We start from the raw sequence: 101,146 nt of genomic DNA, 5'->3' as shown, positions 1-101,146 counted from the left end.
TCCCAAGCAGCCGCATAGGCTACGCCCATAAGACGGCTGTCCGGAATCACCGTGGCACCTCACCGAGGCCCGGGGAGATATGGGACTTCAGCGACGTCGAGGAGATGCGCCGCCGTTACCCACGCCTGTCGGCGTTGCTCGATGAGGCTGACGTACGCTCCTGAGCGTACGCAGACCTTGAACTCGTCAACCCTCATAAAGGGGACGAGGATCCTCACCTGACCGTCCCTCAAACGGTTGTACCCAAAGGAGCGCCTCCGGTGGGGGAGCTCTGGCTCCGGGATGATCGCCGCCTGGGGGGAGGGCCCTAGGTGGCTGAGGTGGAAGCCCGCGCATGCGGCCTGGGGGCCGGTCCCGGCCGGCGGCGGCCCGGGCCGTACACCGCACCGCACCCCGCCGTTAACCCGAACGAACCCGCCGACCCGAGCGCCACGCCGCCGCTACGCCGTTCCCCTGGGCGGTCCTTCTGGCCATCCCGGCGACGCCGCTCCAGATGCCTCATTGGCTCTGCTCCGGCGGTCATGCCTCAGGGCCAAGCGCACCGCGAAGTAGATAACAAAGAACAAGACCACAGCGGGCACCAGAATGGTCGCGAGCAAGTACAGCAAGTTGAACGAGTAGGACATGAATCCCCTTCCGGTCACTGCCGTCAGCCTGCCCCAGCGGCTCTCACGCTGTCCATCCGCTTTGTGTCCCACGACAACATAACCTCATCGCCTCCGGCGGGATCTCGGGGCTCCAGGATGATCAGGTCCGGGGGAGGAGCGTGCGGGACCGCACAGACCAAGATCCGGGATATGCGCGGGACGATCTTCGAGGTCGGCCCCGAAGCGAAGGCCGTACGCGCAGCTCAGAGGACGTTGCCCGCCTGAATCATTGATCCGCCGTAAATCGTCGGCTCAGCCTGCGCAAGTTCGAACCTTGCACCTGCCACACCAACGAAGAGAGGCTCGTCACCAGCGGTAACGCGGTGACGGCCTGTCTTGTTGTGTGGTGTCCGGGTGACCACGGCGTTCTACGGCTGCTTATCGTCGGCGCCGAGGCGGGCTACTCGCCCACCCGGCACCTGGACGCCTTTGAATACCTGCAATCGCCTGATGAGCGGCATCTCGATGACTCGCGAACTCGCCCTGCTCGCCGACGCCTTCGGCTACGGCCTGCCCGACTTCTGCGGATTCGCCATCAACGCGAGGAAGTCCGCCCTCATCCCCTTCGACGAACGCCTTGCCATCATCGGCAACGTCATCAAGTCCTGGTACGCCGACCAGCTGAAAGCCCGACGTCAGCGGCTCAGGTGTACTGGTTGTCTCGGATCGGGCTGATGTCGTAAACCCACTGGCCTGGTCGGAAGTTGGCGGCCACCTGCAGGTAGACCTTCGATATGGACTTGGAGCCGGTGCGGGTGATGTTTCCGAAGTTGGTGCCGTGATCGCCGCAGCCGTTGCGGTCCCACTTCCAGGCGCTGTGCCCTTCAGTTCCGTCGGTGTGTTTTCACCAAACCCGGGCTCGCACCGGGAGGTTGTCGCCGGGACAGAGGTCGCGCACCGTGAAGTTCCGAAACAGGACCTTTGTCCGGCTGACGAAGTCGACGGTCGCCCGGACGGACCCGCCACCGTGGCCGCGCACGGGGTTCACGCGGGCGGAGGAGACTCCGTCTTTCGCCTGCGCCGGGCTTGCCACCGGCAGCCCGCTCGACGCTGCGGTTGCCATCACGGCGCCCAGGATGCGTGTCTTCAACAGTCCTCCAGCAAGAGATGCCTCGGTTGGTTCGGCTGGCCTTGGGGCGCGCGCTTCAGCGCTTCGGCGTGGCGGCGGGGGAGATGTGCGAGGTGGCGGATCGCGGCGAGAGCGGCGATCGATGGTGCGGGGGTCCTGCCTAAGGGTCAGGTCTCGAAGGTGAACGTCCCGCGCAGGACGGTGTCTCGCCCGCTCCAGTAGCTCTCGTAATCGGCCTGGTAGGTGACGTCTTCGAAGGCGGTGAGCACCGCGCAGGTGGCGCCGGGGTGCCGGATGTTGTCGTCTCTGATGACGATGGGCTTTCCGATCACGCCCGGGCGGGTCAGGGTGACCTCTACCCAGGCTGTTCCTGTGGTGTCATCCGCCCGGACGCACAGCTCGTTGGCGGGGTCGGCGTAACGGACGATCCCGTCTCCGACGTCCCGTTGAAAACTCGCCGCCAAGGCCGGTTGCGCGAGAATGACGCTCGCCACTGCGACAGCGACGCCGACGGTGACCGTTTTGAGCACGTTCATTGTTCCTTCTCTCGGACGGAGATCAGCCCTCCGGAGCGCCTGATGCCAGCGGGGTGGAACACAGCCTCCAACAAGGCTCCGCCATGCTCGAATCCCTGCTGACACGAGCGATTCCCGGGCTGAGGTTCACCGGAGTGATCGTTACACGCGTCGGCAGCAGCGTGGAATACGACGGGAATACGCCTGATCACCGGCATCGAGAGATGACTTCGGGCGGAACCCCTTTGCCGGGGCGCCGTAGCGTCGCCATGACAGGTCGGCAAGCCGTGCAAGAGGAATCTCCGCAGGTCAAGCTCTACTAGATGGCTCGGCCCTCCGCCGCTCCCCCGGCCTTCCACCCGCCCGCCGTCCGGGCGTGCGGTCTGGGGGCCGGTCCCGGATGGTGGCGGGACACCGGGCCGGCCACCGTGCTCCGACCTCGCCGTACCGACTGCATACTCCGGCCGGGGTCGCCGCGCCGTCTGGGCGCGCCAGCCATGTTCCGTCTCTATGCGCTCCGATCCTCACGCTGACTACGTTGTTGCCACCACGTCCAATTCGAATCGGGCGACGTAGGCGGCATGGGCGAGGTTCGGCGGAGGTAATACAGGTCGACGGGCAGGACCAAGGCATACAGATGCGGTCTGGCCCACGGTGGTAAGCCGATGAGCGCGCGTTGCAGTCGCCGGCGGGGCGCATCACCGGTGCACTCACGGCACTCGCACTTGAAGAAGACGCGGTCAGCGGTCCCCGTCAGGGCCGCCTCTTGCCAAGCCGTCAGGGCCGCCGCCACCGCGCCTGGCCACATGCGGGTGTGTTCGAGGGTGATCACCGCGGCCATGGGACGATGGCCAAGCCCGGGCACGTGATGGCTCACAGCTCTGTGGGTCCCACAGGCCGATCCCCGTGTACGGACCTTCGAAGGGCGTCTACGCGGCATGGCCCTTTCTGATCGTTGGCATAACCACGATGATCGCATACGAGGCCGTGAAGCTCTTAGCGCCGAGGAAACCCATGCCTCCGGCGGAGGCGCTCCAACTCCAGGATGATGGCCAGGCGTCACGCCGGTCATTCTGTGAACCGTCGGCTCAGCCTACGCAAGTTCGAACCTTGCACCTGGGGTACGCAGCCAGATGCCATCGAGAGCGACCGTATGTTGGTGGCCCACCCATGTGCGTGCAATGATCTTGACGGCGTTTCCGCTGGTCGGGGAGTCGATTTGCTTGGGTTGCGCGCTTGACCGAGGTCAGATCGGTGCGCGACTGAGCGCGGAACCGGTCTGCCTATCCCTCGTCGGCCTCCTGGTCGGCGGCTTCGTTGGCGCGGTCGATCTCGGCCATGTGCTCCTCCGCCCAGGTCCGCAGCCCCGCGAGCGCCGCTTCCAGGGACAGCCCGAGTCCGGTGAGTCGGTAGAAGACCCGCGGCGGCACGGTCGGTTCGACCCGGCGCGACACCAGCCCGTCGCGGATCAGGCTTCGCAGCGTTACGGACAGCATCTTCTGCGAGACGCCGGGCATCCGGCGTCTCAGCTCCGCGAAGCGCACCTCGTCCGGTGCGGCATCGGCGAGCGTCTTGACGGCCATGGACGTCCACTTCGTACCGAGGCGGTCCAGCAACTGCCGCGTCGGGCACTGGGGGTCGAACAGATCGCCGCGTGCTCCGCGACCGGCGGCCCGGGCTCCTCGGGTGGTCACCTGTGGCTCACCACCTTCCCTGAAAGTGCCGTCTAGGCAGCGGTCGGCCAGTTACCTATCGTTTTGTGGTCACCAATCGTAACCTCAGGGGAGTCGTCATGCCCGTCACCACCGCACACCAACTGCGCCGCATCGCGACGAACGGCGTCCAACTCAACGTCGCAATCGCCGGGGACGGACCTGCGGTTCTCCTGCTGCACGGCTTCCCGCACACCTGGCAACTCTGGAGCGGCATCATGGACCGATTGGCCGGGCAGTACCGGGTCATCGCCCCGGACCTGCGAGGCTTCGGTGCCAGTGAACGTGCCGTCGGGGGTTACGACGCGGGCACCCTCGCCGCCGACGCCGAAGGGCTGCTCGACGCACTCGGCGAGCCCTCGGCAGCGGTGGTCGGCATCGACGCGGGCACCGCCCCCGCCGTCCTGCTCGCGCTGCGCCGACCCGGCCTCGTCCGGCGCCTGGTCGTGATGGAGGCCCTGCTCGGCCGCCTGCCCGGAGCAGAACACGTCGTCGCGGGCGGCGCCCCGCGGTGGTTCGGCTTCCACGCCGTCCCCGGCCTCGCCGAGACCGTCCTGGCCGGCAACGAGGCCTCGTACATCGACTGGTTCCTCGACTCGGGGACGCTCGGGCGAGGAGTACCCGACGACATCCGTGCGGCTTTCGTCCACGCGTACACCGGCAGCGAGGCCCTGCGCTGCGCGTTCTCCTATTACCGAGCCCTGCCCACCAGCGCGCAGCAGATCCAGGACGCCGTCGCGACGGCTCGGTTGACCATGCCCACCATGGCCGTCGGCTCTCACCCCGTCGGCACCGGGCTCGAACGCCAAGTCCGTCCCATCGCCGATGACCTGGTCGGACACCATCTCCAGGACTGCGGCCACATCATCCCCCTCGACCGCCCCGACACACTGTTCGCGCTCCTTGCTCCCTTCCTCTCCGCCGATCTGCCGAAGTGACTGGAGCGGGGCCCAAAGATCACGGTCGGCGGTGAGGGCATTCGTCCCAGCGGTGAGGAGATGCTTGCCGGCAAGTCCTGACTGACGATCCGTCCTACAGTGCAGGCATGGCCCGGAGCGAAAATGAGGCGGTTTGGGGCGAAGAGGAGTATGTCGCGCACTTGAGGGACGAGCGCCGACGCTTTGCGTGGGTGATGCAGCGCTACGGAGGCCTCACTTCGGCCGAAGCCGAGGAAGCCGCCCTTGAGCGGTATCCGTACGAGGCGAGTGGCACGCCCTTGCGTGGGCTGATTTTCCATGACGAGGCGTGGCATTGGGCGATGCTGAGGATCCACAACAATCGCTACCCTGTGGACCACCCTGAGCTGGCTCACCCGTCGGCCGAGTACGACGTCCTCGACTGAACCTCTGAACGCCGTCCCACCGCGATCGCCATGATGCATGACCGGGTTCCATCGTGCTGCCGCCTGGTCGGCGGCGGGCGAGATGTGCGCGTACCCGCAAAATCGGTTGCACAGGTCGTGATGATGGTGACATGACGTGGACAGCACCCGACGTGGAGCGGGAACCTCGGAGGGACATGGCCTGTGGCGAACGCGAGATGCTTGATGACTGGTTGAAGCTTCGCCGGGTGTTCCTGCTGCGCAAATGCGCCGGCCTCACCGCCGAGCAGCTGCAGACCGCCTCCGTGGAGCCGTCCAACCTGACGCTGCTCGGCCTCCTGCGGCACATGACGGAAGTCGAGCGCTTCTGGTTCCGGGAGAAGTTCCTGCACGAGGACCTGCCCGAGCTGCACATCACCGAGGAGTACGAAGACGGCGATTTCGACCTGGTGGCCGACGCCGACGCCGAGGCGGACTACGCCGCCTTCCTCGCGGAGACGGCTGCGTGCGACGCCGCGGTTGCGGGCATCGACCTCGACGAGCTGGCCGACGACCCCGGGGCTCCGACCGGCAAGGTCAGCCTCCGCTGGGTCTACATCCACCTCCTGGAGGAGTACGCCCAGCACACCGGGCACGCCGACCTGATCCGGGAGCGCATCGATGGGGCCACGGGAGCGTAGCGGCCCGCGCGCCCTGGTCGGTGTGGCCTGACCGATGATTTTTCCGCGCCGTGCTGGTCTGTACGCCGAGTACCGACTTACAGGAGGCTGACGCCATGCGGAAACTGACCTTCGCCATGAACCTGAGCCTGGACGGTTACATCGCGGCACCCGGCGACGACCTTGGCTGGAGCGTGCCGAGTGACGATATGTTCCAGTGGTGGTCCGACCGGGTGGGCGCGACCGGCCTGGCGTTGTACGGGCGCAGACTGTGGGAGACGATGAGCTCCGACTGGCCGACCGCCGACCAGAAGCCTGGCGCCACACCGGCGGAGATCGAGTACGCCCGCCGCTGGCGGGACATGCCGAAGGTGGTGTTCTCCTCGACGACCGGCACGGTCGACTGGAACGCCCGTCTGGTCACCGGCGACGCGGTCACCGAGATCACCCGGCTCAAGGCCGAGGACGGTGGACCCATGGACATCGGCGGCGCCACACTTGCCGCGGCGGCCGCACGGGCCGGGCTGATCGACGAGTACGTGCTGGTCACCGCACCGGTCTTGCTGGGCAGCGGCACGCCGTTCTTCACGGCCCTGGACAACTGGGTGAACCTGACCCTGATGGAGACCCGGACGTTCCCCGGCGGCGTACTCCTGACCAGGTACGAGACCAGGCGCTGAGTACCCAACCCCGGATAGGCCCGCGCTTCGGGCCACCCAAGGAAAAGGCGCACGGTACAGCCGAGGGAGCTTCCGGGACCCTTCGTGTGGCAGATGGTCATGCGACAGGGTGAAACCAGTACCGCGGGTGGGATTACCGTCACCTTAAGTCGAGAACTTCGACCTCGTGACCACAATGGCCGCCCCAGCGCAGGGTGGCGGCACGAGAAGAGGGACTCGACCATGCCCAAGTACCTGATTCAGGCGACCTACACCGCAGATGGCCTCAAAGGAGTGGTGCAAGATGGCGGCACCGGACGTCGGCAAGCGGTCGAGCGCGTAACGGAAAGCGTCGGCGGCCGGGTCGAGCAGATGTATTTCGCGTTCGGCGAGACGGACACGTATGTGATCGTCGATCTGCCGAGCAATGCGGCTTCGGCCGCTTTGGGTCTCACAATATCGGCGTCCGGGGCCGTACGCACGAAGACGACTGTCCTGCTGACGCCAGAGGAGATCGACGATGCCGTGCAGATGGAGGTGGCATACCGGGCTCCTGGCGCGTGACAGTCGGGTGATGACGAATGCCTGGACTGCGCCTGGCCATGACCACGGCCAGGCGTCACAAAGGGCGCCTCAGCCAGGCGTGCGCCGCTTCCCCTCTCTACGAGCATCTCCCGGCCGGGCAGGCAGAACAAGACTGTTTCTTTGGTCTGTACGCTGCCAGCCTGTAACGGTGAACGCTACAGATAGTGAGGTCTGGGATCCGTTCGGCACTTTGCGCAGCGCCCTGTGGATCGGGGGTGGCCAATGGGCCGGCAAATCCACCGTCGCCAGGCTGCTGGCCATCCGGTACGGGCTGACCGCGTACCACTACGACTATCACGACGCGCGTGCGCACCATGACCGGCGGATCGCACGCCGGGTGAGACGTGGCGAGCCCACCGCGGACCCCGACCCGGACGGCGTCTGGGTGAACACCAGCCCTCAAGAGATGGCCGAGGAGACCCTGGCCGGTTTCCCCACGCGGTTCGAGTGGGCTCTGGACGACCTGCGCGGCCTGGTATCGGGGCGGCCCATCGTCGCCGAAGGCTGGGGACTGCGTCCCGAACTGGTCGCCCCCATCATCGACTCACCCCGGCGAATGATCGTGATGGTGCCGAGTGAGGAATTCCGTGAGCGTCAGCTCCGCGAACTGCCCCGGGCCGCCGCCGTCACTCCCGCGGTCAGCGACCCTGATCGAGCACAGCGCAACCGACTCGCCCGAGACCGCCTCGTCGCCGACGAGGCCGCCCGCTCGGCTGGTCGCCTGGGCATCCGGGTCCTTGAGGTTGACGGGCTCGACGATGCGGAGGCCGTGGCGGACATCGTGGCCGACCACTTCAGCTCCTACCTGCCGCTGCCAAACGTCTGCGGGCCTTGACCGCGCGGCTGATCGCTGCGCTCGTGCTGAGCTCCAGGAAGCCACCGATGACCCGTCTCAGAGCTTCAGTTCGCATCCGCAGGCTCTATGTTCGCGTCCCGAGCGTTCCTCCAGCGGCTCGACGTGCAATATACGCGCAATGATTTTGAAGCTGTTTCCGCAGATGGGACCAGGCATTTCGCGCGTCGTGTGTCCTGGAAACGCGAACCGGTCCCGGAGATCACCCGGGGCCGTTCTCGCGCGCGCTCGGGCCGCGAACGCTTTTCGTCACCGCGTCTTGGCAGAATCCTCTCATGGCTAACCTGGACAGGGTCTCGGCGCAGATCCTGATGTGCGCTGTCGCGGTCTCCCTATTGACGGCCTGCGGAGCGGAAGTACGGCCGGACGCGGGCTCATCCGTCACCAAGTCCAGTTCGTCATCGCTCAGTCCCAGCCGCGCTACCCCCTATGACGAATCGACACGCGTCGGCGGCGACGCGGCACCGCATCACGCCGAGAACAATGCGTGGAAGTATCCCCCGGACTTAACGCCTTCCCGACAGCGAATCGCCGACGCCGCCGCTGAGCGGATACGGCCAGCGCTGCATAAGCTGCGGACCGCTCAGAATTTCGATCCAGACTCAGTAAGGTCCGCCCTTGAGGCACTGGGCTTCTCAGCGGATTCGATAGGAGCCCGCGCATTCGACATACCGGCATGGTGGACGCAATCCACGCCACCACCTGGAGTAGTCTTCGGCCTTAGAGTACAAGACGGAGTGTGCCTCACTGGAGATGTACGCCCCGAGCGAGTGCTGATCGAATCAAGCGGCCCCAATGTGGAAACGGGCTGCATGCCTCTGCCGGCAACGCATTAGCTGTGTGTGAACAGCTGGAACATACTCCGTGAGGTCGACGAGCCGGAACCAGCCGGATTCAAGCAGCCGGAGGAACGCAGCCTCCGCCTTTGCGCCACCAAGCTTGCCGATCATGTAGCAGCTCTCACCGGCGACGAAGCTGGGGACGAACAGCGGAAAGTCCTAGTGACACGACTTCGCCGATAACCTCGTCACGACCTGCGCTCACGCTGCGACGGCGCTCGTCCGCGCGCCCTGTCCCACCTGCTCCGGTACTTCGGCATAAATCGGTGTGGCCTGACCGATGATTCTTCCGCGCCGTGCTGGTCTGTACGCCGAGTACCGACTTACAGGAGGCTGACGCCATGCGGAAACTGACCTTCGCCATGAACCTGAGCCTGGACGGTTACATCGCCGCGCCCGGCGAGGACCTTGGCTGGAGCGTGCCGAGTGACGATATGTTCCAGTGGTGGTCCGACCGGGTGGGCGCGACGGGCTTGGCGTTGTACGGGCGCAAACTGTGGGAGACGATGAGCTCCGACTGGCCGACCGCCGACCAGAAGCCTGGCGCCACACCGGCGGAGATCGAGTACGCCCGTCGCTGGCGGGACATGCCGAAGGTGGTGTTCTCCTCGACGATCGGCACGGTCGACTGGAACGCCCGTCTGGTCACCGGCGACGCGGTCACCGAGATCACCCGGCTCAAGGCCGAGGACGGTGGACCCATGGACATCGGCGGCGCCACACTTGCCGCAGCGGCCGCACGGGCCGGGCTGATCGACGAGTACGTGCTGGTCACCGCACCGGTCTTGCTAGGCAGCGGCACGCCGTTCTTCACGGCCCTGGACAACTGGGTGAACCTGACCCTGATGGAGACCCGGACGTTCCCCGGCGGCGTACTCCTGACCAGGTACGAGACCAGGCGCTGAGTACCCAACCCCGGATCGGCCCGTGCTTCGGGCCACCCAAGAAAGGGGCGCACGGTACAGCCGAGAAGTACAGCAGCCGACGGGATCGTCAGCGAACTCCGGCGAAGGCCGACGATCCCCCAACCGTGAGCCATTCGACTGATCGCTCGATTGCCGAGGTCTGAGGGGCGCGGGGCCGTAGGTCCGAACCCGGCCAGTGCGAGCGAGTCATGGAACGGCGAAGGGCCCCGGCTGGTGTCCGGAGCTGAGACGCCCGCGTTGAGCCAGAGGGAGACGGCCGCGTGCCGGAGATCGTACGGGCGCTTGGCGAGCGGCGAGGCGACCTGGGCGGAGTGAAAGCCAGAAGGCGCCATACTTACGTGTGCTTTCATCGATCTCATAGAGGTCCTCGAGCGGCACGTGGTCAGGGCCATCGGGCATAGCGGTAACTCTGCCTATAGTTCGACGTCAGATGGTGGAGTAGGCCCGCAGGGCGGCCTTACAGCCTTGCGTCACTTCAATCCAGCTTGCTGGCGGGGGAGGGCGGCCTGTGGATCAAGGAGAGCTCACTCTAGTCTTCGATAGAAGAACTATTTTCGGTAATTCTGGCAGTGTTTTCTCGTACGAGTCAGTCGTAAGTACGGATGGTCATCCTGTGATCATGTCCTAGCTGTCGAAGTCGTTCGCTGTCGTTTTTCACCCGAGGCGCCTCCGCGCTGCGGTTGCGATCTTTTCGGCCTGGCGTCGAATCTCGTCGTCGGTCGGAGGTGTGGCTCGTACGGTCTCCCAATCGTCGATCAAGACCATGAACTCTGTGATTTCGGGCGGATAGTCGCACTTCGACATGAGCTCTGTGATCAAGAGGTCCGCCCCAGCCGAGATGGGCAGCGTGCCTTCTTGGATGGCCTGCGCGACGTCGAGCGCAACAGCCCACGGCTCCTGATGCGTGTTGATCGGAGGCATTCCGCATTCGGACAGCATCTGACGTACCAGAGGCTCGATCTCTGAGAGAGGGCCTATGGAGAGGGCGTAGCCGGCCAGATCAAGTGTGGTGGGTGTGTCGACTCCGGCTTCGATCAACTCGCAAGCCAGCCACCCTGCTTCGGTGACGGAGCCGACGAGCCATCCACGAAGGAGGTCTCCGCGGATCTCGGTGAGACGTTCGTGCAGCTCTGCAGGCAATGTCACGCGGTCAGTCTTAGCTGTTCCGAACTCTGCGATGTGCTCCAGCCTCTTCCGAAGCGAGCGAGACGGCATCGTCCTCTCGACCGCCTACACCGGGCTCTGGCCGGACGCGCGGCTTATGGCCTTCACTCCTGCCCAGGTCGGCCGTGCAATATGCGGGTGAGGAAGGTGGCCAGCGTGCGGTCGTAGCGCTCGCGGTCGGTGCTCCAGATCTCGGAATGGCCGGCGCCGGGGAACTCCTCGTACTGGATCGGCCAGTTCATCGCGCTCGACGCCTTGGCCAGCTCACGCGCCGTCTGCACCGGGTGCTCCTTATCGGCGTCGCCCATGAGCAGCAGTGTGGGCGGCTTCACCCGCGGCGGGTGGCCGAGCAGGTCGATCGTGGCGATGTCGAAGCCGCCGCGCCAGTTGATGACCTGCTCCATGATCGGCACCATGAACGACGGTATGCGCATCTGGGCAGCGGCGAACTCGCCGGTACGCCGGCTGCTGATCTCCGGGTTCTCCAGCACGGCGGCCGAGACCACGTCCGCCAGGGAAGAGTGGGTGAGCAGCTGGCCGACGATCGCGCCGCCCATCGAGCTGCCGTAGAGCACGATGAGCCTGGCGCCCATGGACTGCGCCTTGCGTATCGCGGCCTCCAGGTCACGCCACTCCGACTCGCCCTGGTGCAGGAGTCCGTCCGGGGACGCGGGCGCGCCGAGGTCGTTGCGGTAGGTGATGTCGAGCACCGGCAGGCCGGCCCGGTGCATGGTGGCGATGGCGTGCAGGCTGGAGTTGCGGTGGGCGTTGCTGCCGTGCACGGTTATCGCCCAGGTGTCGCGGCGCGCGGGCACGTACCATGCGGGCGCGTCGCCCAACTCGGTCGGCACCATGATCTCGGTGAAGTCGAGGCCGAGCGCCGTCTTCGGGTCGCCGCTGTAGGTCATGTACATCGACGCGCGGATCCCGGTCGGCGGGGTCTGACCGCTGACGCGTACGCGCTCCACCCGGCCGGCCGGCCTCTTGACGATGTCGCCGACCAAGGCGGAGCCGCTGCTCCAGTTGAGCGACCACGTGCCAGGGCGGGTGGTGGCGGCGGACGCGGTGACGGTGATGGTCCTGTCCGTCACGCCCAGGACGACCTCGGGGTAGGTGATCGTTTCCGGGTGCTTCGGCACCAGGGCGATGTCGCTGACATACCAGGCACCCGCTCCCATCCCTCCGACCAGCAGGACCGCCAGCGCGGAGGCGGCTACGAGCAACTTTCGCTTCATGTCCTCATGCTGGTCGTACGGCACGGGCCGGCGGATCACTCGTAGGAGTGGGATCTCGCCTCACTCTTGAGAGCGGGGCGTGACCAGCCCCGACTCGTACGCGAGCACCACCACCTGCACCCGGTCGCGCAGGCCCAACTTGGCCAGCACGCTGCTGACGTGCGTCTTCACGGTGTGCTCCGTGACGAACAGCTCGGCGGCGATCTCCGCGTTGGACAGGCCTCGCGCGACCTGGCGCAGCGTCTCGAGTTCCCTGGCGGTGAGCGCGGCCAGCCTGCCGTCGTCGGCCCGGCGTGCGGCGGGGCGTGAGCGGCCCACCACGTCGCCGATCAGCCGCCTGGTCACCGTCGGAGCGAGCAGCGACTCTCCCGCTGAGACGACCCTGACCGCCTCTACCAGCTCGGCCCGCCGCATGTCCTTGAGCAGGAAGCCGCTCGCGCCCGCGCGCAGCGCGTCGTAGACGTGCTTGTCGAGGTCGAAGGTGGTCAGGACCAGCACCTTCGCGGTGGTGTCACGGCAGATTTCGGCAGTCGCCGCGATGCCGTCGACCCTCGGCATCCGTACGTCCATCAGCACCACGTGCGGCTGGAGCTCGCGGGCCGCGCTGATCGCCTCGGCGCCGTCGGCTGCCTCGCCCACTACCTGGAGGTCGGGTTGCTCCGCCAGCATCATGGCCAGGCCATCGCGGACGAGGGCGTGATCGTCGGCTATGAGCACCCGGATGGTGTTTTGCGTCGGCACGCCTCAGTCTATGGGGCCCGCGAGTCCGTGGGAGGGCCAGCTTCTGTGAGAGGGCCAGCGTCTGTGGGACCGCCACCGAGCGGCAGGCTGGCGGCAACGTGGAAGCCCGTCCCGTCTGAGCCGGTGACGAGCCGGCCGCCGGCCACCGCCACGCGCTCGCGCATGCCGATCAGCCCATGCCCGCCCTGCCCGGGCGCTGCGCTCACACCGCGCCCGTCGTCGTGGACCTCCAGGTCGAGGGCATCGTCGCGCCACGTGATGCGGACTCGCACCCGGGTCGCTCCGGCGTGCTTGATCGTGTTCGACAGTGCCTCCTGCACCATCCTGTACACCGTGACGGCGAGGTCGGCGCGGCAGGGGCGGGGCTCGCCGCGCTCCTCGAAGGTGGCGTCGAGCCCAGCCTGCCGTACCCCCTCGACCAGGGAGGGGACGGACTCGATGCCGGGCTTCGGGTGGCGCTCGGCCTCCTCCGACCTGAGCGCGAGGAGCACCCTGCGGAGCTGGGACAGGCCGTCCCTGGTGGTCGTCGATATCGTGTCGAAGATCCGCTCGGCCTTGGCCGGGTCGGTACGCAGCGCCACGGGCCCGCCCTCCGCCTGCAGGATCACCAGGCTCATCGCATGGGCGACGATGTCGTGCATCTCCCGTGCGATCCGCTCCCGTTCGCGTACGGCGGCGACCTCCCGCTCCTCGGCGAGCCGCCGCGCGCGCTCTTCGAGGACGGCGATGCGGTCCCTGCGCGCCCGCGCGCTGCTGCCCAGGGCGTAGGCGACGACGAACGCCGCCGCCGTGGACCCGTAGCTGAGCGGCTGGTGATGCTGCAGCACCGCCGCGGAGGCGAACCCCGCGATGGTGCAGAGCACTCCGATCAGCATCCGCGTGGGCGGGGACAGTGAGGCGAGGCCGTAGGTCGCGATCAGCGACGCAGCGGGGATCCCGCCCATCGAGTCGGTGAGGAAGAGGGCGCCGGTGCCGATCCCGGTCATGGTGCTCACGAGCAGGGGGAACCGTCGCCGCCACAGGAGCGGCAGGGTGTTCACCGCGGCCAGGGCGGCAACCCACCCATCCAGGCGATGGTTCAGCACGGCCATGATCATGATGCTCAGGAAGCACCCGATCGCGAGCACCGCGTCGACCACCGTGGGAGGTACACGACGCATCCGGCCAGTATCGCCGACACCCGGTGGCCGTGGCTTCACTCCTGAGAGCGAGACCGGCCGGGCGCCAGATGGAGCGGTGTGGGGCGGAGGGCTCGTATGCCTTTCCGAGGGCGGGCTCGCTGCTGCGGCTCCACCTTCGAGCGTCAAGGTGTACGCGCTGCGTACGCGGTGGGAAGGTCACGTATGCGTCGTAGGTCTTCCGCTCTTGCCGGGCCGAGGCCCACGCCTTCTGCCGGCGGCCTGCTCAGCGGGCTCCCACGAGGTCCACGCAGTCTGCGATGTCGCAGATCTTGGCCGTCATGGCCCTGGAGTCCCTGAGGAGTGGCTTGACGCTCGTCTTGGTCGGCGGGCGGAGGTAGACGTACACCGCGTTTGCGGTGCGCGTGATGATCGCTTCGTCGTCCTCGACCCCGCCGTCCCGCGTGGTGAAGGTCCGCCGGCTCTCCTCACCCGCGCTCGCTTCGGTCAGCGTCTGGGCGAACCCCTTGCGGTGGCCGCAGCGCTTCCATGCTGCCTTGAACTCCCGCAGGGCACGCTGGGCCATGGCGGGTGTGGAGTACAGGATGACCTGCTCCTTCAGCCCCGTGGTCTCCTGCCGGCTGAGCTCGACCGTCCTGGCCGCCACCCGGCCCGTCCTGCCTACTTTCAGGTCGCCGATGGTCTTGTGCTCGTAGAGCAGGAAGCCTCGGGGGATCTCGCCGCGTATGGCGAGGGCGGGGGTGGCGGTGGCGGTGAGCGCCAGTAGTGAGGCCACTTGATCGGTACCGGTGGGACGACTAGCCTGATCGCCGTTCTGCCGGAAGGTGAGGTCGAGGCGGCTCGCGTCACGCGCGGGAAGAACCCGACCAGGCCGCAATGAAGTCTGGACCGACTGACGATGAGCGCGGAAGAGGATTTCCAGCAGGTCGGCGCCGAGCTGGCCGATCTGGGTGTACGGGTCTCCAGGATGATGGGGCGTCCCGCGCTCAAGGATCAGGCGGGGAAGGTGTTCGCGAGCCTGCAGCGCGACGGCGCGATGGTGTTCCGGCTGGTCAGGGACACCCCCGAACACACGGCCGCGCTCCAGCTGGCCGGGGCGTCCCTGTTCGACCCCTCGGGGCAGGGCAGGGAGGTGAAGGACTGGGTGGTCGTGCCCCACTCCTCGGCCGGGAAGTGGACGGATCTGGCCGAGGCCGCCCTCAGCCGCCCACGCTGATCGATGGTGCCGCAACGGGCTGGTGGCTCCGAATGATGTCTCGTAACGCGATGGTGGGGATTGTAAGGGTGCCCGGATGTCTTCTCAGCGCTTACCGGATAGCTTCGTGACCTCGCCGGACCTGGAGGTGTCGTAGCCGCCCAACGAGGAGATCCTGTCCCGCAGGGCCCGGGTGCGGAGTGCGGCGATGAGGTGAGCGGCCGGGTCGAGGGCGTTCCTGGTCAGTGCGATGTCGAAGTCCTCCCACGTCAGGGGGATGAACTCCAGGTCCAGGTCGGTAGCTGCGGCGCGGACGCCGAGGCCGGTGTCGACGGTGCCGGTGGCGACGGCCAGGGCGACCTCGAGGTGGGTGCCGACCTGCGGTCCCCGGAGGCTGTCGGGGTCGTGACCGGCGTCCAGGAGCAGCCGGTCCAGCAGGATTCGGGTCCCGGTGCCCGGGCGCCGCGTGCAGACCCGTCGCTTCGCGAGGTCGGCGATGCCGGTGATGTGGCAGGGGTTGCCCGGTAGCACGATCAGCCCTTGCTCGCGTCGCCAGAGGTGGATCAGGTGCGGTTCCAGGCCGCGCAGCATGCCGAGCGCGAAAGGCGCGTTGTAGACGCCGGTGTGGTGCAGCAGGTGGATCGCGGCGCCGTCGGCGTGGCCCTGGCGCACCGCGCCGAGGCCGGCGACGCTGCCTTCGCGCGTGACGATGCTCAGCTTTCCGTGCAGTGCGTCGGCGAGGAGGTCGAGGGCGGGGTCGTCGCTGCCGGCAAGGGTGAGGACGGAATCCTCGTGCAGGAACCGCCGGGCGGCGAGCGCGGCGCCGGCGGCTACGCGTGCCCGGCGGCGGTCGGCCAGTTCGAGCACTCCGGCGTCGGCCAGTCGGCGCTGCGCCCGGCTGACGGTGGAGGCGGTGGTGTGCCACTGCTGGGCGAGGTCGCGTACCCCCGGAAGTTCGTCGCCAGGCTGGAGCGTCCCCGCGCCTATCCGTTGAGCGAGGTCCGTGCAGATTTCCCGGTAGCGGGTCACGTTTGCACAATCTACCCTTGCACTGTCCTGAAGTAGCACAGATAGGGTCAGAGCTATGGGTAGAAGGCTTCGGGTCGTTCTCGCGTGCGTTGTGACACTTCTGCTGGCCGGGTGCGGGACCACCCCTTCCGCCGGCGGGTCGGCGGACAAGTCGCTGATCCTGGCCACCACGACCAGCACCCAGGACAGCGGGCTGCTCGACGAGCTGCTGCCGGTGTTCACCCGCGACAGCGGCTGGCAGGTCAAGACCGTGGCGGTCGGCAGCGGGCAGGCCATCGAGATGGGCCGGCGCGGGGAGGCCGACGTCTTGCTGGTGCACTCCCCGGCGGCGGAGGAGAAGTTCGTGGCCGAGGGCAGCGCCGGCCCGCGCCGGCTGGTGATGCACAACGACTTCGTGCTGCTCGGCCCGAAGGCCGACCCGGCAGAGATCCGGGGTACGGGCAGCACAGAGGCGATGAAGAAGATCGCAGCCGCGGAGGCGGTGTTCGTCTCCCGGGGCGACGAGTCGGGCACGCACACCAAGGAGCAGGGCCTGTGGTCCAAGGCCGGGGCGACCCCCGGCGGATCCTGGTACCAGTCCACCGGCCAGGGCATGGGCGCGACGCTGCGGGTCGCCAGTGAGAAGGCCGGCTACACCCTGTCGGACCGGGCCACCTACCTCACCCAGCGCGACACCCTGGCGCTGGAGGTGCTCAGCGAGGGCGACGCGGGCCTGCTGAACGTCTACCACGTCATCGAGATCACCAAGAAGGCAGGAGATCGGGTACGGCCCGACGGCGGTAAGGCGTTCGCCGACTGGGTCGTCGCCCCGCCCGCCCAGCGGCTCATCGGTGAGTTCGGGCGGGCGAAGTTCGGCCAGCCGCTGTTCACCCCGGACGCCGGCGCGGACGAGTCGAAGCTGGGCCAGTGAGGTCACGCGATGGACGTGCTGTTCGACGGGCTGGTCGACGCGATCGGACTGCTGCTCTCCGGGGATCGGGACACCTGGTCGATCATCGCGCTGACCCTGCGTGTCTCGTTGACCGCGACCGCGATCGCCATCCTGATCGGACTGCCGCTGGGCGCGCTCGTGGCGCTGGCGCGCTTCCCGGGCCGGCGGATCGTGCTGGCGGCGGCCAACACGGGGATGGGCATGCCGCCGGTGGTGGTCGGCCTGTTCGTCACCGTGCTGCTGTGGCGCAGTGGACCGCTGGGCGGGCTCGGCCTGCTCTACACCCCGACCGCGATGATCATCGCCCAGTCCGCGATCGCCACTCCGGTCGTGGTCGCCCTGGTCGCGGCGGCGCTGCAGCAGGTGGATCCCGACTTCCGGGTGCAGATGCGGGCGCTGGGCGCGACTCCGGTGCGCGCGTTCGCGGCGTTGCTGGGTGAGGCCAGGCTGCCGCTGCTGGCCGGGGCGATGGCCGCGTTCGGCGCGGTGGTGAGCGAGGTCGGGGCCGCGCAGATGGTCGGGGGCAACCTGGCGGGGCAGACCCGGGTGCTGACCACCGCCGCGGTCCTGGCCACCAGCCAGGGCCAGTTCTCGCTCTCGATCGCGTTCGGCCTGATCCTGCTGCTGATCGCGTTCGGCGTGAACCTGTCGCTGACCCTGGTCCAGCAGCGACGGACGGTGCCGCGGTGAGCGCCGGGATCGGGTGCCGGGACCTGCGGGTGCACGCCGGGGGCAGGGAGCTGCTCAGCGTGCCGGAGTTGCACGTCGCGTCCGGACGCACGCTGGCCGTGCTGGGCCCCAACGGCGCCGGCAAGTCCACCCTGCTGCGCGCGCTGGGCCTGCTCAGCAGCCACCGGGTCAGCGGGCGGATCGTGCTCGACGGGCGTCCCGCGACGCGGCCGCTGATGCGCCAGGCGCTCGCGGCCGTGCTGCAACGGCCGATCCTGCGCCGGGGCACGGTGGCCGACAACGTGATCAGCGGGCTGCGCTTTCGCGGTATGAGCCGTCGCGAGGCCCGTACCGAGGCATGGCCGTGGATCGAGGCGCTCGGTCTGGAGTCTCTCGTCGGCCGGGACGCCCGCAGTCTGTCCATCGGCGAGGCTCAGCGGGTGAGCATCACCCGCGCGCTCGCGGCGGGACCTCGGGTGCTGCTGCTCGACGAGCCGTTCAGCGGGCTGGACAGCACCACCCGCGCCGACCTGCTCGCCGACCTGCGCGCCGCGCTGACCGGGCAGCCCACCGCCACGATTCTGGTGACCCACGACCGGCAGGAGGCTCTCGCCCTGGCCGAGGACACCGCGCTGCTGATCGACGGGCGGATCCGCCAGCACGGCTCCACCGCCGAGGTGCTGGACCACCCCAGTGACGCCGGCACGGCCCGGCTGCTCGGGTACACGAATCTCCTCCCGCCGGCCCTCACCGGCCGGGCGCACACCCTCGTGGCGCGGCCCGAGCACACCCAGCTCGTCCTCGACCCCTCGGACCAGACCGATGACGTACGGGGAACGCTGCGCCGGACGGTCGCGCTGGGCAGCGCCACCCGTGTCGACGTCGACACCAGCGCCGGCGCGCTGACCTGCCTGCATCTCGGCGACGTGCTCGCCACCGAGCTTCCCCCGATCGGCAGCGACGTCCGCGTCAGGATCCGGCACGCGCGGTCGTTGACCAGCTGAGCGGTCGGCCCCGTCGTGAGCGCGACTCAGGACGTGGCCTACCATGCGGGCATGGAGACTGCTGCGGGCGTCGTGCTGGCGGGCGGGCGCTCCACGCGGATGGGGCAGCCGAAGGCCTGGCTGGAGTGGCACGGTTCGACCTTGCTGTACCGGGCCGCCGCGGTCCTCGCCAGGACGGTCGACGGGCCGGTCGTCGTGGTGGCCGCGCCCGGCCAGGAGCTCCCGCCGCTGCCCTCAGGGGTCTCGGTGGTCGAGGATCCCGTGGAAGGACTCGGCCCCATGCAGGGGCTGGCCGTGGGGCTCGCGGCGGTGGCGGATCGGGCCGAGACGGCGTTCGTGTGCTCGATCGACATGCCGTTCCTCCATCCGGCCTTCGTCCGCCGAGTCCTGCGCGCCCTGTCTCCCGGCACGGATGTCGCGCTGCCGGTGGCCCGGGGTTTCCGGCAGCCGCTGGCCGCCGGCTACCGGACCGCGCTGGCCGGGCTGGTCACGGACCTCCTGGCCGAGGGCGACCTGAGGCCAGGCATGATCTTCAAGCACTGTGCGGTGGCCCGGCTGAGCGACGAGGAACTACTGGCCGACGCCGAGCTCGCCCGGCACGACCCGACCCTGGAGTCCGTGGTGAACCTCAACTCCCCGGACGACTACGCGGCGGCCCGCGACCGGGTGCCGCCGGAGGTCATGGTGGAGTGTTTCGGCGCGCTGGCGCGGAACGGCGGCCATCGGCCACGCGGTGTCCGGGCCGCCACGCTCGGCGCCGCGGCGGCCTCGGCCGGGCTGACCCTGAACCGTCACGTGGTGGCCGCGCTCAACGGTGATCAGGTCACCCGGGACGAGGCGTTGCCGCTGGTCACGGGGGATACCGTCGCCTTCCTGTCGGCGGATGCGGGCGGATGAGGTCGTAAGGTCGGAGTATGGCGCCAGGTGGATTTTTCGGACAAGCGCTCCTCGTGGACGTCGTCGGCGGGCAGGCGAGCAGCGCTCCCTACGAGCTGGACGAGCGGGTGCTGCGGTCCTACCTGGGCGGGGTGGGCCTCGGCACGTGGTTGATGCACCGGCTGGCGCCCCCTGGGGTCGATCCCCTGGCTCCGGAGGCGCCGCTGGCCTTCGTCTTCTCCTCGCTGGTCGGCACCCCGCTGACGACCAGCGCGAAGTTCGCGGTGGTGGCCAAGTCGCCGCTGACCGGGCTGCTGACCGACGCCCTCGCCTCCAGCCAGTTCGCCATCGCCGGCAAGCTGACCGGGCATGACGCGATCGTGATCCGGGGTCGCGCCGACGAGCTCTCGGTGCTGCTGATCGACGGCGACGGCGTACGTCTCGAACCGGCTCCCGAGCTCGCCGGGCTGAGCGCGGCAGAGGCGGAGTCCGCGGCGAAGGCGCGGTTCGGCCGCACCTGGCGCACCGCGGCCATCGGCCCGGCGGGCGAACGCCAGGTCAGATACGCGACCATCAGCCATGACGGCCGCCATGCCGGCCGGGGCGGCCTGGGCGCGACGATGGGCGCGAAGAACATCAAGGCGGTGCTGGTCAGAGCGGCGACCAAGGTGTCGGTCGCGGACCAGCCGGGGGTCCTCGCCGCCGCCCGGGACCTGCGCGCGCGCAGTTTCGGCCCGGCCACCGCGAAATACCGGGAGCTGGGCACACTGGCCAACCTCCTGGCCTTCAACGCCGTCAGCACCCTGCCCACCCGCAACTTCACCGCGGCGACCTTCGAAGGGGCGCCCCGGCTGGCCGCCGAGGAGCTGCACGAGCTGCGGGGGGTGGCGCGCAACAGCTGCGCGTCGTGCTCCATCGGCTGCGAGCACATCTACTCGCGCAAGGGCGGCGGCAGCCAGCGGATGGAGTACGAGAACGTCTTCGCGCTCGGCCCGCTCTGCGGCGTGTCCGACCCCGATGAGGTGTTCGCGGCCAGCGCGCGCTGTGACGAGCTGGGCATCGACACCATCTCGGCGGGTGGCACCATCGCGTGGGCGATGGAGTGCGTCGAACGTGGTCTGCTCGACGAGCCGTGGCTGCGGTTCGGCGACGGCGCGGCGCTGTTGCGGGCGCTGGACGCGATCGGGGAGCGGTCCCCGGGCCTCGGAGAGCTGCTCGCGCAGGGCTCGCGCCGGGCCGCCGGCGTGGTCGGGCACGCCTCGATCGACTTCGCGCCGCAGGTCAAGGGGCTGGAGCTGCCCGGTTACGAGCCGCGCAGCCTGCAAGCGATGGCGCTCGGGCTCGCGGTGAACGCCAGGGGGGCCGATCACAACCGGTCCGGCGCCTACGAGGCCGACCTGTCGGGTGATCTCGACCGGCTGGCCGGCGGCGCGGCCCATGTCGCCGCCGCGGTCGACACCGAGGACCGGGCCGCGGTCATGGACTCGATGATCCTCTGCAAGTTCCTGCGCGGCGTCTTCGACGACCCCTTCACCGAGTGGGCCAGGCTGCTGGCGCTGGTCACGGGGTGGGGGCTGGACGCCGCCGAGTTGCGGGAGACCGCCCGGCGGATCGTCCGGGCCAAGCGCGCGTTCAACATGCGCGAGGGGGCCACCGCGGCCGACGACACGCTACCGGCCCGGATGCTGGAAACGCCACTGGAGCTGGGCTCCGGCCGCCAAGCGTCGCTGGACGCGGGCCGCCTGCGGTCGATGATCGCCGGTTACTACGTCGCGCGCGGCCTGGACGAGGAAGGGCGCGTCACGGCGGCCGATCTCCCGGGTCTGCTGCTGGAGGCGTAGCCATGCGGCGTGCAGGCCCCGGCTCCGGCTCGCGAAAAGCGACAATTGCGACGAAATACTGTATGCCGTATCCTGTATGCAGCTTCACTGCTCGACTGATGAGGTGGAGATGACGACGCTCGACGAGCCGGCGACGGCTGTACGGACGGTGACGGTCGAGATCGATGGCCGTGCGGTGACCGTCCCGGACGGCACCAGCATTTACGATGCCGCGAAACTGGTGGATGTAGATATTCCGGTGCTGTGCCACAACGAGCGCTATGACCCCGTCGGGGTCTGCCGCATGTGCGTGGTGGACACCGGTGGGCGGGCCTTCGCCGCCGCCTGCGTGCGCCCCTGCGAGGAGGGCATGCAGGTCAAGACCAGCACTCCGGAGCTGGAGCGTAACCGGGCCACCCTGACCGAGCTGCTGATCTCCGACCAGCCGCCGCGCGCGGAGGACCCGAAACAGACGACCACCGGCGACAACCTGCTCCTCGACCTCGCCGATCGGTTCGACGTGGCCAAGGAGACGACCGACCTGCCGTGCGGTTCGGGCCGGGGCCTGGACATCTCCAATCCGGTGATTGCGGTCGACCATGACGCGTGCATCCTCTGCGACCGCTGCGTCCGCGCGTGCGACGACATCCAGGGCAACGACGTCATCGGCCGCTCGGGCAAGGGCTACTCGACCAAGATCGCCTTCGATCTCAACGATCCGATGGGCGCCAGCTCCTGCGTGACCTGCGGTGAGTGCGTGCAGGCCTGTCCCACCGGCGCCCTGACCAACAAGGCGATCAACGCCATCCCCATCCGGCCCCGCGAGGAGCTGGACGCGGTCGACAGCGTGTGCCCGTACTGCGGCGTCGGCTGTGCTCTCACCTACTACGTCGACCGGTCGCGCGGTGCGATCGCGTACGCGGAAGGCCGTGACCAGCCGGGCTCGCAGAGCCGGCTGTGCGTCAAGGGCCGGTACGGCTGGGACTACGCGGCGTCGCCGCAGCGCCTGACCGTGCCGCTGATCCGGATCGAGTCGTCCTATCCCAAGGGCCCGCTGTCGGCGGACGTGCGCGGCGACGCGGACAACGACCGGGGACGCGGCGGCGCCGGCGGCAACCGCAGCGGTGGCGGCCGCAGCGCCAAGCTGAGCAAGAACGGCAAGGACCGCCGGCGCAAGCCCGGCGGCCTGGTCGACTACGACGAGGTGCTGCCGCACTTCCGCGAGGCCACCTGGGAGGAGGCGCTCGACCTGGTCGCCCGGCGGCTGACGGAGATCCACACGGAGCAGGGCGCCGGCGCCATCGCGGGATTCGGCTCCGCGAAGTGCTCCAACGAGGAGGCGTACCTCTTCCAGAAGCTGATCCGGGCCGGCTTCGGCACCAACAACGTCGACCACTGCACCCGGCTCTGCCACGCCTCGTCGGTGGCCGCGCTGTTCGAGGGCGTCGGCTCCGGCGCGGTGTCGACCACGTACGGCGACGTCGCCAACGCCGAGGTCGTCATCATCACCGGGTCGAACCCGACGGCGAACCACCCCGTCGCCAGCTCCTTCTTCAAGCAGGCCCGGCGGCGCGGCACGAAGATCATCTATGTCGACCCTCGCGCCAACACCGTGGCCGAGCACGCCGACTACCACTGCCAGGTCAAGCCCGGCACCGACGTGGCGTTCTACAACGGGATCATGCACGAGGTGATCCGTCTCGGCCTGATCGACCTGGAGTTCGTCAAGGCCCGGGTCTCCGGCTTCGAAGAGCTGGTCCGCACGGTCAACGAATACCCGCCGGAGCGCGCCGCGCAGATCACCGGCGTCGACGCGGACCTGATCCGGGAGGTCGCACGGGTCTGGGGCGAGGCCAAGGCCGGCGTCATCTACTGGGGCATGGGCATCTCCCAGCACACCACCGGCACCGACAACGCCCGCTGCCTGATCGCGCTCTGCTCGATCACCGGCAACGTGGGCAAGCCGGGCACCGGGCTGCACCCGCTGCGCGGGCAGAACAACGTCCAGGGCGCCTCCGACGCCGGGCTGATCCCCATGTTCTTCCCCGACTACCAGGGCGTCGACCGGGACGCCACCCGCCGGCGGTTCGAGGAGGCGTGGGGCACGGAGCTCGACCCCAACCGGGGTCTCACCGTCACCGAGATCATCGGCTCGGTGCTCAAGCCCGGCGGCGTACGCGGCATGTACATGCTGGGCGAGAACCCGTTCCTGTCCGACCCCAACATCAACAAGGTGCGCAAGGCGCTGTCGCAGCTGGACTTCCTGGTGGTGCAGGACATCTTCCTGACCGAGACCGCGGAGTTCGCCGACGTCATCCTGCCGGCGTCGTCGTACCTGGAGAAGGAGGGGAGCTACACCAACACCGACCGCCGGGTGCAGCTCGGGCGCAAGGTGCTGGACCCGCCGGGCCAGGCCCGGGTGGACTGGGAGATCATCCAGGACCTCGCCCAGCGGATCGGGCTGGACTGGTCCTACTCCTCTCCCAGCGAGGTGTTCGACGAGATGGTCGCGCTGATGCCCTCGTACGCGAACCTGCGGCACGACAACCTCGGGCTGACCGGAAAGCTCTACCCCAACGACGACCCCGAGCACTCCGACGGGACCGTGGTCCTGTTCGACGAGCGGTTCAACACCGACGACGGACTCGCCCACCTCGTCCCCGCGCAGTGGCTGCCGGCGAAGGAGCTGCCGGACGGGGAGTACCCGCTCGTGCTCAACACCGGCCGGCTGCTCGAACACTGGCACACCGGGTCGATGACCCGGAGGTCGTACGCGCTGGACGCCATCGCGCCGATCGCCGAGGTGTACATGCACCCCAAGGACGCCGCCGACCGCGGGCTGGCGCACGGTCAGCGGGCCCGGGTGCGCTCCCGGCGCGGCGCCATCGAGCTGCAGGTACGCGTCTCCCACCGCGAGCAGCTGGGCAACTGCTTCATCCCGTTCCATTTCCGGGAGGCGGCGGCGAACCTGCTGACGATCGACGAGATCGACCCCTACGGCAAGATCCCCGAGTTCAAGTTCTGCGCGATTCAGGTCGAGGCGTTGTCAGCAGTAGGGGAAGTGTCTGAATGACCACGAGTTTTGAGCTGGGACGTCCCCGGGTGCCAGGAGTGGAGGCACGGGCCGGGAAGTTCCCCGGGCCGTCGCTGATCCCCGCGCTCAACGCCATCCAGGCGCGGCTGGGCTGGTTGCCGCGCGAGGAGCTGGAGGAGCTGGCCCGCACCATGCGGCGGCCGCTCTACGAGATCGAGGGCCTCGTCTCGTTCTACCCGCACTTCCGCACGACCCCGCCCGCCAAGGTGGCCGTCAGCGTGTGCCATGACCTGTCGTGCTGGCTGCGCTCGGCGGATGACCGGATCGCCGAGGTACGCGACCGCTACGGCGACGACACCGAGATCGAGCTCGTGGAGGTGTCCTGCCTGGGCCGCTGCGACAGCGCCCCGGCGCTGGCCGTCAACGAGCACCCCGCGCCGGTCGCCGACGTCGACGCGCTCGTGGCCGCCGCGCGGGAGGAGGAGCTCGGCGAGGCCGTCGTGACGCCCCGCGCCGAGCCGTGGCCGAACGATCCGTACCCGGCCGGTTCGGACGTCTCCACCCGGTACGAGAGCCTGCGTGCGCTGCTGGCCGGCGAGCTGAGCGCGCAGAGCGTGGTGGCCACGCTGGAGGCCTCCGGCCTGCGTGGCATGGGTGGCGCGGGGTTCCCCACCGGCAGGAAGTGGGGCCTGGTCGCCGCCGCCGAGCCGGGCAGTGTCAAGTACGCGATCTGCAACGCCGACGAGTCCGAGCCGGGCACGTTCAAGGACCGTCAGATCCTCACCGACCAGCCGCACCTGGTGATCGAGGGCCTCCTGCTCGGCATGGCCGTGGTCGGCGCCGAGCAGGGCTGGATCTTCATCAGGCACGAGTACGGCCCCGAGGAGCGCGTGCTGCGCGCGGAGATCGCGGCCCTGCGTGAGGCCGGGCTGATCGGCGCGAACGCCTGCGGCAGTGGCCGCCGTCTCGAGCTCGACCTCTTCGTCTCGCCCGGTGGCTACATCCTCGGCGAGGAGACCGCGCTGCTGGAGTGCATGGAGGGCCACCGGGGCGAGCCGCGCAACAAGCCGCCCTTCCCGGGCAACTACGGCCTGCACGGCCGCCCCACGTTGATCAACTCGGTGGAGACCTTCGCCGACGTGCCGGTGATCCTGCGGCGCGGCGCCGACTGGTGGGCCGAGCAGGGCGAGGGTGACTGCGTCGGCTGGAAGTTCTTCGCCGTGTCCGGGCACGTCGAGAACCCCGGCGTCTACTGCGTGCCGATGGGCACCACGGTGCGCGCGCTGATCGACCTCGCCGGCGGCGTGCTCGGCGGCGCCCGGGTCGGCGCCGTGCAGCCGGGTGGCGCGTCCTCCAACTTCATCGGCCCCGACAAGCTGGACCTGGCGCTGGACTTCGGGACGCTCGCCGAGGCCGGGACCATGCTCGGCTCCGGCGCCCTGGTGGTGCTCGCCGAGGGCACCGACCTGCTGGCCGCCTCGACGAACGTGCTGCGTTTCTTCCGCAACGAGTCGTGCGGCAAGTGCGTGCCCTGCCGGGTCGGCTCCACCAAGGCCCACGACGTGCTGCGCGGCGCGCTGAACTCGGGGGCCGCCGCCCTCGATGACGCGCAGCGCGGCCGGATCCTGCAGTTGGAGGAGACCATGCGCAAGACGTCGATCTGCGGGCTCGGACAGGTGGCGCTGGGCCCGGTGGTGTCCGTGCTCGGGCTGAACAAGGGCGCCGCGGCGGCTCGTCCGCAGCCCCGGCCCGAAGGCTCGGAAGAGCAACCGGACCGTTGAGCGGCAAGGAGTTCTTCACCGCCCGTACCCTCGCCGAGGTTCGGTCCGGATTCCGGCCCGCGCATCGCACGCCGGTGGAGCGCGTCCCGTTGTCCGCGGCGCTGCACCGGGTGCCCGTCGCGGACATCACGGCGCCCGCCGCGCTGCCCGGCTTCGCGCGTTCGACCGTGGACGGCTTCGCGGTCCGGGCGATGGACACCTACGGCGCCTCCGACGGGCTGCCGTCCTACCTGGACCTGGTGGGCGCGGTGCGGATGGGCGCCGAACCCACCGTGGCGGTCCGGGCCGGCGGCTGCGTCGCGATGCCGACCGGGGGAGTGCTTCCGGCCGGCGCCGACGCGGTGGTCATGGTGGAGTACACCGCGGAGACGATGCCGGGCACGATCGAGGTGACCCGGCCGGTCGCCCCGGGTGGCGGCATCGTCCGCGCCGACGAGGACGTGGCCGCGGGCGGCGTCCTGGCGCCCGGCGGCCGGCCGTTGCGCGCCCCTGACCTCGGCTTCCTCGCCGCGGCGGGGGTGACCACGGTCGCCGTGCACCGCCGGCCCCGGGTGGCGATCATCTCCACCGGCGACGAAGTGGTGCCACCCGGCACCGTGGAGCTCGCTCCCGGGCAGGTACGCGACGCCACGGCCTCCGCGCTGGCGGGGCTGGTCGCCGACGCGGGCGGCGAGCCGGTGATCGCCGGGATCGTCCCGGACGAGCCGGGCGTGCTCAAGGACCGGCTGGCCGCGGTCGTGGCCGAGGCCGACCTGGTGGTCGTGTCGGCGGGCTCGTCGGTCGGGGCGAGGGACGAGACGGCGGGCGCGGTGGCCGCCCTCGGTGCGGTCTGGTGCCACGGGATCGCCATCAAGCCGGGCAAGCCCACCCTGCTGGCCGAGTGCTCCGGGATCCCGCTCATCGGGCTGCCGGGCAACCCGCTGTCCGCGTTGGTGGTGTTCGGGCAGGTCGGGGTACCGTTGTTGTGGCGCATCGCCGGGTGCGAGGCACCGCCACCGGAGCCGAGCACGCGTGCGCGGCTCTCGCGCGACCTGGCGTCGGCGGCAGGCCGGCTCGACGTGGTCCAGGTCGGGGTCCGGGACGGTGTCGCGGAGCCGCTCTTCGGCCCGTCGGCGCTGCTGTCGGTGCTGACCCGCGCCGACGGATACGTGGTCGTGCCCGAACCGGCCACCGGGCTGGACGCGGGCACCGAGGTAGAGGTCGTCCTGTACCGATGAGCGCAGCAAGTCCCTTCGTCTCCGACGTCCCGGCGGGGCGGGCCCTCGCCGTCTGGCGTGAGGTGCGTGCCGCGGCGGGCTGCCCCGCCCGGATCGGCCTGGTCCGGGTGCCGGTGGCCGCCGCCGTGGGGCGGGTGACGGCCGAGCCGGTGTGGGCGCTGCGCTCCTCGCCCGCCTTCGACTCCGCCGCCATGGACGGCATCGCCGTACGCGCCGCCGACACCGTCGGCGCGGCCGAGACCAGCCCGGTGCTCCTCGCCGCCGGCGACTTCGAGGTGGTCGACACGGGCGACCCGCTGCCCGACGGGTACGACGCCGTGGTCATGCGTGAGCACGTGCACCGCACCCCGGACGGGGAGGCTGAGCTCCGCGCGGCCGTACCGCCCTACCAGCACGTCCGCTCCATCGGGGAGGACATCGCCGCCGGCGAGCTGCTGCTCCCGGAGGGCCACCGGCTGCGCCCCGTCGACGTCGCCGCCTGCGCGGCGGCGGGCGCCGTCGAGCTCGGCGTCCGCCGCGCGCCGCGCGTGGTGATCGTGCCGACCGGCGACGAGATCCGCCCGATCGGCGCGGAGCTCGCCCCCGGCGACATCCTCGACACGAACTCGATGATGCTGGCCGCGCAGGCCAGGGCGGCCGGCTGCGCGGCCCACGTCACCGAGATCGTCCCCGACGACCCCGAGGCCATCACCACGGTCCTCCGCGAGGCCACCCGCGACGCCGATCTCGTCCTGCTCATCGCGGGCTCCAGCGCGGGGCGCGACGACTACACCGCCCGCGTGGTCGCCGGGGCCGGCGTCGTCGCGGTCCACGGGGTCGCCGTGCGCCCCGGCCATCCCGTCGTCCTCGGCGCGGTGGCGGAGACGCCCGTGATCGGCGTGCCCGGCTACCCGGTGTCGGCGGCGCTGACCTTCGACATCTTCGCCGCTCCGATGCTCGCCGAGCTGGAGGGCGCCGCGCCGCGCGAACGCCCCTCGGCCACGGCGCACCTGGCCAGGAAGCTGCCGTCCGCCATCGGCATGGACGACTGGGTACGGGTCCGCCTCGGGCGGGTGCAGGACCGGCTCGTCGCCACCCCGTTGCCCCGGGGCGCCGGCGTGCTCACCTCACTCGTCCGCGCCGACGGCCTGCTCGTCGTGCCCTCCGGGGTGGAGGGCCACCACGCCGGGGATGAGGTCCGGGTCGAGCTGCTGCGCGGCCTGTCCGAGATCGGCCGGACCATCGTCGCGATCGGCTCGCACGACCTGGTGCTCGACCTCGCGGCCTCCGCCCTGCGCGCGGCGGACCCGCTGATCACGCTGGCGTCGTCGAACGTCGGCTCGCTGGGCGGCCTGGTGGCGCTGCGCGACGGCCTGTGCCACCTGGCGGGGTCGCATCTGCTGGATCCGTCCACCGGCGAGTACACGCTGCCGTACGTGGACAGGCTGCTGGGCACCGGCTCCGACATCGCCGTGGTCCGGCTGGTCCACCGCGACCAGGGACTGCTCGTCGCTCCCGGCAACCCGCTCGGCCTGACCGGGATCAAGGACCTGACCAGGCCCGACCTGCACTACGTGAACCGGCAGCGCGGCGCCGGCACGCGGGCGCTGCTGGATCACCAGCTGGCCGGGCTGGGCATCGACCCGGGAGAGATCGCGGGCTACGCGCGCGAGGAGCACACCCACCTGGCGGTGGCGGCGGCCGTGGCCGCCGGGCGGGCGGACGCCGGGCTGGGGATCCTCGCCGCCGCCCGGGCCTTCGGGCTCGACTTCGTCCCGGTGGCCCAGGAGCCGTACGACCTGGTGCTGCGCACCGGCGCGCTGTCGGAGGAGGCGCTGGCTCCGCTGTGGGCGCTCCTGGAGCGACCGGACTTCCGCGCCGAGGTGGAGGCGCTGGGTGGGTACTCCTGCGCCGAGACAGGACGGCGCATTCGCTGACCTGAGAGGCCGCCCGACCAGTGCCGGTGGTTCGGCGACCAGGGCCGGGTCAACGGCACCCGGAGCTCGTACGGCCGGCGGTCGGCCGTTCGCGTCGTACGGCTGTCGCGGGACCGCCGGTGAGCCCTTTCTCGAACTTTGGGCCTTGTGTGAGGTTCGGTGTCAACCTATGCTGCGCCGCAAGTTAAGAAACTTTCCTAACCGGGCCCGAGGATCGGAGTCGTTCGTGAGGCGAAGTGCAGGTGCGAGGATCTTCGCGGTCATAGCCGCGCTGATGGCGCCGCTCATGGTGCCGGCCGGCGTGAGCGCGAGCGCCGGGTCGGCGGCCGACCCGCTGGTGTCCCAGGGCAAGACCGTGACGGCCCTGTCGGTCGAGGCCGCCGGCCTGGAGCCGGGCAAGGCGGTGGACGGCGACACGGCCACGCGGTGGGCCAGCGCCGAGGGAATCGACCCGCAGTGGATCCGGGTGGACCTCGGCGCCACGCACACCGTCTCCCGGGTGCGGCTGAACTGGGAGGCCGCCTACGCCACGGCGTACCGCGTGCAGACCTCGCCCGACGGGTCCACCTGGACCGACGTCTACTCCACCACCTCCGGCGACGGAGGGATCGACGACCTCACGGTCAGCGGCAGCGGCCGGTACGTGCGCGTGTACGGCACGCAACGCGGCACCCCGTACGGCTACTCCCTGTGGGAGATGGAGGTCTACGGGGCACCCTCGGGCGGTGGCGGCGGCGGCACCCCGGTGCAGGCCAACGGGCAACTGCGGGTGTGCGGCATCAAGCTCTGCAACGAGAGCGGCAAGCAGATCCAGCTGCGCGGCATGAGCAGCCACGGCATCCAGTGGTACAACCAGTGCCTCAACACCTCCTCGCTCGACGCGCTGGCCACCGACTGGAAGGCCGACGTCCTGCGCATCTCGATGTACATCCAGGAGGACGGGTACGAGACCAACCCCCGGCTGTTCACCGACCGGGTGCACTCCCTGATCGAGATGGCCACCGCTCGCGGCATGTACGCGATCGTGGACTGGCACATGCTCGACCCGGGTGACCCGATGTACAACCTCGGCCGGGCCAAGACCTTCTTCACCGAGATCGCCCAGCGGCACAACGGCAAGAAGAACGTCCTGTACGAGATCGCCAACGAGCCGAACGGCGACGCCGTCACCTGGTCCGTCATCCGCGACTACGCGCACCAGCTCATCCCGGTGATCCGCCAGCACGACCCCGACGCCCCGATCCTGGTCGGCACCCGCGCCTGGTCCTCGCTCGGCGTCTCCGGCGGCGGCAACGAGACCGAGATCGTCAACAACCCGGTCAACGCGGCCAACATCATGTACACGTTCCACTTCTACGCGGCCTCGCACGGCACCGAGTACCTGAACACCCTGTCCAGGGCCGCCGACCGGTTGCCGATCTTCGTGACCGAGTTCGGCACCCAGACCGCGTCCGGCGACGGAGCCAACAACTTCTCCCGGTCGCAGCAGTACCTCGACCTGCTGGCCCAAAAGAAGATCAGCTGGGTCAACTGGAACTTCTCCGACGACTTCCGCACGGGCGCCGTCTTCACCACCGGCACCTGCCCGAACGGCTCGTTCGCCGGGACGGGCCGCCTCAAGGAGGCCGGCGTCTGGATCCGCGACCGGATCCGTACCGCCGACGACTTCTGACGCGGCGCATGGCGCGGGCGTCCCGAGAAGGGGCGCCCGCGCCCGGTGCACGCCGTAAGTGACACTCGGCTACGGCGCCGACGGATTCCCGGTCACCTGGTGCGGAGGGCCGCCGGGCCGGACCAGGCCGCTCTCGTAGGCCAGGATGACCAGCTGGACCCGGTCGCGCACGTCCAGCTTGGCGAGGGCCCTGGTGATGTGGGTCTTGGCGGTGAGCGGGCTGATGACCAGGCGCTCGGCGATCTCGTGGTTGGACAGGCCGAGCGCCACCAGCTTGACCGCCTCCGACTCGCGGACGGTGAGGGCGGCCAGTCGCTGCGCCGCGTCGGGCCTGAGATCCTGCCGGTGGGCGAACTGCTCGATGACGCGGCGGGTCACGCCCGGGGACAGGAGTGCGTCCCCGGCGGCGACGGCGGTGACCGCCCGGCGCAGCTCGGCGGGTTCGACCTCTTTGGTGAGGAAGCCGCTGGCTCCGGCGCGCAGTGCGGCGAAGACGTGTTCCTCGGTGTCGAACGTGGTGAGGATGATGACCCGGCAGCCGGGTAGGGCCTGGTCGGTGACGATGCGGCGGGTGGCGGTGATGCCGTCGGTGCCCGGCATGCGGATGTCCATGAGGATCACGTCCGGGCGGGTACGCACGGCCAGCCGGACGGCTTCGTCCCCGTCGGCGGCTTCGCCGACGACCGTTATGTCCCGGGAGCGGGCCAGCAGGCTGCGAAAGCCGGCCCGTACGAGTGCCTGGTCGTCGGCGAGGAGCACCTTGATCGTCATGCCGTCGAGCCTGCCACAGGGATGTCGGCCCGCACGGCGAAGCCGGCGGGCGTCGGCCCGGCGGTGAGCGCGCCCCCGAGTGCGCTCACTCGCTCCCGCATGCCGGTCATGCCGTGGCCTTCGATGACGTCGCCGGTTCCGCCGCGGCCGTTGTCGGTGACCTCGACGGTGATCGAGCGTGGCCCGTAGCCGATCGTCACCTCGGCCTTGCTCGCCCCCGCGTGCTTGATCGTGTTGGCGAGGGACTCCTGGACGACGCGGTAGACGGCGATGGCGGGAAGGGCGGGGACGGCCGCGCGGTCTCCGTGCTCGTCGAGGGTCACGTCGAGTCCGGCGTCCCGGGCGTCGGCGACGAGCCTGCCCAAGGAGGCCGGATCGAGGTGCGGTGCGGTGTCGCCGGGGCTGTCGCGCAGGACCGCGATGAGGGAGCGCAGATCGGCCATCGCCCGGTTCCTGACCTCCTTGGCCAGGCTCAGCGCGGCGGCGGCCGCCTCCGGATCCTCGTGGAGGGTGTCGGCGGCGACGTTGAGCTGCACGCCGACCAGGGCCAGCGTGTGGGCGACGATGTCGTGAACCTCGTGGGAGACGCGCAACCGTTCCTCGGCGGCGCGCGCCCGGCTGTCGGTCTCGCGCAACCGCTCACCCCAGCGCAGCGCGGCGGCGTACGCGAGGCCTGCGGCGATGAGGAGCACCAGGAGCAGCCCTTCCCCCACGAGGTGGAACGCGTAGCGGGTCGGATTGGAGTCCAGGGCCCAGCGGAAGTCGATCGCGGAGTAGATCAGCTGGGCCAGGCCGATGGCGGCCACCCAGCGCACGCGCGGCGTGGTGGCGGCGGTGTAGTAGGCGACCGCGGCCGGCCAGATCCAGCCGGCGGGAGACTCACCTCCGCCGAGGTGATAGACGAAGATCCCGCCGATCGACAGCAGCAGCACGGTCATCGGCCATCGACGCCTGACCAGGAGGAGCGCGCCGAGCAGCAGAGCGAGGGGGATCGGGCCGTGCCAGGGGCTGTGCACGCCGGTGGCGAGGGCGACCGCGACGAACATGACCGTGGTGACGCCGGCGAGCGCGACGTCGGTGACCCGGGCGAAGTGCCGGACGGGAGCGGGTTCGCGTCGTGGAGGGGAGTCGGTCAGTCGTGGAGGGGAATCGGTCATAGGGAGGCGCTTTCTCGACGATGATGGACGGGTCGCCCGGACTCCACCTGGGTCCGGCCTCCGCAGCCGCGTGGACCGATGGGTCCAGGGCCGCGGCAGGGCCGGGGTGGGTCAGACGTGGGTGACCAGGAGGGTCACGCCCGCCTCGCCGCCGCAGTCGACGAAGATAGGGCCGACGCCATTGCCGATATGGGGGGCGAGGGTGGCCTTCGCCACGAATCCCCGCGGGTTGTCGTCGATGATGCGGACGTTCCGCAGCATAGGGTGCTCCCTGTCGATCCCGCCGAGCACGGCCTTGAGCCCTTTTCCGCCGCCGCAGTGGCCGGTGATCGTCAGCTCCTGGCCTCGCCTGGTGGTGGGGTTGGGGGTGACCTGGACCACGGCCCTGGCGCCCTTCGGCGGCTTGGGCGCGGCCACCGCGGCGGTGCTCTCGCCGGTCGTGCCCGCCTGGGCACTGGCCGGTCCCAGGGAACCGGCCGTCAGGACCAGTCCGGCGATCGCGACGATCACTTTCTTGCCAGTGGCGATTCTCTCCGTTGTCATGCGGAGAACGCTAGGCCGGGCGCCGGCGGGAGCGCGTCGTCCGCCGAGCGTCACTCGGCTCTACGCCATTCGCGGTAGGCGCTACACCGAAGGGAGCGGTGTCCGGGAGCCGAACGCCGCGGCGTGGTCGCGGGCGAAGTCGGCGATGTCGCGCGGGGCGCGGCCGAGGAGGCCGGCGACCGTGTCGGTGGTGAGGTCACCCCAGCCGGTGACGTACGCCTGCGCGTACTCCTCGAGCATGTCGACGATCCAGGCCGGCACGCCGTAGCCGAGGAGTGTCTCGCGCTTGGCGTCGTCGCTGACCGGCAGGTACGTGACGGACCTGCCGAGAGCGAGGCTCATCTCGCCGGCGACCTCGTCGAGCCCTAGCGAGCGCGGGCCGGTGAGGGTGTAGGTCTGGCCATGGTGGCGATCCGGGTCGTCGAGGAGCACGCGGGCGGCGCACTCGGCGATGTCGCGTACGTCGATCATCCCGATCCGCGCGGAGGCGAGGTTCGTCGCGAACGTGCCGGTGGCGGCGAGGTCGGCCGCCTCGTTCAGCAGGTTCTGCATGAACCAGTGGGGACGCAGGATCGTCCAGCGCAGGCCGGAGCGTTCGGTCTCGGCGTCGGACAGCGCGTGCAGCCTGCCGCTGCGGTTCGGCGCGTCGTGCGCCGCGCCGACGACGGACAGGCGCACGACGCGCTCCACCCCGGCCCGGCGCGCGGCCCACAGGGCGTTCATGTTGTTCTCGGGGGCACGCGGGCTGTTCGGGGTGAGCAGCCACAGGTCCTGTACGCCCGCGAAGGCGGGCGGCAGCGACCGGGGGTCGTCGAGGTCGCCGATGAAGACCTCGGCGTTCCTTTCGAGCGGGCCGTCCGCCTTGGACTCGTCACGGACGAGGGCGCGAAGGGCCACATCGGCCCCCCGCAGCGCATCCAGCAACGCGGTGGACACGGTTCCGGTGGCTCCGGTGATGAGCACGGTACGCGACATGGTCATTCTCCTTTGAAGAGGTCATCGAGGAAGGGGGATCTTCGCTGCCGCCCGGTCGACGGTGGCACGCTCCAGGACCCAGAGCGCGACGGTCCCGGCCGAGAGGATGGCGCCCAGGACGCACACCCCGGTCCAGCCGCCGTACACCCAGACGACCGAGGCCAGCGCGGAGCCCACCGCGCCCCCGGCGAAGAAGGCGGTCAGGAAGGCGGAGTTGATCCGGTTACGGGCTTCGGGGCGGAGCGCGTACAGGATGTTCTGGCTGCTGTTGAGCACCGCCTGGTGGGCCAGGTCCAGCACGATCACGCCGACGAGCAGCCAGAGCAGCGAGTTCGCCCCGGCGGCGAGCGCCGTCCAGGAGGCCACCAGCAGGACCGTCCCGACGCCGGTCACCGTCTGGACGTGCCCGCGGTCGGCCAGCCGTCCCGCCACCGTGGCGGTCAGCGCGCCCACGGCGCCGACCAGGCCGACCAGGCCGATCGCCGACTCCGTCCAGTCGTACGGCGAGCGCGCCAGCAGGAAGGTCAGCGCCGTCCACAGCACGCTGAACGAGGCGAGGCTCAACGCGCCGATGGCCGCCCGCCACCGCAGCAACGGCTCGTGCCGGTACATCGCCAGCGTCGAGCGCAGCAGCCCGGCATAGGACAGGCGGGCGCCGTCGCCGCCGAGCCGGGGCAGGAAGATCCGCAGCAGTACGGCCATGAGCGTCATCAGGGCCGCGCTCACCCAGTAGACCGTCCGCCAGCCGCCGAGCTCCGACAGCGCTCCCGACGCGGTACGCGCCAGCAACAGGCCGAGCATCAGGCCGGTCATCACCGTGCCGACCACCCGGCCGCGTTCGGCCGGATCCGCCAGCGTGGCCGCGAACGGCACCACCACCTGCGCGCCGACCGAGGTCAGCCCGGTCAGGGCCGTACTGATCAGCAGCACCGTGCCGTTAGGGGCGGTGGCGGACACCAGCAGGAACACCGCGGTCGCCGCGTAGAGCGACACCGCCAGCCGCCGCCGCTCCAGCAGGTCGCCGAGCGGCACCAGCAGGATCAACCCCAGCGCGTAGCCGACCTGCGCGGCCGTCACCACCAGCGCCGCCATCGACGGTCCGATCCCCAGCTCGCCGCCGATCACGTCGAGGAGCGGCTGCGCGAAGTAGTTCCCCGCGACCGCCAGCCCCGTCGCCACCGACATGAGCAGGAGCAGCCCGCCGTTCCTGTGAAGTGCTGTCGCCGTCATGCCCTCTAGCGTCGGCGACGGAGGATCAATGAGTCCAACACATGTTTGTCATCTAATTGATCGTGCATCACGATTGATCGATGGAGCTTCAGCAGATGCGTTACGTCGTCGCGGTCGCGGAGACGAGCAACTTCACCCGGGCCGCCGAGCAGTGCCTGGTCGTCCAGTCCGCGCTGAGCCACCAGATCGCCCGCCTCGAACGTGAGCTCGGCGCCAGGCTGTTCGACCGCACCAGCCGTCGCGTCCGGCTCACCCCCGCCGGCGAGGCGTTCCTTCCCGCGGCCCGCCAGGCCCTGGACGCCGCCGACCGGGCCCGCGCCGAGGTGGCGGCCGCCGCCGGCGAGATCCGCGGCCGGCTCACCATCGGCGCCATCCCCACCGTCACGGCGGTCGACCTCCCGGCCGCGCTGAAACGGTTCCACCTGCGTTATCGGGAGGTACGGATCAGTCTCCGCTCGGGCTCGAGCGACGAACTGACCGAACGGGTACGGCAGGGCACCCTGGACGCCGCCTTCCTGGGGCTTTCCCCGAGCGTCCGGCCCAAGGGCGTGCGCGGCCACGAACTGGCGCGCGGCGACCTCGTCGCCATGGTGGCGCCCGGCCACCCGCTGGCGGACGAGGAGGACGTGGACCTGTGCCGGCTGGCGGATGAACCGTTCGTGGACTTCCCCCCGGGCACCGCCGCGCGGGCCCAGACGGACGAGGCCTTCGCGGCGGCGGGAGTCCGGCGCGAGGTCGCCTTCGAGATCACCGCCCCGGACTTCATGGCCCGCCTGATCCGGCAGGGCCTGGCCATCGGCATGCTGCCCGCCGCCTTCGCCGACGAACTCCCCGGGCTGCTCAGCATCCGGCTCAGCGACGCTCCGGCCCGGGTGGAGCACCTCATCTGGAGCCGCTTCCGCCCTTCGCCCGCCGCCACGGCCTTCCTGTCCACCCTGGGCATCGCGGCAGGCGATCACTGATCTGCCGGTGAGAGCAGGGCTCAGCTGTCGCCGGTCTCGTTGATGCGGTATTGCGCGTTCAGCAGCGGCCAGGTCACCTCGGCCATCTCGGCCGGGGTCCGGGAGCACCCGCCTTCGATCCAGTCCACGGCCACGCCGATGAGCGCGCCCGCCGTGAAGGCGGCCGTCACGTCGTGCGGGACGCGCTCCGGCCAGAGGCCGGCGTCGGCATGCGCCAGGCGCTCACGCACGACCCCGGCGAGGCGGCGCCGGATGTGGCCGGCGACGCGGGCGCTGCCTTCCGGCCCCAGCAGTGCGCGGTAGAGCCCCGCGTGCTCGGTCAGGCTGCCGAAGAACGCCGTCAGCCCTGAGATCGCCTCCTGCGCCAGGTCCGGCGAGTCGAGGCCAGGTCCGGGCAGGGACTCGATCAGGTTGTCGATCATCGCGGTGCAGGCGTCCTCGGCCAGCTCGTGGACGTCCCGGTAGTGGTCGTAGAAGGCCGAGCGGCTCACCCCGGCGGCCTCGGCGACGTCCGAAACGCTGATCCGGGACAGGTCACGCTCCTCGACCAGTTCGATCAGCGCTCGCGCCAAGGCTGATCGAGTCCGGCGCACACGCCGGTCGCTCGACGGGGGGTTGCTCTCTCTGGCGGTGACCACGACACCACTCTATCCATAACAGACATGTGTAAGTTTTCTTGCATCTGTAGGTTAATGTGGAGAGCGGGAAGACGAAGTTGGAGGCTGACAACCCCGCCCCTCATGCCCGCCTGAACAGCCAGGGAGACAGCGAATGAGTGCCGACGAGCAGGTTCTGAGCTACCCGATCCCGAGCGACGCCGCGCTCGACCCGCCCGCCGAGTGGGCCGAGTTGCGCGGCACGTGCCCGGTCGCCCACGTGACCCTGCCGAGCGGCGACCGGGCGACGCTGCTGACCCGCTACGAGGACGTCAAGCAGGTGCTCGCCGACCCGCGCTTCACCCGGCTGCTGACCGCGCCGGACGCGGCCCGGCTGTCGGACACCGAGGACGGCGGGCTGTTCAGCAGCGACATGGCGGCGATTCTCCCGGACAGCGGGGAGGAGCACCAGCACTGGCGGCGGCTGGTCGGCAAGTGGTTCACCGCCAAGCGCATGAACGCCCTGCGGCCGGTCATGGCGCGGATCGCCGAAGATCTCATCGACGACATGGTCGAGGGCGGCGCCCCCGGTGACCTGAAAGCGTCCCTGGGCTTCCCGCTGCCCGTGTACGTCATCTGCGACATGCTCGGCGTGCCCGCCGCCGACCGTGACCGGTTCTCGTACTGGTCCGACACCCTGCTCAACCTCACCCGCTACACCAAGGACGAGGTCGAGGCGGCCCAGGCGGCGTTCTTCCAGTACATGTCCGACCACCTCGCCGCCAAGCGCGCCGAGCCGGGCGAGGACCTGTTGAGCGAGCTGATCGCGGTCGGCGGCCCGGAGGACGGCGGCCTGAACGACCTGCAGATCGTGGTCACCGGGATGGGCCTGCTGGTCGCCGGGCACGAGACCACCGCCAACATGATCGGCAAGATGGTCTCCATGCTGCTGGCCGACCGCAGCCGCTGGGAAGCGCTGCTGGCCGACCCCAAGCTGATCCGCACCACGGTCGAGGAGTCGCTGCGCCTCGACGCCAACTCCGGCTTCGGCCTGCCCCGGTACCTGAAGGAGGAGATCGAGGTCAGCGGCGAGCACCTGCCCAAGGGCACCACGGTCATCTGCAGCATGGCCGCCGCCAACCGGGACGAGAGCATGTTCGAGGCCGCCGAGGTGTTCGACGCGACCCGCAGCCCGAACCAGCACCTGGCCTTCGGCGCCGGTGCGCACTCCTGCCTCGGCCAGGCGCTGGCCCGTACCGAGCTGCAGGTCGTGCTGGAGGTGTTGCTGCGCAAGCTGCCGAGCCTGGAGCTGGCGGTGCCGGTGGCGGAGCTGGAGCGTGTGGAGGGACTGGCCGTCGGCGGTCTGCGCACCGTTCCGGTCCGTTGGTGACCCGTTCGTACAAGGAGGTGATGCCATGAAGGTCATGGTCGACCAGGACAAGTGCTGTGGCGCCGGTCAGTGCGCGCTGATCGCGCCCGAGGTGTTCGACCAGCGTGACGACGACGGCGTCGTCATCCTGCTGGAGGCAGAGCCGGGTGCGGACCAGCACGTCGCGGTCCGGGAGGCCGCCGCGGTCTGCCCGGTGGGCGCCATCGAGGTCATCGAGGAGGCGTGAGCCATCCATAGCGGACGATGAGGGGGAAGGGGGAGTAGTCACTCCCTTCCACTTTCAACGTATAGCGTACCGGGGGGCTTGCGGCAAGACCCCGGTCATGCCGGACAATCGGCGGCCGAGGCAGTCGTGCTCGACACGGCACAGCAGCCTCAGATCGGAGCCGATGACGTGACCTCGCTGACCACCAGCGCGTTTGACCTTCCCGACCACCTCCTGCCGAAGGCCGACCCGAAGCTCATCGCCGGCGATGAGCGGCACTTCGCGGCCATCGCGCAGACCCTTGAGCAGTCGATCGCCGACCTGTCCGGCCGCCTCGACGCCGAGCGCAGGGCGCCCGGCGGCAAGGGCCGGCAGGCGATGGACCGGGACCTGGAGGTGCACCGGCTGGCCGCGCGGCTGCGCACCCTGCGTCGCTTCGGGCTGGACCTGTGCCTCGGGCACATGGTCAGCGCGGACGACCCCGAGCCCGTGTACGTCGGCCGGCTCGGCCTCACGGACGACACGGGCCGCCGGCTGCTGCTCGACTGGCGTTCGCCCGCGGCCGAGCCGTTCTTCGGAGCCACCCACGGCAACCCGATGGGGCTGGCCAGCCGCCGCAGGTACCGCTGGACCCGCGGCCGGATCAGCGACTACTGGGACGAGGTGTTCACCTCCGACGGGTTCGAAGGGCACGCCGCGCTCGACGACCAGTCCGCCTTCATCGCCAGCCTGGGCGGCGACCGTTCGCCCCGGATGCGGGACGTGCTCGGCACCATCCAGGCCGACCAGGACGCCATCATCCGCGCGGGATCCAGCGGCGCGCTCGTCGTCGACGGCGGTCCGGGCACCGGGAAGACCGTCGTCGCCCTGCACCGATCCGCCTACCTCCTCTACTCCGACCCTAGGCTCGGTCACCGCCGGGGCGGCGTGCTGTTCGTCGGCCCGCACCAGCCCTACCTGGCCTACGTCGCCGACGTCCTGCCCAGCCTCGGTGAGGAGGGCGTGCAGACCTGCACGCTGCGGGACCTGGTCGCCGAGGGAGCCGCGGCGGCGGTCGAGGCCGACCCGGACGTGGCGCGCCTGAAGTCGTCCGCGGACCTGGTGAAGGCCATCGAGCCGGCCGTCAGGTTCTACGAGAACCCGCCCACCACCGGGATGACGGTCACGACCCCCTGGTCCGGTGTCCGGCTGACCGCCGACGACTGGGCGGAGGCGTTCGACGCACCGGACCCCGGCACCCCGCACAACGAGGCGCGCGACCAGATCTGGGCGGAGCTGCTCACGATCCTGGTGGACAAGCATGACGGGGACGCTCCGGCCCACCTGGTCCGCAAGGCGCTGCTGCGGGACCGGGAGCTGCTCACCGTCTTCAACCGCGCGTGGCCGCTGATCGAGGCGGCCGACCTGGTCGGAGACCTGTGGACCGTGCCCGCCTACCTGCGGATGTGCGCCCCCTGGCTCAGCCCCGACGAGGTGCGCAAGCTCCGGCGTGCGGACGCCCAGGCCTGGACGGTGTCCGACCTGCCGCTCCTGGACGCGGCCCGGCAGCGCCTCGGGGACCCGGAGGCGTCGCGGCGCAAGCGCCGCCAGGAAGCCGCTCTCGCCGCCCAGCGCGAGCGCATGGCCCAGGTCGTCGAGAACCTGATCGAGGCCGATGACGACGGCGAGGGCCTGGTGACGCAGCTGCGCCGGGAGGACTTCCAGCGCAATCTGGTCGACGAGTCCGAGCTGCCCACGGTCGACCCGGACGTGCTCGCCGGCCCGTTCGCGCACGTCGTCGTGGACGAGGCGCAGGAGCTGACCGACGCGGAGTGGCAGATGCTGCTGCTGCGCTGCCCGTCGCGGAGCTTCACCATCGTCGGAGACCGGGCCCAGGCCAGGCACGGGTTCACCGAGTCGTGGCAGGAGCGCCTCAAGCGGATCGGGCTCGACCGGGTCGAGCTCGCCTCCCTGAGCATCAACTACCGGACGCCGGAACAGATCATGGCGGCGGCCGAGCCGGTCATCCGGGCCGTGCTCCCGGACGCCAACGTGCCGACCTCCATCCGCAGCGGCGACGCCCCCGTCGTGCACGGATCCACCGAGGATCTGAGCTCGATCCTCGACACCTGGCTCGCCGCGCACGCCGACGGCATCGCCTGCGTCATCGGCGACCCCACTTTCCGTACGACGTCCCGCGTGCGGTCGCTGACCCCGGAGCTGTCGAAGGGGCTCGAGTTCGACCTGGTCGTCCTCGTCGACCCGGAGACGTTCGGCGAGGGCATCGAGGGAGCCGTCGACCGTTACGTCGCGATGACCCGAGCCACCCAGCGACTCGTCATCCTCACGAGCCCTTAGCCGAGGAGCGTGGCCCTGGCCTCAGCCGAGGGGCGTGGCCTTGGCCGAGCGCGTGGCCGGATGTCAGGATCGGTGCATGTCTCGGGAACGTCGGTTGCGAGTGACCTTCGACAGCGCCGCCGCCATCTATCAGGACGCGCGCCCCGACTACCCGGCCGAGCTGTACTCCGACCTGCTGGCGGTCACCGGGGTGAAGCCACCCGCGCACCTGCTCGAAGTCGGCTGCGGGCCGGGCAAGGCCACGCTGCCGCTGGCGCGGCTGGGTTTCCGGATCACGGCGGTCGAGCTCGGCGCGGCCCTGGCGGCGGAGGCGCGGCGCCGGCTCGGCGCATTCGCCGATGTTTCGGTGGTCGCGTCGTCGTTCGAGAGCTGGGCGCCGCCGGCCGGCGCCCGCTTCGATCTCCTGTACGCGGCCACGGCCTGGAAGTGGGTGGACCCGGAGGTCAAGTACGCCAAGGCGGCCGCCCTGCTCGCCGAGGGCGGTCACCTGGCCGTGTGGAACGCCGACCACGCCATGCCGGCGGACTTCGACCCGTTCTTCACCGAGATCCAGAAGGCCTACGAGGAGATCGGGGAAGGTCATGACGGCCCGTGGCCGGGGCCGCCGCCCGAGGAGCAGCCCGATCCCATGGCCGCCGAGTTCGAGGCCTCCGGCCGGTTCAAGGTGGTCGGCACGAAACTTTACGTATGGGCGCTGCGCTACACGGCGGACGACTACCTCGCGCTGCTCGACACGTTCTCCGGCCATATCGCCATGGAGCCGGACAAGCGCGCATATCTCTACCGGGAGATACGCCGCCTGCTGGCCGCACGCCCGGACGGACGGCTCACCCGCCACTGGTCGGCCGTCCTCACTGTCGGCCGCCGCCGGTGACCGCCGCCGGGTGCCCACCGGCCGCCAGCAGTCGCTCCGCCAGCGCGCGGCAGCGCGTCCTGAGCTCCGGCGGGTCGAGCACCTCGAAGTCGTGCCCCAGCAGGACCACGTGCATGAGCAGGAAGTCGAGGTCGCCGGCGCCGCTGAGCACCTCGCAGCCCCCGCCGTCCCGCTGCCGTACGACGGCCGCCGCCGCCGGAATCTGCGCGCGGACCGTGTCGGCCGGCGCGTGCACGAGGAAGCGCGCCTGGTGCCGGTAGACCCGGCTCGCCACGCCCTCCTGCACGTACGCCGCCGCGTCCGGCGCCTCGCGCGGGCGGAAGCGCCAGGTGCGGGCGGACACGCCGGCCATCCGGTCGACGCGGAAGCTGCGCCAGTCGTCGCGATCGAGGTCGTAGGCGAGGAGGTACCAGTGCCGGTCGGAGGCGACCAGGCGGTACGGCTCGACCCGCCGCCGTCGTAGGTCACCGCCGGACGGATAGTCGAAGCCGGCCTCGACCTCGTCGCGGCAGGCTCGGGCCAGCGTCATGATCACCTCGGGGTCGACCGGGGCCCGGCCGCCGCCGAAGGACTCCACCGAGTCGGAGATGGCGCGCACCTCGTGCCGTAGCCGGGTGGGCAGCACCCGGTCGAGCTTGGTCAGCGCCCGGAGCGCGGCCTCACCGGCGCCGGCGACCGCGCCACCCGCGCCGGCGAGCAGCGAGACCACGGTGGCGATCGTCTCGGCGTCGTCGAGCAGCAGCGGCGGCAGGTCCTGCCCCGGCCCGAGCTGGTAGCCGCCGCCGACCCCCTGGCTGGCATGCACCGGGTAGCCGAGCGCCCGCAGCCGTTCGACATCGCGCCGTACCGTGCGCGGGGTGACCCCGAGCCGGTCGGCGAGCTCGGGGCCGGTCCAGATCTGGCGCTGCTGCAGCAGCCCGAGCAGCGAGAGCACGCGTTCCGTCGTGCCCCTCTCGTCACCGCGCGCCACGCCCATGCCCCCACTCTGCCAGATAGCGGACCGATCCTGTCCGCTTGGACTGTCAGGGTTGGCCCCATGGACGAACTCGACTGGAACCAGACCTTGCGTGAGCAGCTTGAGTTCCACTGGAACCATCACCTCCGAGTCCGGCTCGACGGCCTCACCGACGACGAGTACTTCTGGTCGCCGGTGCCGGACGCCTGGAGCGTGCGGCCCCGCGGCACCTCGACCGCGCCCATGCAGGGCGGCGCCGGGGACTTCACCGTCGACTACGCCTTCCCCGAGCCGGTCCCCTCGCCGTTCACCACGATCGCCTGGCGGCTCGGTCACGTCATCGTCGGCGTCCTGGCCGCGCGCAACGCGGCCCACTTCGGCGCGCCGGCGGCATCGTACGAGACCTGGGAGTACGCCGGCACCGCGGCGACCGCGCTCGACCAGCTCGAGACCCAGCTCGACCGCTGGCTGGCCGGGGTGCGCGGGCTCGGCGAGGCCGGGCTCCGCGCCCGGGTCGGCCCGAAGGAGCCCTACCCCGAGGCGTCCGTGGCCGATCTGGTGCTGCACATCCACCGCGAGCTGATCCACCACCTGTCCGAGGTCTGCCTGCTGCGCGACCTCTACCTGCACACGAACGGAGCGACCCGATGAGCCGCCACCTTCAGGTCACCTTCGACGCCCACGACCCACGGGCGCTGTCGGCCTTCTGGCGCGACGTCCTCGGTTACGTCCACCCCGGCCCGCCCGGGGTCGACCTGCCCGAGGGCGCCGACCCGCTGGCCGCGTGGGACGACTTCCTCGCGCGGATCGGCGTACCGGAGGAGCAGCGCGACACCAGATCGGCCATCGAGGACCCGGACGGGCAGGGCCCCCGGCTGTTCTTCCAGCGGGTGCCGGAGGACAAGGTCGCCAAGAACCGCGTCCACCTGGACATCCGTGCGGCTCCCAGTCTGCAGGGGGAGGAACGGATGGCGGCGCTGGAGGCCGAGTGCGACCGGCTCGTCGCGCTGGGCGCGACGCGGGTACGGCGCGACGAGCCCGCTCCGCCGTTGAGCGCCGGCCATATCGTGATGGCCGACCCCGAGGGCAACGAGTTCTGCCTGGACTGACGCGGTCGCTCAGCTGACGAGGGTGCGCACGACTCCGATCACCGTCTCTCGGCGGCGGTGTCAGGTCATCACCGTCGACGGCGGCGAAACCCTCAGCTGACCCGGTCACCGATAGCGGGCCGACTGGGCGTCCTCCCGCAGGCTCCGCGCCACGCGCCCGGCCGCCCGCTCCAGCTCCGCCTCGATCCCCTCCATCGCCGGAGCGGCCACCTGGGGTGTCGGGTACGGCAGCGCCAGCACGCGTCGGATGCGAAGGTGCGTCGGCGGATGGGTCGTGTCCACCCTGGTCTTCTCGACCTGGGCGGCCTCGCGACGCCGGTCGAGCTCGGCCGGGGGGATGGCGTCCAAGTGAGACCGGAGGGCCGTCCACAGATCCCACGTGCCCACGGCCACGGCGCTGGAGCCGAGGAAGTCGCCGACGGAGGGGGCCCGGGTGGACAGGACGTCGAGGAGCGAGGCGGTGGCCGGGACGCCGGCCACCTGGGCCTGCATCTCGTCGGCCCGGTATTCGGCCTGCTGGGAGGAGTGGTTCAGGAGGAGCTCCAGCAGGAGGATCAGGGCGCGGACGGGGAGGCCCAGCAGGGCCAGGAGGCATCTGGTGATCAGATCCGCTCCGCCGTCGCCCGGACGCCACCCGAAGTGGGTGACCAGGCGCAGCTCGTGCAGCGAGTGCAGGGCGCTGCCGACCACCAGGCCGTGCCTGGCGTCGCCGTTCCTGGCGTGGGCCATCTCGTGGGCCAGCAGGGAGACGCGTTCCTCCGGGGTGAGGATCAGCCAGAGCGGGTAGCCGATCTCCACCAGCCGGTCGCGCCGCCGGCCGTAGGTGCGGAACGAGGCGTTGACCTCGCCGCTGATGGCCACCAGGTCCGTACGGGGCGCCGCCAGGGCCTCGCCGATGCCGTCGATGAGGGCGTACAGGTGGGGGGCGTCGGAGCGGGTGAGGGGCACGGCGGGGGCGGGGAAGGGGGCCGGGCGGGGACGCAGCAGCCAGGCCAGGTCCAGCGCCACCAGACCGAACAGGACGCCGCCTACGGTCAGGCCGGCGATCAGGTAGACGCCGGTGACCAGGAAGGCCGGCGCGAGAAGGTGGACGACGAGGGCGAGGACGTAGCCGGCCGTCCGGGACACGCGGCCGGCCGTCCGAGGGGCCGATGGACGGTGAGCGGACTCCGGGGGCGCATCGGCGGGCATGCCGAACAAGGTGCCAGAACCCCATAACGGCGGCAACATCCCCAAGCTCCGGCGGGCGGGGCAAAGCTGCGTTGTCTCATTTTTTGCTTGTTTCCAGGATGTGGTGTCCGCGTCTCGCCCGCTCTCTGTGCGATTTCCGGAGTTGCCGGCGCCAGAGCGGAGTCGAACGGAGATGGAATGGAGCGGATCCAGGTAGTCGTGAAGGCTCACGACCCCATCTCCCGCGCAGGCGTGCTGAGCCAGCTCAAGCAGCGGCCCGAGATCGAGATCCTGGAGACGGACACCCCGGAGAAGGCGCAGGTCGCGCTGGTGGTGGCCGACGGCGTGTGCGCCGACACGCTGGGCGTGCTGCGGACGCTGCGCTGTCATGGAGACCTGCGGCTGGTGGTCGTCGCGGGGACCGTGGACGACAGCGGGCTGCTCGCCATCGTGGAGATCGGCGTGTCGGGTGTCGTACGGCGTGCCGAGGCCAGCCCGGAACGACTCGTCGCGGCGATCCAGTCGGCCACCTCCGGCGCGGGTGTCATGCCGCCGGATCTGCTCGGGCGGTTGCTCACCCAGGTCAGCCGGGTGCAGGGCGAGATGCTCGGGCCGCGCGGGCTGACCTTCGCCGGCCTGGCCGAGCGGGAGGTCCAGGTGCTGCGGCTGATCGCCGAAGGGTGTGACACCGCGGAGATCGCCGCCGCCCTGTCCTACTCGCAGCGTACGGTGAAGACCGTCCTGCATGACATCACCACCCGGCTCCACCTGCGCAACCGGGCCCATGCGGTCGCCTACGCGCTGCGTAACGGGCTGCTGTGACAGCGGCGGGCGGCGTCATCGGCGAGGTCGACCGGGCGCTGGAGGAGCTGATCCGCCGCAGGGTGGTGCAGCGCTCGAAGACGCAGATCTCCCTCGCCGCACCCGGCGCGGAGCCGACCGCCGCGACGGTCCACCTGCAGCTGTACGACATCCGCGAGGACCTGGGCACGCGCCGGCAGGGCACGGTCAACGAGTACGACGCCGACGGCACGTTGACGGCCAGGCACGGCCCTCCCCGCTATGTACGCCTGTCGTACCTGGTCACGGTGTCGGCGCCGGAGCTGGAGGAGGAGCACCGGCTCCTGGACGCGACCCTGCGGGCGTTGCTCGCGCAGGACACCATCCCCGCCGAGCGGTTGACGGGCTCGCTGGCGGAGCTCGGGCTGCCGGTCCCGATGACGGCCGCCGTACCGCCGCCGGACGATCGAGACCTCGCGACGGCGCTGGTGGCGTCGGGCGTGGGGCTGCGACCGTTCGTCAACGTTGTGATCAGTGCTCCGATCATGCCGGAGCCTCCCGCGCCCGTGTCGCCACCGGTCACCAAGCCGCTGGCCCTGCGCGCCGACAGCCACCGCACCGGAGGTTCTGGATGAGCATCACCTGTCCGAAGTGCGGCGACGAGAATCCGGACGGCACCAGGTTCTGCGTCGTGTGCGGGGAGTACCTCGCCTGGGAGCGGCATGACCCCGAGGACGACACCCGGCGGCCGCAGCGCGCCGAGCCGCCGCCCCAGGAGCAGCACGCCGAGCTGGCCGTCGGCCTCTCCGACAGCTCTCTCGCCTGCGCGCCCGGCGAGCTGGTCACCACGACCGTGACCGTGCGCAACAAGGGCACCCGGGTGGAGCGGGCCATGGTCACGGTCGAGGGCGGCGCGGCATCGTACGCGACGGTCGTGCCCGAGGAGCTCGTGATCCAGCCGGACGAGGCGGCCGAATGCGTGGTCACCTTCGCCCCGCCGCGCTCCTCGTCCGTGCCGGCGGGAGCGGCGAGCTTCACCGTACGGGCTCGTTCGCAGGTCAGCTCCGGCATCACGGCCGCGGCGGAGGGCTACTGCGTGGTGGCCGGGTTCGACGACCTCTCCGTCGAGCTGTCCCCGAAGGACTCCCGGGGGTGGTGGATGACCCAGCACATGGTGGTGTTCACCAACCAGGGCAATATGCCCCATCGGGTACGGGTCCGCGCGGAGGATGCCGAGAACGAGCTGCGGTTCTCCCGGCCGGCGCCGGGGCTGCTGATCGCCCCCGGGCGCACGGAACTGGCCCTGCGTGTCTGGGCGAGACCCGGCCTCACCGGACCGGCCCGCCAGATCCCCTTCGCCGCGAAGGTGGACGTCGACGACGGCGGGAAGACGATCCGGGCCGACGGAACCAGGACGGTGCTGCCGCTGGCCATGTCGTGGCCGCTGAAGGCGGTCGTCGCGGTCGTCGTGCTGGCTCTGGCCGCCGCCGTCGCCTTCAACGCGTGGCGCGGCGAGCAGGAGCAAGCCGTCCTGGACCGGGAGACCTACCTGGCGGGAAGCGGCACGCTGACCGACGGGCACACCTCCGTCGAGACGCCCAGACTGCCCGACGAGGCGAAGATCTTCCTCAGCCCCGATCTGTCCCAGGGGTCCTGGGCCGAGGCGGAGCCCGGCTGGCTGCCGTTCACCGGGGCCGTGGGCGTGACCCGTCGTGGCTGGAACACCTTCTCGGTGCAGGGGCTCGACGGGTCGAACGTCGCCGGGATGGGATTCAACTACCTCATCGTGCGGGACCCCAAGGGGACGCTCAACGGCAGGCCGTACGAGGCCGGTTCCGGGAGCATCCAGCCGGGCGAGCGCCAGGTGAGCATCCCGGCGGCCACGGCCACGAGCGAGTCGGTGATCCTGCTGACGGTGGAGATGGACGGGATGCCGGCGGATCACGTCGCCGGGCTCAGGGTGGACGCGAAGGAGGACGGCGGGTTCACGGTGGCCACCCTCGACCTGATGCCGGCGCCCATGGAGATCGGGTTCAACTGGGTCGTCATCGACTCCGACGACTCCTCGGTGGCCGGGACGGGCACCACCACCTCCGGGGATCCGGCGCGGATCGACACCTCTGCCGGCTCCGGCGTCGTCCTGCTCACCACGGACGTCACGCACAGCGGGCTGTCCGGCGCCGCCGCCCCGGCCGTGTACGTGGACGATCAGGATGGTGACGGGTTCACCGTCTCGGCGTTCACCGGACCGGCCGTGGGTTTCGACTACCTGGTCGTCGAACGCAGACAATGAGCTCGCCCGTTGGGGCAGCCCGAAGGGCGGCCTTTCCCGCCCTCGCGGCGGCCTGTCCCGCACTGGTGGCGGATTCGCTCCCGGTGGCAGCCTCGGGTTGACGTCTCGTTTCGGGAGGCATCGACCCATGGACCACAGGGCTTTCTTCTCGTCCATCTGCTTGGCGGCGGCCCTCGTCTCCGCCTCACCGCCCGTTCCCACCCCCGTGCCCCCGCCTGACGGCGGCTCGCCACAGCCTTGGCCCGACCAGGAACCGTCGCCTGAGCCCGATCACGAACCGGAGCCCGGCTGGGACACCCCGCCTCCGGAGGAGAACGGAACAACTCCAGTGCCTGAGACGCCCACCCCGACGCCGACCACCCCGACTCCCACCACCCCGACGCCGCGGCCGGCCCCGCCCCGTCGCGCCCAGACCTGCGACCTGCTCCCGTCGTCGGGGCCCGGCAGCAGCGCCGCGCTGGCGGATCAGCAGGTGGCCACGGCCCTGGCCGACATCCCCGAGGCGTCGACCTTCGTGTCGGCCATCGAGGGGGCCGGCTTCACCGCCAAATTCAACGACGAAAACGACATCACCGTCTTCGTCCCGGTGAACAAAGCTTTCAGCAAATACGGGGGGAGCGAGACCGAGGAGCTGTTCGCCAACAAGGAGGCTCTCATCTCGTTCCTCGCCTACACCGTGGTCAACGGCCGTCAGACCCCGGCCGACCTCACCGACGCCTCCCTGCGGACGAAGCAGGGCGGCGACATCGAGGTCAAGAACGTCAACGGCGAGATCACCCTGAACGGCACCGCCAAGGTGCTGTGCTCGAACATCCAGACGGCCAACGCGAACGTCTACCTGATCGACACGGTCCTCCCTCCGCCCGAATAGCCGCCCGAAAGGGTGGTCGGCTCCGCGTCCACGGTCGCCCGATGGCGCTGCCACGGCGGCGGTGAACCGGGAAGAACCTGAGTGACCAGGCAGCCGAGGAGGGGCCGATGAGTGAGCCGATGAAGTCACCGGGCGTCTATTGGAGAGAAAAGCCCCCCGGATCTGTGCCGATCGAGGGCGTCGGTACGGCCGTGGCAGCGTTCATCGGATTCGCGGCGAAACCAGGCCGCGGTGATCCGATACTGGTCACGAGCTGGAACCAGTATGTCAACCAGTTCGGTGGGTTCGCTGAGGGCTGCTACCTCCCACAAGCCGTCTACGGCTACTTCCTCAACGGCGGCAGCGCCTGCTACGTGATCCGCCTCGGCGCCGACGGCGCGCAGTCTGCGGAGTCGGCGGCGCCGGCGCCGGCGGCGCCCGCCCAGAAGGCGCAGGCGATTCTCGGCCCCTTCCGGATCATCGCCAAGCAACCGGCGCAGGGCGGGCGCGCCATCACCGCCGAGGTCACAGAGGCGCCGACCACGGAGGGCGAGCGTCCGCCAGAGGATCGGTTCACGCTCACGGTCAAGCGCGGCAACCTCACCGAACCGATCGAGATTTCGCTGAAAGGTGCTGCCAAGGACTTCGTCGGTGATGTCGCGAAGGGGAACTCGAAGCTGGTCACGGTTGAGCTGATGCCGGGGAAAGATCCGGTGAAACCGGCGCCGCAAACCGTCACGTTGCAGGTGCCGGAGCTGGAGCCGGAGCCGGAGCCTGATGCGGAGCTGGAGCCGGCGCCGGCGCCGGCGCTGCCCGCCCAGATGACACGGGCTATGTATGTCGGCAGTGCTGATGAACGCCGCGGCTTGGGCGGGCTCGAAGCGGTCGACGAGGTGACCATGATCGCGATCCCCGACCTGATGAGTGCGCTCGAACGAAACGCCATCGACGAGGCCGGCGTCAAGGGCGTACAGGAAGACCTCATCGCTCACTGTGCGAATCTGAAGGACAGGATGGCGATCCTCGACCCGCCACCGGGGCTGTCCGCGAAAGAGGTCACAACCTGGAGGACTGGCCTGGGGAACAGTGAGTACGCCACGGTCTATTACCCGTGGCTCAAGGTCGCCAATCCGCACGCCAAAGGTGAGATCCGTATCCCGCCGAGCGGCCACATGGCCGGCATCTGGGCCCGGAGCGACGCCACCCGTGGCGTGCACAAGGCTCCGGCCAACGAAGTGGTCCGCGGTGCGATCGCCCTGGAGACGCAGCTCACGTTGGGTGAACAGAATGAGATCAACCCAATGAACGTGAACTGCATCCGCGTCATGCCCGGCCGCGGGATCCGGGTATGGGGGGCGCGCACCCTGAACTCCGAGCAATGGAAGTACCTGAACGTCCGGCGCCTGTTCAACTACTTGCAGGAATCGATCCTGAACGGCACCCAGTGGGTGGTCTTCGAGCCCAACGACGACGCGCTCTGGGCCAGGATCCGCCGCACCATCTCCGCCTTCCTCGTCATGGAATGGCATCGAGGCGCGCTGTTCGGCCTCACCCCCGACGAGGCTTTCTACGTCAAGTGCGATCGCGACACCAACCCGGCCGAGAGCATCGAGCTGGGCATGGTCGTGTGCGAGATCGGTGTCGCACCGGTGAAACCGGCCGAATTCGTCGTCTTCCAGGTAGCCCAGATGGCGAGCGGCGTCAGCCTCGTCAGCGAATAACGCAGGAGATCGCACATGGCACTTCCCGACCTCGACACCGTGGTCGCCCACTCCTTCGGCCTCGAGGTCGACGGCATCACCATCAAACAGATCAGCGAGGTCTCCGGCCTCAAAATGGAACAGGACGTCATCGAGCTGCGGCAGAACACCGGTGACGGCAAGTACGTCGTCAAGAAGCTGCCCGGCCGTCCCAGAGCCGGCGAGGTGACGCTCGTCCGGGGCCTGACCGCCGACCAGAGCTTCGAGAAGTGGGCCAAGGAGGCGCGGTTCGGCCGGATGACCAGCGCCCGTAAGGGCGGCGCGATCATCGTCTACGACTTCGAGAACAACCCGATCAAGCGCTACAAGCTGACCAACGCCTGGCCGAAGAGCTTGGAGATCAGCACCATGAAGGCGGGCGACACCAGCGTGCTCACCGAGACCCTGGTCGTCACGTACGAACAGCTGGAGGTCGAGTAGGGATGCGCCGATCGATGGCCATGGCGCCGCGCTCGATTTCCGCCGGGGAGCCGTCCCCGGCTTCCGCAGGGGAGCCGCCGCTGCGCACCGAATTCGCCTTCCGGCTGCCGCGCGGCTACCTCGACGAATCCGGCACCCTGCACCGCGACGGCATCATGCGCCTGGCCACCGCTCGCGACGAACTCGTCCCACTTCGAGATGATCGGGTACGCGAGAACGCCGCCTATCTCACCGTGGTGCTCCTCGGCCGGGTGATCACCCGGCTGGGCGGCATCACCGACGTCCACGCCGGGATCGTCGAGGACCTCTTCGCCACCGACCTGGCCTTCCTCCAGGACCTCTACCGCCGGGTCAACAGCGAGGGGCACGCGCGCGCGGCCGTGGCCTGCCCCGACTGCGGGCACAAGTTCGACGTCGACCTCTCGGGCAGCCGCCTGGGGGAATCATGACCTACGCGACGGATCGCCTCTACGGGGAGGTCGCATACGTCGCGTACCACTTCCACTGGGGCCTCGACGACATCCTCGACCTGGAGCACGCCGACCGCCGCCGGTTCGTCGCCGAGATCAACGCGCTCGGCGGCCCCCGATGAGATGGCCCTGGCCCCGCCGCAACGCCCGCCCCCTCACCCCAGCGACACCCGCCTCGTCGCCCTGCCCGGCGACACCCGCTTCAGCGGCCGAATGGCGCTCACTACCCCCCATGACCGGCATCCTCGCCCCCCACCCGGTAGTGATCCCATACGACCACTTCGCCCTGTCCCTCACCACCTGGCACAACCCATCCTTCCTCGCCCCCCTGACCCACCAGGTAACCCCCGAAGCCCCCTCCGGCCTCATCCACGACTCAACCACCTTCCCCCCGAACCCCTTCACCCCGCCCGAGCCTCGCCCCCACCCCCGTTCAGCTGCGCTGCCGCCGGTCACGCCACCCGAGCGTGAGACTTCCACGTCGCCCGTCATCCCTGCTCGGCCTGCCACCCGTGCTGGGTCGGTCGCTTCGCCGCCGGATTCCACTGTCCCGCCTGAGGGTTCCGCACCGCCTGCTGCCCCGGCCCGGTCTGTTTCCTCCGCCGGGTCGGCCGCTTCGCCGTCGGCTACTTCTTCCCAGCGTGAGGGCGCCAGGAAGGGAACTCAGAGGCCTGCGGCTTCTCGCCCAACGCGTTCGGCGGGTCCGGAGGGGCAGGTTGCGCCGGCCGTGCCCGCTGTGAGGCGGGTGGACGAGCGTTCCGAGCCTGTCGTACAGGTCTCTCAGGCGGCCGGTTCGGTGGATCCCACGCTGGCTGCCCCGCCGACCGCGCCTCCAGCACGGTCTCTGGCGATGAAGCCCGAGCCTGTACGGCCTGGGCCGCCCGGCGTTGAGCCCGTACAGCCAGGTACGCCTGTCGGGGCCGTCGCCGGGGCTGAGGCGGAGGCCCTCGCCGAAACCGTCACCGTGTCCACCCTCGGCATCGGCACCGGAGCGTTTGCCCGGCACGCCCCCGAGGAGGTGGTCGGCATTCCGCGGACCACCGCAGGCGTGCCTCGGTGGCGCCGTCCGCTGGGCTTGGGTGAGCCGCTCATCTCCGAACCGGCACACCAGGCTCCGCTCGCGTCGACGCAGGGTGCATCCGATGACGAGCGGCCTCTACCCATCGCAGAGCGCTTGGCGGGCACCCCCATCGACGCCAAGAGCCTCTCTGAAGTCCCCGATCAAGCAACCATCCCGCAGGACTTCCCCCTCTCGAACCTACCGAGGCCGGTTCCACCCCGATCGAACCCGCTTGGCGAGGTCTCGCCCCGGTCGGACCTCACCAGGACGGACTCCGCGACGCCGGACCGCCCAGCGGCGGGGTCTCCGGTGCCCGAGTCGCCAAGGTCAGTAAGTGAGTCTTCGGGAATGGCATTTCCGAGGGGTGGGGCTCCGGGGCCGGTGTCCGCGGGGGGCGCATCTTCGGGGTTGGGGGCTTCGCGGGGTGAGGTAGCGGGGCTGGGCTCCACGGGGTCGGATCGTGCCGTGGGGCTGGATCTTTCCTTTCCGGGTTCAGGGGTTCGCGGGGAGTCCCCCACGCTTGGTTCGGGCGGGCGCCGGATCGAGACGGCTTCCTTCACGGTGACCTTCCCGGCGCAGCACAGCAGGAGCCCCAGGACGGATGGCGGCCCGCAGCGGGCGTGGCCGCAGTCGCCGCGCACGTCGGCGGATCCGACCCATGCGTACGACCGGGCTGGGTCCGCGCAGATGGGCCCCGTGGATCAGTTCGCCGACCCCGCGCACGGTACCGGGGTGCCGGTCACCCGAGCCGTGTGGGAGCCCGAAAGGTCAAGGGCGCAGGCCGAAAAGCCCCAGGGGTGGGCCGTGGCGGACAGACCGAGGGCGCAGGCCGTACGGGAGGACGGGGCGCGAGGGTGGCGGGACGTGGGGGAGTTGGAGAGGGCGCCAGGTGAGGAGGAAGGGGTGGTGTCTGAGGAACTCGGCGGGGGAGGCGGGGCTGAGGACGGACAGGTGGAGGAGTGCGGGGTGCGGGCGGTTCAGGGGGAGTGGGGTGGGGGGATGCGGGTGGAGGAGTTGGTGGAGACGGTTTATGAAGCGCTGCTGCGCAGGCTGAGGGCCGAGTTCCGGTTGGAGCGGGAGCGGCGGGGGCTCGCGGCGGACCCGGGGTTGTGGGGGTAGGCGGGGATGGCGGACGAGGAGACCGCGGTCGCGGTGTGTTACAGCCTCAAGATCGACGGCGATGACCTGGGCACGTTCGACAGCTGTGACGGTCTCGGCTGCGAGGTCGAGATGGAGCAGCGGGTGGAGGGCGGCAACAACGGGCATGTCTGGCAGCTGCCGACGCGGGTGAGGTTCTCCAACGTGCGGCTGTCCAGGCCGGTCACGGCCGCGAGCCGGGACGTGACCAGGTGGTTCGCGGGCTCGGTGCACGGGATGCGGCGCCGGACGGCGACCATCGAGGCCCGTACCCTGCAGGGCGAGCTGATCACGAGCTGGGGGCTGCGGGATGTGGTCCCGGTCAGATGGACGGGGCCGAGGTTCGACTCCATGACGCCCGAGGCCGCCATGGAGACGGTGGAGCTGGCTCATCACGGGTTCTTCGGTCCGGGCTGGGGAGGCTGACCGGTGTCGTCGCCGCTCGTGTTCGAGGCCAGCGCGCCGTCCGCCGCCTCCGGCCAGGGGCCGCCGACCAGCCTGGAACGGGCCTACCTGGAGCTCCTGCATCCGCCGAGCACCGGCATCGGCAAGCCGGGCAGGAGCTACGACACCATCAGTTTCCAGTTCAATCCGAACGAGCTGGCGTTCACCAAGGCGGCCCGCTGGCGGCGGAGCCCGCAACGCAACACCCGCAGAAGCGGCGTGCCGCAGTTTCAGGGCCCGGACCCGTGCAAGCTGACGCTGGAGATGTTCTTCGACGCGACCGACACCTTGGACGACAAGGTGGCCAAGGCCGTGGACAAGCTGTTCAGCTGCGTCGTGCCCACGGACAAGACGCTGGCCAGCGCGCAGTCGTGCCCGCCGTGGGTGGTTCTGCGGTGGGGACTGCTGAACGGTTTCACGGCGTTCGTCAGCAATGTCACGGCCAGGTTCACGCTGTTCACCCCGGGCGGCCTGCCGATCCGGGCGGTCTGTTCGGTGACGATGGAGGAGATCGCCGGGGTCCCGCCCAGGCAGAATCCGACCTCGGGCGCCCGCACCACCATCGATGTCCATGTGCTGGTGGCCGGTGAGACGCTGGCGGCCGTCGCGTACCGGGCCTACGGCGACCCGAGCCGCTGGCGGGTGGTGGCCGAGGCGAACGGCATCGACGACCCGATGCGGGTGCGGCCGGGTACCCGGCTGCTGGTTCCCGCGTTCGAGGAGTTGACCGGTGGCCGCTGAGCTGTTCACGGGCGGGCTCGTGGTGGAGGTCGAGGGCAGCCCGCTGCCGGAGGACGTCGCGGCGCTGCTCGCGTCGGGATATGTCGAGGACAGCCGGCACCTGCCCGGCGTGTTCGTGCTGCGCTTCCGTGATGACGGCGGTGTGGCGTTGGGCAAGGGCCGCTTCGCGATCGGGGCGAAGGTCCGGCTCAGGGTGCAGACCTCCGCTCCTGGAGGGCCGCGCCCGCTGATGAACGGCGAGGTCACCTCGGTCGCCCTCGACGTGAGCGCCGACGGGACGTTCTCGGAGGTGCGCGGGATGGACGAGGCGCACCGGCTCATGAGAGGGCGACGAGTCGCCGTATATCCGGATATGGCGGTCGCGGACATCGTGCGCATGGTGGCCCGGCGGGCCGGGCTGAAGCCGGGCGAGATCGACGCGCTGCCCGGTCTCGGCGGGCGGCCGGGCACGCAGATCAACCAGGACGGCATCAGCGACTGGGAGTTCCTGTCCCGCCTGTCCCAGCGGACCGGGGCGCGGGTGCGGGTCGTCGACGGGAAGCTGTCGTTCCTGCTGCCGGGGCCGCGCGGCGGGTCGCCGGAGGTCACCGTGGCGGCCGGCGGGGAGCTGCTGTCGCTCCGGGCGACCGTCTCGGCGGGCGGTCAGGTGCCCGAGGTCGAGGTACGCGGCTGGGACTACCAGAACAAGCAGGAGATCACGGCCGTGGCCACCCCCGCCGCCGCCGACGCCGAGGCGCCCGGCGCCGACCCGGTCGCGCTGGGCGGCCGGTTCGGGGCGCCGTCCCTGCTGGCGGGGGACAGCCGGCACCGCACCCAGGCCGAGGTGTCGGCCGCGGCCAAGGCGCTGGCGACCGACCTGGGCGGCGGCGCGGCCGACCTGGAGGGCGTGGTGCGGGGAGACCCCGAGCTGCGCGCGGGCACCCTGATGAAGCTGGTCAACGTCGGCACGCCCTTCGAGGGCCGCTACCGGCTGTCCGGGACGCGGCACGTCTTCTCCGCGGTCACCGGCTACACCACGGCGTTCACGGTGTCGGCCGGTCCGCCCCGCCCATCGCCGCCCGGCCGGATGGGGCTGGTCCCGGCGATCGTCAGCGACGTGCACGATCCGGCGGGCCAGGGCCGGCTGCGGCTGAGCATGCCGTGGCTGGCCGCGGGCTACACCAGCGGCTGGGCCCGGGTGATGGTGGCGGGCGCCGGCGACGATCGGGGGGCGGTGCTGCCGGTCGAGGTCGGGGACGAGGTGCTCGTCGGCTTCGAGAACGGCGACATCGACCATCCTTACGTGCTCGGCGGGCTCTACAACGGGCGGGACGCGGTGCCGAAGCTGTCGGCCCCGGTTGTCGACGATGTCAGCGGGCAGGTGAACGTCCGGGCGCTGGTGTCCAGAACCGGCCACCGCCTGGAGCTCGTCGACTCGGTCACCGCCGGGGGCGGGGTGCTCCTCGCCACGGGTGACGAGCGGTCGACCGTACGGCTGGACGCGCGGACGGGCGCGGTCACGATCAAGGGGGCCGCCGGCGTCACCGTGGAGGCGACCAACGGGCCACTGGAGATCAAGAGCGCGGCCGGCATCACCGTCGACGCCGGCATGGGGCCGCTGGACCTGAAGGGCGCCCGGGTCACCGTCACCGGCCAGGCCGACGTGGCGATCCAGGGCATCCAGGTGAGGATCAACTGATGGCATTCGCGGCACGGGTGGGCGACGTCACCGATCACCCCGGGGTCATCGCCGGGCCCGGGGTGCCGACGGTGCTCATCGGCGGCATGCCCGCCGCGACGGTGACCACCCTGCACACCTGCGCGTTCCCCTCGCCCACCACCCCGCATCCGCCCACGCCCATCGCCGGGCCCGGCAGCGCCACCGTGCTCATCGGCGGCCTGCCCGCCGCGCGCGTCGGCGACCGGGCCGGCTGCGGCGCCATGATCATCATCGGTTGTCCCACGGTGTCGATCGGAGGATGACCTTGAACAGGGACTTCATCGGCGCGGGCTGGGCCTTCAAGGTGCGGATCGACCGGACGGGATCGATCGCGCTGGTCAGGGGCGAGCAGGAGATCGTGGAGAGCATCCGGCTCATCCTCGGCACCTCGCCCGGCGAGCGGCCGATGCGGCCCGAGTTCGGCTGCGCCATCCATGATCTGGTGTTCGCGCCGGCCAACGCCGGCACGGCCGGGCTGATCGCGTACGAGGTCCGCCTGGCGCTGGAGCGCTGGGAGCCGCGGATCGACCTGGTCGACGTGCACGTGGACTTCGAGCAGGCGAATGAGGGGATCCTGCTCATCGACATCCGCTACGCGCTGCGCGGTGAGAACGACCCGCGCAACCTTGTCTTTCCCTTTTACGTCATTCCGCCGCACGAAGGAGCATGATGGCGCTTCCCGCTCCCGCACTCGACGACCGTAGCTTCCAGAATCTGGTGGACGAGGCCAAGGCGCTGATCCAGCGGCGTTGCCCCGAGTGGACCGACCACAACGTCTCCGATCCGGGCATCACGCTCATCGAGACGTTCGCCTTCATGGTGGAGCAGCTGATCTACCGGCTGAACCGGGTCACCGACCTGCACTACATGCGCTTCCTGGACCTTCTCGGGGTGCGCCTGTTCCCGCCGACTCCGGCGAGCTGCGACCTCACCTTCACCCTGGCGGCGAGCAGGGCGCAACCGGTCACGGTGCCGAAGGGCACCCGGGTGTCGACCGTGCCCGTGGAGGGGGAGGAGCCCGTCGTCTTCATGACCACGCGCGACCTGGTGATCGTCCCGAGCGCGCTCGATCACCTCTGCACCGGCACCGCCGAGTCGCAGCCGGTGGACCGCGGCGAGGAGCTGCGGGAGGGGACGGGGGTGGACTGCTTCAACGACCCGCCCCGCCGTAACGACGCGGTGTACCTCGCGTTCCCGAACCCGGTGCCCGGATGCGTCGTCCTGCTCTCGTTCGACTGCGCGGTCGCCGGCGCGGGGATCGACCCCGATGACCCGCCGCTCGAATGGCAGTACTGGAAGGGCGACGGCTGGGCGGTCTGCGAGCTGGAGAAGGACACGACAGGCGGGCTGACCAGGGACGGTGACGTGCGGCTGCATGTGCCACGCGATCATGTGGCCTCCGTGGTGGCGGACGACCTCGGCGGCTGGCTACGGTGCCGGGTGGTCGAGGCCAGGCGGGGTGAGCCGTACTCCGCCACGCCGCGCATCCTGGCGGTGACCGCGACGACCATGGGCGGGTCGGTCGAGGCCTGCCACGCCGACCTCGTACAGGACGAGATCCTCGGCACGGCGGAGGGCGTCCCGGGCCAGCGGTTCAACGTCCAGCGCCCGCCCATCGTGGCCACGGACGAGAAGCTCGTCGTACGGGTGCTCGCGCGTGGCGGCCCGCAGGAGTGGACGGAGGTGGACTCCTTCGCCGCCACCACGGCCGGCAGCCGCCACTTCGTGGTGGATCGGCTCACGGGCGAGATCGTCTTTCCCCCCGCGGTGCGGGAGAAGGGCGGTGGCATGAACTTCTTCGGGGACGTGCCGGAGAAGGGCGCTCTCGTCACGGTGCCCGCCTATCTCACCGGCGGCGGACGCCGGGGCAACGTGGCCCGCGGGGTGCTGACATCCCACCGCGATCCGGTGCCGTTCGTCCATGGCGTCACCAACCGGGGGCCCGCCGTCGGCGGAGCGGACGGCGAGTCAGTGGCCCACGCCGCCATCCGGGGCCCGCTGGAGCTGCGGATCATGGATCGAGCCGTCAGCGCCGACGACTACGAGGCGCTCGCGCGGAAGGCGGCGCCGACGGCGGCCCGGATCAAGTGCATCCCCGTCACCCGCGCGGACGGCGGCGCTTCCGAAGGGGTACGGGTGCTCGTCGTGCCCCGCGTGCCGGAGGCCGAGAAGGGCTTCGAGCACCTGATGCCCAAGGAGGAGATGGTTCGTGCCATCGCCTGCTATCTGGACGAGCGGCGCTGCCTGGGCGCGCGGGTCCTCGTCGAGCCGCCCTCCTACCAGGGCGTCACGGTCGTGGCCGTGCTCCGGTCCGGCTCGGCCGTGATCCACGACGACGTGCGCACCCGCGCGCTGGCGGCGCTGTACGCCTACCTCAACCCGGTCACCGGCGGGCAGTACGGCACCGGCTGGCCGTTCGGCCGCCCCGTGCAGGCGGGCGAGGTGCACGCCATCCTCCAGCAGGTGGAGGGCGTCGATCTGATCAACGAAATCCTCCTGTTCGAGGCCGATCCGGTCACCGGCCGGCGCGGCGAGCCCGTCCAGCAGATCACTTTGGAACCGGACACCCTGGTCTTCTCGTACGGCCACCAGATCAGAGTGGAGTCGTGAAGCATGCGCAGCGCCGTCACGGGCCTGGCCACCGCCCATCCGCTCGGTGAGCAACTGCCCGCCATCTACGCCGAAGACCCGCTGGTCCAGCAGTTGACCGAGGCGTTCGACCAGGTGCTCGCGCCGATCCTGACCACCCTGGACTGCCTGGACAGCTACCTGGACCCCGCCCGCACGCCGCCGGACTTCCTGCCGTGGCTGGCCAGTTGGGTCGCCATCGGATTCAGCGAGCACATGACCCTTCAACAGCGCCGCGATCTCGTGCTGGAGGCCGTGTCCCTGCATCGGGCGCGCGGCACCCTGGACGGCCTGGCCAGACTGATCCGGACCCTCACCGGGGCGGAGGCGGTGCGGATCACCGATTCGGGCGGCGCCGCCTGGTCCACCGAGCCGGGCGGCACCCTGCCGGGCACGGAGGCGTCCAAGGTCACCATCGACCTGCCCGTGAACGCGGTGTACCTCAACCGCACCTGGCTCAAGGCCGTCCTCGATCTCGGCGTGCCCGCACACGTCTGCGTGGAGGTCGACTACGTCGACTCCTGACCGTGCGTCACTTCCGCTGCCTGTCGTCCCTCTCGGTGGTCCGCTGCAGTTGCTCCGACTGCTCGGTCAGCTCGCGAGCCCACTCGTCCGTCTCCATCTCGATCGTCTCGGCCGTGCCCCTGATGAGGTCCTGGACGATGGGCATGAGCACGTCGGCCGGGGCGCCGTCGTGGGCGCACCGGATCATCGCGGCGGTCCACTGCGCCTGTGCCGTGACCAGGACGCGGTTCAGGCGGGCCTGCGCCCGCATGTAGCGCATCCACGAGGAGGTGTAGCCGAAGTAGCGGTCGAAGAGCACGCAGCCGGCGGAGAGCGCCAAGGCCACATAGCCCCACCCGGAGGCGATGAGCCCCGGACTCGCGGCGTGCAGCAAGGGGGTCACGCCTCCGGCGACGGCCAGCACGATCGCCGAGGCCCGCAGGAAGCGCGACCAGCGGGACTTGATCGTCTTCTTCCAGAGGTACCAGTTGATCGTGGTCAGCGCGTTGCGCTCGGCATGCCGGAACAGGGCGGTGGCCAGTTGCAGGGGCTCCCCGTCATGGGCCCCGTCGAGCATCGCCGGAACGAGATTACGGCTGGTCCTGTCCATGGCTCCGCTCACCCCTTGAGGGTCCAGCGCTGTTTGGTGGCCCACTCCGCGCCGGGCGCCACGGTCAGCTCGCGCCATTCGACGGCGACGAAGTCGGCCCCGAGCGCACGGGTCGGCTGCAGCAGCTCCAGGATGGCGAAGTGGTTGGGCTGGTTGTGCTCCAGGCCGTGCGTGCTCACCCCGGTGCTGCCGCAGCCGGAGACGATGAGCGGGCGCACCGTGGTGGACGAGCTGATCAGCGGGTCCCGTACGAGGGTCTCGCGGAGTTGGGGTTTGTGCTTGTGGCCGTGCAGCAGGAGCGAGAACCCGAGCTTCTCCAGGCGCTGCTCCACCATGCCGGCGTCGCGCACCGTCGACAGGTCCAGCGTGACGTCATGGCCTTTCCTGGTCTCCAGCGGCTCGGGGAACGGGTGCAGGTGGTGGTGCATGACCGCGATCCGGATCTCCGGCGCCTTCTTCATATCCAGCACCCGGCTCACGTTGTCGAGCTGGCGCTTGCCGATGAAGCCGTAGTGATTCTGGTTGTCCTCGAAGACGCACGAGTTGAGGCCCACGAAGGCGGTGGTGTCGTCGGCCCGGTAGTAGATCAGCTCGTTGGGGGCCGGCCGCTTCCCCGGCATCTTCAGATCCCAGGTGACCAGCGGGTAGAGCTCCCTGAACAGGGGCTCGCCGTAGAACTTCACCGCGAAGGCCAGGTAGTTGTCGAATCGGTGACTCCAGTTGGAGGCCGACTGGAACCAGTCGATGTCGTGGTTGCCCGGCACGACCACCACCTGCCGGGGCTCCAGCCCGAGGGACCCGCACAGCTCGTTCAGGAAGTCCCTGACGAGGTCGAACTCCGCCTCGCTCGCGGTGTAGGTGGAGTCGCCGGACAGCACGATGGTGGCGTTGGCGGGCTCGCACCCCGACCGCTGCATGGCCTTGACGAACTCCTCCTGCAGCTCCAGGCTCAGCCGGCTGGTGTTCTCGCTGTCATGGAAGCGGTGCGCGTCGATCTTCTTCCCCTCCTTGAGGAAGGAGCCGAAGTGCACGTCGGAGAGATGGAAGATGATGCGCTTCCGGAACCGTGCCGCCTGCCCGGCGTTCGCGGGGATCGCGCCCGCGGCCCCCTGCGACAGCCATCTGACGAAGCTGTGGGCGTCCGGCAGCGGGAATCCGGCGTCGTCCAGCATCCTGATCTGCTCGGTCGCCGACTCCAGGTCCAGCCGGCCGGCGCCCAGGCGCACACCGGCGCGGGCGTGGGCATAGGCGTTGTCGAGCCGGCCGAGCACGAAACTGGCCTCGGCGGCGACCAGGTTGGCCCAGGAGTCGACCTCGTAGCCGGGATCAGATTCGATCTTGGCCAGGAGCTCACGGTAGAGGGTCAGGCCGTGCTCGGGGTCGTGCGGCGTGGCGATGATCGACATGCCGGCCTGCGCGACCGCCAGGTAGAGGCTGGTGGGGGACAGCCGAGCGCCGGCTTCGTAACGTTCCAGCGCCTCGGTGTAGCGCCGCTGCCGTTTCAGTGCGCCGCCCAGCATGCCCAGGGTCTCGGGGTCTGAGGGGTTGAGCTCGTTGGCCCTGGTCAGCGCCGCCTCGGCCTCCTCCAGCCGGCCCAGCTTGCGCAGGTAGAAGCCGCGCTGCCGGTGCACCTCGTAATCCTGGGCGGCCGTCGGGAAGGCCGCGTCCAGCGCGTGCACGGCGTTGGCGTAGTCGCCGGCCTCGGCGAGCCGATAGCCCAGGGACAACAGGCTGCTGATGGGCAGGCTCTCGAACTGCCGGGCCCAGTGCCAGACCGCGACCAGCTGCTCGACGTTCCGGGCTCGATCGATCTTGAGGTTGAGCTCCTGCTGGAAGGCGACGTGATCGGTCTCCGGATCGGAGTGCAGGCCGAGCTTGGTCAGGGCCGACCTGACCGGGTTCGCGTCGAGGTTCGGCTCGCCGTTGAGCGCTCGGGCGTAGAGCGTGTGGAAGCGGGTGTCGGCCGTGAAGTCGAGGTCGTAGAAGAGCACCCGCTGGCCCGCCAGGTCGAACGGCAGCTCCGTGCCGCGTGCCGCGACCAGGATCGTCTTACCTGGCGAGATGGCGTGCCGGATGCCCAGCTCGTAATAGACGTTGCCGTTGGGCGCGCTGAGGTCGGCGACGACCAGGTCGGCCGACTGGAGGTGCCGGAACGCCTGGTTGACGATGGTGCCCTGCTCGGCGAGCTCGTCCGCGCGCAGCACGGCCCACCTGGCCGTCTGCGCGATCGGCCGCAGCACCTCGACGTAGAAGCGATCGAAATCATGCTCGGAACCGGAGGAAAGGGTCCTCGTCCCGAAAGGCATGATCACAAAAAGTGTACGGGGTGGTGACGGGGGGTGCACATTTCGAGACTAACGCTTCACCGGAGAAAGGGAACGCGCCACGTATCAGTCTTTCAACCGTTTCATCCAGGCACCTGAAGCGAATTCCCATTTGTTGGAAATGCGGGGCAATGAAACTGTCCGTATCAACCGATCGGTGGATATCGGGAGGGTCGCTCGCCGGTGATCATCGAGGCATGACAGGCATCGAGATCGCGGGACTGACCAAACGTTACGGCGGCAGGACGGCCGTGGACGGGCTGACGTTCACCGTCGAACCGGGCCGGGTCACCGGCTTCCTCGGGCCCAACGGGGCGGGCAAATCGACGACCATGCGGATGATCCTGGGGCTGGACCGGCCGGACGCGGGGCGCGTGCGGGTCGGCGGCCGCCCGTACGTGGCCGCGCCGTGGCCGATGCGCGAGGTGGGCGCGCTCCTGGACGCCCGCGCGGTGCACGGCTCGCGTACGGCCCGCGATCACCTGCTCTGGCTCGCCCACAGCAACGCCCTCGGCACCGGGCGGGTGGACGAGGTGCTGCGCCTGGTCGGGCTGGACTCGGTGGCGCGGCAGCGGGCCGGCACCTTCTCCCTGGGGATGAGCCAGCGGCTCGGCATCGCGGCGGCGCTGCTCGGCGACCCGAGGGCGCTGCTGTTCGACGAGCCCGTCAACGGCCTGGACCCCGAGGGCATCAAGTGGATCCGGGAGCTGATGCGCGGGCTGGCCGATGACGGCCGCACCGTGCTGGTCTCCAGCCATCTGATGAGCGAGATGGCGCTGACCGCCGACCATCTCGTCATCATCGGCAGGGGCAGGCTGATCGCGGACGTGGGGATGCGGGAGTTCGTCCGGCACAGCTCCGGCGTGCTGGTCCGCGCGGACGACCGGGAGACGCTCGCCCGGCACCTGAGCGAGGCGGGCGGCCAGGTGGAGCCCGGCCCGGACGGGGCACTCGTCGTCGCAGGGCTGGACGCCAGGCAGATCGGCAGGGTGGCGCTGGAGGCCGGGGTGGTGCTGTCGGAGCTCACCCCGCAACGCCTCTCCCTTGAGGAGGCGTACCTGCGGCTGACCCACGACAGTCTCGAGTTCCAGGGAGCGGCGGCATGAACACCTTCCGGGCCGAATGGACCAAGTTCCGCACCGTGCCGTCGAACCTCGCCACCCTGCTGGTCGCCGTCGGGCTCATGGTGGGGCTCGGTGCCCTCACCGCCTACCGCGCGGGCGAGGGGCACCAGGCGGGCGGCGTCTTCGACGCCACCTACATCAGCATGTACGGCGGCTTCCTGTTCGCCCAGACCGTGGTCGGCACGCTGGGCGTGCTGGTGGTGACCTCGGAGTACGTCACCGGGATGATCCGGACGAGCCTGACCGTGACGCCCCGGCGGGGGCGGTTGCTGGCCGCCAAGGTCGCCATGTTCGCCGGCCTGGCCCTGGTCGCGGGGGAGGTGGCGAGCTTCGCCTCGTTCCTGCTCGGGCAGGCGGCCATCGGCGCCGCCGGCGCTCCCACGGCGGCGCTGGGCCAGCCCGGCGTGCTGCGGGCCGTCGCCGGCATGGGGCTGATCTGGGCGCTGGTGGGCCTGGTGGGGGTGGCGCTGGGCTGCCTGCTGCGCGGCACGATGATCGCGGTCACCGTGCTCGTGGCGGTCAACTTCATCATCCCGATCATCGGGCCCCGGCTCATGCCCGAGCCGGCGGGGGAGGCGCTGCAGACGTACTGGCCGATCTCGGCCGGTCTCCAGGTCACCACCACCGTTCAGGCCGCCGAGCGGCTGACGCCGTGGGCGGGGCTCGGGGTGCTGGCCGCCTTCACCGTGGTGCTGCTGGCCCTCGCGTTCGCGGTGTTCCGCAGGCGGGACGCCTGACGTCCGGGTGAGCACGTGGGACGCCTGACGTCCGTGAGATCGAGCCGAGCCCCGGCAGGATCACCTGCCGGGGCCGGGAGGACGACTACCAGTGCTTGCCGCCGTGCAGCTGGCCACGGACCGCGCCGTCGGGGAACTTCGCGGTGTGCAGGTTGGCGTACCACTTCTTCGGGTTGTTCTTGATCCCCTTCAGCAGGTTCTTGTCCTTGACGACGACGCTGCCGAAGCTCGTGTTGCCGTGGATCTTGCCGTTGGACAGCAGGTCGATGACGACCGGGCCGTTCTTGCCCGCCGGGCCCTTGTGGATGTGGAAGGCGGTGGGCTTGCCGGTCCTCTTCCACTGGACGAAGTAGTAGAAACGGTTGCCGTGGATGCGGAACTTCGCGACCGCCACGCCGTCCCGGTCGTTGACCTTCTTGCCCGGCTCCGGCACCTCGTTCCTGCCGAGAAGCCCGGCGGCGAAGTAGTACTTCTTGGCCGACACCTCAGCATGGGTGGACTCGACCGCGGACGGGGTGCTCGCCGAGGCGGGCACCGCGCCCATGGCGGTGACGGCCAGTGCCGCGGTCGCCGCGCCGATGGCCACCCGGCCCATCGTCCGCCGCCACGAGATCTTGTCTACCTGGTTGAGAGTGCTCATCAGGACCACTGCCTTTTCGTTCGACTTTCGTCCGACGGTTTGTCCGACGTGCCAGACGTTACGGGCGTGAATCCGGGTGCTCTGTGTACAAATCCACGTATATGCGAATGTGTGCGGGGTCACACAGAGGTGCTTCCGTGCCCCGCCTCGCGGATGCGGGCCTGCATGGCCGTCGGGACGTCGGGGTCGATCGGGATGGCGCCGGCCACGCCGGTGACCTCCAGAAGCCGCTTCAGGACGCCCTGCACACCTGTCAGCCGCATCCAGCCGCCCGCCCTCGCGGCGCGGTTCACGTACTCCAGAATCGTGCGCAGGCCCATCGAGTCGCAGAAGGTCAGGCCCGTGGTGTCGAGGATCAGATGGGGGCGGCCATCGGACAGGTGGGCGGAGAGGGTCTCGCCCACTTGGGCGCACTTGGTGGTGTCGAGTTCGCCGGCGAGGCTGACGATCGCCGTGTCACCGAACTGTTCACTGGTGATGGCCAACGGTGGCTGCATATGAGCGGACCTCCATTGTGCTCACTGGTGACGTTACACCGGTTAAGGGAGCTGTTGGCCAGGTTGGAGCGCGCGGTGTCCGAATGCCGCCAGCATGGGCAGGTACGGGCCGAAAGAGTGGAGCGTGACCACACTTACTGACAAGCACACCCGTATCGAGCCGGCCATTCTCTATTTCGGCACCCCGGTCGTCCTGATCTCCACCATGAACGAGAACGGGACGCCCAATCTGGCCCCCATGTCATCGGCCTTCTGGCTCGGCTGGCGGGCCATGCTGGGGCTGGGCGGCCGGTCCAAGACCGCCCAGAACCTGCTCAGGACCCGCGAGTGCGTGCTCAACCTGCCTTCCGACGCCCTCGCCCCCGCCGTCGACAAGCTGGCCCTGACCACCGGGTCCGACCCCGTGCCGCCGGGCAAGCACGAGCGCGGCTACCGGTTCGTGCCGGGCAAGTTCGGGCGGGCGGGGCTGACGCCGACGCCGAGCCAGACGGTACGGCCGCCCCGGGTGGCCGAGTGCCCGGTGAGCATGGAGGCCGTCGTGGAGGCGTCCCATCCGGTGGGCGACGGCGGGGTGCTGGCCTTCGAGGTACGGGTCCAGCGGGTCTGGGTGCACGACGAGATCCGCGCCGAGGGCAAGGACGACCACATCGACCCGGACGCGTGGCGACCGTTGATCATGAGCTTCCAGAAGTTGTACGGCCTCGGCCCCCAGGTGCACGAGTCCACCCTGTCCCGCATCCCCGAACACTCTTACCGGAGCCCGGACCTCGACCGCGCCCGCACCGTCTGACCCCGCGTCGCCCCGGAACCGTCAGACGCCATGGAAACCGTCAGACGCCCCGGCGCATCGCCCGGTTGCCCAGCCACAGGCCCAAGGCGGCCACCGCGAACGACATAGCCGCGCCGTACAGGACCGAGACGTCGGTGAGGTCGCCGGCGAACAGGGCGCGCTGGGCCTCGACGATGTAGGTGACCGGGTTGACGTCACCCACCACGCGCAGCCAGGCGGGGCCCGAGTCCGTCGGCAGCAGCACCCCCGACAGCAGCAGCAGCGGGAAGAGCAGCCCCTGCGTCACGACGTAGAACAGCTCCCCGCTGGGCGCCGACCGCATGGCCAGCACGAAGGAGAGCGAGCCCAGGCCGACCCCGAACACGACCAGCAGGGCCACCCCCGCCACGGCCCCGGCCAGGTGGAGCTCGAAGCCGAGCGGGAGCGCCAGGACGATGATCAGGACGGCCTGGGCGAACAGGATCGTCATCTCCTTGAGCGCCCGGCCGATGAGCAGCGCGGTCCGGTCGACCGGGGTGACCATCAGGCGCTCCATCGAGCCGCCGATCAGCTCCACCAGCAGGTTGTAGCCGGAGGACAGCGGGCCGGTCAGGCACATCATGACGAGGATGCCGGGCACGAACCACTGCCAGGACGCGCCCACCGCGCCGTCCAGCAGCGACCCGAACAGGAACAGGAACAGCAGCGGCTGCCCCATCTCGAAGACCAGCCCGAGCGGCTCGCGCACGACGGGGACGAACTCGCGGCGGAAGATGGTCGTGGTGTCATGCAGGAAGGTCGTCATCGCTGAGGCTTCTCCCGGTCAGAGCGAGGAACACGTCGTCGAGGGTGGGGCGGGTGGTCTCGGCCGTGGCGACCTTGACGCCGGCCGCCTCCAGCGTCCGCAGGAGCTCGGGCAGGGCCGAGGCCGCGCCGGCCACGCGGGAGGTAACGGTCAGCCCGTCCGCCGTGGCCCCGGCGATCCTGGCCGCCTCGGCGGCGTCCCGCTCGGTGTGCGTGGTGATCGTGATGTGGTCGCCGGCCAGGTCGTTCTTGAGCTGCCCGGCCGTGCCGTCGGCGATGATCGTCCCGTTGTCGATGATGATCACCCGCTCGGCCATGCTGTCGGCCTCCTCCAGGTAGTGGGTGGTCAGGAAAAGCGTGGTGCCGTACGTCTCCCGCAGGCGGAGGATGTGCGCCCAGATGTCGGCGCGGCTCCTGGGGTCGAGCCCGGTCGACGGCTCGTCGAGGAAGAGCAGGGCGGGGCGGTGGATGAGGCCGAGCGCGATGTCCAGGCGGCGGCGCTGGCCGCCGGACAGGGTGCCGGGCTTGCGGTCGGCCAGCGGCTCCAGATCGAGCAGGGCGAGCAGCTCGGCGGCGCGGTCGCGGGCCTCCGAGGCGCTCAGGCCGTAGCAGCGGCCCTGGGTGACGAGCTCGTCGCGGACGCGGTGGTTCTCGCCCGCGCTGTTCTTCTGGCCGACGTAGCCGATCCTGGCGCGCACGCCGGCCGGGTCGCGGGCCACGTCCCGGCCCGCCACGGTGGCGGTGCCGGAGGTCGGCGGCAGCAGGGTGGTGAGCATGCGCAGCGTGGTGGATTTCCCGGCGCCGTTCGGGCCGAGAAAGGCGACGAGTTGTCCGGCCTCCACATCGAGGTCGATGCCGCGCACCGCCTCGACGCGCGCCTTTTTCATGGTGAAGACTCGGGTCAGTCCCCGGGCGTGGATCATGGTCGTTCTCCTCCGGGCATGGCGAAGAAACCCCAGGTCGGGGGCTCGATTGAGGATCGGGACCATCTTGAGCCGGGAAATCCCGGTTTGGCAAACGCGAATGTGACGTTCATATACGGCTCTGACCTGCGAAAACGCCAGGTGGCCGACGTGTCGGCGCGGCCGCGTTTCACGGCCTCTGACGTGCGGATTCAGATGGCGTACGGGAAATTCTTGATTTATCTGGAAAGCACCCGCTGGATCGGCAAGGCAGGATGAAACCGACGAGCCCGTACATGTGAGGGGGCCGGGGGTGTCCGGAAGGCGCTGGGCGGCGGTGGCCGTCATGCTCGTCTTACTGGGCGCCACGGCTTCCGCGCCGCTCGTGAGATACGTGCTGCCGGAGATCGTGGCGATCGCGTACGAGATCCAGGAGCGCGAGATCGTCTACTCCTGGGGCGGTGGCCACGCCGAGCGGCCCGGTCCGTCCAAGGGCACCTGCCTGGGTTATGCCGGGAAGATCAAGCCCTGCCCGGCGGCGCGGACGCGCGGGCTGGACTGCTCGGGGTTCACGCGGTGGGTGTACGCGCTGGCGCACGGCGCGGACGTGCTCGGGCCCGGCAACACCGACGACCACCTGCGCAAGATGCGCCGGGTGGGCTCTCCCTTGCCCGGTGACCTGGTCTATTTCGGGAAAAATCGGAAGAAGACCCGCCATGTGGGCATCTATCTGGGAGGCGGTCGGATGATGAACGCGCCGGAGACCGGGGCCGTGGTGCGGGTCGACGACATCGACCGGGTGAAGGGCTTCCTCGGGTTCTACCGCTACTGAGACCGACCCGGTATGACCTGTAACGCATGTGACCCGATGAAAAATGAGAGACCCGGAAGCTACTGTGTGCCGGTATGGACAGGCGATGGGTAGGTAGCGACGGGTGCGAGATCGTGCTCGCCACACGGGCCGGGCGGCAGGTGCTGCGGGTGCGCCGGCACGGGCGGCTCGTCGCCGACTGCGCCTCGGTCGAGGAGGTCGCCAGGCACGTCGATCTGGCCGACCTCTGCGAGGTGATCGCGTTCCCGTCCAGGCCCGCCGCCACGCAGCCGGCGAGGGTGCGAACGAGTTCGCATCATCGCTGAGCGCCGTGTATGGTTACACCTGTCCGCAGCGCGGACAGGCCCCTATAGCTCAGTCGGCAGAGCGTCTCCATGGTAAGGAGAAGGTCAACGGTTCGATTCCGTTTGGGGGCTCCCATTCTGGCAAGGCAAAACGCCCGACCCGAGATCATCCGGGGCCGGGCGTTTCTCGTTGTGCGCGAGGTCTGCGCGCCGAAGTCCATGCGATGGCGACGGTACCGCGGACCGGGTGGCGGACAAGCAACCGGCCGTTGTCTGCCGTACGCGCTCGGGCGGTCGCGGTTTCGCGTCCTCTGGGCGGCTAGTTGTTAGCGATGACGCGATCGGCTGCTGCCACGTGCGCGCTGCTCCGATACGGCTGCCAGCCAGCACGGATCTGGCGTACCTCGTGACGAACCCGAGCCGACGAGATCGACTGTACGTCAGCGCCAAGGTCGAGGACCGTGGCGGCGGCCTGGTCGACGTCCCCGGCGAGCAGATGGGCGTGGGCCGCCCGGAGGCCGATCAGTGCGCGTGTGCGGCGTTCGATGGGCCTACGCGTGCTCATGGAGGCGGTGTAGTGCCGTGCGGCGGCGGCGTGGTCCCCGAGCTGCGTGAGCACCAACCCGCTCTGATGCTCGAACGATTCGCGCCGGTAGTTCCCCGTCCACTCCGTCTCGGGCAGCGAGTCGGCGCGCTCAAGCTGTGCCTCGGCCCGGCGGAGCAAGGCAAGGGCGTCGCGTCGGTCAGCTACTCCAGCATGCGCCTCGGCTCGCATGCCCGTGATCCACGCCAGAGTGCGCTGCGGCCCGCGGCTATCAAGGCTGGAGGCGGCGGCATCAGCTAGGGCGAGAGCTTCTCGGTTGTGGCCGAGTTGTCGGGCCTGGACCGCCATCGAGCGTAGCGCCGTCGCCCGTAGCGTCCGGTCGCCTGCTTCGTCGGCCAGCCGGACAGCCTGGATGTAGTAGCGCATCGCGAGCCCGTTGACGCCGTCGTCCATAGCCATGTACGCCGCCAAGTAGACGAGTTCCGCCGTCGCCCTGAACAGATCCGGGCGGGCGCGACCAATGGTGCCGTGCAAAAGCGGTGCGACGTCATGCACGAGATAGGCGGCGACGGAGCGGCGTGCGTGGCCGCCACCGTACAGGTCTTCCAGCTCGCCGAAATGGCGGGTAGTAGCTCGGATGCGCGCCACATCCCCGGTACCGGCTTCACGAGCCCCCGCACGAGGCGATGAGATGAGCGGGCGGCGCGCGGGCACGGTGTAGCCGGCCAGGGAAAAGGCGCTGGCTGTCAGCATGGTCCGGCGATCGAGCATGTCGTCCTCCCCGAGGGCGGTCAGTCGGGCGACCGGATCACCCTGCCACGGGTCGTCAGTCGGCCCAGGCACGGTGGGGACATCGGGCCAACCCAGACCAGCAGGGGTGAGGCCTGGGTTGTGGAGGCGGCGACGGAATGCCTCCACAGCGGCACATATACCCTCCGGCCGGGGGATCGTCCCGGTCAGCCAGTGGCCAATCGTGGAGCGGTCGTAGTACAGCCGCACCCCGTTCTCCGCAGAGATGTCGTTGACGTGGCGCGCGACTGCCGCGTGGGTCCATCCGGCCTGGTTGATCGCTGCAGCCAGCGCCGTGTTGCTGATCGGATGCGCTCGTTTGGGAGCCATGGCAGCCCATTCACATCGGTTCACATTCGCGGACTCTCGACGGTGACGCTTGACCGGAGGAACGTCAAAGTGTACCGGCGCAGTAACCCACCGCAGGGGCGGACCGATTCCGCCGCCTATCCCCCACGGCACGAGCAACCCATCGAAGGAGCGCACGATGCAATCCACTGGGGCAAACGAAAGCGGCCGGAACGGCTTTCTCGTGACACTGGACGGGCCAAGCGGCGTCGGTAAAACCACCTGCAGCCAGCATTTACGCAACATCCTCCTGCAAGTCGGATTCCCTGCCACATGTACCACTCAGCCCTCTGCATCCCCCATCGGCGCCCTAGCCCGCTCCGGCACCCACACTTTCCACGGCTTGGCCTTGTCATGCCTGGTCGCCGCCGACCGGTACCACCACATCGCCACAGTGATCGAACCTGAACTGAAAGCCGGCCGAGTCGTGGTGTGCGACCGCTACGTGCCCTCCGCGTTCGTCCTCGACCGGCTCGACGGCGTACCTCGCGAGTTCATCGCCGACCTTTACCGATACGCCCGGCCCGCCGACCTGGCGGTGTTCTTGTTCGCCGATCCGGAGGTGTGTCTTCGACGCGCGCAGACCCGGGGCGTCTACAGCCGCTTTCACCATGACGGCCTCGCCGCTGCCGAACGCGAAAGCACCCTGTTCACCGAAGCAGCCGAACAGACCCGCGCCAGCGGCACGCCGACCCTGATCCACCATGTCGCCGACACTGACAGCGACACGGTCGCCGCCACGCTCGCCCAGCAGATCACCGCGCTGATCCCTTCCCGCCCCCCAACCGCGCACCGAGGTGAATCGTGAAGGTTGCACTGCTCTACCCCGAGGTCTACGACATGGCGCGCTTCCTTCAGGAACGCAAGGAATTTCCGCCATTCGGCGTGCTGTATCTGGCGGCCGTCGCCGAGGAGGCCGGCCACCAGGTGGAGATCCGGCGGGTCGCTCCTGGCCACACCGCCCTGGACCTGTCCAGCTTCGACGCGGTCGGCTTCAGTCTGGCGTCATCGGCCACGTACGGGCTGATGCTGCAGGCCCGCCGCGACGCACTGATCGACCCCGACGCGCTCGTCATGGTCGGCGGCGTCCACGCCAACTTCTACCCCGCTGAATCCTTGACGGACTTCAGTGCTGACGTGGTCGCCGACGGCGAATCCGAAGACACCATCCTGGAACTCCTCGATCACGCCTACGACCGGGACTACACCGGCGTGACCGGTGTGCTGTTCGAGCGCGACGGCCAGATCGTGCGCAATGCCTCCCGCCCGCTGATGCGTGACATTGACACGTTGCCGCTGCCGGCCCGTCACCTGCTGCCGCGAGACGACATCGTGCTGCCGGACCGACTCGCTGGGACCGACACCCGCATGGCGCATGTCATGTTCAGCCGGGGCTGCCCGTTCCCCTGTTCGTTCTGCGCCGTTGCCCAGCGCCGCATGCAATACCGCGGCGGCATCAGCGCCCGCACCGAGCTGACCCACCTGATCGACGCCTACGGCATCGGGGGCTTCGCGATCGTTGACGACAACTTCATCGTCAACAAAGGCAAGGTCGCCGACATTTGCAAGAACATCGCCGACCTGAACCTGCGCTGGTCGGCACTGTCGCGGGTCGACACCGTTGACCAGGCTCTGCTGGACACGATGGCCGCCTCCGGCTGCATTGAGATCAAATACGGGATGGAATCCGGCAGTGAACGTCTGCTCAAGGCGATGCGGAAGAACACCACCCAGGCCAAAATCCGCGCCGCGGTCGAGATGACCGCCAAGGCCGGGATCCAGGCCAAGGTGTTCATCATCCACGGGTTCCCCGGCGAGAACACCGAGACCACCTACGAAACCATCGCCCTGCTGCAAGAACTCCGCCCGATGCTCGGCAGAGTGGCGCTGTTTCGGTTCGTACCGCTGCCTGGCACTGAGGTCTACGACCAGGCGCTGCTGCATCGCATCCGCGGAACCCACCGGCAACCAGACTGGGACGGAGATTGGGCGAAGTTCCACATTCACCACAACGAACGCCACTGGTGGGGCAACGCCGACGACTGGGCCGAAACCGAGCGCTCCTACGCTGAACTGCGCGCCTTCGTAGAAGGTGAGTGGGGGCCTCAGGGGTGAACCATGGCATCTCCCGCCCCGCTACTCATCAGCACTGCTAGCGTGCCCCGCATGACCGGCCGCTCCACACCCGAAACGGTGGAATCCCACACGCTTGGTCCGCTTGAGGCCGCGAGGTTGTGGAACCGAGTGCTGGCGCGTCAAGGGCTCGCCGCTCACACCCGCCGGACCACAGTAGAGGACATCGCGAACGCGGCACTGGGACTGCACGCCGCACGTCTACCGTCTCCGTTCGCCACCGTGGCAGCCCGCGCCGCAGACGGTGCCATCCCGCTGAGTCTCTTCGACCCGGCGGTGCGAGCCCGGCTGGTCACCTTGCGGTGCATGCGCAAAACGCTGCACACCCTGCCTTTGGAGCTCGCCGCCGCTGCGCACGCGGCCACGCTGCGTTTCCGCCAGCGCGACGCCCTACGCGGCCTCGTCAACGCCGGCCACAGCGAGGCCAGCGTTACAGCCGCCACCAACGCCCTCGTGGAGTTGCTGGGCGAGTGCGGGCCGTTGTTCCACCGCGACATCGAGGCCCGCCTCGTCGCGGCCGCCATATCGGTGCCGGTGACACGGCTGGCGCTCAAGCTCGCCTGGGAACGCGGCACCCTCGCCTACCTCAACCAGACGCAGGGCTGGAATCGCGAGTTCCGCACTTTCGCTCTCACCGCCGATGCCTACCCGGGCCTCGATACCAGCTTGGATCCCGGTACGGCCGTCGAGCGGCTGCTGACCGCCTACATCGACCGCTACGGCCCAGTCAGCATCCGCGATGCCACCTGGTGGTCGGCGCTGTCCCGCGTCGCAGTGGTAGACGGCATGCAACGGGCCGGCATCAAACTGGTTGAGCTGATCACCCCGTGGGCCGCCAACCCCCTCTACATGAGCACCGACCGGTTCGCGGAGTTCGTCGACGCTCCGGCCGCAGAATGCGCCACGGGCGTGAACCTGCTCGCGCACGAGGATGTCGCCCTCAAGGCTTATTTCGAGACCCGCCGCCGTTACCTCGGAGACCTGGCGCCGTCAGCGGTGTTCAACCAGATCGGTGAGGTTTTGCCGACCGTTCTGTTCAACGGATGCGTGGTAGGCGTGTGGGCGTGGGAGGAGCGCACCGGCCAGGTGCGTCCGCGTCTCATCCCCGGGCTGGTTCCCGCTGAGCGGCAAAAGGAAATCCGGGCGGCCATCAAGAAGCTCACCATGACCTTGCGCTCTGGTCTCCATTGCGTTCCCGCAGCGCAAGTCGGGAAAGACCAGCTCACGCTGCTGTCCGCCTGCTGACGTCGTTCTGCGAGTTTCCGCGAAGGCCCACAGAGAGCGCTGCTACGGTGGCTTTCTTCTCTCATCCGTCACCCGTGGGATCCTCATGCAGCCTCTTCCCAGTACGCACTCGCCGTCTCTAGAAGCACTCCAGCGTTATGTCTCAGAGATGGAGAAAGAACGCAACTTCTCCGATAGCACCATCATCGAGCAGTGTCTGAAGCTTGCCGAGGAGACCGGTGAGGTTTGCAAGGCAGTGCGCAAGCACTCTTCGCTGTCGATCGATCCTGCCAGCACAACAGGCACCATCGGCGATGAACTCGCCGATGTCCTTATTTACGTGGCCGCCATCGCCAACCGCGCTGACGTCGATCTGTCAGAAGCGTTGCGGGCCAAAGAGCGGATCAACGAGACTCGTGTCTGGACGGGAACGCGTCGGTGACCGTTCCATCAGAGGCCCGGCAGGTCAGGCCTTAGCTGCCTGCTGCAACTTGGCTCGGGCGACTCGGCGTGGGTTGCGTCCACGGGAGTGGTGTACGAGTTTGACCTGGTCAGCAGGCGCGGCGCCGTGAAATGAGAACGGTCATCGCGTGATCCTTCGTAGCAACTGCCGCTGTACCGGCAGGTAGCAGCCGAGATCAGACGCCGCATCGACAGCGGTGAGATCCCGCCCGGTCATGCCGTCCCCAGTGAGCCGGAGATCGCTGCCGAGTTCGACGTCTCGCGGATCACCGCGACCAAAGCGCTCCGCCTGCTCCGCGAGGAGGGGCTGGTCTACCCCGTGTCGGGGCGGGGCACGTTCGTCGGCCCGGAGGACGTGCCGCGCGTGTCGAGGACGGTTCGGCCGTACGAGAGGATCGCGGCGGACATCGCACAGCGGATCAGGGCCGGAGAGTTGCGGCCCGACTTCCCGATCCCGAGCGAGACAACGCTCATGCAGCAATACGACGTGGCGAAGGGAACTGTCCGTCGGGCGGTGGCGCTGCTGCGAGGGCAAGGCTGGGTGTTCACGGTCGAGAAACGCGGCAGCTACGTCTCCCAGTCGGAGGACTGGCCGGAGGGCTGACCTTGCCAGGCGCTTCGTCTACCTGCTGTCGGCTGTCCAGATGGAGATTCGCGGTTCGGAAGCTTGGCCGCCGTTGCCGTTGCCGTACGTGCTAACCTGCCGGTGGCCGTCATGCTGCCACACTCGGTAGGTGGGGCTGATGCGATTCGATTTCGGTTGGCGGGGGCTTCTGCGGCATACTAGAGACACCCTGCCCGGTCAGGCGAGTTACGAAGGTGCTCCTCGGGTCGGGTATCCTCTACGGGGCCGGTCGTTTTCGGCTCAAGGCGGAGTAGCTCAGTCAGGCAGAGCAAACGGCTCATAATCGTTGTGTCGCCGGTTCAAGTCCGGCCTCCGCTACTGCCCAATCCCAGGTCCTGTGACCTGGGTATGGGCATGTCCCAGTCCCAAACGTAGAAAGGCACTCCCAAGTGGCTGCCACCGACGTTAGGCCCAAGATCACGCTGGCCTGCCAGGAGTGCAAGCACCGCAACTACATCACGCGGAAGAACCGGCGCAATGACCCGGATCGGCTTGAGCTGAAGAAGTACTGCCCCAACTGCCGCTGCCACCGCGCGCACCGCGAGACCCGCTAGTCTCGCCGGGCAGCACCCCTGCCATCTTTTGACAGACCGGCGTCCTGTTGAACGGGACGCCGGTTTGTCGTGTCCGCATACGCCCGATCTCGCGGCGGCAAAAAGACGGCCATCCCGGCGACAGCCGAATCTTGTTCTGTTAGCGTCTGGCTCACATCGCGTTCGTTGACATGCGAGGAGCACTGATGGCCTTGAACCGTGACTTCGTGGGACGCAGTTACCCCTCAGGCAGCCCGTACGAGGTCAGTCGGGTGAAGATCAAGGAGTTCGCAGCCGCTATCGGCGACAGCAATCCGATCTACCGCGACCGGGAGGCGGCGCGGGCCGCCGGGCACCCGGACGTGGTCGCACCGCCGACCTTCCCCATCGTGTTCAGCCTGCAGAGCGGCGGCGGCGCGCTGGCCGACCCCGGCCTGGGCCTGAACTTCGCCATGGTGGTCCACGGCGAGCAGCGCTTCGAGTACGCGCGCCCGGTCTACGCCGGTGACGAGCTCGTCAGCACCGCCACCATCACCGAGATCCGCAGCGCCGGCCGCAACGAGCTGCTGACGATCAGGAGCGAGGTCACCACGGTCGCCGGCGAGCCGGTCTGCACCACGTACAACACGATCATCGAGCGGGGCGGGGCGGCCTGAGATGACAGCGACGGTGAAGTACGACGAGGTCGAGGTCGGCCAGGTGATTCCCGCCGTGGACTACAGCGTGCGCAGGCTGAACCTGGTGATGTACGCGGGCGCGTCCGGCGACTTCAACCAGATCCACTGGAACGAGCGGTTCGCCAAGATGGTCGGACTGCCCGACGTCATCGCGCACGGCATGTTCACGATGGCCCAGGCCGGCCGGTTCGTCACCGACTGGGCCGGGGATCCGGGCGCGGTGGTCGACTACGGGGTGCGGTTCTCCTCGATGGTGGTCGTGCCGGACGACGACCAGGGCGCCACGATCACGGTCAGCGGCGTCGTGGAGGAGAAGCTCGCGGACCGGTGGGTGGTGGTGGCGCTGACGGCTCGGGCGGGCGACGCCGAGGTGCTGTCCAGGGCGCGCGCGGTGGTGCAGCTCGCCTGATGATAGGGCGGGCGGCTCTCGGGTACCCGTGAGGTCATGAATGAATCCCCGCATGTCACCATTTGGCCGACCGTGGCGTCCATCCCTGTTTCCGCCGTGACCGACGACCGCCCGCCCGGCCACCTCCGTCCGCCCCGACTCGACGAGGTGGCCGGCACCGCCGGCACGGGCCGCGACACGACGGGTGGTGATGTCGGGCCGGCGACCGGGGTCGGTACGGGTGGGGTCAAGGGCGGAGGTGCTCGTGGGAACCCGGCGGCTGAGTTCGGCTTCTCCGGTGACCCTGGTCAGCATGGGGTGCCCGGTGATGACATGCTGCACGCCCAGCGGGCCTGGGACGGGGCGCTGGCCACCAACCGGATGGACGCTCTGGGCGTCAACGTCGAGCGGCAGCGCGTGGCGACCAAGGACGTGACGGCCACGGTGGGTCTGGTGGTCGACGGCCGGCCGCAGGACGTACGGGCGTGCGTCGATTCGCTCGTCGCGCGCACCGGGGCCACCATTCTGGCGCTCGACCTGGGCAACGTCGACGGCGCCGGGGACGTGCTGGAGGAGCTGGCCGAGCGCCACCCGGAACGGATCCGCCTCTGGCGCGTGGCCGAGAAGCCGGACTGGAAGGGTGGCGGCGCGACCTGGGGGGCCGCCCGGGTCAAGCTGCTCCACCTCGACACCGCCGAGGTGCACGTCCTGATGGACACCTCCCTCGTGCTCGAAGGCGACGCGCTCACCCCGCTGATCGCGGCGGTCAAGGAGGGGGCGGTGGCCGCCGGCCGGCAGGGGCTGGAGCCGGTCGAGTCCGGCGAGGGGTGGCGGCAGGCGGGGCCGGGCCGGGTGCGCGCGCTGCGCGGTGACCTGATGGCGGTCCGCAGGTCGGCCGCCCTGGCCGCCTTCCCGGAGCAGGCCCGCGATGCCCGCGACGCCGACCTGGACTTCTCCCTGGCCCTGCGCGGCGAACTCGTGGTACCCGAGGAGCACCTGCCGGTGCGCGGTCCACACGAGCACGGCGCCGTCCCCGAAGCACGTGACCACGGCGCCGCCCCCGGATCACGCGAGTACGGCGCCGTCCCCGAAGCACGTGACCACGGCGCCGCCCCCGAATAGGCCGGGCGGAATCATGACAGGGTGCTGCCGATGCGGTGACACCTCCTAAGCTGGTGCCCATGGAGATGCTCGCGCCCTACACCACGCTCGGCCTGGGCGGCCCCGCCGCCGAGTTCGCCCAAGCCGACTCGGCGGAGCAGTTGGTCTCCCTGGTGGCGGCGGCGGACCGGGAGTCGCGGCCCACGCTGATCCTCGGCGGCGGCAGCAACGTGGTGGTCGCGGACGAGGGCTTCGACGGCCTGGTCATCCGGGTGGCCAACCTGGGCGTCTCGGTCTCCCGCGACGGCGAGCAGGTGCTGGTCACGGTCGAGGCGGGCGAGGACTGGGACCCACTGGTGGCTCGCGCGGTCGCCGAGGGGTGGGCGGGCATCGAGTGCATGTCGGGCATCCCCGGTCTGGTGGGATCCACCCCGATCCAGAACGTCGGCGCCTACGGCCAGGAGGTGGCGCAGACCATCTGGTGCGTACGGGCCTACGACCGCAAGACGCGCCAGGTGGTGGATCTGGAGGCCCGGCAGTGCGGGTTCTCCTATCGCGACAGCGCCTTCAAGCGGGATCTGTCCCGGCATGTGGTGCTCGCCGTGACGTACGCGCTGGATGTTTCGGCAATATCCGGTCCGGTGGCGTACCAGGAGCTGGCCGGACGGCTCGGTGTCGAGGTCGGCGAGCGGGTGCCGCTGGCGCGAGCCCGTGCGGCGGTGCTGGAGCTGAGGCGCGGCAAGGGCATGGTGCTCGACCCGGCCGACCCCGACACGCGCAGCGTGGGGTCCTTCTTCACCAACCCGATCCTGTCCGCGGCCGAGGCCGCGGCGCTGGCCGCCCGCGCGCCGGGGCACCCCAGCTGGAGCGTCGGCGACGGGGCGATCAAGGTGCCGGCCGCCTGGCTGATCGAGCAGGCCGGCTTCCCCAAGGGCTACGAGCACGGCCCGGTCCGCATCTCCACCAAGCACACCCTCGCCCTGACCAACCCCGGCTCGGGCACCACCGCCGACCTGCTGGCCCTGGCCAGGCAGGTGCGTGACGGGGTGCACGAGAAGTTCGGGGTGACGCTGGTCAACGAGCCGGTCATGGTGGGCTGCGCGCTGTGAGGGGCTACGAGTCGTGAGGGGAGCGGAATAGGGGTCGGCGGGCTGCTGTTAGGGTTGATTGGAAACACCGAAGGGGAGTAGTCCCAATCGCGTGATCGACATACTGGCGCGTTCGCGCGCCCGGTCGCGCGGGCCTTCACGGGCGGACGAGACCTTCGGCCTGGCAGCCGTGTACGAAGACGCTGCCGGGCCGAAGCCGTGCCCGAAGATCTCCCCCGGTGCGCGCTCACGGTCCGGTCGCGCGGAAGAGGACCGTTGGAAGCATTCTGGATCAGCCTGGCCGTGATCTTCGTGGCCGAGCTCGGTGACAAGAGTCAGCTCATGGCGATGACGTTCGCCACCCGCTTCAAAACCTGGCCGGTGATCGCCGGCATCACCATCGCTACCACCGCCGTCCACCTGGTCAGCGTGGCCGTGGGCGGGTTGATCGGCGACGCGCTCCCCACCACCGCCATCTCCGTCGTGGCCGGGCTCGCCTTCCTCGGCTTCGCGGCGTGGACGCTGCGCGGCGACGAGCTGACCGACGAGGAGGCCGAGAAGGCGAAGCGCACCACCAGGAACGCCATCATCGCCGTGACGGTCGCGTTCTTCCTGGCGGAGCTGGGCGACAAGACCATGCTGGCCACGATCACGCTGGCGACGCAGCACGGCTGGCTCGGCACCTGGATCGGCTCCACCGTCGGCATGGTGGCGGCCGACGCGCTGGCCATCGTGGTGGGACGGCTGCTCGGCAAGCACCTGCCGGAAAAGGCGATCCGGTACGGCGCGGCCGCCGCCTTCGCGATCTTCGGCATCGTCCTGCTGATCGACGCGCTGATCTGAATTAGTACCCACTCGTTACAGTTTGTCACTCATTGTAAGCAAGAGGTGTGATTGAGTATTTACTGACTTCTGGTTCGGCGGGGATGGAGTACGGATTGTCAAGGATCGGCTGGCGCCACTCGGTGTTCGCGCCCGTGGTGGCCCTGGTGGTCTCGGCGCTGCTGCTGGTGGCCGGAGTGGTGGAGACAGTGCTGCAGGCCGTGGGCGCGACCACGGCCCCGGCCGCGGCGGAGTTCGTGGTCACGCTCATCGTCGCGGTGTTCCTGACCGCCGTGCTCAGGATCGCCAGAGCGGTGCCGGACATCCGGCGGGAGAACGAGGCGACGGCGCGGGCCGTGGCCAACGTCCAGGCGGTGAAGCCGGGCGGCGACACGCTGGTGGGGCGGCGGCTCAAGCTGTTCAAGGAGTCCGCGGAGGCGGGCAGCGACGCCGAGGCGGTGCTGAGCGCCCGCTCCGCGCTCGACGACAGCGAGATGGCCAACAGGCACCACATCGACCACGCGCTCATCTGGGCGCTGCCGGTGTTCGGGTTCATCGGCACCGCGCTCACGATGGCCGCGATGGTCACCTCGTTCGGTGACGCCCTGGACAGCCAGGGAGACCCCAGCGTGCTGATGACCGCGCTCCGGGAGCACGTGCTGCCCGAGCTGGCGTCCGCGTTCGGCGTCACGTTGATCGCGCTGCTCCTGAGCGTGCTCGCGTTCTTCGAGATGTCCCTGGTCGAGCGGGCCGAGCGGGCCGGCGTGGTGGCCGCCGACGAGGTGTTCCTGAGCTACATCGCGCGGCTGCCGGGCAAGCAGGCGGGCCCCGTGGCGCAGGCGAGCCCCGCCCTGCAGGGGCTCAGTCAGGAGCTGGCCCGCTCACGGGCCGAGACCGAAGCCCTGGCCAAGGGGATGGCCCGCTCCCGCGGCGAGACCGAGGCCCTGGTCAAGGGGCTGGACGCGCTGCGGATCGCGGTGGAGCGGCTGAGCGCGGCCGAGACCCGCCCGCAGAAGTACACGCTGGTGAGGGAGCCGTGAGGAAGCGGCCCGCCCGATCGTTCGCCCCGCCGCTCGACCTGCGTTTCATCGACCTGTTCATGGCCATCGTGCTGGCCCTGTCGTTCGTCGCCATCATGCTCACCGTGGTGGCGCGGATGCTGCCGACGGACACCCCCGCGCAGTCGGCCCGCGAGCAGAAGACCGTGGCCCAGCTGCAGCGGCAGCTCGACGCCGCCGTCGCGGCCCAGCGGCAGGCCGAGACCGAGCTGCGCACCACCCAGGCGGAGATCGCCGACCAGACCGCCTTCGCCCTGCCCTGGTGGCTGATCGGGTTCTGCGCCCTGCTCGGGGTGCTCGCCGTGTTCATGGACTGGCGGATCCGGCTGTGGCGCCGGGCTGAGTTGCCACGGCTGCGCAGCTGGCTGATGGTCGCCCTGGTGGTGGCCGCGGTCACCTGGGTGCTCCGGTCGCTGAGCGACCGGGACGGCTATCTGCTGCTCGCCGAGATCCCCTGGTGGGCCGCCGACGCCCTCTGCCTCGGACTGATCCTGGTCGCGTACGTACTGATCACCGACCTCCGGGCCGGGCACGCGACGCTCGGCGAGATCAGGTCCCGGCCCGTCCCCGAAGCGATCCCCGACGAGCGGCCGAGACACCGCAGCCGGTCAGGGTGACGGCGGCGACCGCCGGTGCGCGGCCGGGCACCCGCAGCGTGACGGCGGCGGCCGCCGGGGCGCCCGCGGCCGGTCAGTGGGACAGCAGTGAGCGGCGGTGCGCGAAGGCGGCGGCTTCGCCTCGGGTCGCCACGCCCAGCTTGGCCAGGATGTTGGAGACGTGCACGCTCACGGTCTTGGCGGAGATGAACAGCTCCGCCGCGATGTCCCTGTTGGTGCGCCCCAGCGCCACCAGACGGAGCACTTCGAGCTCGCGCGGGGTGAGCAGGGCGGACGGCTCCCGCGGATGCTGGTCCGCGCCGACGCGGCGGGACAGCCGTTCGATGTCGCCGATGAGCGGGGCCGCGCCCAGCGCGGTCGCCAGCGGCAGCGCCACCTTGAGCCGGGCCGCCGCGTCGTCGCGCTCGCCCGCCTCCGCCGCGGCGGAGGCGGCCCGCATCAGAGCCCTGGCCTGGTTGTGCGGGCGGCCGAGCCGCTCCCAGGCGGCGGCCGAGGCGTCGAAGTCCGCCGAGTACGACAGCCGGTAGGCCTCGGCGACCGGGCTGCCGGTCGACAGGTGCACCGCCACCTCGGCCGCCTGCTCGCGCACCGCGCGGACCCGGTCCGGCTCTAGCTCCCCGGCGGCGTCGCAGACCGTGCGGAGCAGGGTCAGCAGCCGCCAGCCGAGCATCGCCTTGCTGGACTGGGAGGGACGGGCGAGCACCCGCTCGGCCACCGCCAGCGCCAGACCGTACTCTTCCCTGAGCAGGTGCCAGCCGATGCGCAGCCGGGCGCTGTTGGTGATGTCCTGGACGAAGTCCTCGGGGCGCTCCTTGAGCACGCCGATCTCCGCCAGGATGCCCTCCACCAGCTCCAGCTCGCCGCGCGCGAGCGCGATGTCGGCCCGCACCCGCAGCAGGTGGTGGCGGGTGCGGATCGTCGGCTCGAAGGACAGGGCGCGCTCGATGGTCTCGATGGCCTCGTCCCAGCGGCCGATCGTCTCCAGCGCCTCGGCCCGGTTGTTGAGGATGAACAGGCCGCTGGCGCGGAGCCTGCCGTACCTCTTGGCCGCCAGCCAGCCCTCCTCGGACAGCTTCAGCGCCTCGTCCGAGCGGCCGGTGTCGAGCAGCCCGTCGATCAGGTTGCCGATCGCCCGGGTGATCACCCGGCCGGAGTTCTGCTGCCTGCCGATCTCCAGGGCCCGCATGTTGACATCGATCGTCGCCTCGATGTCGCCGGTGAGCGAGTGGCCGAGCCCCAGGTTCAGCAGGAACTCGGCCTCCAAGCAGCGATCACCCAGCTCCCTGGCCCAGCGCATGCCCTCCTCGACGCAGGCGCCGCCCTCTTCCGCTTCGCCGCGGAGCATCAGGTGCTGGCTCATCGGCATGAGCACCTCGGCCCTGGCCGAGCCGGGCTCGGGGACGAGCCGCAGGGCGTGGCGCAGGTCCTCGACAAAGCCGACCCGGCCCTTGGAGATCTTCAAGTACGTCCGGCGGACGATGAGCATGGCCACCCGGTTGGGCTCGCGGGTCTCGTCCAGCTCCGCCAGCGCGGCATTGACGAACTTCATCCCCCTGTCGACCTCGCCGCCGGCGTGCGCGGCCACCGAGGCCTTCTCCAGCACCGCGATGTGGTCCACGCCGATCCGCTCGGCCGCGTCCGGCACTCGGTCCCACAGCATGAGCACCCGTTCGAGCAGGGGTACCGCCTCGGTGTAGGCGAACGCCTTGAAGGACTTGGCCGCGGCCTGCCAGGCGGCGATCAGGGCTTCGTGGTCGTTGCGGGCGCCGTACCAGTGGTGGGCGAGCTCGACGGCGGCGCGTCCGGGCGGGACGAGCGCGCGGTCCTTGGAGATCTCCACGGCATAGCGGGCGTGCAGCCGCTGGTGCTCGCCGGGCAGCAGCTCCTCGTGCACGGCCTCGCGGATCAGCGAGTGACGGAAGACGTAGGCGCGGCCGTCGGCGATCTGCAGCACGTTGCCCGCGACGGCGGGCCGGAGCGCGGCCTCCAGCTCCAGCTCGGACAGGCCGCTGACGGCGGCGAGCAGCGCGTGGCCGACGCGGGTGCCGCCCGCGGCGGCGATGCGCAGGACCCGCTGGGTCTCCTCCGGCAGGCGCTCGACCGCGGCGAGGATCAGGTCCTGCATGGAGTCGGGGAAGGTGCAGTCCTCGTCGCCTTCGAGCATCGCCTCCACGAACAGGGGGATGCCCTCGCTGCGCTCGTAGACCTTCTGCACCTTGGCGTACTGCGGGGCGCTGCCGAGGATGCCGGTCATCTGCTGGGCGACCTCGTCCCGCGACAGCCGGGGCAGGTCGAGCCTGAGCACGCCGTTGACCCTGCCCAGCTCGGCCAGCACCGGGCGCAGTGGGTGCTGCCTGTGCAGGTCGTCGGAGCGGTAGGTCATGACCATGAGCACCTGCGGGATGCGCAGGTTGCGGCTGAGGAAGGCGATCAGGTCCCGGCTGGACCGGTCGGCCCAGTGCACGTCCTCGATGATCAGGACCGTGGGGGTGCTGTCGGCCAGCCGTTCGAGGAGGGTGAGGAACTGCTCGAAGAGCCGGGCGCGGCTGGTGTCGGTCTCACCGTCGCCGCCGGCCTCACCGAACTCGGGCAGCAGGCGGGCCAGGTCCCGCGCTGCGCCGTCGGGGAGCAGCGCGGCGATCTGACCGGCGCCCTGCTCCCTGACGAGCTGCCTGAGCGCGGCGGTGAACGGCGCGTAGGCCAGGCCCTCGGAGGAGAGCTCGACGCAGCCGCCGTACAGCACGCGAGCGCCGCCGATCTGCTCGGCGAAGCGGTGGACGAGCCGGGTCTTGCCGACGCCCGCCTCGCCACCGAGCAGCACCGCCGTGGCGTTGCCACGGCAGGCTTCCTCGAACGCCTCGCCGAGCGCGGTGAGCTCATCGCTCCGCCCGACGAAGACGGGGCTCACCGAACGTCCCAGCATGTCGCTCAGCATGTCACGACTTATCCGTATCTTTCGACGGGATTAAGGGGGCGGAGAGGCTGCTAAGGAGGCAGAGAGGCCCGGCCGCGAGGGAGGTTGCGGCCGGGCTCTCGTGGGATGGTCATGACGAGTGGCGCTTGCCGAAGACCGAGCGGCGCTCGGACTTGTTCGCCTGCTGCGCCTCGCGTACGCGCCGGTGCCTGGCGGCCGCCTGGTGAAGCTCGCGGGCCTGACTCTTCATGAGCTGGAACTCGATTTCGGCGTTCATGCCGTTCTCCTGTGCTTGTGGAGCTCACTTCCTGACATCTTCAAGAATCGGGCTAAGGCCCACCCCGCCACATCGGGTGGATGCCCTATCTCCACGCCCGCACAGGGCCCTTATGTGCCTAGTCCACCCGGTAGGTGACGTAGTAGTACGAGCTTTCGACCTCAGACTTGGCGAGTTTCGCGATCTCTCCGGTGCCCTGCTCCGATTCGAAGATCGTTATCGACCCCAGCAGGTCGTTGTCGGAGACCGAGTCGAAATCCCACAGTGAGATGTTCTCCGAGAAGGAGACGGGGATCACGATCCCGGGCGCCTTGGACTGCCCTGCCTGCATGTCCACGGTCGTGTTGCCGGGCGGCCAGATGGAGCTGTTCAGGTCCCCTGAGGTGTCCGTCGTGATGAACAGGTTGTCGGGATCCGAGCGGGCGCTGTCCATGGCCCCTGCGACCCCGGGCATGCCCCTGACGAGGCTCTCCACCGAGCTCCCGGCGAGCTGGCCCAGCACGGGAGCGAGGCCGGAAAGCGCTTGGATGACGCCGATGTCGGTTCCGGTGGCTTGGCGCAGGCACCAGATCTGCTGGATCGTCGCGTTCGCGGTCATGGTTTCCTCTCCTCGATGTTCAGGGCGAAAGTGGCTCAGTAGTGGTTGATGAGTCCCGCCGCGACCATCTCCTCGTGGAGCCGGGTCAGCGCGGTCATGGGCATGCCGTTCTGCGGCTGCTGGTAGGAGGCCAGCAGGCCGGCCGCCTGCATCTCCTGGGTGAGCTGGTCCAGCGGTGAGTGCGCCGGGACCCCCGTGAGTGCCGGTGCCAGGGCGCGGATCGCGTCGGGCAGCCCGGCTCCGGTCCTGTTCGGGTCGCCGAGTTGCAGCGGCGTACAGCTCGATCTGATGATGTCGAACAGCCGGTCGACCCGCCGGGCGTCCCTGGCGGCGTACTCGCCCTGGAAGTCGCCGTGGTGGGCCACGATGAGCGCGGCCAGGCCGGAGACGTGCGGAGCGGCCATGGACGTGCCGTCCCAGGCCGCGTACTCGGTCGACGGGATCGCCGACAGGATCGCCACGCCCGGCGCGCACACGTCGACCTCGGGCCCGAAGCAGGTGAACGCGGGGGAGAAGTATCCGTCGAAGGCCTGCGGCGGCCGGATCTGGTCGGCGTGCGTGCTGCCGGCCGGAAACGCGTCCGTCTTGCCTATCGCCGCGACCGCGAGGACCGTGGGCATGTTGCCGGGGAAGTTGACGGGGCCGCTGTCGTTCCCGGCGGCGACGATGCACGCCACGCCGGCGGCGCGGGCCTCTTCCAGCTTGGCGGCGACGAGCGGGGAGAACTCCTTGGTGCCCAGGCTGAGGTTGATGACATCGATCTCCTTGTCGATGCAGTAGTCGATGGCCTCGATGAGGTCGCTGAGCCGGCCACCAGGGAAGATCTTGCAGGCGTGCACCTCCGCCTCGACGGCGAAACCGACGACACCCCGGCCGGTGTCCGCGCCGGTGATGATCCCGGCGCAGTGCGAGCCGTGGTGGACGGTGTCGACCGTCCAGCCGGCCTCTTTGCGCTCGCTCAGATCGAGTCCGGCGTTCACCCGGCCGGCCAGGTCGGGGTGCTCGACGGCGACCCCCGAGTCGACGATGGCCACCTTGGCGCCCGCGCCGCGGAAGTTCGGCGGCAGCCGGTGCAACTGCATGGCCTCCTGGCCCCAGCCGAACGCCTGCTTGTCGGGGAAGCCGGGCAGGGTGTCCGACAGCTTCTTCAGGACGACGAGGTTGTCACCGTCCTCCCTCAGGGCCGGCCGGTCGAGGATCCGGCCCCAGTGACCGCCGACGGGTTTCACCTGCACGCTGGCGATCGAATCGGCGGTCTCGCCGGTCAGCGTGATCGTGGCGCGGCCGTCCGGGCCGGTGACCGCCTGGGCGGGCCACAGATAGCCGTTGACCAGGATGGCGGCGTTGGGCATGGGGATGCCGTCGGTGTCCACGATCAGGAACGTGAAGCTGGACTCGACGCCGACGGGCAGGATCAGCTGGCGGCGGGTGTCCCTGCGCGGCATGAGGGACACGTCGGTGTAGGTGAGCAGCCGGTCACGCTCGATGTGGATCTGGGGCAGCTGCCGGCTGAGCGCCTCCGCGTACTCTCCCGTCATGTCGGCGACCGTCAGCCCGCCCAGCGTCACGCTTCCCGCCGCGAGGGCGGACATCCGGACCGGCGCCTCGACCCGTCTGCGCACCTCCACCTGCGGGTCACGGTCCAGCAGGTCGTGCAGGGCCGCGGGGTCGAGGGACGGGGTGGACAGGCCCTTCGCCTCCAGGTAGGGCTGGGGCAGCACCGCCGCCATATAGCGCCGCAGCCTCGGCCGCACCGGCTCCTGCGCCGGTTCTTGCCCGGCCTTGCCTCGGCCGGTCGGGCGGGGCCGCGGCTGCCTGCCCGGATTCTTGGAAGTGCCGTTACCGCTCATGGCGTCTCTCCTGAGAGCTCATGCTGATATGTCAGAACAACTCGACAGGGGAGTCCGGCTCGATCGTCAGCCGTGTCCCGTACCTCGCCCGCAGCGCCCCGGCGTGCGCCGGGGACATCTCCACCGCGAGCAGGCTCGGCCGGTCCGGCGCGCCGACGATCCGCCGGATCTTCACCTCAGGATCATCGCGAAGCATCTCGATGAGCTCCGCGAGCAGCGCCGCGTCCGGGCAACCGATCATGTACGGCACGGGCCCGGACCGGCCGGCGGCCGATCCGGGATCGTGCGACGGCCCGGTCACTGCGGTGGCGTGGCCTGCTGGCCGCCTCTGCCGATGAAGCCGGTGACCAACTGGATCTGGGCGAGGCACTGGTCGTACTGCCCGCTGCGGTACAGCCGTACGGCCTCGATGGTCGCCGGCACGGCGGCGGCGAACTGGGGCGCCTGCGGGACGGCGGCCTGCAGCCAGCCGTAGAGCTGCTGCAGCGCCGTCGCGCACTGCGCCTGGGCCTGCGCCTGGGCTTGGGCCTGGGCCTGCGCTTGATTCGCCTGGGGGGAGCCCATGGCCGGCGCGCTCATGTCCGGCCACTGTCCCAGCCCGACCGTCGGTCCCATGTCGCCGCCCTTACCCGACCCCGGCGGGCGCCTGGCCCTGCTGCATGCCTTGCATCGGCTGCTGCATGCCTTGCATGCCCTGCATCGGCTGCTGCATCGGTTGCGGCATGCCCTGCATTCCCTGCATGCCCTGCATGGGCTGCTGCATCGGGGGCTGCATGCCCTGCTGCTGGCCTGGCTGGTCCGGGATGCTGAGCAGGATCTGCTTGACGATCGGAAGGCCGTACTGCATGCCGTACTGGGCCACCTTGCTCCAGAAGCTCGCCGGGTTGGACGTGTGCTCCAGCGGCTGGAACTGCCCACCACCCTGCCCGGCTTGGAAGGGCATAAGCGTGTCGAGCAGTTGCTTCGGGAAGGGGGAAGGCGCGGGCATCGGCATGGGCATCGGCATGGGCATGGGCATCGGGATATTAGGCATGCCGAAAAGACTGCCGAAGGACGACGGAGATACGCCCTGCTGACCGTGCTGCGACCCGCCCATCATCTGCCCCATGATCTCCTGCAGCTTGCGAAGCATCTCAGGGTCGATAGGGAGCGGGCCGGGAATGTTGCCCTGTCCCGGCATGCCCTGCCCGGGGATGTTCAGCCCGGGAATGTTCAGTCCCGGGAGGCCCAGCCCTGGGATGCCCTGCGGCATGTGTGGTTGCGGGCCCTGCTGGGCTTGCAGCGGAAAGACGGCGCCGATGAGCGAGCCGATGATGCTGCCGATCGTGGCGCCGTCTTCGCCGCCGATCGCCCTGCCGATCTCACGGCCGGCGAAGCCCCCCGCCACGCCGCCTCCCACCCCCATCGGCAACACGCCCTGCTGGCCGTACTGTTGCTGGGGCTGCTGGCCGTACTGCTGTCCTGGCGCCATCTGAGGCGTCGCATACATCATCGGTGTCTCCTACGCGGCTCGGTCGCGGGCGCGACTCCCGCCGATTACCTACCGCAACAATCTGTGCACTAATTGTCGCAAACAGTAATGATGTGCCCAGAACTCACGGGAACAGCGCGGCGAACTCGGGCGGCAGGGACGGGTCGGTGCGCTGGAAGGTCCGGCCCTCCTCGAACCCCTCGACCGTCTTGATCGCCAGCATGAAACTCTCCAGCTCGGCGTCGTCGAGATCGGCCACCCGCCGCGCCGGGTCGAGGCCGGTGAGCTGGCGGACGCGCTTGGCGTACAGGACGGGATCGTTGTTGCCGTGACCGGAGGGCGCGTACTTCATGAGCGCGTCGCCCATGCTCAGCGGGTTGTAGACCGAGGACCGGAGGACCCCGCGCAGCGCCGTCCAGCCGTCCTCGTGGCTGGCGAAGATCGCCAGCCCTCGCCTGTCGACGGCGAGTGCGTTCCGGTACGGCATCCGGCCGGGCAGGAGGTTGCCCGGGTTGTTGTTGCGCCAGGCGAGCGTGCCGCCCACGTGCAGCACGTCGTGCGCCCTCGCCCAGCCGCCGTGCTCGTCGCCGGAGGCCGCTGGGCCCGTACGTTGCGCGAGCTTGAGCCAGGCGGCGTCGACCAGCCCGCCGAAACCGGCCTCGGCGACGCCCGGCCAGTTGCCGGCGATGGGCTTGGGGTGGGGGTCGGCGTGGTCGGCGTTGAGGTCGTAGCCGAGGTAGTGGTCGCCTCGGAAGAAGTACGCCTTGCCGTTGTTCCAGGTCACGGCGGCGTTGATGCCGTCGCCGAAGCCCGCCTCGGCGACGCCCGGCCAGTTGCCGGCGATGAGTTTGGGGTGGGGGTCGGCGTGGTCGGCGTTGAGGTCGTAGCCGAGGTAGTGGTCGCCTCGGAAGAAGTACGCCTTGCCGTTGTTCCAGGTGACGGCCGCGTCCAGGTGGGCGCCGAAGCCGGCCTCCGCCAGGCCGGGCCAGAAGTCGGCGATCAGCACCGGGTATCCGGGGTCGACCGTGTTGCTCTGCTGATCCACCCGGACGTACTCCGCGCCCTTGAACAGGTAGACCTTCCCGCCCGCCAGGTCCAGAGCCGCGTCCAGGTCGCTCGTGAACGCCTCCGGCAGGTTGGTCCAGCCCGTCGAGAGCGCCTTCGGGTAATCGGCGTCCACCCGATCGGCGTCGGTGTCGTACCGCACGTAGCGGCCGTTGCTCAGCAGGTAGGCCTTGGCCATGACGCTCCCTTGGGCGAGCGGGTGATCTCGAGCGGTCACCTACCCGACGGCCTAGACGATCAACCGCTCTGACCTGCCCGGATGCCATTTCTTGGCGCTCCGGTTTGGACGTGGAGACCCGGGTCGGCGATGCTGTGGTGGTGCCCACTCTGACTACTTCGCTCGCGGACGTCGCCGCGTCAGGCGCCACCCTGCGCGCATTCCTGCACGGCCTGCCCGGTGTCGACCGGGTCGGCGCGGACCAGCGGGCGGCGATGCTCGGCACCCGGTCCATCAAGACGACGGCCAAGGCCCAGGCCATCGACCTGGCCATCTCCATGGTCGACCTCACCACGCTCGAAGGCGCCGACACCCCCGGCAAGGTCAGAGCGCTGTGCACCAAGGCGATGCACCCCGGCGAGGGCGCACCCCGGGTGGCGGCCGTCTGCGTCTACCCCGACCTGGTGTCCGTCGCCGTCGAGACGCTGGCCGGCTCCGGGGTGAAGGTGGCCTCGGTGGCGACCGCGTTCCCCAGCGGCCGCACCTCGCTGGAGGTCAAGGTGACCGACACCGCGCTCGCCGTCGCCGCCGGCGCCGACGAGATCGACATGGTGATCGACCGTGGCGCGTTCCTGTCCGGCGACTACACGAAGGTCTTCGAGCAGATCGTCGCCGTCAAGGCCGCCTGCGGCGACGCCCACCTGAAGGTGATCCTGGAGACGGGCGAGCTCGCGACCTACGACAACGTACGACGGGCGTCCTGGCTGGCGATGCTGGCCGGGGCCGACTTCATCAAGACCTCCACCGGCAAGGTGGCTCCGGCGGCGACACTGCCGGTGACTTTGATCATGCTGGAGGCCGTACGCGACTTCCGCGACCGGACCGGCCGCCAGGTGGGCGTGAAACCGGCCGGCGGCATCCGTACCACCAAGGACGCCATCAAGAACCTCGTTCTGGTCAACGAGACGGCGGGCGAGGACTGGCTCTCCCCGGACTGGTTCCGGCTGGGCGCGTCCTCACTCCTCAACGACCTGCTGATGCAACGCCAGAAGCTGACCACCGGCCGCTACGCGGGCCCGGACTACTTCACGCTCGACTGAGGCGGTGCGGGCCAGAACCGCAGTCTTCCCGGTGCGGCGTGGATGCGTGCTTCGGCGGTTATGAGTTGGCGCCGCTGATGAGCACGGTGATGCGGTGGCCGGCCAAGTCGCGGGCGTGGTGAAGGGCGGCGGCGAGGGCGGTGGCGCCGCCGGGTTCGACGGCGATGCGGAGGTTGTCCCACAGTTGCTGCTGCGCCTGGCGGATCGCCCGGTCAGGAGCGAGGAGGACCGCGGAGCGCTGGTCCAACGCGACGGCGGTGGCGATGGCGCCGGCTCGACGGGCACCGAGGCTGTCGACGGCGACCCCGGTGCGGTCGACATCGATGTCGACCGGCCGGCCGGCGGCGATCGCCGAAGCGAGGGAGGGGGCGGTTTCGGGTTCCGCCGCGATGACGGTGTTGCGGCCGCGTAGGGCGAGGCAGACACCGGCGAAAAGGCCTCCTCCGCCGCAGCTGACGATGACGACCTCGCCGGGAGGGATCTGCTCGGCCAACTCGACGCCGATGGTCGACTGCCCCGCGACGGTGGCGGCCTGGTCATAGGCGTCGACGTGGATCGCTTCCCGGTCGGCGGCGTATCGCCGGCTGGCCTCCAGAGCGTCGGCGTAAAAGCCGTCGACGAGGTGCAGGTCCGCGCCGTACCGACGGATGGCGTCCTGTTTGACCTGTGGGGAGAAGGAGGGAACGAAGATCGTGGCATGGACGCCGGCTTGGCGGGCTGCCCAGGCGACTGCCGCTCCGTGATTTCCGCCCGAGGCGGCGGTGACGGAGGCTGCCGCGGTGGGCATGGTCAGCACGGCGTTCAGCGCGCCTCGGGCTTTGAACGAGCCGGTGTGCTGCAGCTGCTCCAGCTTCAACGTCAGCGTGCCGTGGGATCCCACATCCCGGCCGTCGATGTGCAGGACCGGGGTGTGCCGGACGCGGGTGCGCAGTCGGGCGTGGGCCTGGGCCAGGTCTTCGTCCGTGGGGATCACGCGACACCCCCTGCCGGGGCGGGCTGCGGGTCGCAGACGGTCGTTGTGACGGCCGATCTCGGGCTTTCATCCACGATGAGGCGGAAGATGTCGGGGCGGGCGTAGTGCCCTACCACGTCGAAGTCGTACTTGGCCCTGGCGATCTCGTCCAGGTCCAGGTCCGCGACCAACAGCGCTTCCTCGTCGTACGTCGGCCCGGCGAGAACCTGCCCGAGCGGCCCGATGATGCTGCTCCCGCCACGAGACACGACCTGCTCCGGTGCGGTGATCGGATAGGTGTCGAAGTGGTCCGCGGGGAAGTCCCGCACGCGGGTCACCTGGTTCGCGGCCAAGACGAAGCAGCGGCCCTCCTGGGCGATGTGCCGCATCGTCGCGTGGTGGCTGTCACGTCCGTCAGCGGTCGGAGCGCAGTACAGCTCCACGCCCTTGGCATACATGGCGAGCCGCGCTGCCGGCATCAGGTTCTCCCAGCAGATCACCGCACCCAGTCGCCCGATCGGTGTCGGGTAGACGTTCATGGTCGAGCCGTCACCGAATCCCCAGATCATGCGCTCGGCGCCGGTAGGCATCAGCTTTCGGCGCTTGCCCAGCAATTCACCGGTCGGCGCGAAGAACAGCACGGTGCAGTAGAGGGTTCCGCCGTCGCGCTCGACGACCCCGATGACCAGGTGCAAGCCGAACTGCCGAGCCAGCTGACCCAATCGCTCGCATTCATCTCCCGGCACGGTGATGGCTGCCTGCAGGTAGCGGCGGAACTCGTCACGGCCTGCCGCGGTGCGGTCACCGACGAAGGCGCCGAAGGTGCTGCCCTTGGGGTAGCCGCCGATGAACGCTTCCGGGAACACGAGCAGCTCGGCGCCGGCTTCGGCGGCGCGTGCCGACCAGTCGGCCACCACGCCCAGCGTGGCCGCCGGATCGAAGATGACGGGTGTGGCCTGGGCGACTGCCGCCCGGACCGTGGGCCCCTTGGCTCCGAGAGTTTCCATCAACCCTCCAGGTGTCTATTTTGTCGAACTCTTCGTTCGGTATAGTAGACACATGGATGGCTCCACCTTGCAAGCGGCTCTGGGTAAGCGGTTGCGTCAGCTCCGCGAGGAACGAGCGATGAACGCGGCCGAGCTTGCCCGCGCATCCGGTGTGGCGCGAGCGACCCTGTCCAAACTCGAAGCGGGTCACGGCAACCCCACCCTGGACACGATCGGCGCGCTCGCGGCCGCGCTGCGCCTCCCGCTCGTCGACCTCCTCGCGGAGCTGACCACGCCTCCTGTGCGGCTCGACCGCAGCCCGCCCGTCTCGGATCCGACGCCCAGCCAGCACCTGCTCACCCGCGTCGGCGGCAGCGGCATGACCGAGTTCTGGCGGCTGCGGCTCGGCCCGGGGCAACGCCTCGACAGGCAACCGCACGCCACCGGCACCACCGAGCACATCACGGTCATCACGGGAAACCTGAAGACCGGTCCGACGGACAACCTCCAGGAAATGACCGCAGGGGACTTCATCAGCTACCGGGCCGACATCCCGCACTCATACGTCGCCGGAGCCGACGGCGTCCACGCCGCCGTGGTCATGACCTACCTGCTGGCCTTGCCCGACTTCGCACCCTGACCACAACGGGCGATCCAGAGACAGGAACAACCCCCCTACAGTTGGGACTTGTGGATCGAACTCAAGTCATGGTGCGGAAGCTAGAGGACGGCGAGTCCGTCCGTGTGGGAGAGGTGCTCTCCCGGGACAGAGGCATCTTCACCGTGCGGTGGAACGACGATGGGACCGAGGAGAGCCTTCGGCTGGATCATCGCAATCTGCTCGTCACCGAGGGAACGCTTCGCTTCATCGCCCTGATGGACCCCGACCAGATCCGCAGCAGGTTCGCCGATGACCCTGTCCATCTGGTGCTCCAACTGCTCAGCGAACACGCCGATGGACTGAAGGCGATGGACATCAAGTCCAAGCTGGTGGAATTGGGGATCGACAAGGGGTCAATCGACAGAGCGTGGCGGACGATCCAGACCAAGCTCGCCAAGCATGACAACGTGAAGGTCAAGGGGAGAGACAAGGCGGTCAGGGCATACCTCCACCGGGGGAAGCCGTATGACACTCCGCCCGCGTCCTGGCCCAGAGTCGATGCACCAGAAGACGCTGAGGCTCCAGAGGCGAACACACCAGAAGCGGCCTCCGAGCCGGAAGAGACCACACCTGCGGAGGCACCGGTCGAGTCGTTCTCGACCACCTTGACCTCGCTTCTCGGTGTCAAGCAGGCGCGTGCGATTCCCGACTTCCTCGCCGAGCCCCTCCGTACTGGTGTTGCTCTCGGGAGGCTGGACAACGCGGCGCTTGAGCGGTTCCACAGCGAGCTGGACGAGGGCGATCAGCGGATCTTCGCCACGCTGCTGCTCGCCGTGCCGAAGAAGAGTTGGACCGCACCACTGGCGGCGGAGATCCACCATGGGGTGCTGGCCGCCGCGGTCGCGGAGCTCCCTGCCGAGGCGCCCGCGGAGCTCCGGACGGCGGCCGGATGGCTGTTGCGCCGAGTCGCGGCGCTCCCCACGCCGCCGGCCGAGGTGGCCGGGCCCTTCGTGCGGCTGGCTCTGTTCCTGGCCGACTCACCGCAGAGGGCGGACCTTGAAATCCTGGACCTCGTCGCGCATGCCCTGAGCCGTGCCCTGCCCGCTCTCGGCGATGACGTGGTCTCGCCCGAGCGGCTCGCGCTCCTGGCGCAGGCGCTCCCCTTCTCGGTGACGGGCGGCCGGGTGGCGCTTATGGTGGCCGTACACGAGCGTTGGCGGGGAAGCCTGCTGGCACCCGGATGGTGGGACGGTGCGTCGACGGCAACCCTGGTCGAATGCGGTCAAGGACAGTTCGGCAAGATCATCGCATCGCCCGAGATCCTGCAGACCATCGTCCGCCCCTTGATGGAACGCGAGCTGTCCGAGGTCACCACCAGGGCAAGGCTCGGGTTTTTTGTGCGCCTGCCCGCCGAGCTGGCCGAGCAGCTGCCCGTTTCGGCGTTCGTGAACGCCTTCCGGCGAGTCGGTCGACACGATCCCATCGCTGCCGCCTGGGCCGAGGGACTTGGCGGCGAGGAGTAGCTTGCCGCGACCCGATCCGGAAGCGCGAGTCGCCGCCGAATGGTTGAGCCTGCTCCCGCATCTCCTGTCGGGCCGCCCGGGCGGTGATGAGGTGACCGGAATCGCTGGCACGACAGTCAGCGCTCTCCGGATCCGCGGACACGCCGTCGACAAAAACCCCGACCGAAGCCGGGGCATCTCTGTGCCATGGCACTTCAGCAGTTGTTGGGCCTGAAGTAGTGAGCATTGATGCAGTGAATTCCGAGGGATTCGAGCGTCTGCACGAGATGCTTCGGGCTGTCGAACCTTCCACCGTCCTCCTGACGCTCGAACGCCGGTTCGGCGGCCTCGCTCATGACGGCAGAGGGGCCCTCGGCCACTGGCTTCCAGACGTCTCCAGGGACCAGCACCACCGCAGCCACGACGGCGACGATGACAAGCCCAACCAACCCTCCGATCAGGGCGGGTATCCAAGCGGGGGTGTTTCGGCGGGGAGGGACAGGCGGAGGGTAGTAGTTCGGGGGGTGCATAGTTCTTCCTTCTGGGAGCGTTCCATATCTGGGGACGAGAAGGCCCCTGTAGGGAGGGGTCGGCGCGGTGCCCTAGCGTCCCGGGCGCTGAATCTCGATCAGGATCCCCAGCATCTGACTCTGCTGGTCCTTGACACGATCTTCCGTGTTCTTGACGCTCATGATCTGCATTTCCCCGTACCGTGGAGGTAAGGGACCCGGTTGCTGAGATCAGCCGGGGCCCGCTTCTTCGAGGCTAGTTGATCAAAACTTTTCGGTGTACCCCCGACCAGACTCGCTGGGCGCCCTGCTGCACGAGCTCCTCACCGGGCGGCATCTGTTCACTGGGCCGTCCGAATACAGCGTGATGGAGCAGCACATCAACACCCCTCCCGCAGCGGTCGGACAGTTCCGGCCGGACGTGCCGAGGGGGTTGGACGAGCTGATCCTGGCCATGCTGGAAAAGCAGCCGGAAGACCGCCCGGCGACGGCGGCCGAGGTGCACGAGCGGCTCATGACTTCAGCCGCAGTGACATCGGGCGTGCGCGCCGGCAGGCGATGTCTCTGGTCAGGGAGTCACGCTGTGGCGACGCGGCGGACGTACTCGCCGGGGTCGCCGTTCCGGCCGGCCACAACCTCGGTGTCGCTGACCCGGAGGTGATCGGGCTGCGCGGGCAGCTCGCGGACATCCTGTTCGAGGGCCAGGAGCATCGGCGGGCCGCGCGTGAGTTCCGGCAATGCGCGAGCTACTGGCCGATGAGACGAGCCGATTCCCCGAGGACGACGCGCGGCTCCTGGAGCTGCGTCGCCAGATAGGCGAGCTGGAAGTCAGCGTCGGCGCCGTGGACAAGGCTCGCGCGACGCTCACGGACTTGCGGGACGACCTCGCCCGGCTCTACGGCTCTGACCACGGTGCGACCGTCCACGTGTCCGAGCTGCTGGCAAGTCTTTCACCGTGATCCCCAGCAGAACTGCCGCCTCATCGCTGGTCAGTCAGTCCTCTCGCATGCCATCAACCGTAACGGTGACGTGCTGGTTGATGGCATGCCTGTGCGCCGGCTCAGTGGGTGTCGCTCCACCCGTCGCACGGGGGATTCGGCTGTTCGAGAACATCTCGGCGAGTTGCTCGACCTGGCCGATCGCGGGCGCCCGCTGCTCGTCGGCCAGGTTTCTTCGACAGGTCGACTCCACGCCATGTGCCGGTGGCCGAGACATGTCGAAATTCTCCTATGCGTAAACCCCTGTTCGCGTCAGCCGTAATTGCTGCCTCCCTGGCTGCGGGCCTGCTGTCTCCCGCCGCCGCCGACACCCAGCCCGGTGCCGTCACCTTCGCCCTGCTCGGTGACACCCCTTACGGTGACGCGCAGCAGGTCGCCTTCCCCGGCCTGGTCAAGGCCATCGACGCCGACCCGGACGTACGCTTCGTCCTGCACGCGGGCGACGTCAAGAACGGCTCCTCCACCTGTGACGACGCCCGCTTCGCCACCTTGGCCGAGCTGTTCGGCACCTTCGACGACCCATTCGTGCTGACCCCCGGCGACAACGAGTGGACCGACTGCCACCGCACCGCCGCGGGCGGTTACCTGCCCACCGAGCGCCTCGACGCGGTCCGCCGGGTGTTCTTCCCGACCGCCGGCCGCACCCTCGGCGGCCACCGGATGCCGGTGCGCACCCAGGCCAAGGACCGGCGCCACCGCGACTACCGCGAGAACGTGCGCTTCACCCGCGGCCGGGTCGTCTTCGCCACCGTGCACGCCGTCGGCAGCGACAACGGCCTGGCGCCGTGGGACCAGCTGCCCGGCGGGGACCGGCCGCAGGTGCGTCTGGCCGAGTTCGAGGCGCGCAAGGCCGCCGCGCTCGACTGGATCGACGAGGCGTTCGCCATCGCCGAGCGCACCCAGGCTCCTGGCGTCCTGCTGATGATGCAGGCCGAGCCCGTTGAGACCCCCGGATTCAGCGAGATTCGCGCCCGGATCGTCGAGCGGGCTCGCGCGTACGGCAAGCCGGTTCTGCTCGTGCACGGTGACGAGCATGTCTACGAGGTGGAGCCGTCCTACGCGGGCGTGCCCAACCTGACCCGTCTGGAGACCTACGGCGACACCGCGACCGAGTGGCTGCGGGTGACCGCCGACCCGAAGGCGTCCCAGGTCTTCTCCTGGGAGCCGCAGACGGTGACCGCCGGATAGCCGGTCGGCCCGCCCCACGAAACCCTGTCTCCGTTCCTAGTGCTGGAGGCGACGGGTAGCACCCACCGCCCGCGCGTCATCCCGAAGCCGCCAGACCATGCTCCGTCCGACAGACAGCCAAAGCTCTCGGCGGCTGCCCGCTCACCAGGTCACCCGCAGCGTGTGCAAGCCGTACACGATGCTGAAGGCCCGAAAGTCCAGCTGCTCGTACGGATCGGCCAGGGCGAGGCCGGGGAAGCGCCGCAGCAGCGCCGGGAAGGCGATGCGCATCTCCATCCGGGCCAGCGGCGCCCCGAGGCAGTGGTGCACGCCGTGGCCGAAGGCGACGTGACCGGCGGCTCCCCGGGTGATGTCGAGGGTGTCGGGATCGTCGACGAAGGCGGGGTCGCGGTTGGCGGCGGGAAACGAGCAGATCACGAGCGAGCCCGCAGGGATGGCGTGTCCGGCGATCTCCACCTCTGTCGTGGTCGTGCGCGGCGGCAGCACCTGCACGATGGACAGCCAGCGCAGCAGCTCCTCGACGGCGGGTTCGACGTGGGCCGGATCGTCACGGACCATGGCGAGCTGGTCCGGGTGTCGCAGCAGGGCCAGGGTGCCCAGGCCGAGCATGTTGGAGGTCGTCTCGTGGCCGGCCAGCAGCAGCAGTCCGGCGATGCCGATGAGCTCGTCGGTGCTGAGATCGTCGCCGTGCTCGCGCACCAGCATGCCGAGCATGTCCTCGCCCGGGTCCGCCTGGGCGCGGGCCACCAGGCCGGCCATGTACGCACGGTCCTCCCGCTGCGTCGCGACGCGCTGCTCCATCGGCAAGAAGGTGTCCAGCAGGCGCACGGAACGCTCGTGGAACTCGGCGCGGTCGGCGTGCGGCACACCCAGCAGCTCGCAGATCACCAGCGACGGCACCGGCAACGCGAAGTGCTCCACCAGGTCGGCCGGTTTGCCGGCCCGCTCCAGATCGTCCAGAGCCGCCTCGACGATCTCCGTGATCCGCGGCTCCAGCCTGCGTATCCGCCGTACGGTGAACTCCGGGGTGAGCATGCGGCGCAACCGCGTGTGCTCGGGCGGGTCGAACCCGAGCAGATTCCCGGCCTGCATCGTGGCCAGCTCGCCGGCGTCCATCACCCCGGATCCCGGGAACGGCGTCAGGGCGCTGCTGAACCGGGCCGGGTCCGCCAGCACCTGCCGAACGTCCTCATGGCGGCAGACCAGGTATGCGGGCAGGCCGAACGGCGTCTCCACCCGCACCACCCCGCCGCTGTCGCGTGCCCTGGCCAGTTCTTCGATCGGGTTGAGCCCGCTCCGCCGCATGTGGAGCGGCAGTTCCAGTGCCTTCGTCATCATCTGTCCTTTCGTTCGGTGATCGTGGAAGGCTGTGCCGTACGGCCGGCTCAGGGTTGGATGTCGAGCCACTCCTGGAAGGTGGGTCCTGCGAGCTTGGCGTGCGGGCTGGGCAGGAATCCGCCGTTGGCGGCGATCTCGGCGTCGGGCATGCCCGAGCCGTCGACGCCGACGACCTTGATGCCTCGGCGGGCGCCGAGGAGCGCGGCCGCCTCCGCCAGGGTCTCCTTGCGAGGCCCGGCGATCTCGGGGATCGGCGCTCCAGGAGCGTCAAGGGCGGTGGCCAGGTCGACCAGTTCCTCGGCCACGGTACGGCAGGCCACGAGCTGGGCGGGCAGGACCGGCATGTAGGCCACGTCGCCCTGCCGCCAGTCCAGCAGTTGGCCGACGAACTCGTGGAACTGCGCGGCTCGCAGGATGCGGACAGGGAGCGAGCCGGACAGGAGAAGTTCCTCGTGCGCCTTCTTGGCGGCGAGGAAACCGGCGGTGGCCAGGTCGACGCCGATGATGGACGCCATGGTGATCTGGGCGACCCCGGCCTTGCGACCGTACTCGTGCAGGTTGCGGGCGGAGGTGCGGAAGAACTCCGTCGCCGCCTCCTGCTCGGAGGCGTGCCAGGAGGCGACGTCGATGATGAGCTCCACCCCGGCCAGGGCCTCGGCCAAGCCCTGGCCGGTGATGATGTCCACGCCGGAGGCCCGGGACATCGGCACGACCTGATGACCGCGTTCGGCCAGGACGTCCACGACGTGGCGGCCCAGCCGCCCGGTCGCTCCTGCCACGGCGAGCTTGCTCATGCTTCCTGCCTCTCGTGGGTGCTGTAGTTCTGGCCGGGGGGCATGCCGGGGATCGGCTTGGCGATGAGAGCCGCGGGGGTGAAGAAGCCGATATGGGCGATCGCCATGATGAGATGCCACATCGCCTTGTCGTCGTAGTGCGCGGCCGCCCTGCCGTACACCTCGTCGGGCACGCGCTCCCCGGACGGGTTCGGGGTCAGGACGGCCTCCACCAATTCCAGCGCGACTCGTTCGGCGTCGGTGAAGCAGGTGGCGTCCCGCCAGGTGGCCAGGGCGGTGATGCGCTCCTCCGACTCCCCGATCCCGCGGAGATTGCCGGTCTCCCGGATGGTGAAGTACGTGCTGCCGAGGATCTGCCCGGCGCGCAACTGCAGCATGCTGACGGTGGCCGGCGGAATCACCCCGTTCGCGATGACTTTGTGCAGGGGCTCGGCGATCGCCGCCATCTCGGGGAGGAACGGGAGCGGGTTGGGCATGCGTGACCCGATGGACATGCTGGGATTTCCTTACTCGTGTGCTGCGTTCTTACGAGCAAGAGATCCCGCTGACCCGCTCCTTGTGACAGCGGGACCTGTGTGACATAGACCACCGGTCGCCGGTGTCACACAGCGGCGGGGGCCGGGATCGTATGGATATGGCGAGCGAA

Annotated in this window: 105 protein-coding genes, 2 tRNA genes and 1 pseudogene; 69 read left to right on the top strand and 39 right to left on the bottom strand. The window is 69.7% G+C overall.

Features of this window, described 5'->3' with window-relative positions:
* The first annotated feature begins 1,001 nt into the window (after positions 1–1,001).
* On the top strand, positions 1,002–1,322 hold the full coding sequence (locus IEY87_RS41890) for a hypothetical protein (RefSeq protein WP_225278152.1): 321 nt from the start codon (positions 1,002–1,004) through the stop codon (positions 1,320–1,322).
* 169 nt (positions 1,323–1,491) lie between these two features.
* Here IEY87_RS41890 and IEY87_RS41885 read toward each other — a convergent pair whose 3' ends face one another.
* From IEY87_RS41885 to IEY87_RS41875, 3 genes are all read right to left on the bottom strand, one after another.
* Positions 1,492–1,737: a hypothetical protein gene (locus tag IEY87_RS41885; RefSeq protein ID WP_189144437.1), complete on the bottom strand. Its 246-nt coding sequence runs from the start codon at positions 1,735–1,737 to the stop codon at positions 1,492–1,494.
* 146 nt (positions 1,738–1,883) lie between these two features.
* The gene (locus IEY87_RS41880; protein WP_189144436.1) at positions 1,884–2,252 is read right to left on the bottom strand and encodes a hypothetical protein; all 369 of its coding nucleotides are present in this window, start codon (positions 2,250–2,252) and stop codon (positions 1,884–1,886) included.
* 1,262 nt (positions 2,253–3,514) lie between these two features.
* Entirely contained in the window at positions 3,515–3,925 is a 411-nt protein-coding gene (locus IEY87_RS41875) for a winged helix-turn-helix transcriptional regulator (protein ID WP_189144435.1), read from the bottom strand.
* 98 nt (positions 3,926–4,023) lie between these two features.
* On the opposite strand from IEY87_RS41875, the gene IEY87_RS41870 reads away from it, so the two are divergent.
* From IEY87_RS41870 to IEY87_RS41840, 7 genes are all read left to right on the top strand, one after another.
* Positions 4,024–4,881, top strand: a complete 858-nt coding sequence (locus IEY87_RS41870) for an alpha/beta hydrolase (RefSeq protein ID WP_189144434.1) — start codon at positions 4,024–4,026, stop codon at positions 4,879–4,881.
* Positions 4,882–4,988: 107 nt separating this feature from the next.
* Complete coding sequence (locus IEY87_RS41865) at positions 4,989–5,285, top strand: hypothetical protein (protein WP_189144433.1); 297 nt, start codon at positions 4,989–4,991, stop codon at positions 5,283–5,285.
* Between the two features lie 131 nt (positions 5,286–5,416).
* The gene (locus IEY87_RS41860; RefSeq protein ID WP_189144432.1) at positions 5,417–5,944 is read left to right on the top strand and encodes a DinB family protein; all 528 of its coding nucleotides are present in this window, start codon (positions 5,417–5,419) and stop codon (positions 5,942–5,944) included.
* 95 nt (positions 5,945–6,039) lie between these two features.
* Positions 6,040–6,603, top strand: coding sequence for a dihydrofolate reductase family protein (locus IEY87_RS41855; RefSeq protein WP_189144431.1), 564 nt, complete (start codon positions 6,040–6,042; stop codon positions 6,601–6,603).
* Positions 6,604–6,825: 222 nt separating this feature from the next.
* Complete coding sequence (locus IEY87_RS41850) at positions 6,826–7,146, top strand: GYD domain-containing protein (protein ID WP_189144430.1); 321 nt, start codon at positions 6,826–6,828, stop codon at positions 7,144–7,146.
* A 169-nt stretch (positions 7,147–7,315) separates the two neighbouring features.
* Complete coding sequence (locus IEY87_RS41845; protein ID WP_189144429.1) at positions 7,316–8,002, top strand: hypothetical protein; 687 nt, start codon at positions 7,316–7,318, stop codon at positions 8,000–8,002.
* Positions 8,003–9,200: 1,198 nt separating this feature from the next.
* Complete coding sequence (locus IEY87_RS41840) at positions 9,201–9,764, top strand: dihydrofolate reductase family protein (protein WP_189144428.1); 564 nt, start codon at positions 9,201–9,203, stop codon at positions 9,762–9,764.
* 675 nt (positions 9,765–10,439) lie between these two features.
* Here IEY87_RS41840 and IEY87_RS41835 read toward each other — a convergent pair.
* The 5 genes from IEY87_RS41835 to IEY87_RS41815 form a co-directional block, all read right to left on the bottom strand.
* Positions 10,440–10,931, bottom strand: a complete 492-nt coding sequence (locus tag IEY87_RS41835; protein WP_189144427.1) for a hypothetical protein — start codon at positions 10,929–10,931, stop codon at positions 10,440–10,442.
* A gap of 122 nt (positions 10,932–11,053) precedes the next feature.
* On the bottom strand, positions 11,054–12,184 hold the full coding sequence (locus IEY87_RS41830; protein WP_189144426.1) for an alpha/beta hydrolase family protein: 1,131 nt from the start codon (positions 12,182–12,184) through the stop codon (positions 11,054–11,056).
* Between the two features lie 60 nt (positions 12,185–12,244).
* Positions 12,245–12,925, bottom strand: coding sequence for a response regulator (locus IEY87_RS41825; protein ID WP_225278153.1), 681 nt, complete (start codon positions 12,923–12,925; stop codon positions 12,245–12,247).
* 8 nt (positions 12,926–12,933) lie between these two features.
* Entirely contained in the window at positions 12,934–14,085 is a 1,152-nt protein-coding gene (locus IEY87_RS41820) for a sensor histidine kinase (RefSeq protein ID WP_189144425.1), read from the bottom strand.
* 244 nt (positions 14,086–14,329) lie between these two features.
* Positions 14,330–14,839 carry a sensor domain-containing protein gene (locus IEY87_RS41815; RefSeq protein ID WP_189144424.1) on the bottom strand — a complete coding sequence of 170 codons (510 nt, stop codon included), beginning with the start codon at positions 14,837–14,839 and terminating at the stop codon, positions 14,330–14,332.
* A 123-nt stretch (positions 14,840–14,962) separates the two neighbouring features.
* Here IEY87_RS41815 and IEY87_RS41810 point away from each other — a divergent pair, with 123 nt between their 5' ends.
* Positions 14,963–15,280: a hypothetical protein gene (locus tag IEY87_RS41810; RefSeq protein WP_189144423.1), complete on the top strand. Its 318-nt coding sequence runs from the start codon at positions 14,963–14,965 to the stop codon at positions 15,278–15,280.
* Between the two features lie 84 nt (positions 15,281–15,364).
* Here IEY87_RS41810 and IEY87_RS41805 read toward each other — a convergent pair whose 3' ends face one another.
* Complete coding sequence (locus IEY87_RS41805; RefSeq protein ID WP_189144422.1) at positions 15,365–16,288, bottom strand: GntR family transcriptional regulator; 924 nt, start codon at positions 16,286–16,288, stop codon at positions 15,365–15,367.
* 91 nt (positions 16,289–16,379) lie between these two features.
* Here IEY87_RS41805 and IEY87_RS41800 point away from each other — a divergent pair, with 91 nt between their 5' ends.
* From IEY87_RS41800 to IEY87_RS41755, 10 genes are all read left to right on the top strand, one after another.
* Positions 16,380–17,198, top strand: a complete 819-nt coding sequence (locus IEY87_RS41800; protein ID WP_225278154.1) for an ABC transporter substrate-binding protein — start codon at positions 16,380–16,382, stop codon at positions 17,196–17,198.
* Positions 17,199–17,207: 9 nt separating this feature from the next.
* Positions 17,208–17,909, top strand: coding sequence for an ABC transporter permease (locus IEY87_RS41795; RefSeq protein WP_189144420.1), 702 nt, complete (start codon positions 17,208–17,210; stop codon positions 17,907–17,909).
* The gene (locus IEY87_RS41790; protein WP_189144419.1) at positions 17,906–18,892 is read left to right on the top strand and encodes an ABC transporter ATP-binding protein; all 987 of its coding nucleotides are present in this window, start codon (positions 17,906–17,908) and stop codon (positions 18,890–18,892) included. Before IEY87_RS41795 ends, IEY87_RS41790 begins: the two co-directional genes overlap by 4 nt.
* A 51-nt stretch (positions 18,893–18,943) precedes the next feature.
* Positions 18,944–19,789, top strand: a complete 846-nt coding sequence (gene mobA / locus IEY87_RS41785) for a molybdenum cofactor guanylyltransferase (RefSeq protein WP_189144418.1) — start codon at positions 18,944–18,946, stop codon at positions 19,787–19,789.
* A gap of 53 nt (positions 19,790–19,842) precedes the next feature.
* A complete protein-coding gene (locus tag IEY87_RS41780; RefSeq protein ID WP_229699456.1) occupies positions 19,843–21,609 on the top strand; it encodes an aldehyde ferredoxin oxidoreductase family protein in 1,767 nt (588 codons plus the stop codon).
* Between the two features lie 109 nt (positions 21,610–21,718).
* Positions 21,719–24,661, top strand: a complete 2,943-nt coding sequence (gene fdhF, locus IEY87_RS41775; RefSeq protein WP_189144416.1) for a formate dehydrogenase subunit alpha — start codon at positions 21,719–21,721, stop codon at positions 24,659–24,661.
* The gene (locus IEY87_RS41770; protein WP_189144415.1) at positions 24,658–26,403 is read left to right on the top strand and encodes an NAD(P)H-dependent oxidoreductase subunit E; all 1,746 of its coding nucleotides are present in this window, start codon (positions 24,658–24,660) and stop codon (positions 26,401–26,403) included. Before fdhF ends, IEY87_RS41770 begins: the two co-directional genes overlap by 4 nt.
* Positions 26,400–27,620 carry a molybdenum cofactor synthesis domain-containing protein gene (locus tag IEY87_RS41765; RefSeq protein WP_189144414.1) on the top strand — a complete coding sequence of 407 codons (1,221 nt, stop codon included), beginning with the start codon at positions 26,400–26,402 and terminating at the stop codon, positions 27,618–27,620. Before IEY87_RS41770 ends, IEY87_RS41765 begins: the two co-directional genes overlap by 4 nt.
* The gene (locus IEY87_RS41760; protein WP_189144413.1) at positions 27,617–29,536 is read left to right on the top strand and encodes a molybdopterin biosynthesis protein; all 1,920 of its coding nucleotides are present in this window, start codon (positions 27,617–27,619) and stop codon (positions 29,534–29,536) included. Before IEY87_RS41765 ends, IEY87_RS41760 begins: the two co-directional genes overlap by 4 nt.
* Before the next feature lie 226 nt (positions 29,537–29,762).
* On the top strand, positions 29,763–31,208 hold the full coding sequence (locus IEY87_RS41755) for a cellulase family glycosylhydrolase (RefSeq protein WP_308113015.1): 1,446 nt from the start codon (positions 29,763–29,765) through the stop codon (positions 31,206–31,208).
* Positions 31,209–31,277: 69 nt separating this feature from the next.
* Here IEY87_RS41755 and IEY87_RS41750 read toward each other — a convergent pair whose 3' ends face one another.
* From IEY87_RS41750 to IEY87_RS41730, 5 genes are all read right to left on the bottom strand, one after another.
* Positions 31,278–31,979 carry a response regulator transcription factor gene (locus IEY87_RS41750; protein ID WP_189144411.1) on the bottom strand — a complete coding sequence of 234 codons (702 nt, stop codon included), beginning with the start codon at positions 31,977–31,979 and terminating at the stop codon, positions 31,278–31,280.
* Positions 31,976–33,136, bottom strand: coding sequence for a sensor histidine kinase (locus IEY87_RS41745; RefSeq protein ID WP_189144410.1), 1,161 nt, complete (start codon positions 33,134–33,136; stop codon positions 31,976–31,978). Before IEY87_RS41745 ends, IEY87_RS41750 begins: the two co-directional genes overlap by 4 nt.
* Positions 33,137–33,247: 111 nt before the next feature.
* Positions 33,248–33,679, bottom strand: a complete 432-nt coding sequence (locus IEY87_RS41740; protein WP_189144409.1) for a hypothetical protein — start codon at positions 33,677–33,679, stop codon at positions 33,248–33,250.
* 81 nt (positions 33,680–33,760) lie between these two features.
* Complete coding sequence (locus tag IEY87_RS41735) at positions 33,761–34,654, bottom strand: SDR family oxidoreductase (protein ID WP_189144408.1); 894 nt, start codon at positions 34,652–34,654, stop codon at positions 33,761–33,763.
* Between the two features lie 21 nt (positions 34,655–34,675).
* Positions 34,676–35,884, bottom strand: coding sequence for an MFS transporter (locus tag IEY87_RS41730; protein WP_189144407.1), 1,209 nt, complete (start codon positions 35,882–35,884; stop codon positions 34,676–34,678).
* Between the two features lie 80 nt (positions 35,885–35,964).
* Here IEY87_RS41730 and IEY87_RS41725 point away from each other — a divergent pair, with 80 nt between their 5' ends.
* Complete coding sequence (locus IEY87_RS41725; protein ID WP_189144406.1) at positions 35,965–36,846, top strand: LysR family transcriptional regulator; 882 nt, start codon at positions 35,965–35,967, stop codon at positions 36,844–36,846.
* Positions 36,847–36,866: 20 nt separating this feature from the next.
* Here the strand turns inward: IEY87_RS41725 and IEY87_RS41720 are convergent, their stop codons facing one another.
* Positions 36,867–37,484, bottom strand: coding sequence for a TetR/AcrR family transcriptional regulator (locus tag IEY87_RS41720; RefSeq protein WP_189144405.1), 618 nt, complete (start codon positions 37,482–37,484; stop codon positions 36,867–36,869).
* A gap of 133 nt (positions 37,485–37,617) precedes the next feature.
* Between IEY87_RS41720 and IEY87_RS41715 the strand changes: the two genes are divergently transcribed.
* The 4 genes from IEY87_RS41715 to IEY87_RS41700 all read left to right on the top strand — a co-directional run bounded on the left by IEY87_RS41715 (position 37,618) and on the right by IEY87_RS41700 (position 42,248).
* On the top strand, positions 37,618–38,832 hold the full coding sequence (locus tag IEY87_RS41715) for a cytochrome P450 (protein WP_189144404.1): 1,215 nt from the start codon (positions 37,618–37,620) through the stop codon (positions 38,830–38,832).
* A 25-nt stretch (positions 38,833–38,857) separates the two neighbouring features.
* Entirely contained in the window at positions 38,858–39,058 is a 201-nt protein-coding gene (locus IEY87_RS41710; RefSeq protein ID WP_189144403.1) for a ferredoxin, read from the top strand.
* A gap of 168 nt (positions 39,059–39,226) precedes the next feature.
* Positions 39,227–41,374: an RNA polymerase recycling motor ATPase HelR gene (helR, locus tag IEY87_RS41705; RefSeq protein ID WP_189144402.1), complete on the top strand. Its 2,148-nt coding sequence runs from the start codon at positions 39,227–39,229 to the stop codon at positions 41,372–41,374.
* A gap of 76 nt (positions 41,375–41,450) precedes the next feature.
* Positions 41,451–42,248, top strand: a complete 798-nt coding sequence (locus IEY87_RS41700; protein ID WP_189144401.1) for a class I SAM-dependent methyltransferase — start codon at positions 41,451–41,453, stop codon at positions 42,246–42,248.
* Here IEY87_RS41700 and IEY87_RS41695 read toward each other — a convergent pair.
* The gene (locus tag IEY87_RS41695; protein ID WP_189144400.1) at positions 42,226–43,224 is read right to left on the bottom strand and encodes a helix-turn-helix transcriptional regulator; all 999 of its coding nucleotides are present in this window, start codon (positions 43,222–43,224) and stop codon (positions 42,226–42,228) included. The genes IEY87_RS41700 and IEY87_RS41695 overlap by 23 nt on opposite strands.
* A gap of 60 nt (positions 43,225–43,284) precedes the next feature.
* Here IEY87_RS41695 and IEY87_RS41690 point away from each other — a divergent pair, with 60 nt between their 5' ends.
* Positions 43,285–43,854, top strand: coding sequence for a DinB family protein (locus IEY87_RS41690; protein WP_189144399.1), 570 nt, complete (start codon positions 43,285–43,287; stop codon positions 43,852–43,854).
* Complete coding sequence (locus IEY87_RS41685) at positions 43,851–44,312, top strand: VOC family protein (RefSeq protein ID WP_189144398.1); 462 nt, start codon at positions 43,851–43,853, stop codon at positions 44,310–44,312. The genes IEY87_RS41690 and IEY87_RS41685 overlap by 4 nt, the downstream gene beginning before the upstream one ends.
* 105 nt (positions 44,313–44,417) lie before the next feature.
* On the opposite strand, the gene IEY87_RS41680 is transcribed toward IEY87_RS41685, so the two are convergent.
* The gene (locus IEY87_RS41680; protein WP_189144397.1) at positions 44,418–45,440 is read right to left on the bottom strand and encodes a M48 family metalloprotease; all 1,023 of its coding nucleotides are present in this window, start codon (positions 45,438–45,440) and stop codon (positions 44,418–44,420) included.
* Positions 45,441–45,680: 240 nt separating this feature from the next.
* Between IEY87_RS41680 and IEY87_RS41675 the strand changes: the two genes are divergently transcribed.
* The 16 genes from IEY87_RS41675 (at position 45,681) to IEY87_RS41600 (ending at position 60,289) form a co-directional block, all read left to right on the top strand.
* Positions 45,681–46,304, top strand: a complete 624-nt coding sequence (locus tag IEY87_RS41675) for a response regulator transcription factor (protein ID WP_189144396.1) — start codon at positions 45,681–45,683, stop codon at positions 46,302–46,304.
* Positions 46,301–46,897, top strand: coding sequence for a Pvc16 family protein (locus IEY87_RS41670; RefSeq protein WP_189144395.1), 597 nt, complete (start codon positions 46,301–46,303; stop codon positions 46,895–46,897). Before IEY87_RS41675 ends, IEY87_RS41670 begins: the two co-directional genes overlap by 4 nt.
* The gene (locus IEY87_RS41665; RefSeq protein ID WP_189144394.1) at positions 46,894–48,555 is read left to right on the top strand and encodes a zinc ribbon domain-containing protein; all 1,662 of its coding nucleotides are present in this window, start codon (positions 46,894–46,896) and stop codon (positions 48,553–48,555) included. The genes IEY87_RS41670 and IEY87_RS41665 overlap by 4 nt, the downstream gene beginning before the upstream one ends.
* 328 nt (positions 48,556–48,883) lie before the next feature.
* On the top strand, positions 48,884–49,426 hold the full coding sequence (locus IEY87_RS41660) for a fasciclin domain-containing protein (RefSeq protein WP_189144393.1): 543 nt from the start codon (positions 48,884–48,886) through the stop codon (positions 49,424–49,426).
* Between the two features lie 107 nt (positions 49,427–49,533).
* Positions 49,534–51,126, top strand: coding sequence for a phage tail sheath family protein (locus IEY87_RS41655; protein ID WP_225278155.1), 1,593 nt, complete (start codon positions 49,534–49,536; stop codon positions 51,124–51,126).
* A gap of 15 nt (positions 51,127–51,141) precedes the next feature.
* Positions 51,142–51,585: a phage tail protein gene (locus IEY87_RS41650; RefSeq protein WP_189144392.1), complete on the top strand. Its 444-nt coding sequence runs from the start codon at positions 51,142–51,144 to the stop codon at positions 51,583–51,585.
* 2 nt (positions 51,586–51,587) lie between these two features.
* Positions 51,588–52,034, top strand: coding sequence for a hypothetical protein (locus IEY87_RS41645; protein WP_189144391.1), 447 nt, complete (start codon positions 51,588–51,590; stop codon positions 52,032–52,034).
* A complete protein-coding gene (locus tag IEY87_RS41640; protein ID WP_189144390.1) occupies positions 52,031–52,177 on the top strand; it encodes a DUF6760 family protein in 147 nt (48 codons plus the stop codon). The genes IEY87_RS41645 and IEY87_RS41640 overlap by 4 nt, the downstream gene beginning before the upstream one ends.
* Before the next feature lie 1,742 nt (positions 52,178–53,919).
* Positions 53,920–54,234 carry a hypothetical protein gene (locus tag IEY87_RS41635; protein WP_189144389.1) on the top strand — a complete coding sequence of 105 codons (315 nt, stop codon included), beginning with the start codon at positions 53,920–53,922 and terminating at the stop codon, positions 54,232–54,234.
* 6 nt (positions 54,235–54,240) lie between these two features.
* Entirely contained in the window at positions 54,241–54,678 is a 438-nt protein-coding gene (locus tag IEY87_RS41630; RefSeq protein ID WP_189144388.1) for a phage tail protein, read from the top strand.
* Positions 54,679–54,681: 3 nt separating this feature from the next.
* On the top strand, positions 54,682–55,437 hold the full coding sequence (locus IEY87_RS41625) for a CIS tube protein (RefSeq protein WP_189144387.1): 756 nt from the start codon (positions 54,682–54,684) through the stop codon (positions 55,435–55,437).
* Complete coding sequence (locus IEY87_RS41620) at positions 55,427–57,115, top strand: VgrG-related protein (protein ID WP_189144386.1); 1,689 nt, start codon at positions 55,427–55,429, stop codon at positions 57,113–57,115. The genes IEY87_RS41625 and IEY87_RS41620 overlap by 11 nt, the downstream gene beginning before the upstream one ends.
* The gene (locus IEY87_RS41615) at positions 57,115–57,399 is read left to right on the top strand and encodes a PAAR domain-containing protein (protein ID WP_189144385.1); all 285 of its coding nucleotides are present in this window, start codon (positions 57,115–57,117) and stop codon (positions 57,397–57,399) included. The genes IEY87_RS41620 and IEY87_RS41615 overlap by 1 nt, the downstream gene beginning before the upstream one ends.
* Positions 57,396–57,806, top strand: coding sequence for a GPW/gp25 family protein (locus IEY87_RS41610; RefSeq protein ID WP_225278156.1), 411 nt, complete (start codon positions 57,396–57,398; stop codon positions 57,804–57,806). The genes IEY87_RS41615 and IEY87_RS41610 overlap by 4 nt, the downstream gene beginning before the upstream one ends.
* Positions 57,803–59,746 (top strand): putative baseplate assembly protein, encoded by a 1,944-nt coding sequence (locus tag IEY87_RS41605; RefSeq protein ID WP_225278157.1) that lies wholly within the window; start codon positions 57,803–57,805, stop codon positions 59,744–59,746. Before IEY87_RS41610 ends, IEY87_RS41605 begins: the two co-directional genes overlap by 4 nt.
* 3 nt (positions 59,747–59,749) lie before the next feature.
* Positions 59,750–60,289 (top strand): phage tail protein, encoded by a 540-nt coding sequence (locus IEY87_RS41600; RefSeq protein ID WP_189144384.1) that lies wholly within the window; start codon positions 59,750–59,752, stop codon positions 60,287–60,289.
* Positions 60,290–60,296: 7 nt separating this feature from the next.
* On the opposite strand, the gene IEY87_RS41595 is transcribed toward IEY87_RS41600, so the two are convergent.
* Both IEY87_RS41595 and IEY87_RS41590 read right to left on the bottom strand, forming a co-directional pair.
* On the bottom strand, positions 60,297–60,878 hold the full coding sequence (locus tag IEY87_RS41595; protein WP_189144383.1) for an SLATT domain-containing protein: 582 nt from the start codon (positions 60,876–60,878) through the stop codon (positions 60,297–60,299).
* A gap of 8 nt (positions 60,879–60,886) precedes the next feature.
* The gene (locus IEY87_RS41590) at positions 60,887–63,184 is read right to left on the bottom strand and encodes a metallophosphoesterase (RefSeq protein ID WP_189144382.1); all 2,298 of its coding nucleotides are present in this window, start codon (positions 63,182–63,184) and stop codon (positions 60,887–60,889) included.
* Between the two features lie 215 nt (positions 63,185–63,399).
* On the opposite strand from IEY87_RS41590, the gene IEY87_RS41585 reads away from it, so the two are divergent.
* Together IEY87_RS41585 and IEY87_RS41580 are read left to right on the top strand one after the other, a co-directional pair.
* Complete coding sequence (locus IEY87_RS41585) at positions 63,400–64,308, top strand: ABC transporter ATP-binding protein (protein ID WP_189144381.1); 909 nt, start codon at positions 63,400–63,402, stop codon at positions 64,306–64,308.
* The gene (locus IEY87_RS41580; RefSeq protein WP_189144380.1) at positions 64,305–65,063 is read left to right on the top strand and encodes an ABC transporter permease; all 759 of its coding nucleotides are present in this window, start codon (positions 64,305–64,307) and stop codon (positions 65,061–65,063) included. The genes IEY87_RS41585 and IEY87_RS41580 overlap by 4 nt, the downstream gene beginning before the upstream one ends.
* An 85-nt stretch (positions 65,064–65,148) precedes the next feature.
* Here the strand turns inward: IEY87_RS41580 and IEY87_RS41575 are convergent, their stop codons facing one another.
* The gene (locus IEY87_RS41575) at positions 65,149–65,703 is read right to left on the bottom strand and encodes a CHRD domain-containing protein (protein ID WP_189144379.1); all 555 of its coding nucleotides are present in this window, start codon (positions 65,701–65,703) and stop codon (positions 65,149–65,151) included.
* Positions 65,704–65,822: 119 nt separating this feature from the next.
* Positions 65,823–66,200, bottom strand: a complete 378-nt coding sequence (locus IEY87_RS41570; protein WP_189144378.1) for an STAS domain-containing protein — start codon at positions 66,198–66,200, stop codon at positions 65,823–65,825.
* Positions 66,201–66,324: 124 nt separating this feature from the next.
* On the opposite strand from IEY87_RS41570, the gene IEY87_RS41565 reads away from it, so the two are divergent.
* Positions 66,325–66,990, top strand: a complete 666-nt coding sequence (locus IEY87_RS41565) for a flavin reductase family protein (protein ID WP_225278158.1) — start codon at positions 66,325–66,327, stop codon at positions 66,988–66,990.
* A 40-nt stretch (positions 66,991–67,030) separates the two neighbouring features.
* Here IEY87_RS41565 and IEY87_RS41560 read toward each other — a convergent pair whose 3' ends face one another.
* Positions 67,031–67,774 (bottom strand): ABC transporter permease, encoded by a 744-nt coding sequence (locus tag IEY87_RS41560; protein ID WP_189144376.1) that lies wholly within the window; start codon positions 67,772–67,774, stop codon positions 67,031–67,033.
* Entirely contained in the window at positions 67,755–68,696 is a 942-nt protein-coding gene (locus IEY87_RS41555; protein ID WP_189144375.1) for an ATP-binding cassette domain-containing protein, read from the bottom strand. The genes IEY87_RS41560 and IEY87_RS41555 overlap by 20 nt, the downstream gene beginning before the upstream one ends.
* Positions 68,697–68,714: 18 nt before the next feature.
* Between IEY87_RS41555 and IEY87_RS41550 the strand changes: the two genes are divergently transcribed.
* From IEY87_RS41550 to IEY87_RS41535, 4 genes are all read left to right on the top strand, one after another.
* Positions 68,715–68,954 (top strand): hypothetical protein, encoded by a 240-nt coding sequence (locus tag IEY87_RS41550; RefSeq protein WP_189144374.1) that lies wholly within the window; start codon positions 68,715–68,717, stop codon positions 68,952–68,954.
* A 34-nt stretch (positions 68,955–68,988) separates the two neighbouring features.
* Positions 68,989–69,507, top strand: a complete 519-nt coding sequence (locus IEY87_RS41545) for a C40 family peptidase (RefSeq protein WP_308113016.1) — start codon at positions 68,989–68,991, stop codon at positions 69,505–69,507.
* Positions 69,508–69,581: 74 nt separating this feature from the next.
* Complete coding sequence (locus IEY87_RS41540; RefSeq protein ID WP_189144373.1) at positions 69,582–69,812, top strand: transposase; 231 nt, start codon at positions 69,582–69,584, stop codon at positions 69,810–69,812.
* 38 nt (positions 69,813–69,850) lie between these two features.
* Positions 69,851–69,923 (top strand) — tRNA-Thr (locus tag IEY87_RS41535).
* 187 nt (positions 69,924–70,110) lie between these two features.
* Here IEY87_RS41535 and IEY87_RS41530 read toward each other — a convergent pair.
* A complete protein-coding gene (locus IEY87_RS41530) occupies positions 70,111–71,454 on the bottom strand; it encodes an NsdA family TPR-like regulatory protein (RefSeq protein ID WP_225278159.1) in 1,344 nt (447 codons plus the stop codon).
* A 157-nt stretch (positions 71,455–71,611) separates the two neighbouring features.
* Between IEY87_RS41530 and IEY87_RS41525 the strand changes: the two genes are divergently transcribed.
* The 15 genes and pseudogenes from IEY87_RS41525 to IEY87_RS41460 all read left to right on the top strand — a co-directional run bounded on the left by IEY87_RS41525 (position 71,612) and on the right by IEY87_RS41460 (position 82,200).
* On the top strand, positions 71,612–72,280 hold the full coding sequence (locus tag IEY87_RS41525; protein ID WP_189144372.1) for a dTMP kinase: 669 nt from the start codon (positions 71,612–71,614) through the stop codon (positions 72,278–72,280).
* Positions 72,277–73,587, top strand: a complete 1,311-nt coding sequence (locus IEY87_RS41520; protein ID WP_189144371.1) for a B12-binding domain-containing radical SAM protein — start codon at positions 72,277–72,279, stop codon at positions 73,585–73,587. The genes IEY87_RS41525 and IEY87_RS41520 overlap by 4 nt, the downstream gene beginning before the upstream one ends.
* Before the next feature lie 51 nt (positions 73,588–73,638).
* Positions 73,639–74,850 (top strand): DNA glycosylase AlkZ-like family protein, encoded by a 1,212-nt coding sequence (locus tag IEY87_RS41515; protein WP_189144370.1) that lies wholly within the window; start codon positions 73,639–73,641, stop codon positions 74,848–74,850.
* A 148-nt stretch (positions 74,851–74,998) separates the two neighbouring features.
* On the top strand, positions 74,999–75,271 hold the full coding sequence (locus IEY87_RS41510) for a MazG nucleotide pyrophosphohydrolase domain-containing protein (RefSeq protein ID WP_225278160.1): 273 nt from the start codon (positions 74,999–75,001) through the stop codon (positions 75,269–75,271).
* Positions 75,272–75,436: 165 nt separating this feature from the next.
* Positions 75,437–75,622, top strand: a pseudogene (locus tag IEY87_RS46885) (GntR family transcriptional regulator); the annotation flags it as partial.
* 33 nt (positions 75,623–75,655) lie between these two features.
* Positions 75,656–75,895: a GntR family transcriptional regulator gene (locus IEY87_RS46420; RefSeq protein ID WP_225278161.1), complete on the top strand. Its 240-nt coding sequence runs from the start codon at positions 75,656–75,658 to the stop codon at positions 75,893–75,895.
* Positions 75,896–76,160: 265 nt separating this feature from the next.
* Positions 76,161–76,234: transfer RNA gene (locus IEY87_RS41500), tRNA-Met, on the top strand.
* A gap of 71 nt (positions 76,235–76,305) precedes the next feature.
* Entirely contained in the window at positions 76,306–76,470 is a 165-nt protein-coding gene (rpmG, locus tag IEY87_RS41495; protein WP_019632658.1) for a 50S ribosomal protein L33, read from the top strand.
* A gap of 185 nt (positions 76,471–76,655) precedes the next feature.
* Positions 76,656–77,105: a MaoC family dehydratase N-terminal domain-containing protein gene (locus IEY87_RS41490; protein ID WP_189144368.1), complete on the top strand. Its 450-nt coding sequence runs from the start codon at positions 76,656–76,658 to the stop codon at positions 77,103–77,105.
* Position 77,106: 1 nt separating this feature from the next.
* Positions 77,107–77,535, top strand: a complete 429-nt coding sequence (locus IEY87_RS41485) for a MaoC family dehydratase (protein WP_189144367.1) — start codon at positions 77,107–77,109, stop codon at positions 77,533–77,535.
* A gap of 96 nt (positions 77,536–77,631) precedes the next feature.
* Positions 77,632–78,636 (top strand): glycosyltransferase family 2 protein, encoded by a 1,005-nt coding sequence (locus IEY87_RS41480; RefSeq protein WP_189144366.1) that lies wholly within the window; start codon positions 77,632–77,634, stop codon positions 78,634–78,636.
* A 59-nt stretch (positions 78,637–78,695) separates the two neighbouring features.
* Entirely contained in the window at positions 78,696–79,724 is a 1,029-nt protein-coding gene (locus tag IEY87_RS41475) for a UDP-N-acetylmuramate dehydrogenase (protein ID WP_225278162.1), read from the top strand.
* 255 nt (positions 79,725–79,979) lie between these two features.
* Complete coding sequence (locus IEY87_RS41470) at positions 79,980–80,546, top strand: TMEM165/GDT1 family protein (RefSeq protein WP_189144365.1); 567 nt, start codon at positions 79,980–79,982, stop codon at positions 80,544–80,546.
* Between the two features lie 95 nt (positions 80,547–80,641).
* A complete protein-coding gene (locus IEY87_RS41465) occupies positions 80,642–81,565 on the top strand; it encodes a hypothetical protein (RefSeq protein WP_189144364.1) in 924 nt (307 codons plus the stop codon).
* Positions 81,562–82,200, top strand: coding sequence for a hypothetical protein (locus IEY87_RS41460; RefSeq protein WP_189144363.1), 639 nt, complete (start codon positions 81,562–81,564; stop codon positions 82,198–82,200). The genes IEY87_RS41465 and IEY87_RS41460 overlap by 4 nt, the downstream gene beginning before the upstream one ends.
* 73 nt (positions 82,201–82,273) lie before the next feature.
* Here the strand turns inward: IEY87_RS41460 and IEY87_RS47065 are convergent, their stop codons facing one another.
* From IEY87_RS47065 to IEY87_RS41420, 8 genes are all read right to left on the bottom strand, one after another.
* Entirely contained in the window at positions 82,274–85,123 is a 2,850-nt protein-coding gene (locus IEY87_RS47065) for an ATP-binding protein (RefSeq protein ID WP_308113017.1), read from the bottom strand.
* A gap of 121 nt (positions 85,124–85,244) precedes the next feature.
* Entirely contained in the window at positions 85,245–85,391 is a 147-nt protein-coding gene (locus tag IEY87_RS41450; RefSeq protein WP_189144361.1) for a hypothetical protein, read from the bottom strand.
* Positions 85,392–85,509: 118 nt separating this feature from the next.
* Positions 85,510–85,989: a hypothetical protein gene (locus IEY87_RS41445; RefSeq protein ID WP_189144360.1), complete on the bottom strand. Its 480-nt coding sequence runs from the start codon at positions 85,987–85,989 to the stop codon at positions 85,510–85,512.
* A 35-nt stretch (positions 85,990–86,024) separates the two neighbouring features.
* A complete protein-coding gene (locus IEY87_RS41440) occupies positions 86,025–87,839 on the bottom strand; it encodes a S8 family serine peptidase (RefSeq protein WP_189144359.1) in 1,815 nt (604 codons plus the stop codon).
* A 31-nt stretch (positions 87,840–87,870) separates the two neighbouring features.
* On the bottom strand, positions 87,871–88,140 hold the full coding sequence (locus tag IEY87_RS41435) for a hypothetical protein (RefSeq protein WP_189144358.1): 270 nt from the start codon (positions 88,138–88,140) through the stop codon (positions 87,871–87,873).
* The gene (locus IEY87_RS41430) at positions 88,137–88,454 is read right to left on the bottom strand and encodes a hypothetical protein (RefSeq protein WP_189144357.1); all 318 of its coding nucleotides are present in this window, start codon (positions 88,452–88,454) and stop codon (positions 88,137–88,139) included. Before IEY87_RS41430 ends, IEY87_RS41435 begins: the two co-directional genes overlap by 4 nt.
* A gap of 10 nt (positions 88,455–88,464) precedes the next feature.
* Positions 88,465–89,331 carry a hypothetical protein gene (locus tag IEY87_RS41425; RefSeq protein ID WP_189144356.1) on the bottom strand — a complete coding sequence of 289 codons (867 nt, stop codon included), beginning with the start codon at positions 89,329–89,331 and terminating at the stop codon, positions 88,465–88,467.
* Positions 89,332–89,434: 103 nt separating this feature from the next.
* Entirely contained in the window at positions 89,435–90,553 is a 1,119-nt protein-coding gene (locus IEY87_RS41420; protein ID WP_189144355.1) for a hemopexin repeat-containing protein, read from the bottom strand.
* Between the two features lie 149 nt (positions 90,554–90,702).
* Between IEY87_RS41420 and deoC the strand changes: the two genes are divergently transcribed.
* Positions 90,703–91,632 (top strand): deoxyribose-phosphate aldolase, encoded by a 930-nt coding sequence (gene deoC, locus IEY87_RS41415; RefSeq protein WP_189144445.1) that lies wholly within the window; start codon positions 90,703–90,705, stop codon positions 91,630–91,632.
* A gap of 58 nt (positions 91,633–91,690) precedes the next feature.
* On the opposite strand, the gene IEY87_RS41410 is transcribed toward deoC, so the two are convergent.
* Together IEY87_RS41410 and IEY87_RS41405 are read right to left on the bottom strand one after the other, a co-directional pair.
* Entirely contained in the window at positions 91,691–92,605 is a 915-nt protein-coding gene (locus tag IEY87_RS41410; RefSeq protein ID WP_189144354.1) for a serine/threonine dehydratase, read from the bottom strand.
* Entirely contained in the window at positions 92,602–93,591 is a 990-nt protein-coding gene (locus tag IEY87_RS41405) for a nitrilase-related carbon-nitrogen hydrolase (protein WP_189144353.1), read from the bottom strand. Before IEY87_RS41405 ends, IEY87_RS41410 begins: the two co-directional genes overlap by 4 nt.
* A 52-nt stretch (positions 93,592–93,643) precedes the next feature.
* Between IEY87_RS41405 and IEY87_RS41400 the strand changes: the two genes are divergently transcribed.
* A complete protein-coding gene (locus IEY87_RS41400; RefSeq protein WP_189144352.1) occupies positions 93,644–94,210 on the top strand; it encodes a helix-turn-helix domain-containing protein in 567 nt (188 codons plus the stop codon).
* Between the two features lie 104 nt (positions 94,211–94,314).
* Positions 94,315–95,694: a hypothetical protein gene (locus IEY87_RS41395; RefSeq protein ID WP_189144351.1), complete on the top strand. Its 1,380-nt coding sequence runs from the start codon at positions 94,315–94,317 to the stop codon at positions 95,692–95,694.
* A 194-nt stretch (positions 95,695–95,888) separates the two neighbouring features.
* On the opposite strand, the gene IEY87_RS41390 is transcribed toward IEY87_RS41395, so the two are convergent.
* On the bottom strand, positions 95,889–96,095 hold the full coding sequence (locus tag IEY87_RS41390; protein WP_189144350.1) for a hypothetical protein: 207 nt from the start codon (positions 96,093–96,095) through the stop codon (positions 95,889–95,891).
* Between the two features lie 663 nt (positions 96,096–96,758).
* The gene (locus tag IEY87_RS41385; protein WP_189144349.1) at positions 96,759–96,920 is read right to left on the bottom strand and encodes a hypothetical protein; all 162 of its coding nucleotides are present in this window, start codon (positions 96,918–96,920) and stop codon (positions 96,759–96,761) included.
* On the opposite strand from IEY87_RS41385, the gene IEY87_RS41380 reads away from it, so the two are divergent.
* Together IEY87_RS41380 and IEY87_RS41375 are read left to right on the top strand one after the other, a co-directional pair.
* Positions 96,920–97,141, top strand: coding sequence for a hypothetical protein (locus IEY87_RS41380; RefSeq protein ID WP_189144348.1), 222 nt, complete (start codon positions 96,920–96,922; stop codon positions 97,139–97,141). The genes IEY87_RS41385 and IEY87_RS41380 overlap by 1 nt on opposite strands.
* A 270-nt stretch (positions 97,142–97,411) precedes the next feature.
* Entirely contained in the window at positions 97,412–98,368 is a 957-nt protein-coding gene (locus IEY87_RS41375; protein ID WP_189144347.1) for a metallophosphoesterase, read from the top strand.
* A 141-nt stretch (positions 98,369–98,509) separates the two neighbouring features.
* Here IEY87_RS41375 and IEY87_RS41370 read toward each other — a convergent pair whose 3' ends face one another.
* From IEY87_RS41370 to IEY87_RS41360, 3 genes are read right to left on the bottom strand one after another with little or no spacing between them, the layout of a single operon-like run.
* Positions 98,510–99,703, bottom strand: coding sequence for a cytochrome P450 (locus IEY87_RS41370; RefSeq protein ID WP_189144444.1), 1,194 nt, complete (start codon positions 99,701–99,703; stop codon positions 98,510–98,512).
* Between the two features lie 50 nt (positions 99,704–99,753).
* On the bottom strand, positions 99,754–100,500 hold the full coding sequence (locus IEY87_RS41365) for an SDR family oxidoreductase (RefSeq protein WP_189144346.1): 747 nt from the start codon (positions 100,498–100,500) through the stop codon (positions 99,754–99,756).
* Complete coding sequence (locus IEY87_RS41360; RefSeq protein ID WP_225278165.1) at positions 100,497–100,994, bottom strand: carboxymuconolactone decarboxylase family protein; 498 nt, start codon at positions 100,992–100,994, stop codon at positions 100,497–100,499. The genes IEY87_RS41365 and IEY87_RS41360 overlap by 4 nt, the downstream gene beginning before the upstream one ends.
* Positions 100,995–101,146: the final 152 nt, after the last annotated feature.

The organism is Nonomuraea glycinis, from assembly GCF_014646515.1.
Taxonomy (GTDB): Bacteria; Actinomycetota; Actinomycetes; order Streptosporangiales; family Streptosporangiaceae; genus Nonomuraea; species Nonomuraea glycinis.
This window is presented reverse-complemented; position numbering and strand designations above follow the sequence as displayed.

What these genes read in the sequence shown, in the direction of transcription:
- IEY87_RS41745 (WP_189144410.1), bottom strand. Translation starts at nt 33,136, where the DNA reads ATGACCGATTCCCCTCCACGACTGACCGACTCCCCTCCACGACGCGAA.
- IEY87_RS41860 (WP_189144432.1), top strand. Translation starts at nt 5,417, where the DNA reads ATGACGTGGACAGCACCCGACGTGGAGCGGGAACCTCGGAGGGACATG.
- IEY87_RS41725 (WP_189144406.1), top strand. Translation starts at nt 35,965, where the DNA reads ATGGAGCTTCAGCAGATGCGTTACGTCGTCGCGGTCGCGGAGACGAGC.
- IEY87_RS41610 (WP_225278156.1), top strand. Translation starts at nt 57,396, where the DNA reads ATGACCTTGAACAGGGACTTCATCGGCGCGGGCTGGGCCTTCAAGGTG.
- IEY87_RS41730 (WP_189144407.1), bottom strand. Translation starts at nt 35,884, where the DNA reads ATGACGGCGACAGCACTTCACAGGAACGGCGGGCTGCTCCTGCTCATG.
- IEY87_RS41685 (WP_189144398.1), top strand. Translation starts at nt 43,851, where the DNA reads ATGAGCCGCCACCTTCAGGTCACCTTCGACGCCCACGACCCACGGGCG.
- IEY87_RS41615 (WP_189144385.1), top strand. Translation starts at nt 57,115, where the DNA reads ATGGCATTCGCGGCACGGGTGGGCGACGTCACCGATCACCCCGGGGTC.
- IEY87_RS41365 (WP_189144346.1), bottom strand. Translation starts at nt 100,500, where the DNA reads ATGAGCAAGCTCGCCGTGGCAGGAGCGACCGGGCGGCTGGGCCGCCAC.
- IEY87_RS41430 (WP_189144357.1), bottom strand. Translation starts at nt 88,454, where the DNA reads ATGGGACCGACGGTCGGGCTGGGACAGTGGCCGGACATGAGCGCGCCG.
- IEY87_RS41575 (WP_189144379.1), bottom strand. Translation starts at nt 65,703, where the DNA reads ATGAGCACTCTCAACCAGGTAGACAAGATCTCGTGGCGGCGGACGATG.
- IEY87_RS41450 (WP_189144361.1), bottom strand. Translation starts at nt 85,391, where the DNA reads ATGAACGCCGAAATCGAGTTCCAGCTCATGAAGAGTCAGGCCCGCGAG.
- IEY87_RS41865 (WP_189144433.1), top strand. Translation starts at nt 4,989, where the DNA reads ATGGCCCGGAGCGAAAATGAGGCGGTTTGGGGCGAAGAGGAGTATGTC.
- IEY87_RS41560 (WP_189144376.1), bottom strand. Translation starts at nt 67,774, where the DNA reads ATGACGACCTTCCTGCATGACACCACGACCATCTTCCGCCGCGAGTTC.
- IEY87_RS41710 (WP_189144403.1), top strand. Translation starts at nt 38,858, where the DNA reads ATGAAGGTCATGGTCGACCAGGACAAGTGCTGTGGCGCCGGTCAGTGC.
- IEY87_RS41655 (WP_225278155.1), top strand. Translation starts at nt 49,534, where the DNA reads ATGAGTGAGCCGATGAAGTCACCGGGCGTCTATTGGAGAGAAAAGCCC.
- IEY87_RS41440 (WP_189144359.1), bottom strand. Translation starts at nt 87,839, where the DNA reads ATGAGCGGTAACGGCACTTCCAAGAATCCGGGCAGGCAGCCGCGGCCC.
- IEY87_RS41695 (WP_189144400.1), bottom strand. Translation starts at nt 43,224, where the DNA reads ATGGGCGTGGCGCGCGGTGACGAGAGGGGCACGACGGAACGCGTGCTC.
- IEY87_RS41540 (WP_189144373.1), top strand. Translation starts at nt 69,582, where the DNA reads ATGGACAGGCGATGGGTAGGTAGCGACGGGTGCGAGATCGTGCTCGCC.
- IEY87_RS41420 (WP_189144355.1), bottom strand. Translation starts at nt 90,553, where the DNA reads ATGGCCAAGGCCTACCTGCTGAGCAACGGCCGCTACGTGCGGTACGAC.
- IEY87_RS41530 (WP_225278159.1), bottom strand. Translation starts at nt 71,454, where the DNA reads ATGGCTCCCAAACGAGCGCATCCGATCAGCAACACGGCGCTGGCTGCA.
- IEY87_RS41640 (WP_189144390.1), top strand. Translation starts at nt 52,031, where the DNA reads ATGACCTACGCGACGGATCGCCTCTACGGGGAGGTCGCATACGTCGCG.
- IEY87_RS41490 (WP_189144368.1), top strand. Translation starts at nt 76,656, where the DNA reads ATGGCCTTGAACCGTGACTTCGTGGGACGCAGTTACCCCTCAGGCAGC.
- IEY87_RS41515 (WP_189144370.1), top strand. Translation starts at nt 73,639, where the DNA reads ATGACCGGCCGCTCCACACCCGAAACGGTGGAATCCCACACGCTTGGT.
- IEY87_RS41525 (WP_189144372.1), top strand. Translation starts at nt 71,612, where the DNA reads ATGCAATCCACTGGGGCAAACGAAAGCGGCCGGAACGGCTTTCTCGTG.
- IEY87_RS41770 (WP_189144415.1), top strand. Translation starts at nt 24,658, where the DNA reads ATGACCACGAGTTTTGAGCTGGGACGTCCCCGGGTGCCAGGAGTGGAG.
- IEY87_RS41405 (WP_189144353.1), bottom strand. Translation starts at nt 93,591, where the DNA reads ATGGAAACTCTCGGAGCCAAGGGGCCCACGGTCCGGGCGGCAGTCGCC.
- IEY87_RS41425 (WP_189144356.1), bottom strand. Translation starts at nt 89,331, where the DNA reads ATGATGTATGCGACGCCTCAGATGGCGCCAGGACAGCAGTACGGCCAG.
- IEY87_RS41585 (WP_189144381.1), top strand. Translation starts at nt 63,400, where the DNA reads ATGACAGGCATCGAGATCGCGGGACTGACCAAACGTTACGGCGGCAGG.
- IEY87_RS41375 (WP_189144347.1), top strand. Translation starts at nt 97,412, where the DNA reads ATGCGTAAACCCCTGTTCGCGTCAGCCGTAATTGCTGCCTCCCTGGCT.
- IEY87_RS41360 (WP_225278165.1), bottom strand. Translation starts at nt 100,994, where the DNA reads ATGTCCATCGGGTCACGCATGCCCAACCCGCTCCCGTTCCTCCCCGAG.
- IEY87_RS41880 (WP_189144436.1), bottom strand. Translation starts at nt 2,252, where the DNA reads ATGAACGTGCTCAAAACGGTCACCGTCGGCGTCGCTGTCGCAGTGGCG.
- IEY87_RS41870 (WP_189144434.1), top strand. Translation starts at nt 4,024, where the DNA reads ATGCCCGTCACCACCGCACACCAACTGCGCCGCATCGCGACGAACGGC.
- IEY87_RS41580 (WP_189144380.1), top strand. Translation starts at nt 64,305, where the DNA reads ATGAACACCTTCCGGGCCGAATGGACCAAGTTCCGCACCGTGCCGTCG.
- IEY87_RS41445 (WP_189144360.1), bottom strand. Translation starts at nt 85,989, where the DNA reads ATGACCGCGAACGCGACGATCCAGCAGATCTGGTGCCTGCGCCAAGCC.
- fdhF (WP_189144416.1), top strand. Translation starts at nt 21,719, where the DNA reads ATGACGACGCTCGACGAGCCGGCGACGGCTGTACGGACGGTGACGGTC.
- IEY87_RS41510 (WP_225278160.1), top strand. Translation starts at nt 74,999, where the DNA reads ATGGAGAAAGAACGCAACTTCTCCGATAGCACCATCATCGAGCAGTGT.
- IEY87_RS41820 (WP_189144425.1), bottom strand. Translation starts at nt 14,085, where the DNA reads ATGCGTCGTGTACCTCCCACGGTGGTCGACGCGGTGCTCGCGATCGGG.
- IEY87_RS41380 (WP_189144348.1), top strand. Translation starts at nt 96,920, where the DNA reads ATGCGCGAGCTACTGGCCGATGAGACGAGCCGATTCCCCGAGGACGAC.
- IEY87_RS41750 (WP_189144411.1), bottom strand. Translation starts at nt 31,979, where the DNA reads ATGACGATCAAGGTGCTCCTCGCCGACGACCAGGCACTCGTACGGGCC.
- IEY87_RS41550 (WP_189144374.1), top strand. Translation starts at nt 68,715, where the DNA reads ATGGCGAAGAAACCCCAGGTCGGGGGCTCGATTGAGGATCGGGACCAT.
- IEY87_RS41795 (WP_189144420.1), top strand. Translation starts at nt 17,208, where the DNA reads ATGGACGTGCTGTTCGACGGGCTGGTCGACGCGATCGGACTGCTGCTC.
- IEY87_RS41595 (WP_189144383.1), bottom strand. Translation starts at nt 60,878, where the DNA reads ATGGACAGGACCAGCCGTAATCTCGTTCCGGCGATGCTCGACGGGGCC.
- IEY87_RS41700 (WP_189144401.1), top strand. Translation starts at nt 41,451, where the DNA reads ATGTCTCGGGAACGTCGGTTGCGAGTGACCTTCGACAGCGCCGCCGCC.
- mobA (WP_189144418.1), top strand. Translation starts at nt 18,944, where the DNA reads ATGGAGACTGCTGCGGGCGTCGTGCTGGCGGGCGGGCGCTCCACGCGG.
- IEY87_RS41760 (WP_189144413.1), top strand. Translation starts at nt 27,617, where the DNA reads ATGAGCGCAGCAAGTCCCTTCGTCTCCGACGTCCCGGCGGGGCGGGCC.
- IEY87_RS41605 (WP_225278157.1), top strand. Translation starts at nt 57,803, where the DNA reads ATGATGGCGCTTCCCGCTCCCGCACTCGACGACCGTAGCTTCCAGAAT.
- IEY87_RS41485 (WP_189144367.1), top strand. Translation starts at nt 77,107, where the DNA reads ATGACAGCGACGGTGAAGTACGACGAGGTCGAGGTCGGCCAGGTGATT.
- IEY87_RS41855 (WP_189144431.1), top strand. Translation starts at nt 6,040, where the DNA reads ATGCGGAAACTGACCTTCGCCATGAACCTGAGCCTGGACGGTTACATC.
- IEY87_RS41715 (WP_189144404.1), top strand. Translation starts at nt 37,618, where the DNA reads ATGAGTGCCGACGAGCAGGTTCTGAGCTACCCGATCCCGAGCGACGCC.
- IEY87_RS41675 (WP_189144396.1), top strand. Translation starts at nt 45,681, where the DNA reads ATGGAGCGGATCCAGGTAGTCGTGAAGGCTCACGACCCCATCTCCCGC.
- IEY87_RS41590 (WP_189144382.1), bottom strand. Translation starts at nt 63,184, where the DNA reads ATGCCTTTCGGGACGAGGACCCTTTCCTCCGGTTCCGAGCATGATTTC.
- IEY87_RS41475 (WP_225278162.1), top strand. Translation starts at nt 78,696, where the DNA reads ATGGAGATGCTCGCGCCCTACACCACGCTCGGCCTGGGCGGCCCCGCC.
- IEY87_RS41840 (WP_189144428.1), top strand. Translation starts at nt 9,201, where the DNA reads ATGCGGAAACTGACCTTCGCCATGAACCTGAGCCTGGACGGTTACATC.
- IEY87_RS47065 (WP_308113017.1), bottom strand. Translation starts at nt 85,123, where the DNA reads ATGCTGGGACGTTCGGTGAGCCCCGTCTTCGTCGGGCGGAGCGATGAG.
- IEY87_RS41650 (WP_189144392.1), top strand. Translation starts at nt 51,142, where the DNA reads ATGGCACTTCCCGACCTCGACACCGTGGTCGCCCACTCCTTCGGCCTC.
- IEY87_RS41830 (WP_189144426.1), bottom strand. Translation starts at nt 12,184, where the DNA reads ATGAAGCGAAAGTTGCTCGTAGCCGCCTCCGCGCTGGCGGTCCTGCTG.
- IEY87_RS41665 (WP_189144394.1), top strand. Translation starts at nt 46,894, where the DNA reads ATGAGCATCACCTGTCCGAAGTGCGGCGACGAGAATCCGGACGGCACC.
- IEY87_RS41370 (WP_189144444.1), bottom strand. Translation starts at nt 99,703, where the DNA reads ATGACGAAGGCACTGGAACTGCCGCTCCACATGCGGCGGAGCGGGCTC.
- IEY87_RS41600 (WP_189144384.1), top strand. Translation starts at nt 59,750, where the DNA reads ATGCGCAGCGCCGTCACGGGCCTGGCCACCGCCCATCCGCTCGGTGAG.
- IEY87_RS41400 (WP_189144352.1), top strand. Translation starts at nt 93,644, where the DNA reads ATGGATGGCTCCACCTTGCAAGCGGCTCTGGGTAAGCGGTTGCGTCAG.
- IEY87_RS41850 (WP_189144430.1), top strand. Translation starts at nt 6,826, where the DNA reads ATGCCCAAGTACCTGATTCAGGCGACCTACACCGCAGATGGCCTCAAA.
- IEY87_RS41555 (WP_189144375.1), bottom strand. Translation starts at nt 68,696, where the DNA reads ATGATCCACGCCCGGGGACTGACCCGAGTCTTCACCATGAAAAAGGCG.
- IEY87_RS41630 (WP_189144388.1), top strand. Translation starts at nt 54,241, where the DNA reads ATGGCGGACGAGGAGACCGCGGTCGCGGTGTGTTACAGCCTCAAGATC.
- IEY87_RS41740 (WP_189144409.1), bottom strand. Translation starts at nt 33,679, where the DNA reads ATGACAACGGAGAGAATCGCCACTGGCAAGAAAGTGATCGTCGCGATC.
- IEY87_RS41570 (WP_189144378.1), bottom strand. Translation starts at nt 66,200, where the DNA reads ATGCAGCCACCGTTGGCCATCACCAGTGAACAGTTCGGTGACACGGCG.
- IEY87_RS41645 (WP_189144391.1), top strand. Translation starts at nt 51,588, where the DNA reads ATGCGCCGATCGATGGCCATGGCGCCGCGCTCGATTTCCGCCGGGGAG.
- IEY87_RS41735 (WP_189144408.1), bottom strand. Translation starts at nt 34,654, where the DNA reads ATGTCGCGTACCGTGCTCATCACCGGAGCCACCGGAACCGTGTCCACC.
- IEY87_RS41690 (WP_189144399.1), top strand. Translation starts at nt 43,285, where the DNA reads ATGGACGAACTCGACTGGAACCAGACCTTGCGTGAGCAGCTTGAGTTC.
- IEY87_RS41810 (WP_189144423.1), top strand. Translation starts at nt 14,963, where the DNA reads ATGAGCGCGGAAGAGGATTTCCAGCAGGTCGGCGCCGAGCTGGCCGAT.